We start from the raw sequence: 105662 nt of genomic DNA, 5'->3' as shown, positions 1-105662 counted from the left end.
TGAGATACTTTCGGTATAGTATCTTCTCTATTCAAAACTTTCAGGAATCTAAGATGGAAATTCTTATAATCGGTACAGGATATGTCGGTCTCGTCACTGGAACTTGCATGGCGGAGATGGGGCATCACGTCATCTGCCTAGATATCAATGAAGAAAAAGTAGCCCAGCTCAATCAGGGCATTATCCCCATCTACGAACCGGGCTTGCATGAGCTGCTCATGAGAAATGTCGCAAGCGGACGCCTTAAATTCACAAGCAGCTACCCCCAGTCCCTGACAGATTCCAAAGTGTGTTTTCTTTGCGTCGACACGCCCGTTGCCGCCGATGGGTCGGCAAACCTGCACCAGATCCGAAGCGCCTCGGCCGCTATCGGCGCTCATATGAGTGGAGACTTGCTGATCGTCGTCAAATCGACCGTGCCGCCCGGGACGGCTTCAGTTGTTCAAAAGACTGTCCAGGAAGCACTGGATGAAAGAGGCGTCCTCTACGGGTTTGATGTAGTTTCCAACCCGGAGTTTCTCAAGGAGGGCAACGCCGTCAATGACTGCTTAAAACCCGATCGTGTCGTCATCGGCACAAACAGGGCGGAATCATCCGAGATCATGAAGGAAATATACGCTCCTTTCATGCTCAATCACGAGCGTCTGATGATCATGGATGTCGCGTCGGCCGAGATCACAAAATACGCCTCCAACATTATGCTCGCTGCCCGAATATCGCTAATGAACGAACTGGCCGGAATCTGTGAAAAGGTCGGAGCCAACATCGATAAAGTGCGACTGGGCGTGGGTTCAGACTCCAGGATAGGGTATCAGTTCCTTTATGCCGGGGCCGGATATGGCGGCTCCTGCCTGCCAAAAGATGTCAAAGCGATGATCTCGTTCGCAAACGGCCTCGGGTATAACGCCGAAATGCTGCAGAGCATCAACCGTGTCAATGAAAGGCAAAAGCATGTCATCTTTGGGAAAATGAAGGCCTACTTTGAAAAGGCAGGGGGACTTGCCGGCAAGACCTTTGCTATTCTTGGCCTGTCGTTCAAACCCGACACCGACGACTTGCGTGAAGCTTCGGCCCTCGTTTTGATTGAAGAGCTTTTAAAAGCAGGGGCCTCAGTCCGCCTCTTCGATCCTGTGGCAATGCCCGCTGCAAAAAAAGCAGTACCCCCGGGAGAGAGAGTCTTTTATGCCAAAGATGAAATCTCTGCTGCGGACGGATGCGACGCCATAGTTTTAATGACTGAGTGGAAACAGTTTAGATTCCTCGATTTCGAAAAAGTTTCCACTGTATTGAAAAAGATGGTGTTTTTTGACGGACGAAATCAGTATTCTCCTGACAAAATGCAAAAAATTGGGTTCGATTACATATCCATCGGCAAGAAAAATGCTTATGCCGATAGCCTTAAAAAGACAGAAACACAAATCCCAGTAACGCCATGATGACGGTATCTCTCTCTTTTAAAGACTTTTATGCCGCACGGAAAGATGCGGTTGATTTTAGGCTGCGTACTCTCGTGCCTGAAAATTCGCCCTATCACGCCTCTCTTTTTGAAGCGGCGCGCTACTCTCTTCTCTCTTCTGCCAAGAGATTGAGACCCCTGCTTGCGCTGGCTGTCGCCGAGACCTACGGTGTTTCACACCTCCAGGCGGTCAACGCAGCCTGCGCTCTCGAACTAATCCACACCTATTCACTCATCCACGATGACCTCCCCTGCATGGATGATGACGACTTCAGACGCGGCAGACCGACGCTCCATAAAGTCTTCGGTGAGTCCACCGCCCTTCTTGCCGGCGACTATCTGCTAACCCGGGCTTTCGAGATCATCGCCAAAGACCCTCATCTAACGTCTGATAAAAAAGTCGAACTCATCCAGATTCTTTCCGAACGCGCTGGCGGCGATGGGATGATTGGAGGTCAAGTGATGGATCTGGAAGCAGAAACGGCCCCCCCGGCACTTTCTCTTCTCGAAATCATTCACGCCAAAAAAACAGGATGCATGATTTTGGCGGCCGTTGAATTTGGTGCGTGCCTGGCTGGATCCCCTCCTGATGAGAGAACGCACCTTGAAGCCTATGCCAAAGAGGTTGGTATCGCCTTTCAGATCATTGATGACGTCCTCGATGAGACGGGTTCTTTTGAGGAGATGGGCAAAAAGCCGCATTCAGATCTCAACAACCATAAAACGACTTTTGCCACTCTTCTCGGAATCGAAGAAGCCAAAGTGAGAGGCGCACTGCATCTTGAGAGAGCCAAGGCGCATCTTGATAACCTCCCCCGCGACACGACTCTTTTAAAACAATTTGCCGATTTTGCCGTTAACCGCAGGTATTAGACATGCCAGGGATGTCGCTCTCAAATCAGAAGCAAACCGACAAAAAAACCAGCGCCCTCTTCAAGAGCGCTTCCAGTGGCGAAAAATCGGCGCCGGAGGAGATCGCGGAATCCCTCTTTCCTCATCGAGTGCGCCATATTCCCTGGAAACGTCTCTTCGACATCATTTTCAGCGCGGCAGTCCTTCTCTTGGCGTCTCCATTGATGCTGGTGATTACGATAATGATCCGGTTGACTTCTAAAGGCAGGGCCATCTACTCCCACGAGCGGATCGGAAGAGGGGGGCGTCCTTTTGCCTGCTATAAATTTAGAACTATGTATCTCGATGCAGAAGAGCGTCTAAGCGAAATACTTGAGCGCGATACCGCTCTTAAAAAAGAGTGGCTGGAGTCCAGAAAGCTGAAATGCGATCCGCGTGTCACTCCTATCGGCGCTATTTTACGCAAAACCTCGCTGGACGAGCTCCCCCAGTTTTTCAATGTTTTGATCGGAGATCTGGCTGTCGTGGGTCCGAGGCCTGTTGTCTTAGACGAGCTGAAAGAACACTTTGGGCACAAAGCCGTCAAGATATTGACGGTAAGACCCGGAATCACCGGAATTTGGCAAGTCTCCGGAAGAAGCGACACCAGCTATAAGACAAGGGTCTTGCTGGATGAGATTTATGTCGACTCATGCTCTTTTTCGCTTGATGTCTCGCTAATATTGAAGACGATTCCTAAAATGGTATCCACCAAGGGCGCATACTAAGAGACCGTCTCAAAGAGTTTTCAGAGGAGCTTAAAAGACTTTGCAACTGATCACCCCTCTTTCAAGACGCAAGCTTAAATGGCCTTTATTCATATCCCTACTGCTGACGCTTCTTGCCCCGGCAGCCCCCATTCCCCTGCCGATATTTTTTTTAAGCCCCTGCATTGTCTTGGCGCTCTACCGTTTCAAATTTGCAAAAGCCTTCATGTTCACCTTCTTCTTAGGACTGTTCCTAGATCTCTTCTCGCTTGAGACGAGGCTGGGACTTATCGGTACAGCGCTTGCCCTTTCGCTGGCTGCGGTATCACCTTTTAAAAAGGTGCTATTTGCCGACCAGTTTTACACTCTTCCTCTGATGACTTTCCTCTTCAGCTTCTTCGCCACAATGGCTACTTCCGTTTTGTTCCCGGGGGTATTGGATGCGGAGTTTGTGGGAAAAGCTCTTTTCACGGAAGGGCTGATCATGCCTTTTGCCGACGCCTGCTATGCCTTTACGGTCTTTATTCTGCCTGAGATTCTCTATGGACTCACTTACCGGTTGATCAGACGGAATGCCTAACATTCTATACCGAAAGCATCTCGAAATTTGGGATTTTGGTTTTGAGACACTTTCGGTATGGAGCTTTCTCTTTGCCAAAACCTAAATTTCAAGACGCTTAATGATCCCCTTGATAATAGGGCTCTATGTGGACAATCACATCCTGAACGGAGGGCCAATCCTTCTGGATTTCAACCCGCACTTCCTGACTGATCTTATGGGCTTCATCAACCGAAAGGGTCGGCTCAACTTCTATATCGATATCGACGTGAGCATCAGGGCCAAACTGCTGCACACGGATCTTCTCCGTCCCCAGCACCCCCTTTGCCCGCATGGCGGCCCGTCTGATCCTCTCGAAAACCTCATTTTCTGGAACTCGGTCGAGCAGCTGGTGAAGGTTTTCCCTTGCGGCCATTAGTCCAAGGAATACCATGACGGCCGCAATGAGTACCGCTCCCAGGTGATCGAGAAAAAGTGTCGCCTGTGGCAGAAGCTGCCCCGATATCAACGACAACATCGCCAGTATTGACGTGATGGCATCGACGCGGAAGTGAGCTGCTTCAGCAACGAGGGCCGAACTTGCCTCCGAGCGTGCTGTTCTCATCAGAAAACGGTAGGAGATCTCCAAAAGAATAATAGCAAACAGCGGAACCACAAAGAGGAAAGGAGGCAAGCTATGCCCTTCTTCACCGCCTCTCAGATCAATAAGGTTGCGGAATGCCATGTAAACACCGACCAAAGCCAGGAATATACCAAGCTGCATCCCCGCCAGAGGTTCATAGCGTCCATGTCCGAAAGGATGATTCTGATCCGGTGGTCTGTCGGCCAATTTTATGAAAAAGAACAAAATGAGACTCGATGAGATATCGAGTAACGTGGAGAGAGCATCCATGAACAAGGCTTCGCTGCCAAAGAGAAAAAATGCCGCCATTTCGAGAAAAACGATCACACCTCTTGCAGTAATCCCAAATAAAATGCTCCGACGCAAAGCGCAAATTCGGGATTTTCGGGCCTCATCAACAGAAGTAGGAGGTCTTTTGGCATCAGGAAATTGGGTCATTGTCACTCGTTGTCAATGGATATTTCGGATTTGAAAAACAGGATAGCTTTTCTTAAGTTTGCTTTCGAGCCTAAAATAACCACAACATCATCGGCCAAAAGAGTTTCTTCCGGTTCCGGATTAGCGATCACCTTAGGGCCTCTGGATATCATCAAAACAGTGACGCCAAGGAGTTTGTGATGAGCGAGTTCCTTAAGGGTCTTTCCGCTCACGACACTTCTCTTCCCTACCCGGACCATCTCAGTCATTTTTTCGATCAGTTCCGTGGGAATGTGTGAGAAAAGACCTGTTCTCGAATAGATCAACCGCATCAGTTCATATCCTTCGTAACGGACATTGGTCAGGCATTTTTCGATCACGCTTTCTTCGACCTGAAAATGCGAGAGCACTTTGCCAAAAATTTCCAGCGAGGCGCCAAACTCATCGGGGATCACATCGTCGGCGCCGAGCGAATAGATGCGGCTGACCTGGTGCACATAGCTGGTGCGGACGATGATATAGAGATCCTTGTTCATCTTGCGCGCCAGCCTCACTACCCGCAAAGCCGCCGTCGGGTCGTTGATTACGATTGCTATGCTCTTAGCCCGCTGAATGCCTGCGTGGGTCAGCACGGACTCCCGCGTTGCGTCCCCAAAGACAACAGGCTCTCCTCTCTCTTTTTCTTTGCGGACTATCTCAGGATCGATTTCGAGAACAACATAAGGAATCGATGCCTCCCGTGCGGCAAACGAGAGATTTTTTCCCGAAAGCCCCATGCCAACGATGATGATATGTCCGCTGATCGGCTCCTTCTCCTCTCCATCGATTTGAAGGCAGGCCCTGATCCACCCAGGCAGGGGCAGCCTCTCGATGACAGCATCCAGCCAGGACGCCAGCCAGAAAAGGAGGGGGGTAATTGCCATCGTTAATAGAGAAACTGCCAAAAAGAGCTGGTGATGGAAAGGGGTGCCGATATCGATCTCCTCCCCTTTCTTCATCATGACAAAGGCAAATTCACCAATTTGCGATAGGGCAAGGCCGGTAATCAGGGCAGTTCTGAGGGGTAATCCTATCACTAAGGCAACGCTTGTAGTCAGCGCCGTTTTCATGAACAGAACGCCTATTGTTGTGAACAAGATAAGAATCGGCTCCTCAAGAAGAAAATGAATATCGACCAGCATGCCGATCAAAACGAAATAAAGGCTGATGAAGATATCCTGAAAAGGAAGCACTCCTCCCACAGCCTCGTGACGGTATTCTGACTCCGAAATGACCATCCCCGCAAAGAAAGCACCAAGCGACAGGGACAGGCCCGCTTTCCATGAGCCATAGGTGATCGCAATGCAGATCAAAATGATACTGATTAAAAACAGCTCCCGGCTTTTGGTGCCTGCGATCGCTTGCAAAATCTTGGGGACGATCACATAGGCTGCGATTAAAACCACCGGAGCGGCAATAAGATGCAGTGAGAAGAAGTCCATGGCATGTTGCTCCTCCCTGGTGGCAAACGAGCCAAGAAGAGGAATCATCACGATCATAGGGATCACCGCTAAATCTTGGAATATAAGCATGCTCAGCATAGGCTTCGCATGAGGACTCGCCATCTCGCCTCTCTCCTCTAGAATACGAATGACAATGGCCGTGCTGCTCATGGAGAGCAAAAAACCCAGAAAGATCGCTTCCCCGAACGGTCTTTGTAAGAGAGAACCGATGACAAACCCTACCGCTACCGTCAAGATGACTTGCAATCCTCCACCGAGAATGAACAGCTTGCGAAACCGTAAAATCCTCCTGAGGGAGAATTCCGTCCCTACAGTGAACAGAAGCAGAACTACACCGATTTGAGCCAAGATCCTCGACTCATGACTGGCCTGGATAAGCCCAAGACAGTTCGGGCCGATCACCACCCCTGTGATTAAAAACCCGACAATAGCGGGAAGCTTTAAACGCATGGAGACGAGTAAGACAAGTACAGAAACAGAAAAAATGACTAAGATATTCCAGATAACAACTTCTGGATTGAGCAGTTCCATAAAAGCATAGTACCGTTTTCGTTTGGTTTCGGTATACGAAACCAAACGAAAAATTGCTATTGCCTTTATTGGATAAGGCGCAGGGGCTACTGAACAGTCAGCTCTTCGACGGCATCTAAAATTGCCCTGGCGTATCCCTGATAACCTCCCTGCACGTCCTCTTCGGTGATTTCGTAGAGAATGTCCGGGGTAACACCTAAGTTCTCGATCGGTAAAAGATCCTCTCTTTCAGCAATCGATCCCGTGTAGCGATAATTATCAATACCCAGCAAGTTAGGAAAGCTTGTTGTCAAAACAATACCCCCGGCTCCGGCAGTCTTCGTCCCCAGAATTTTGGCCCGTTTGTTGTCTTGCATAACAGCCGGGAAGAAGTCGGCGCAGGAGAAGTCCAGGCCATTGGTCAAAATCAGTATGGGCTTGGTGTATCGATAGAGGGGATGGGGCTTGACTTCATCGATTCCATACAGATGGAAGGGCTCGGTGATCGCTCTTCCCGCGCTCCATTCGCTTAGCACAAACTTGAAATAGCGTTTAAACGAGGCGGCAAGTTCTATGTCGACTTGCATTCCGTCCAACGTTTCGCCAAATAGTTCTTTGGCGTCATCGTCAGTTTGAACGTTGTCAAAAAGAGGCTCCAAAATCAGGGCCATCATGACTTCGCGCTGGGAAATGCTGATTTTGTGTTTATGCGCTTTGAGGGGTTTATCTGTCAGCATGGCCGTCAGCGACTGCAGGAAGAAAAGCATGCCTCCCGGGTTGTTGACCTGGTCGATGACAAGGGCGTCGGTTTTGAGCTGAAACCGCTCGATAACTCTGCCAAACTCCTCAGCCTCATCCGTCGATGCCACAAAGGAGGGAATCCTGATGTAGCCGATTTTTTTTCTGGAAGCGGTCTCGAAGATGTAGGCATGAAAGAAGGAGTGTCTGTCCAGCTCCCAATTCAGGGTTCCGAGCCTGGGCACAAAGCTGTATTTGCCACCAATCTCATCGAGGTCTATATCATCTGACAAACGGTGTATATCACTTAAGGCTTTGAAGGAGGGCAAAAGCATCTCTTTTCGCGCGATCTCAAGAAGCATCTGCCGTGGAGTCATCTCCCCTATACTTCTCTCTCGGGCTTGCGCAAAAGCCCTTGAGGTAATCTTTTCAGGATAGTAGCGCCATATCAGGTTGACTGTGTAGATGCTTCCGCTTTTCCTCGATCTGACCTTCAGCTCTACAGCGCCCTTCGGAACAAGATGGCCGAGAGCTCCGCTTCGCTTCGTTAAAAATGTCTCTGCAAGCGACCAATCGGTTTCGGTGTCACCTGCACCGACCTCTCGCTCTTTGATTTTCAAAACCTCATCGCGAGTCGGCTGGCCATCAAAAGTTAGCACTTCATCACCCACCTCCACCGGATCGGTCTGAGTGGGGAATTTTTCCCAATCAATGTGGCTGATGAAATAGCGTCTGCCGGCACCTTTTATTCGAAAGGGTAAGTAGGACACTTCGGTCGAGTAGAAGCTAATACCAGTGTGATAATCCCGGGTGGTGTTAAAAAAATCTTTTAAAGCGACATGAAACTCTTTCAAACTTAGATTGCGCCCGCGAATTTTAGCTTTTAGCTGCTCCACTTCTGCATCCAAATCCCAGCCTGTAAAATCTCGCTTCCACTCCGCGGGGGCATAGCCGACTTCAAATGTGTTTTTGATAATGTCGACAGTCTGCAGCATCATCGCTTCGCTCTGGGTCGTCGCCTCGCCTTGAAATCTAAGGAACGCTGAAAGCAAAGCAACACAAACAAATAAAACACATTTCATAAACAAATCGCCAATAACGTTGTCTGTTTTTAAAATTTAATAAAAATTCATTCCATCATATTGAAAATCTCATGAATTGTCAACAAGCCGCTCCCGGGCTATTCGAATAAAAATTTACTCCACTTTTTACTAGGACTCCTATGATCCTGCACACGAAATTTATTCTAGCGTGAATTTCGCTCTTCGTTCATTAAGTGGATATACACCGAAAGTGTCTCGAAATTTGGTCTTAGGAAAAGAGAGAGCTCCCCAAGATTGAGGCTTTCTCAAAGGCAAAAAGTCAAATTTTGAGGCGCTTTCGGCATAAGTTGAATTTGATTTCGGCCCGTTAATCGCCCTCATCATCGAACTGAATTTGCTTTTAAACGACCTCCTTTCGATCCAAGCCGAGCGATTATCAAGTGGCAGCACACAGAAATTATTTCAAAATTTGAGGTTTTAGGATTGAAAAACCTTCGGCATGAACAAAGCCATGGGCTTTCCTTTTGACCCCCAAACCAATCTGCTCTCAAGCTTAATTGATGATATACCGAAAACGTCTCACATTTTTTTTAAAAACGAAAGCATTCCCGGAATCGAATGGGTGCGGTGCACCCCAACTTTCTGATGAATGGTTTCCTGCGACCAATCACTCCCAAAAGCTCTTCAAAGTCCAGACCCCAAATTTAGACGCTTTCGACGAAACGAAAGCCCAGCTGCCCATATTGAAATTTTAAAACTTACCCGATCCATCTAAGGAGAGTGCTCGGCATAAAACTGTCAGAATTCGGCCATTAATGTGTTGAGGAATTCTCCTCACCAGATCTCTGCGTCAGGATTCTTGCCCAAATTTTTGATGATTCAAGAGGATACAAGGAGGTTTGTTATGTTTTGTTCAGTAAGATCGAAAATCCCCGACTACCATGAGAAATTCAGAGAGCTCTCATGCATCAATACGAGGACAACGATCGCTTCCCTGGTCGAGGGGATCGAAGAGTCCATCAAACCCGTGAGCGCTGCAAGCTACTCCATCTTCTCGATGTGGCCAGCCCAAAGCTCATCGCAGACTACTGCCCATTTGGAGATGAAGCGCGTTACCAAACATCTCAAGACAAAATTGAATAAGTGGTGCGAAGAGATCGATCGGGAACTGGAGGGAGCGCGGTACACCCCCTATCTTCTCGAGCGTCTTAAAGTTGTCTTCCAGGAAATTTTCGAAGGGGGGAAAACGGCAATTTTGGAGAGAAAAATCGAAGAGGCATCGCTCCCCTTGCAAAAGCTGGAACCTCTTCTACGCAAGCTAGACAAGCTCATCATGCGGGTTGTCTTGACTCCCCCCCTTGAAAAACTGACCCCGCCCCGCAGGTACTCCCTTTTCCGCTCGGGAGGGCTCTTACCACACATGGTTATGCCCGGACTATTTGGAGTCTACCCCTCTTCGAGACTCATCACACGCAGTTCCCTCGCTTCGACCAGCTCACCTCTCGCATCCGGCCGCCCCACCTTAAAATCATTAGGGCGCTCAAAAAGCCTACCCAACATCAGCCTCAATTCTCAAAGCAGGACGGCTAAGCTGACAAGGGAGAAAGAGATCGATAATTTACGAAAGGAGTTGGTCACGAAAGATCGTAGTTTGGCCCTCGAGTCAAAGGTCAGTAAAATATGTGTATTTACTCCCGATTTTGGGGAAAACTGGACCAATTTCCTAGTCGCGGGTTTCAAATCAATGACGGAGGAGGAAGAAGTGATCGCTGTCGCCAAAGCATTAAATGCTCTGCAGGCAATCAACATCATTAACGGCATCCTCCATGATTCCAGGGAGGAGTGGAAAATCTGTTTTTTAATCGGCGGGCTTGAGGCGCAAGTGTTTGAAGAGTGTATTCCCGCTTTTGACGATAGCCAACTGACAATCTTAGCAGATATCTTGAGCTCCGGGAGCAAAATGCAGCTTAAATGGCTCGATCAGCAGTTCTATCGCATCCGCCAATGGTACATTGACGCTTGCAACAAAACCACATCCAGAATCAACGCCATGGCCAAAAAGTTCCGTGAAGACACTGAGGGCCGTTTTTTAACCTCTTCAGACCTGCAGTACATGTCGGAATTGGAAGGGACAATTGCCCTAAAGATGCATACGATCAGCGATAAGCTTTTGAAGCTCATCAGACGCGTACCCCTCCATCCGGAAACCAAGCACGTGCTTTTTGAGGGAGTGATCAAAGACTACCGGGTTTTACTGACCCGGTTAAGAGAAACCAAAGATTATGAGGAGAGGCCTGCCGGCTGTCTCCTTCCTATTATCTTCCGCAATGTCTTTGATCGCGCAGGCATCACTGACGAAGACGAAGCTTACGATATCTTCGGCAACTGGAATTTACTGTATGGAAAAGACTATTATGAAGCAGGTATCTTTGGAAACATCAGCTTCGAGGAATTCAAGGCACTCGAGACTGTGGTGAGCAACATTTTCCCACAGATGCGCGCACACCTCTCCTCTCAGGGAATCAACAAAGTCGCAGATCTCAAAAAACTTTTGATTTTCAACAACCATCTGCTAACTTGTTATTTGAAAGATGCAAGACGAGCGGTCGCTTTGGGTGATCTTTCCCGTGAAATCATAGCAAGGAAATGAAGATGGCTATAGAGAGAGTTGACTACCAAGCTTTTGACATTAAAGCGACAGGCTATGCGGCCTACCCGGCCAAGGCGACGGAGAAGTCTCCTGCGATCATTTTAGCCCATGCATGGAGAGGTTTAGATGACTTCGTCAAAGAGAAAGCTGAAATGATCGCCTCTCATGGCTACGTCGCCTTCGCCGCCGATCTTTACGGAGGGGTCGAGGCTAAGGATGACGACGAGGCCTTCAAGCTGATGTCTCCTCTTTTTGTCAACCGCGCTCTCCTTAGGAAAAGGTTTGCCGCCGCGTTTGATCTCGTCAAGGGAATGAATCGAGTGGACTCCAATCGCGTCGGGGCGATTGGGTTCTGCTTTGGCGGAGCGGCCGTTATCGAATTAATGCGCAGCGGTCTCGATCTTAAAGGCATTGTCAGTTTCCATGGTGTCTTGGGAAATCAGATAGGGGGGCTGGTCGCTTCCGAAGAGGAAGTAAAAACCTCCAAACAGTGTCACGCCCTTATTTTACATGGAGACCAAGACCCCTTAGTCACCCAGCAAGATATCGACGGTCTAAAGCGGGAATTCACTCAATCCGCAATCGATTGGCAATTTCACATTTTTGGCAACACAGTCCATGCGTTTACAAATCCCGCTGTTGACAATTTCAAAGAGGGCCTCTGCTTTGATGCCAAAGCTAATAAACGCTCATGGAAGATGATGTTTGATTTCTTCGAGGAGATTTTAAAGTAGTTCTTAGAGCCTTTGCTAAGCTCAGCTCATGCAATTTCAGTTTACGGTAAGGCTCCATTCAATCTAAATCCAGCCGGCGCGGCACTCTCTCGGAGTGCCTTCTGCTCATAGCCTAAGCAGCATTGAACCACAGAGGGTCGCGAGTAGAGTTTGCTTCCATTAAAATCAACGATAGTATAATTCAGTTTTATATCAATTAACACCAGTAGAAATTCAAGAGATTATTTACCACCTATTTAACGATTTTGTGTACTGAAAATTACCCCTATACAACATTTCGTTTTTTTTACTGAGATTAGGTTCTTAGAGACTATCCTCAAACTCAAACCAGTATGCTTTGCTGCTGAATTGGGCTATAAGAGACCGTTATACCGAAAGTGTCTCAAAATTTGTTTTCCGCCGATTGGGGGATGATTCAGAGCAGTTTTAATTCATTTTTTTAGCTGAGGGATGCGTTATCCGATAGTGTCGCCCTTAGGAATCAAAATGAAGTCTAAATCAGCTGTAAAATTGACAGAAACCCAATCCGTTGACGGTTTCTGAGAGGATACCTCCAGCTTGGACGTGACACAATTATCACTAAACGAGAGAGCTCTTTTAGTAGCAAATTGTTCCAGGTCTTATCTACTTTAAAAACGGAACCAATAAAAAAGAATGGAGGCACAATGCAACCGTCTGCTTTTACTAAAGATGGGAAACCAATGGAAGAGTTTCCCGCGCTTTCTCAAGACACTCATGGCCAGGGTTCGATAAGGAGAAGAAGGGGCAATAACTCTTCGCTTGAGCAATCTCCTAAAAAAGAGGAAAGAAGCAAGAAAGTATCGAACGCACAAAAAGAGGTTGTTGAAAGACAGTCGGTCACCACCGATCCTCCCGAGATCAAAAGTAGAGTAAAGCAAGAGGCGCCCCAGGGGGGGATCAATATCTACATGCTTTTAAAAAACATTCTGCCCGAAACACTCAGCTGCCTTGGCAGCACCGACGAAGAATCCTCATTCAGCATGGAAGAGGGAATGCTCCGCAGAAAATTGCTCGAAGAATTGAGCAGGAGCAAAGACGTCGAGATGAAGAGCGCAGAATCCGGAAACGGCGACTCATCGGAAGAGGTGACCCGGCTGAAGAGTCTGATCGAGAGAAAAGACAGCATCAACTCACGGCTGCGCGAGAAAATCGCGAGGTTGGAAGAAGCCAGTAAAGAGGGCGGGGTCAAGGCAACGGAGCCGTCCTTAAGCGAAGCAAAAGATCTCGTTCGGGAGATCGATCTATTAACAGCGAAACTGCACCCGGAGACAACGCATCCGGAGCTTGTCACACCCCATGATGTGAGGCAAACAATACTCCAGCTTTCAAAACAAGTTGAGAGCCTGAAGCAAACGCTCGAAATAGAACCGCGCTTCTTTTGCGACTTAACATGCAGCATGCTCAAAAAGCAGCAGCACCGTGAGCTGACCGACAAGATTCGTTTCCTGCAAGAGAAGCTTGGCGTTCTTTTAAGCGACTTAACGACAGCTGTCGATTCGCAACCCAAAATAGACGGTTCGGATCTTGGAAAAGCAAAGCTCGCCAAACACTACACACCAACCTATCAAGGGCTTGAATCGATCTGCAACGAGTATTTAGCGATGAAAGATCTCTTCGATATCTATATCGCAGAGCTCCAGCGTAAAATCATCACCGATGAACAGATGGTGTTTCAAATCCCGGCAGCTCATTTGACAACGATTTCGTATGTCATGGAGGCTTTCACCGCAATCGACATGCAGAAAAAGCTGGAGAGCGCCGACGAGCGTTACTCAAAAAGATATGAAAGACTGCGCGAACTGCTTCTAAAACGCGTGAACATCGAGGAAAACCTCAATCACGTGGCGCATACGATCTACTCCAAATTGATGGGGATCGGAGCCGGAGAATTCATCAGCAAGATGGAAAGTTCCCTTGTCTTAATCAGGAATAATGTAAGCAATCCAAGAGCCATTCAAGTAAAGTCCTTGCAAGACTGGTTTTTAATCAAAACTCTGACCAAAGAGATCAAGGCAATCCAATCCTTTATCGCCATGGCAGCCGACTCAAGGAGGGTGATCCGCGAGATGGCCTCAAGCTCTGCTGCGTTGGGGGAAGAACAGGTTTTGATGCACTACAACACGTTAAAATCAGAGTATAAAGAACTCAAAAGAAGAGCTGATCAGCTTCTCGGCCTGATGCAGAACGTGCAGGCCGCCCTGAAAAAGCAGGTTGAAGAGTGGGAAACAGATCCGAGGATCACGGACTATAATCTGCAGCGGCAAGCTATTGTTAGAGGAACGACGGAGAGCGTCATCAAGGAACAGGAATACACCCCCTTCTTAGAAGCGCACCGGGAGAGAAAGCAGCTCCTCGCTCAGATCACCAGCGAGCTGAAAACTTTTAACGAGAGCTTTGTTGCCGCTCGCAAGGAAGCGAACCGTTTATATGACAGCATCCAGAGATCAGGGGTGCATATCTCCGAGACGCGTTTCAATGTCCAGGGTTATACCGACCCAGAACTTGAACTCCCCGCTGCTCAGATGCCATCAAAAGCTGAAGAAGAAAAGCAAATAGGACTTTCCTCATCGCAGATCGCTTCCTCGTCAATGTCCCACTCGACAGCCTCAGACGAGGAAAAGAAAACTCCTTCGCTCAGCCCACAAGAGGAGGGGTCGCCTTCAACTGTTGTTGAAGGGCAAAGCGCTTTGTCCGGTTCATCGGGCGGAGATGGCAAAGCTTCCAAAGAAGAAGACGATGGAAAGGGCGGCAGTCTCGAAACAACATAGTCGTTTAAGATAACTTACGACAAATTAAGAGGCGCCTTGCCGAGAGGGTGAGTGCGCCTCTTTCTTTTAAAAGATCACTAATGCCAAATTTGAGACACTTTCGGTATGGCTATACGGCTTTTGTGACTTTCTCTTTTCTGAAAAGCACTTTGGACACTTTCATTGAAAAACGGAAAAAGAAATATCCAATAAAAGCACCGATGACAGCCCAACACACTCCCTCGAAAGTGAGGGGGAGGGCAAAATGGTATTTTTTTAAGGTTGCTTTGGCGATCGCCTTATCGAAATGAATCATAAAAAGAAACGGCTTTGAAAAGAGAGTGGCGCTGTCTAAGTTATAAAGAGCACTTTCCAAACGAATCAACCGTGTCTGCATCCCATTCATCAAGACCCCCTGACGATGAAAATCAGGATCTTGGCTAGCCTGGAATTTGGCGATAAACTCGTCGAGCGTCTTCCCCGACTGCCGCGCTGTTTCTTTCATGGAGTCGATGTGGTAGCGCAGCTCATCGACATGGCCCGAAAGCCTTTGTTCGTAGCTGTTTTCATAAGCGGGAAACTGGGACAGAAGCACGGCGAACAAAAGGATTGACACCTTGCTGAGAACGGATGAAACTCTGATTGCCATACTCATCTTGCCTTATCTGAAAACCGGCATGGGCCTGTTTGTGAAGGAACGCGGTATGAAAACCTTCTCCAGAAAGCTCCGGAGAAGGTCTTTTCGCTTGTAAGCTGCTCAATGAGGCTGAGGGGAACCGTTGGCTTTGGGAGCTGCATTGGATTCCTCTTTTGGAGTATTGGCCTCAAATTCTTTGCGGCTCTTCTCCATGCATTTAGCAAAGCGCTTGGCTTTCTGATGCTGGATTTCGTCTAACATTCCCTGGATCTGTTCTTTGTCCGTGATGCCATTTTTATTCATCACTTCAGTAAAGATCTCAAGCAAGGTTTCTCGGAAGATGGTGATCGCCTGTTCACGATACTCAGGCGATTTGAGGGGGTTGGGGTTCATTTTGTCCGCTTTCCCCTCAACCCGAGGGAGGACGGTTTTATCGTTGGAAGCCAAATCTTTGACAATCGCAGACCATTTGTCTTCAGGGATTTGATTTTTTTTCAGAGTCTCTTTAACAAAAGGCTCTGGAAAATACGATAAAAGAAGCTCTTTGGAGCACTCATCGACTGTAGGGGCGGCGGCCGGATTTTTCTCTTCGGCCTGAACGGCAGCAATTGAAGCGAAGCATAAAACAGGGACTATCAGGGAGCGGATCAACATATGTACAGTTCCTCCTTTGAAGGAATATAAGTTCTATTGTGAATCACTTTTGCCACATCAATGACATTTTGAAAATGGTTTCTTTAACACACAGGTTCTAAAGGCTTGTATGATGCCAAGATCTTATCACAATCTGGTATGGTTTCTTTGAAAGAGTATCGCCATCGAATCGTTGCAAACCACCTACTGTCAGTAACAAATCTTTCGATCTTGAAAATTCTCTTTTTGTCAAAAATCCAATTGGAGGCGCTTTTGGCATATAACTCAAATTGAGATCGACACAATCGGATATTGCCCGCAAAAATCACAATTTGGTCACAAGTAGCAGCAAAAACAGTCTCTTAATTTCTCTTACGGTGCGATAGACACTTAGGATTTGCTTAGCTAAGCGGGCGGCTTCTTCACTTGGCACTCTTGCCAGATTCGCTTCTGTCGATCCTTTAAAAAACTGAAAGTGACGACCACATCATTTTCTCTATAAACATCATACTTCACAAATGCTTGCTTGATAAGCGAGAGCAATATCTGTTCCAGCAGTTTTTTTGACTGGCCCATGTTAAAAGGTTTTTCCAAGGGATCAGGCTTAAGTTCCCGCGCTCTTCTTTTTAACTCCGCATGGATAGTGCCGCTTTTTTGATCAAGATCGCTGGCGATCAATTCCCAAACCCCCTGCTGCACCCTGGCGAAAGCCAGCGCCTCGATGACGTTTTTTCTGTTGAAGAATTCACGCTCGAGTTGCAGAAAGCAGGGCGGGGTATCCTCAATGGCGAAACTCAATTGAGGGACGAAAGGTAAAATGAAAAGCCCCGTCGCGATAATAAACCTTAGCATATCTTGTGCTCCTACCGTGCTGTCCGCTCTTCATAGTTCATCCCCAAAAGCGTCTCCAAAAAGCCAATCCTGAGATACTTTCGATATAAGCTTTTCCGCTTATTTCCGCAAATCGGGAAAGGGATCGGCCGCATATAGACGAATTGAAAAGACAATTCATACGATTTCGGCCTTAGACCGTCTTTTATAACGAAAGTGTCTCAAAATGTGGTTTTTGGCAAAGAGAAATCTCTTCTTCGATCCGGAGAAAGTCTTAAGGGAATAATGAGTTCGTTTTGCTTTAATCTTGCCCGGCAGTAAAATGAGCGTGATTTTCGACTGAAGGAGACCCCTGAATGACCAGCTACAGCGCTATGCACAATAAAATCCTTGACGGTCAGAGAGTGGCCGACGCTGTTTTATCCTCTATCAAAAAAGAGATCGAGAGCCTGAGGCAGAGAAAACCCTGCCTTGCGGTAGTCTTAGTCGGTGATGATCCGGCTTCGGCAATCTACGTCAAAAGAAAAACCAAGGCGTGCCTGGAGACAGGTTTCGAATCGATCCAAAAGATTTTTCCGGCAACCGTCAGCGAAGAGGAACTGACCGAATACCTGCTTAGTTTGAATGCAAGCAGCAATGTCGACGGTATTTTAGTTCAACTTCCCTTGCCCGCGCATCTGAACCAAAGAAAAATCACCTCCCTCATCTCTCCGGACAAAGATGTTGACGGCTTCCATCCGGTAAATTTGGGAAAGCTGGTCACTGAGGACTCAAGCGGTTACGTCCCCTGCACTCCCCTCGGTGTAAAAGAGCTTCTGGAAGCCTCTTCTGTCGATCTTGCCGGCAAGCATGCCGTCATCGTCGGTAGGTCGACGATTGTAGGTAAGCCGCTCTCACTCCTGCTGCTGCAAAAGCAAAAAGGGATGAATGCCACTGTCACCTGCGTTCACAGCTACACGCATGACCTTCCTCTGATTGTAAAGCAGGCAGACCTCGTTGTCGCAGCCATCGGCAGAGCGGAATTTATCCGAGGCGAGTGGATCAAAGAGGGTGCGGTCGTCATTGATGTCGGAATCAACCGTGTCGAAGACGCGTCTGCCAAGAAGGGGTATAGGATTGTCGGAGACGTCGAATTTGAAGGAGCTCTCCAAAGAGCCTCACTCATCACAAAAGTTCCAGGAGGGGTCGGTCCGATGACGATCGCCATGCTATTGAAAAACACTTACAAAAGTTATAAATCTAAAGGGATCCATGTATAAATCGCGCCTCGCGGCTCTCCTTTTGATTGGAACAACCCTATTTTTCTTCAGGTTCTTTCTTGATCGCGCACCTCAGGAGATCTCTCTATTCCACGGAGTGGAAATGACAATCCCCTACACGATCAAGATCGGGCATCCGCTTAGTGAGAGCGATAAAAGGGAGGTGGAGGGGGTTATCTTCTCCACTTTCCGCGAGATTGACAACATCCACAATAAATGGAACCCCGCCTCCGAGCTTTCGGGACTAAACCGCCACTCCCCGGGCGTGCCAGTGGAAGTTTCCGGTGAGCTGGCCTACCTCCTTAAAAAAACCGAAGCGGTATGGCTTGCCACCGAAGGTAAATTCGACCCCACCATCGAGCCTCTGCACCGCTTGTGGAAAATTAACCTGGAGAAGGGGAACAAACCTCCACAAAGCGAAATTGAACGGGTTAGACAAAGCGTTGGCTGGACTCATGTGACGATCAATGGCAATTTCGTTTTAAAGGAAAAAGAAGGAATTGAAATCGATCTGGGAGGCATTGCTAAAGGCCACCTCGTCGACCGTATGACCGACAACTTGAACGGACTGGGGTTCAAAAACATCTTTGTCGAATGGGGAGGCGAAATCAAGGCGACGGGTGTGCATCCTGAAGGACGCCCCTGGAGAGTTTTTGTCAGCCGCTTGCAGGATCCGAATCCAGACAAAGCCCTTAGCTTTATCGAAATTTCCGATGAGGCTCTGGCAACGTCCGGCGACTACCTGCAGCAGTGGCTGTACCGTGGAGAATCGGGAGAGGAAGAGACTCTCTGCCACATCATCGACCCTACTGCCGCAAAACCCTTATCCGTGACCCCGCAATCGATTTGCAGCTGTACTGTAAAGATGAAAAGCTGCGCTATGGCCGATGCCGTCGCGACAGCTATCATGCTGGCCAAGAATAAAGAAGAAGCCAAACAACTGACAAGCCGAGTGGCGAGTATTTTGGGAGAAGGAACGTTTTGGATTTACTCAAGGGAAGATATTGAACAAGGCGTGGTATCACGGTCCGATTAACCCATTCAGCTCGATCAGATCCTCTACTCTCTTCCAATCAGGCAGCGCCTCATTCCAAACGTAGGACTTTCCATGAAGAGTCCCCGTACCAGCTCTCCGCTGCAACTCGCGGAAAGAAAGGGGGCCTTGCGGTTTGTGCTCTTCATCGAGCATGTACCACTCCCCTGCCGTGAGGCCGTTAACTTCCGGCTCTTCCTCAGGCTGGACGGGTGCGACGTTCGCCTTTCTATCCGTGACACTCTCGCTTGTCCTGCCGGTAAAAAGTAACCACAGAAGTGCAAAAACGCCGAAGAGAATCCCCAGAAAAAACCACTTCGCCGGATCTTTTCCTCTTTTTTTGGCCATGATGGATGCGCATGTTCCAAAAAACGCGTAAGCGATCAAAGAGAAAAAAAGCATGGAAAACCTACAATATGAATATATCCTCTCATTTTATTGCTCTTCCCCGTAATTTTCTATCACTATTTCCTACGAGACACTCTTCTATCGCAAATCAGTACGCTTTATTCGTGAATTTGATTATAAGATCGTTAAAAATTTACAGATAATCCTTTAACGAATATTTTTCTCGAAACTCAAGAGACTGTTAAACGAATCCATTACCAGGCTCTCATGGAGAGCCTATTAAAGGCTGTCCACTCCTCGGTTTCTTATATTTGACGAATTTAAGAGGGATAGCTTAAGATTCACACCAAGAGACTGCCTACCGATGCGGATCCCTTTGATTTTGGGCTCTTTTGCCCCTCGGGACAGATAGAAACCGAATTGGCAGACTTCTCTTTAGATGCGTTAATATAGAACGGAGCTCAGTGCTTCACCAGAAGGGACCTATGGCTGATAAAAAATCGGAAGCAAAAGTTAAAGGGTTAGACTCGCGCGAGCTCAAGTTCCCCGAAACCCTCTACATACGCGATATTGAAGACCGCGTTTTTCAAGGCATTGTCTTGGAGTGCATACGCAGCATTGAAGGAGTTGCTCCGGTCGAGGGTAGCTTCATTGCCTCTATCTTCACACCATCGACCCAAGAGAGCATCAAGGGTATTACTATTGAACAAGATCTGAAGCAGCAATCCGTTGGCATCAGGGTTGAAGTCAATATATGCTATGGCGCAAGCATCCCTGAAAAGGCCGAGGAGTTGCAGACAAAGATTGCTGAAGAGGTCACCCGCCTGACCGGACTCCACGTCTCTTCCGTACACGTTGTTTTCAAACATGTCGTCTCACTCGAGGAGTCGAACATACTTTCAAACCAAACCCTTTCGGTTGAAGGCAAGACTCTGCGCGAAGGCGCTGCCGAAGACGAATATTCCGAAGAGTTTTAGATGCAAACGATTTTTTCGTCCATTCTCACATTTATCAACGGCCTTTTCTTCCTTCTGTGCGGATTGATCACCCTCATCACAGCATGGTCGCCAAGGGTTCGCGATTCTCTCTTTGAATTTGCCGCCAAGTACGATTTACTCCTCTCCATATTCGGCTTGCTGCTTATTCTGATCGGCGCGTTGATACTCGCCTATTCGCTTCTCTTTGCAAAAAGACGCTACTACTACATCCGCAGCGGCCCCCAGGAAATTCTCGTCAGCGAAGATATCGCCCGGGAATATGTGACAAAATACTTCCACAAACTATTCGGGGTGGAAGATCTCCCGTGCGATCTGAAGATCAGCAGAAACAAGATACACATCACAGCCAATCTTCCCTACATTCCAGAAGATGAACAGTATGAGCTCACGCAAAAGATCGACGCTGAACTCCGCGACCTGCTCTCCTATAAACTGGGTTATAAAACACAGTACTTCCTCTCCATCAGCTTCGAGGGAGTGCCTAAAAGGCAGACGGCACAAGATACAAAAGCTTCCTCATAACCGAAGGCGTGAATCGATAACGCCTCTGGCCAGCACGCTTTGAATAATTGGGTAAGGGAGACCTTTGAGAAAGCCTCGCTATTAAGACACTTTCGATATAAGGCCAAGAATTTGAGGTGCAGTCAGCGAAAACTCGTTGAACTTTAGCGACCGCCTCCTAACTAATAACTATTTAGGCTTGCTTGCCCTATGTCCCTCGACTCCCATTTCAAAATTACTGAAAGAGGATCAACCCTCGGCACAGAGCTTATTTCGGGAATCACCACCTTTGCCACACTGGCCTACATCCTCCTCATCAACCCGCAAATATTGGCCAAAACGGGCATGGATTTTGGAGCTGTCATGACAGCGACCTGCCTGACGGCGGCTTTGGCCACTATCATGATGGGGCTCTATTCCGACTTCCCCTTTGCGCTGGCGCCCGGAATGGGTCTCAACGCTTTCTTCACTTACAGCCTGGTTCTGAAGGAGGGGTATACCTGGCAGGAGGCACTCGCCATCTGCTTTCTTTCCGGCACCTTTCTGCTCATCCTAAATGTTTTTGGGATCAGGGAAGCTATTATGGAAGCGATACCCAAAGAGCTCAGGATCGGCACCGTCGCCGGAATCGGGCTGTTTATCATGTATATAGGGCTAAAAGACATTCAATTGATTATCCCCCACCCGGAAACGTATACAAGCTCCGGCAACTTAAGCGAACCCTCTATCTGGCTAGCTCTTGGAGGAGTGGCAGTCATAGCAGCTCTTCTCAATTTAAGAGTGAAAGGTGCGATTCTCATCGGAATCCTGCTCACCTTCCTGGCCGGGCTCATGAGCGGCAAAGCTGAATTTAAGGGATTAGTCAGTCTACCGCCTTCTATTGAAAGCACTTTTTTCGCTCTGGACTTCGGTATTTTAACGGAAGAAAAAGCGCTTTATGCGGCTTTTTCACTGACGCTGATCAACATTTTTGATGCCAGCGGAACGTTTCTCGGACTTCTAAGGCAAGGAGGGTATCTCAAAGAGTCCTCCCTTCCCAAAGAGGTGAGGAATGCTCTCTATTGCGATGGCGCCGGAACGGTTCTCGGCAGCTTCCTTGGAACGTCGCCTATCACCACCTACTTAGAATCTCTTGCCGGAATTGCCCAAGGGGGGCGTACCGGACTTGTATCGCTAACGGTTGCCTTTCTGTTTCTAGTCTCGCTTTTCTTCCTGCCGCTAGCCTCTTCTATCCCCTCTTTTGCCACGGCTCCTGCTCTTATCATCATCGGGTGCATGATGATGCATGACTACAAAGAGATCCCCGCAGACGATCCCTCGCTTGCAGTTCCTGCCGCACTCACTGCCATTTGCATACCTTTGACCTACAGCATCGGCACCGGCATAGGGCTCGGCTTCATCCTTTACACCGCGATCAAACTCATACTCGGAAAGTGGAGAGACCTCTCCTTTGTGAGCATTGCCATTGCACTGGCTTTTCTCTTTAAATTCTTCTTTCTCTCCTTTTGAGAGCACTATTTTTCCCGGTAGATCACAGCTTTCGCAGGATCGACTGTCACAAAGGTTTCGTCTTTCAGTTGATTCATATGATCCAAAGCACCCGTCACACACGTTTTTTTGGCCATGGAGCAATACTCCAGCCAGCGCGTCTCGGATTCATCGTCATCCGAAAGGTTTTGCAAAATCACGGCCGTAGCCTCCAGGGCGTAGGGCTTAAACGCCTCTTCCCATCTGGGCACGATGATCACACGTCCTTTACAGGAGTAGGGAGTTACCCCCTCTATGGACATCAACCTCTTAATCCTGCCGAAAGCTTTCTCTCCAAAACCCTTGACTCCCCTGACTAAGATATCGCCAATATTCTGCACAACGATTGCGTTGGTCGTCCCCGACACTCCAAAAGGTGCTCCGGCAGTGACGACAACCAGGTCACCAAAACTGACAAGTCCCATCTCCAAGGCGGTACTTGAAAGTTTCTCATAAGCGGTTGAGAAGTTGTCGCAAGGAGAGCTCAGCAACGGAATAACACCCCAAAGAACTGCCATCTGATGATAGCACCGCTCGCTGGAGGTCATCGCAATGATGGGAATTTTGGGCTTCAGTCTTGATAGCAGCCTGGCTGTGATACCCGAGCTTGTGAACGCAAAAATCGCTTTGGCATTCAAACTGTAGGCGGTTTTAATCGTGGCGCTTGTCACGGCGGAAGCGATGTCATTCTGTGTCTTGGACGCGTGCTGGGCAAAGAAATTGTCATAATCAAAATCCGCCTCCGTCTCAAGAGCTATGCTCTCCATGACGCTGACGCACTCTATGGGATAATCCCCCATTGCAGTCTCACCGGATAACATGACGGCGCTTGTTGCATCGTAGATAGCGTTTGCCACATCGGAAGCCTCGGCCCGTGTCGGACGCGGGTTTTTGATCATCGACTCGAGCATTTGCGTTGCTGTAATACCTGGCTTCCCGGCAATAGTGCACTTCCTGAGCATCATTTTTTGCAGCTTCGGCACCTGAGTCATCGGAACCTCAACTCCGAGATCGCCTCGGGCAACCATCAGTCCGTCTGCTGCCTGCAAGATGGTGTCCAAATTGGTGATGCCTTCATGATTTTCAATTTTCGCGATCAGCTGCACGTGGGATTTATTCATCTGGGAAAGCAGCGTCCTGATCGCCAGTATATCTTCAGCGCTTCTAGTGAAAGAGACCGCGATCAGATCGATATCGTTTTCACAGCCAAATTTCAAATCCGCGACATCCCGCTCGCTGAGTATGGGAAGCTCCAGGCTGGTTAGTGGAATATTGACACTTTTTACGTTCCTGATGATCCCTCCGTTGATAATCTCGACGACAATCTCATCGCCGCTGTTCTCAATCACCTTGGAGGCGATATAACCGTTGTCAAAAAGGATTTTCATTCCCTCTTTGATGTGACTGAATACGACATCGGGCCTAACCGTAACCCTTTCCGAATTACCGAGGATCTCCTGTTTTTGCAAAATCCAGCGCTGTCCGGCGACAAGCTTAGCTTCCCCCCCCTCCAGCTTTCCGATGCGCACTTCAGGTCCTTTGGTATCCAGCATAATGGCCAGGGGCTTTTGTAAATCGCTACGCACCTGCTTGATCAAGTTGATGCGCTTTAAGTGCTCTTCATGGGTGCCATGGCTGAAATTCAAGCGAGCCACGTCCATGCCGGTGATAACCAGCTCTTTTATCATATCATAGGTTTCAACACTCGGTCCGATGGTGCATATGATTTTCGTCCTGCCTCTCTTGAGTCCTTCCATAATCCTTTCCCAAAAACACGGTTTAGTATCATTGCGCCTGTCTGCTGCCGCACCTTAGCCAAAAACGTCTGATAATTAGGTTTTGGCAAAGAAAAAGCTAGCCTAATTGAATGATCGAGGGTCGCCTCATCACAGAAATATGAAGCGCTGATCATCTTTTAAGCTCTGCGGCTCAAGCGAGGCCACAACCCCAATTTTTCAGATCATTTCACTACACTTTCACTTTGGCACATGTCCAATAAGACAGCATTAAAAAAAAGCTTCCCCCATATCCGGTTATTTGAGAATAATCCGGATTTTATAGAATTGAAATGAGGAGGGCGCAAGTGGGGCCACTGAAACTAACGCACATCAATCGTGGACTTAAGACGTTTTCATCCCTATCCTTCCTCACCTTTTTCCTTGCCTCTCAAGCACTTCATAGCGAAATCCAAACAATCAGAGTAGACTGGACACCGGGATTTTGTCTCGCACCGTGCGAAGAGACGTTGAGGCAAAAGCTGGCCGCTTCTCCCAATGTTGCTAAATCGGATGTACCGCCCGGGGCCTCCCAAGCCACCATCCGATGGAAACCCGATAAAAAATTCTCCTACCAGACCTTAAACTTTCTGATTAAGGGAGCCGGTGTTAAAATCAATCAGGTTTTCATCACTGCCCAAGGGAAGATCAGGCACGACAGCAACGACGTCTACTTAGTCTCCCAGGGAGACAACACACGTTTTACCCTACTTAGCCCGATCTACGTCTCCATGAACCCAACCCAAGGCCAGGTAGGCCATAATCTGGACTCATACAAGCTATCGGCAAGCGTGCGCGAAGAGCTCATCAATAACCAAAAAGAAGATAAAATTGTCACCGTCAAAGGCGTTCTCTTTGATCCTTGGAGATATGGGGAACTTTATCTCATTATGGATTCCCATTCAGCCTCTGCCCCTGTGAAAAAAAATGAAAGAAGAACAGCGGGTCAACGTTGAATCTTTTTTAAATCACCCTGAGACAGAAGTCTTTATCTACTTTTCTGTTCACACTCTCCTATCATCCTTCGCAACCGACACCTGACCCTTTACCGAAAGTCCCTCTAAGTCAAAATCTCAACGTTTGAAACACCTTCGGTATCTCCACTGAAAAAAAAAATCGTAAACGCCCCCTAAAACCTTACGGCGATGGAAAAGATCTTAAATAAAACACTAATTCAAAATTTAAATTGACACCCCAAAAAAACTATTGTATTTGAAGCTATGAGGGCCTTTTCTACTTTCTTCCTTAGGTTGAGCCTTAGTCTATCGGAGAGCTTGCAGTCTAAGTGAAGAGAGGGACTTTATACCGGAAGTGTCTCAAAATTTTGTTTTTAGTTTTGAGAAATCTCCCGCGGTTGAGCTGTTTCACGGATCTGATATCCCCCATCAGATCGGCTGCATCCACTCAATCGTGGGAGATTTCTCTTTGCGAAAACCCGATTTTGCGTTCATTTCGGCATGAAAACAGGGCTAAAGTGGAAGGAGTTACAATTCATGTCATCCGATTTTATTGAAAAATCCCTTGCAGAACCTCCGAATCCGGAGACTGGCGCACTCGTCGTTCACGAGGGTCTGATAAATCTAACAGCGGGCCGCGTCTCTCAAATCGGAGGATCACTCCGCTATGGAATGGCTTCTAAGGTCGATGACACTACACGCACCAGCTTTAGACACTCTCTACCGGAGCCTCTTCCCGAACTAGTCATGAAATACAGGGCTAAAACCCAGCTGCATACACTGGAAGAAGATATCGGGGAATCTATCCTTCATGTACGCGAAACGCTAAAAGAGCAGGAAATCGCAAGATCTTCCTACGAAGCCAAAGAGAGCGAGCGCCACGTTCTGCCAAAAGCTCTGGAGGGTCTTTCAGTCCCAGACAAGCGTCACCGCCGCATCAGGTCGCAACCTAATCAACTCAAATCATTAGTTCCTGTAGACCGCTCGTCAAAAGCCACCAAAACGGTAGACCTTATATTTCAAACCACCCAGGAGATAAAAAAAACTCAAAATCAAATCCTTGGTCTTTTTGAAAAAGAGCCTCTGCTCAACCATCGAAAACCCATTCATAAAGTGAAAAAACTCTTCGATCTGATTAACCAGGAAGAAGACAATCAACTATATCTCTTAGGGTTGGTGATTCTTCTCACCTCCAGACAGCCCGAGGAGATGCTCTCCATCTTGTCTTCAGATGACTTGAAAGCTGCCATTCGCCGTATAGAAACCTCCACCTTCAAATTTTTTGGCGATATCAGACAGTCGCTCAAGGCTCAGGAAGACGATCATCAACTGACGGGTTTGCAAGATGGAAAAATAGCCTATTTTAACAAGCTTGCCTATCAGATCGCGAAAATCCTACTCACCTCCTCAGGAGAGATCAATACTCAAATCATCGACTCTGTAATCTCCTTTTTCACTGCCGGACCCGAGCACGCCCTAAACCATGAAGCTTCGCTGATTAACGGACTTTTAATGATCAAGAGAAGCGAGTTGTTGAGGAAAAAGATTGAAGCGATGGCGGAGAGAAAACCCACTCCCCTGACCCCCCTTGAAATCATCCGGATACAATGTGGCTTAGCTCCGCATGTACAGCCCTCGGCCCAAGATGCCAAAATCACTCTCTTGACTGCGCTCTTATCCCATCCCCGTCAGGGTCAACAGGGCTCTTGCTTTGCAAGCTACCTTTCCATCGCTCTTCTTTCATCCCATAAAATAAAAACCACCGATGATCTGCTCTACATTCTGGAATTAGGGAAGCTCACTCGAAAGACAAAAAGAGTCAAAAAGGACTTTCCATTCATGCTGCGTATCGGAGATGGTGTTCTACACAAGCCCTTTAACATCAATCAAAAGACCTGGATTGTCGAGAGTGGCAAAGCAAAGTTGCCTGTCGAAAAAACTCCAGGACTGATCGCTGCAGCCCGTTGTCTTGGTCTAAAACACACCAAGCGCGCGATCAGAGAAGCGGCTCTTTCTTTGATTTCCCATGAGAATGAAACAACACAAATTACCTGCATGCAGATACTGAAGTATTTGGCGGACAAAGCCAGTAGTTTGGTTTCAGTCGAAGAACGCAACCCTCTGCATATGCTGTTAAAAGCGTGCTACTGCTTTGATGCCGAAGTGAACAATCCTCTGATACGTGCTTTCGAAAGTTGCCTTGCCGATATGGCAGAGGCGAGCAATGAAGGGATGATCAAGCAGCCTGTGATGTTTTCCATACTCGACCCCCTGGAATCTTTCCTTAACGGCCAAGAAGGAATCTTGGAGCCAGAAAAAAATGCGCTTGTAGCCGAAGTGCAAAGACAACTTATGGACAGGATCCACCTGAGTTATGATCTAGATATCCGACGGGACTCGTCACCCGATCACAACAGCCTCTGCATCGGTGGATTTGCCCTACATGACACCCAAAGAGCAAACGCCTCAGACGACTGGAATCTGATCGACACCCCGCAAAAGTTTAAACATTTCGCCGAATCGGTGCTTCTATCCGCTCAAGAAATAGTCGAGAAAGGTAAAATGACCCGAGTTTTGGCCGAAGCGGCCCAATACCTGAAAAGCGATGATTTCTTAAAAGACGCTCTGGTTTCATTTTATCCGGAGTATGAGCACAAGCCCACCCTCCTTGCCAACTGGGATTCCCTTCCCTATACCCCCTGGCGCATACTCTCGGGCAATATAGCTCCTAATGTGCGTGATGTGTATATGGGGTCGGAAGCGCAAGATGACTCGTTCCACCAATTCAAGGTTAGCGATCCGCTATCGCTCATGGTGCTGCTGATGGACCTTGCCAAAAGCATCCCTGTTTATAGTCATCTTGGATATCTCGACAGAAAAGAGAGAAAACTGCCTGTATTCACCGATTCCCATGCCTTTAACCTCTCTTTCTCCCATCCTGCTTTCAGAGACATTGTCGTGAGGAATGCCTTACCCATCAAGTGGATCAAAGATCACTACCTTAAGCTTGCCAAAGCGCTTAATGAAGAAAGACTTTTACCTAATGAAAAAGAGGAGATGATTTCCAGGCTCATCCCCCGCATGAAGGAGGCGGGTCTTAACGACTCGTGGATTCGGACGCTGGAGGCCGAACCGGTGGCCAATCTTCGCCTTGTCCGGGAAATTTGTCTAAGCGCCGAGCTGTCAGATACTTCACAGATGGGCATCAAATCGCGCGAGCGCCTGATCGATCAGTTCATCTGGAATGCAATGCCCATTCGCTTCAAGACTCTCTTTGAAAAAGAAGCCGTCCCGTTCGCAGATACCAATTGGAATTTAGGTTGCCATGACATCCTTCTTTGCTTTGCTCCTCAGCCGGGAACCGATAAAATCGCCATCTTTGAAATGAAAGATACCGGCGAAATCATCCGCTATATCCGTCCCGGCGTTCTCCTCAACGAAAACCTCAGTATTCCCAAAAATCCGGACGCGATGCTACCTGCAATCGATCCAATTCCCCTATAAGGCGAAAGCTATCCTCCCAATTTTGAGATGCTTTCGGTATAAGATCGGGATTCACCGAAGGCTTTGTCAAAGCAAAAAAACAAATTTCGCGAAACTTCGGTATAATCCATTTGAAAAAAATAATTAATTCATGTACGAGCGTTATAGAGTTAATGATTTTTTAAATTGGCTTGTTTTTCCAAAAAAACTGTTTTTTATTAGAGCGCGTCATCAATTAATGAATTGCTAAGAGTCCATCCCGAAACAAATCATCCGATTTCAGTTTTAGGCGGTCTCTTGGATTTACTTTTGAGGACAAGCTCCGATACATATAGCGAAAAGGAGTTCAAAACAAACAATGACCACTATTTTGACTTTGAGCGTTAGAGAAACATATTTTGCTGCATCACAGGATTTATACTCTGTCACCCGAAACATGATGAATGATCGCGCGCTATCAAAACACAGAAAGACCACCATTACCCTGTCAGATAGCAGCCTAAGACTTGACCTAAAAATATCTCCCCTCAGGGAGACATCTGAGATCTCAATTCAAGGACGAACTTTTACCGACCTCGGCCACTTGATTAGAGAGCTCCCTGGCATTTTAGAGCACCCAACCCTCCTTGCAAAATTGATCCACTATGTTGAAATTGGGCTGGAATACAATTACATAGAAGACGCTGAAAGCATCAAGGGCGTGATGCAGGAAGAGGCGCATTGTCCTCCGGAAAAGGGAAGAGGATATTGCATCGAACAGCCCTGCTTGAGCCAAATTCAAAAGCCATTTTTCTCAGAGAATTCTCTCGTATTTTTCGTCACAAGGCAAGGAGCGCCCTACAGAGTCCGCTGTACTTTCCCTACTGACGACGCTCTTCCTGAAATCGATCTGGAAAAAATCTAGCGCGCCGAAAATGTGCCAAAATTTAATTTTGGCAAAGAGAACTCTTTCGGTATAAGCAGACAACCTATTCAGGTGTAACGCAAAAGACGCAGCGTTTAGGATCCGACTGATAGGCGCGCTGCTTTTTTCGTAGAATTCCGGTTACGCCCTTTTCCTCAACAAGAGTCCATGCCGGGTCATCAAAGCCAGCATCGGGTTTCGTTTCGGCGGCAAATTTCAACTCCCCTTGTGTAGGCAGTCTCATTCCCCTCCATTCGGCATACGCTTCCGCTTCAAGATAAGACAGCCCACGAACCGGCAAATCACCCTCTCCCTCTCTGTAAGTACCTCTCCACCAATATAAAGGAGATGGTTTCTTCGTTGCATTCAGAAACTCCTGATACTCGGCATTCGTCACGGGGTGCGCGGTGATCGCGAAGCCGCTTTTGGGATTCCCCTTCTTCATTTTCTGATTAGTTTTAGTCTGATCCACTGCGATATGCAGCAGGGTGTTTTGCTCTAAAGAGGCTGAAACTGCAGTTTCTTCATTAGCTCTGTTTGCCGTTTTATGAGAGCGTTCCCATTCCATGATTCTAAGCTTAAGTTCAAGCTTCTTTAGAAAATCAGGCTCAGGGTCTTCCTCTTGCTGTTGTGCTGACGGCGCAGAAGGAGCCTTGGATTTATAATCCAATTCGTTGAAAGCGACAAATTCGTCGTCAGCGATATCAAGACCGGAAAGATGGGCAATCATCTCTTCGTCCTTTCGTAAATCCAGTTTCACCGAAGAGGCTAAAGAGTCATCTTCATCCTCGGGAATCTCATTTACATCAAACGCCTCTGGTTCGACTTCAACTTTAGGGATGTCGCGGAAGACCAGCTCCTCTGTAATCTCCCTAATAAATTTCGCGGTCAAATAGCTGGGCTTTTGCAAGGTGTTGTATGAGATTTCCTTCTTTCCCGATTCAGCTTCTATAGCTGCCATGAACTCTTCTTGCCTAACCGCGCTTTGGAAGGCATTCGCTAAATATTTTTCCTCCGCAGCTGTCAGCTCTTCGATTTCCGTCTCCCTATCAAAAACGATCAGGGGGAAATCAGAACGGATGGAATCAAAAGCTTTTCCCAGGAGAGTCTCTTCCTCAGGTGAGAGTTCTTCCATCGCCGCCTCTTTTTCAAAAGCCAATAAAGGAAAGTCCTCTGGCATGGATTGAAATGCTTTTGCAAGAAGAGCTTCCTCATGAGAGGAGAGCTCTTCGAGCCCCTCTTCGGCATCAAAAGCAGCTAGTTCCACATCAAATAAAAATGAACGAAAAGCCTTCGCCAAGATCACTTCCTCTTCGTGGGAGAGCTCTTCAAAATCGGCTTCTTTATCAAAATAAGCGATGCTCCCCTGATCTCTAAAGGAATGAAAAGCCTTTGCTATCACCAGATGCTCTTCCGCAGAGACCTCTTCTTCCCCCTCCTTTTCTTTGACATCAAAGGTAGCACTCCCATTATCCCCCGTCTCAGAATGATCTCTCCTTACGTCTTCAGCCCGCTTAATGTCTGGCTCTGCAAAGGCAATATGCTCAGCCGGATGAGGCCGACTCTCGCCAACGAATGTAAATTGCGCGCTAAAGTCAATTCCTTCAATGTGATAAAGAGACTCCAGTTGAGTGTTCCCGACCTTATCTGCGACTAAATCAATCGAAGCGATCACGTCGTCAATCCCCAAGATCAAGCGGTTTGAAGCAGCGTCTGTCTGCTCATCCAAACCAACGCTGGCCAAGGCGGATTCGCTCTCCCCATGCAAGGGAGAAGTTAGATAATTTGTCCCCATGCCCGCAATTGCGCTCTTTGAAGAGGGCGTGATCGCTTCATCAAAGGTGAAATAAATTCCCACACTTTCTCTGGAGGGGCTTTCAAAGCTATACCCCACGGCACAACGGCAGGGAGGAAGCCATAGGCCTTCGTCTGAACCGGCTGCCATGGCTCCGGGGTAGACTTCCGAGGAGCTCAACAGTGGTATCTGGCACAGCACCGCACTGGCTACAATAGCTGTCTTAAGCGTAAAATGCATAACCCCTCTTAAGCATGAATACTGATATCTAAAAAAATTCATCGAAATGCTTTCAAAAACTGAAACTTTTAAATTCATTTCGAGTCTTTCGAAATTGTCTCAAAATTTAGCATTGGGGCTTTAAAAAAGCCCTCCACGATTGAAAGATTACAACTCATCTCATATTTCCACTATCAGGCGACTTGTTATCTTTCAATTTTGAACAGCGTTCTCTTTGTCAAAAACCAAATTCCGAGACAATTTCGGTATAACCCGGGCTCCCTTGCCTTATTGTTAAAATTCACATATACTGGCATAGCGGCAAGATAGCTAATTGCGCCGAACTTAGCACCTGCCCCCAGGCTTAAATCGTATGATTTACCTGCGTAAGACCTTAAAGTGTGCATCAAAACATGCCGACTTCAATTGCGGGCAGCCCTCTTGTCGCATCGCATACTAAGCTTGAGCAGTCGGGCACCAAGAACATCGATTCGTCCGGCTACGACATCGGTATAACCATAGCACCAATAAATATCAAAGTGATTGATCGGGAAATCAAACTCAGCAATGTCAAGGTGCACAACCTAAAGTCTGTGAACCTGACGCTTCCTCACGGAAAACTGATTGTCTTCACAGGAGTTTCAGGATCGGGTAAATCCTCTCTTGCCTTCGACACAATCTACGCAGAAGGCCAGAGGAGGTATATCGAGTCGCTGTCCACCTTCGCAAGAAGGCAGCTTGGTGAGATGAGCAAACCCGATATCGAAGACGCAAGCGGAATTACCCCAACCATCTCGATCGAGCAAAAGACGATGGGCAAAAGCCCAAGGTCTACTGTCGGGACCATGACGGAGATCTACGACTACCTGCGCGTTCTTTATGCCAGAGTGGCCATACCCCACTGTCCTATCAGCAAAAAACCGGTACTTCCCGAGAGCAAAGAAACCATCATCCGCAAAATCCAGAATTTGCCGGAGGGCGCCAAAGTCATTCTTTTATCCCCTTTCGCGCGAGGTAAAAAGGGTGAGTTCAAAGAGGATTTTCAAGATCTTTTACGCAAGGGCTTCACCAAGGCACGGGTAGACGCTTCCTTTGTTGATATCGAAGAAGGAATCTCGCTGGACGGCAACGTGGCGCACGACATTGAGATCGTATTTGACAGGATAAAAATAACGGAAGACGCCAAGTCACGCATCGCTGAATCCACACTCAATGCCCTCGAGTTCTCCAAAGGCTCGATCATAGTCTTGCAGCAAGACGAGGGCGAAGAAAAATTTTTCTCGACAACCGCCTATTCCCCTGAGTCCGGCATCTACTACCCCTCTCTTGAACCGAATGATTTTTCCTTCAACAGCCCGACAGGGATGTGTCCAAGATGTCTTGGGATTGGAATTGTCGATGAATTTGACTTGGAAAAAATCATCAATCCCGACCTTAGCATCTCCGAGGATTGCTGCTCTGTCGCGAGTTCTTTTTCGACTGTGCGCTATGGAAACATCTACAGCAACTTGGCCAGGATCTATGACTTCAGCGTGAACACCCCCTGGAAAGAACTGAGCGAGAGCGCCAAAAAAGCCTTCCTTTACGGAACGGAGAAGAAGTGGACGCGGATGCAGTTCACGCACCCTGTTACAGGAGCCCGATGGCACGACTATGTGCAATGGCGGGGTGTGCTTCATGAGGCCCATGAACGGTTACGTGAGGCAAAAAGCGACTCTTACCAGTCCAAGATGCGGAAGTTGATCAGAAGCGGAGTATGCCCCGAATGTGAGGGGGATCGCATCAAACCTTATCCGAGAGCTGCCCTTTTCAAAGGAAAGTCGATCGGCTCGCTTGCTAAAATGACAATCGAAGAGGCGCTGAAGTTTTTTAAGGGAATTCAGCTTATAGAGGGTGAAAAGGAAATCGCCACCGAGATAGTCAAGGAGGTCATCGAAAAGTTTACCTTTTTGATGAATGTAGGCCTTGGATATTTAACGCTCGACAGAACCTCCCCCACATTATCGGGGGGCGAGTCGCAGCGGGTAAGGCTCGCTTCGCAGATCGGATCAGGGCTTATCGGCATCACCTACATCTTAGACGAACCCTCAATCGGGCTACACACGCGCGACAATCAACGCTTAATACAAACTCTTCTATCACTTAAAGAGTCGGGAAATACGGTGATTGTCGTTGAACATGACGAAGAAACGATTCAATCAGCGGACTACATCGTCGATTTCGGACCGGAACCGGGAATGAGGGGCGGTGAAATCGTATTCCAGGGCAGCTACAACGATTTTCTTGACTGTGAAAGGTCGGTGACAGCCCGATATATCACCGGAAAAGAAGAGATCCCCGTTCCTAAAAAGCGCAGGAAACACCGCAGTAAAATTGTCATCGAAGGCGCCAGGCACAACAATCTTAAAAACGTCACTGCAGAGATTCCCTTAAACGTATTCACAGCCGTTACCGGCGTGAGCGGTTCCGGTAAATCGTCACTGATACTTGACATTCTCCATCCCGCTCTATCCAACCAAATCCAGGGCACCGAACTGCCGGTAGGTGATTGCAAAAAAATTACCGGTGCAGAAACGCTTGATAAAGTCATCGCTATCGACCAATCGCCCATCGGAAGGACGCCGAGATCCAATCCTGCCACCTATATCAAAGTATTCGATGAGATAAGAGATCTCTTCGCATCCCTTCCGGAAAGCCTTGCCAAGGGGTGGAAGAAAGGGCGTTTCAGCTTCAACGTCAAAGAGGGCACCTGTCATCAGTGCCTCGGCCTCGGGATGGTCAAAGTCGATATGGATTTTCTTGAAGAGGCGTGGGTCGAGTGTCCTCTTTGCCTTGGAAAACGATTCGACAGCGAAACCCTCTCCATATTCTACAAAGGAAAAAACATTCATGATGTTTTGGAAATGGATATCGAAGAGGCAAAAAAACACTTTGAATTCCTTCCAAGGATCCATAAGAAGCTGGAAGTTTTGTGCAAAGTCGGTCTTGGCTATATAAAGCTTGGCCAGTCATCAACCACGCTCTCCGGAGGAGAGGCGCAGAGGATTAAACTTGCCAAAGAGCTTTCCAGGCCAGACACCGGCAATACCCTATATATATTCGATGAACCGACCACAGGTCTTCACTTCCACGACGTGGCGCATCTTGTTTCGATTTTAAACGAGTTGACTGATAAGGGCAACACAGTAGTCGTCATAGAGCACAACCTTGACATCATCAAATGCGCTGACTGGATCCTCGACCTCGGTCCAGAAGGGGGATCTGCCGGAGGGAAGGTCATCGGCAAAGGCACACCCGAGCAGGTATCCAAGCTAACGACACCGACAGGAGAAGCTCTCAAGGAGCTCTTTCAAAAAAAGAAGGGATCCGTCCGCAAATCTAAACCCCCTCTGAAAGCGCCGGTTGAAATCTTAGAGACGCCATCGATCCGGATCGATGGAGCGTCCCAGCACAATCTTAAGCATCTTGATGTGACACTGCCCCGCAACGCCATTACCGTTTTCACCGGCCCCTCCGGCTCAGGAAAAAGCTCGCTGGCCTTCGACACCCTTTACGCCGAAGGACAGCGGCGCTATGTCGAGTCACTCTCCCCCTATGCCAGGCAATTTGTCGAGCAGATGCCAAAACCTGCAGTCGAGAGAATCGATGGTCTTTCGCCGTCGATCGCCATCGAGCAAAGAGCCCACACCGGAAATCCCCGTAGCACGGTGGGAACCCTGACTGAGATCTATGACTACTTGAGGATTTTGTTCTCCTGCGTCGGGGTAGCGCACTGCCCGGAGACCAAGGAGCCACTAGTCGCTATCGGCAAAGAGGTGGTGGCAGATAAGATCCTTTCTTTTGATACGGGTGAAAAAGTTGTGATCATGGCGCCTCTGCCCGTTCGAAAAAAAGAGGAATTCGAAGCTACCCTCTCCCGCCTGCGGCAGCAAGGATTCGTGCGCATCCGTCTCAACCAAGAGCTCAAAGACCTAGATGAAGATGCGGAGAACATTGTTTTTGATCCGAAAAGGAAAAACGAACTGTTGCTCATTATCGACCGGATCAAAACAGGCCCCTCCCTGAAAGCCCGTATCATTGAAGCGTTGGAGAAGGCGCTGGAAATCAACGAAAAGGAAATCGTAATCCAACGAGAAGATGAGGACATCCGCTTCAACATGTCTTTCTCTTCTTTGAAAACCGGCAAGTCCTATCCCAGCATTTCTCCCAAAACATTTGCCTTCAACACGCAAGAGGGAATGTGTCCTGACTGCCTGGGAATCGGGATGCTGTATGGAGCCGATCTCACCTCAAAAGAGGAGGTGATGAACGACTCCCCATTAAGTTACTTGAGAACTCTTTGGAGCTATCTTTTCTCGAAAAAAGCGCTCGAATTTACCTCCTCTTTCATGAAAGAAGCTAAAATACGCTCATCCTCGGCCATAAAAGATCAGCCTGCCAATGCCCTGCAAACTTTTATGAACGGCACTAATGCAGACACCTACTACAAGTCGCCGCTTGGATTTGAATACCGCTTCCGAGGGATTAATGAGACTCTGGCCAAAGCGGGACGAAGCGGCAGAGCGCACCTGAAAGAAGCGTCCATGCCCCTGCTTGACGAGGTGGTCTGCTACTCATGCGCTGGATCAAGGATCAACGCCCTTGCCAGAAACGTTCTCATCGAAGGCAAATCGATCGCCGATATGACCGATATGCCGGTCGCCAAACTGCGTGAGTTCATGAAACAGTTGCCAGTCGATCCTGCCAACCTCAAATTGTTGGAGACTGTGTTGAAAAACATAGAAGGTCGGCTTAACTTTTTACAGGAAGTCGGTCTCGGCTTCCTCTCATTAAGCAGAAAAGCCCCTACGCTAAGCGGAGGAGAGAGCCAGCGCATCCGGCTTGCCAGGCAGCTTGGGAGCGGTCTCGAAAGCGTCCTCTATGTGCTGGATGAACCCACTATCGGACTTCACCCTAAGGACATTGAAAGCTTGAACCGGTCGCTCAAGAAACTGAAAGATCTTGGCAACACCCTAATCTTGGTCGAACATGACCCGGAAACAATCAGGGAAGCCGACTATATCCTGGATTTCGGTCCCGGAGCCGGTATCCACGGTGGACACATCACATCTCATGGAACGTTGGCCGATATTTTGGTAGATGACAACTCGCTGACTGGCCGCTACCTTTCGGGTAAAAATGAGATGCAGAAAGACACCCCCCCCGAAGAACGGGGATTTTTCACATTGGAAAAAGGAACCAGGCATAACCTGAAAAATCTCGCTGTCAAGTTTCCGATCGGCCAGCTCTCTTGCATCACTGGTGTTTCCGGGTCAGGCAAATCCACGCTAATGCACGATGTGATTGCCCCTCTTATGAAGGCAGGGCTTGGACATGAAAGTGCTGCCAATGATCATGGACAGCTTAAGGGCATCGCCTCCTTTGACAAAGTCATTTTGCTCGATCAGAATCCCATCGGACTGACTATCAGAGCCACAGTGGCAACCTATACCGATATCCTAACCCCGCTTCGCGATTTTTTCTCAAAACTGAAAGAGGCCCGGGCAAGAGGGCTAGCCCCCAAAAATTTCAGCTACAACCACCGGGCAGGGATGTGTTCCAACTGCTGGGGGCTTGGAGTGAAGATGGTCGAGATGCATTTCATGCCTTCTGTCAGCATGGTCTGCCCTGAGTGCGAGGGATACCGCTTAAATCCCTTAAGTTTAGAAGTCCTCTACCAGGACAAACACCTTGGCCAATACCTGAAGATGACAGTTGAAGAGTGCCGAAGCGTTTTTGAGGATCACCCCAAGATCAAAAAAATGCTTCAGGGATTGATTTCGGTAGGCCTTGGTTACCTCAAATTGGATCAGGAAATATCAACCCTTTCCGGTGGCGAGGCGCAAAGGTTAAAACTTTCAAAGGAGCTCTCAAAAAGATCCACGGGAAACACCTTATACCTGTTCGATGAACCGACAACAGGCCTGCATTTCCACGACATCGCCAAACTGATGCCCCTCCTTGCCAAACTCAGTCAAAAGGGCAATACGCTGCTCGTCATCGAGCACAATATGGACTTCCTGATGCACGCGGACTGGGTTGTTGATTTAGGCCCGGGTTGCGGTGATGAGGGCGGAAAAATTGTCTATCAGGGCAAGCTGGAAGGTCTTTTAAAAAACAAAACCTCCTATACGGGCCAATACCTGGCTAAATATCTCAAAGAAAAGAAACAAGTGGAAAAGCCCCGTAAAAAAAAACTTAGCACCTAGAGACTGTTAGCCCCTATCCCAAAACTCAAATATGCATCCTGTGCGGCTGAATGGGGCTACAAACACCGAAAGGGTCTCTGAATTTGTGCATGGACTACGCGAAAGCTCTACTTTTGATAGTTTTTTTTGGATCAGCCCCTCTTCGGGGCGAGTAGTCGCCTCTCTCCCGGAAGAAGAGCGCGCGTCGAACGAGTCCCGCTACCTACATACAATAGTAGTATTAAACACAGGGAGATATAATCCCCTTCTTTGATTACAGAAAACACAATTAACTCCTAGAAAAAGAAACTTGATTTAACAACCAATTTTTATTACAATTTGATTACCATTAAAAGATTTAAAAGAAACTCTCGATGACTCTACCTTCCATACCCTCCCTATTCGTCGGGCTCAATAACTGCCGAAGTCACGCCAGGGTTCAAATTCCGGGCCAATCCATCTCAAAAAAGCAAGTTGACGACCACTGGCTGTTTGGATCCCGCTCAATGCGCTATCTCAACCCGGATTTACCCCAGAACGAGAGTCAAAAGAAAGAGAGTTGCCGCCATACAGCATCCGTCATCAATCAGATTATGGAGAATTTTCAGCGTAACCTGGGTGCGACAAGAAACCAGAGCAATAAAACCTTCACTCCCACTAAATTATCAGAGGATAACGAGCCATCGGCGGGCGCTATCCGCAGGCTCTACAGGGAAACTATCCAGGCAGACCAGAAAGGCATCAATCGATCATTAGGAAATTTTGCCGACGATACCGAGATTGTTTTAACGAAAAATGAAAACGGAAAGGCTATTCTCTCGCCTCTGACAGAGCAGGAAGCGAGCGACCCTGATTGCACCAAAAACACCATCCTGACCTACAAAGCTCTCCTCGTCCAAAAATGGGGCAGCAAAAGAGTGGAGAGGGCTCTTCTAAGAAAAAAGATCGATCTGAGCAAAAAAATACACGACAACTCACCCTTAAAGGTGAGTGAAATGAAAGCGATTGTTTTAGGGGTTAACGACTTCTACCTGCAAGACTTAAACGATTGTCTGGCCGCTATAAAAAATGAGATTACCGGCAACGGCACCGACCCAATTCCGACTCACCCCAGAAAAAAACTAAAAATTGCACTGGGATGCAACGAAGAAGCTGATTTTTTAGAAAAACTGTCCGAACTTTTCGGTGAGCATACCGATTTAGGCTATCAGCAACTTCCCCTCGCGCTGAGATCCCTGATCAAAGATGCTGTTTTGGCCAACGGATATGAGCTTGAGCTCTCCTTCTTTGGCAACCGCTTTGAAGGCGTGATGGACGGGGGCATGAAGTCGTTTAAAGACAAATTCCGTGCTAATTTAGCATCCATTGACCAACAAAGACTGCAAATCTACCAGAACATTCTCTTCCATGAACACGTTGAGGAATCCGATAAACAAGACTATTTCGACGAACTGCTGGCAAAGGGTCTGTGTAAAAAAGAGCTGGAAATCGGGATGCTGATCCCATCCCCATGGAAAAGCGGCAACAATGCCCTTCTCCCCTCTTCGACGTCTTATTACTATGTCAAAGACCGGATTCTGACAGGGAAGGGAAAATTTATCTACCAACTTGAACCTATCGATCAGGAAAATCGGCAGCTCGAGTCCATACTTCTGTTCAGAAGCACCTCCTCAAGTCCCTCTACAACCGACTCAGCTTCCACGATATTAGTCGACCTATTTCCTTTTTCTCCTCCAGGTTACCTGTGGCGCCGCCATGGGGATAAAAAGGAGAGAAGCGCCTATTTTGCAAGCCAAAGACCCTTGAGGCTTGTAGGCCACAGCTTGGGAGGCAGCCATGCTCAACTCTCCTTGATGCATCGCATCAAAAAAAATAAGCAATGGGTTGACGATCTGCCCGATAGACAAATCAGGGTTGTCACCTTTGATTCTCCCAAGATAAAATTCTCAACCGCTCGATCCTTCAAAAAGTGGTCCAAGAGGCCGGAGTCAGCTCCCTTAAAACAAAAAATTTCAATTCAACACTGGATCAGCGAAGGTGATATCGTCCCTCTTGCCGGAGAGGCGTATCTCGGTGCCTATCTTTCCAAGGGTGCTTTGGCCAAAAACCGCACCTTCACCTTAGCTCCGGAAAAGAGCGATTCTATTTACCTGTCCAAAAACCCCCATTGCCGCCTTTTTTTCCATACCCGGAAAAATAGCGATTACACGATCAAAACTTCGGGGGAAACCACCAGGAAAAACTCGCTTCATCTGGTAGAAGTGATTCGAAGAGTTTTTGGGTTCATCATCTTCCCGATTGTCTATGTGATCACATGGGTCTGGAAAAAACTATTTGATGGAGCTGAATTGCCTTCCAGTTTCTTAAATCAAGGCCCCCTTTTCACTCTTTAGCGTTGTGCCGGATTACGCTTCGCTAAGTTCAAGACTCGTTAGTCCAATTTTTCATTCAATTTGTGGGGTCAATCCGACGGAGCTAGGCCAAACACGTTAATAAAAAATACAATTTACAACACTGACCCCTACCCCCCTTCTTTTTATTTATTTATAATTTTCATTAGCGTATATTCTTCTATTCCCCTCCGTAAAGTTGGGATAGTTTTGATACTGATCTGATTCAAAATTAGAATTCTGCTCTGCAGAATTCATAATTGTTGAATCAGGAACGCCTGTTGTTTAGAGGCTGTTAACGGATTCAGTTCCTATTGATTGTAAGGTTCTTCTGAACCAATTTTCGATTCTTTTTTGAGAGTCACTATCAGCTCTCGCCTATCACCCTTAGAGAGGGATCGAAAAGTGGTCGAAATAATCTTCCAAATCGACGAAATCTGCATCTGTTAAAAGTCTCTTATACCGAAGGCATCGCAAAATTTTGGATTTGGCCATGAGGAGCCTCGGGATTGAAAAGTACAAGTCACCTCCTATTAGAAATAGGGCGTCACTTGACAGCTTTCGATCTTGGCAAGCACACTCTCTACCCAAAACCAAATTTTGAGATCATTTCGATATATATTAATCTAAGCCACCCTGAGCCGATGGGAAGTGTTCAAACCACCCTCGGTATATGGCGGCAAGAAAAAACACTGCCTCTATGCATTCAATACGGATAGGTCCATGAACCTTACTTTTCCGCGTCTTTTTGAAAGCTTAAATTATTGCCGGGATTCCACAACGATCCTGATCGATTTAAAATCGAAAGCATACCCCATCCAAGCGCAAGATCACTGGCTCTATGGTAAAAGAAGCTTAAGATATTTCACTCCCACTGTGGAGCAAACTGCGGTAGACCATCGCAAAAACCATAAAACAATCCGAGCTTTTGTCTCCCTGATCCAAAACTTCGTAGGAGAACACAAACATTCCCCCGAGATTGTAGAGTTAATCCGATCCCTTCGGCATCTGAGAGAAGAGAACTTGCCCCTCACGGCTAAAAAGGTCCGTTCGGCCTACCGTGTCTGCGTCGCTGCGAAACTGACCGACTACAGGAAAATCGCAGCGCTGGGCAGGGACACTGACAGAATCATCTCCTCCTCGGACGATCAGGGCGGGCGCTTCAAAGTTCACAACGTCGGCCTTGAGTGGTTCAACGATGCTGTGTACGAAGAGAATAAACAGGCAACTACCGATTTGAAAGAGATACTGACCAAAGAGTGGGGCGCCAAAAGACTTAAAAGGGCGGAAGAGAGAAGAGGCATTGACCTCGATGCCCGAATACGCGATGGCACAACACTCCGCGTCTCCGATATCAATCAACTCATGCTGGGGCTTGCAGATTACTACTTCGAAGACTTAAGCAAGTGCTGGAAAACTCTGCAGACCATACGGGAGGATGCGAGCAAGGTCGCCGAACTTCCGGGAAGGACGCTGAGAAGACTGTGCAAAGAGTGGGCAATCGACCCTTCAAACACCCATGAGATTTCTGAGCAGGCCAAAGCGCGGCTACAGGCGGTTTCATTTAACAAAATCGACAAAGAAACCTTTGCGCTTCTGCAGAGGGTTGTGCTTTTGGATGCCGAGGAGTTGGAGCTTGCCATGCACGGCAGGTGGCTTGAGGGGGTGGTCGACGGTTTGCAAACGCACATGAGCGCCTACTTCATTCGCAACATCGACCTCGAAGATCAGGAACGTCTTCAAATGTACCACACCATCCTGACCGCCCATGAGAGGATGGATGAAGAGCAGTTTGAACCCTTTTTCGATGAAATCTTGACAAAAGGGCTAGTCAAAAAAGACATTCAGGAAGGAATGCTAATCCCCGCTCCCTGGAAAGACCCCATTGAAGACAAGAGCTCGCACCGCTTCTACGCTATTTTGAAGAAAATGCGGACCGGGATGGCAAAACTCGGTTATTTTCTCACTGGCGCAGGACCAGTCAGGCAGAAAGATATTTTAATGTATCGAAGCACAGCCTCGGCGCCCTCGTCAATTGATTCGCTGACAACACTCATCACGGATCTGTTCCCTTTTGATCCTCCCGCCTATTTTTGGCGCTACGCAGGAGACGAAGCCGAGAAGCGCATTTTAAACCACTCCCGAACAAAACCCTTACGCATCATTGGCCACAGCTTGGGAGGAAGCCATGCGCAGTTGCTTTTGCTCAATCAGATAGCAAAAAAAGAGCTGGGATTCGAGCATAATCTTCCGGTCAAGAACTACGAAATCGTCACATTCGACTCCCCCAAAATCAAGCTTCAGTGCGTGGAGGTTTTCGCGGAGTGGCTTCAATCAGAATCGGCGTCGAATCTGCTGCGCCGGATCTCGATTACACACTACACGTCCAAACACGATCCGGTGCCTTTTGCCGGAGAGGCGCTTCTTGGCGCACAAGCGGATGAAACGAAGTTAAAAGAACTGAAGGTTGTCAAATTAACCCCTAAGGTAACCGACCACCCGATGCTGAGCTACCATCCGCACGGCAGGCATTTTTTCAGAACCCGCCTAAACTCTGATTTCGTGGAAGAAGCAGTCGACATCGATACAACAACTTGTAGAAAATGGCACATCATCGAGGTTGTCCGACGCATCGTCGGCTTCATCCTCTTCCCTATTCTGTGGCTCTACAATGAAATTAAAAATCTGATCTTTGGCATCGGCCACCACCTTGACGCGGAAATCTCGAAAGTGTGGGAAAAATTCTATCCTCAGGAAGCTCTACCGGGGACAACTGTATAGCAACGCTTTACCGTTCATTCTATGACGAAAGCGACCACACATGCCTACGACCCACGAAAAGAGCGCACGTCTTTAATATATATTTCAAATTACAAACAAGCTGATCAACATTAAAGAAATAACGCCCCATTTCCTCTTCATCTTTTAAACAAAAAGTGTTTTCACAAATTTCCATTCGCCAACTCTCGATAAATATGCTAACATCCGGATTTTAAAACGGTCATGACTTAAGGAGGCAGAGATGGCAAAACCTCTCATCTCGAAAAGGAAAGCGGACGCCCTGGCAAACGGAGTGTTTTTTATTGGTTTGGGTATCTTGCTCTACACAAACATGTGGTGGCCCTGGATACTGATAGCCGTCTGGGTGTTTCTATCGCTGCGTCAGTTCCTCACCGGCAGGCATTGGGATTTCATCCTCTCCACAGTTCTGCTGATCGGCCTGTTTTTAATCAGTTACTTCCACATCGACTGGTCCCTTTTAGCGCCTATTCTCTTTGTCGTTGGTGGGCTCTATATCATGTTCAAGGAGTTTTTCTACGCTGATGACGGAAGCGATGACGAGAAGGTGAAGGAGGGAAAAAGTGACAGCGACGACGCGTGAGGCTGCTAAAACTTTAATCCATGTCGGATTTCGACGCGGATCCCATGCCGAAGAAATTCTGCTACTGCTTAGACAACTCTCCCCAGCAGAATTCCGTTGGTTTGAAGATCGGTCCGGAGTTGAGACAGCAACTGACGTCTCTGCCAAGACAAAAGAAGAGGCGATTGAAAACGCTCGCAAGGTCTTTAAGCTAGCCTCTTTCAGGACCCTGAAATGCGGGTTTCGTTACACCCTTCCCGAAAGAGACGAGCACGGAATGAACGCTCTCTTTTTTCAGATGAAAGCATCTCTCCTAAGTCCTAATGGCATCTATTTCGATGAAGAAATGGGCCACAACTGTTTTGTGCAGAATATGTCGCTCGAAGCGAAAAAGCTGCTCACTCAATTAAATAAAGAAAACCGCCTCTAAATACACTGTCCAAAATACAGTGATCAATATCTTGGTTCCTAACCGATGACATCATCTGCACAAGACGCACAGCAACACGCACCAAGGCTAGAGCACCACCTTGACAGCCAGGCTCCCCCGAAGGAATCTGACATCCTCTTCCGAATCGGTCATTATCAGGTCCTGAGCACTATTGGGAAAGGGGGAATGGGGGTTGTATATCTAGCCTACGATCCAAGCTGCGGAAGACGTATTGCGATCAAAAAAATCCGAAAGGACCTGCAGGATATCAAGCAAATCCATGCCAGGTTTTTGAAAGAAGCAACGATTGCCTCGCAACTGACCCACCCGTCTATTATCCCGATCTATTCGATCTACTCTGATGGGAAAGACATCTACTACACGATGCCCTACATCCAGGGAGAGACGTTAAAGGAAATCCTGAAAAAGGCGCGCCTGAAAAAAAACGTCAGCCACAAAAACCGGGAGGGCTCCGTCTCTTCAATACCTTCCCTGATTCGCGTTCTGATCAGCATAGCGCAAGCGATCGCGTACGCTCACTCTCATCAGGTTCTGCACAGAGATATAAAGCCAGAAAACATCATTATCGGACATTTTGGCGAAGTCATGATTCTGGATTGGGGACTCGCCACCATTATTGGGAAAGCGACTGAAGACCTGACGGAGAAAACCGTGGCCGACAGGGCTCCAGGAATCACCAAAGCAGGTAAAGTTGCAGGAACAATAAACTACATGGCTCCGGAAAGGGCCATAGGAAAGCACTCCTCTCAGGAAACGGACATCTACTCTCTGGGAGTCATCCTCTATCAGATGCTGACCTTGAAGCTGCCCTTCAGACGCACCTCTCTTAAGGAATACAAAGAGAAGATGCAATATGAGATCATCATCGATCCCCAAGAGGCCGCACCTTATAGGGATATCCCGCGCCTACTTTCCCGGATAGCACTTAAATGCCTCGAGAAGAACCCAAGAAAACGCTATCAGAAAGTCGACGAGCTGATCCATGACCTGGAAAACTACATAGAGGGTAGAGCGGAGTGGACCCTCAGCGCATCGCTAAATACCAAGAACAGGGATGACTGGGAGTTTCAAGAGAATGTCTTTCTTGCCGAACATGTCGCCGTCACAACAGCAGCGGAAGTATCTGATTGGATGAATCTGATGATTTCCAAAACCTCCTTTGCCGGCAACGTGCGCGTTGAAGCTGAGGTGCGACTTGGATCATCAAGCCACGGAATCGGATTCTTGCTTTCTGTGCCGGAGCCCTCTGAGCGCCGCCACTTGAACGATGGCTTCTGCCTATGGCTGGGATCTGTTCTCAACAGGTCGACAAAGCTTTTGCGTTCCACGGTTGAAGTCATCCATGCGACAGACATCATCCTCAAGCGTCACCTCTGGTACAAGCTGAGGATCGACAAAATCGATCATAACATCCATTTCTACTTAAACGACAAGCTCCTTTTAAGCTATATCGGTCATATTCCGCTCGTGGGTACGCATATCGGAATCGTCTCAAGAGATGCCGAATACGACATTAAAAACCTCTTCGTTTATACTTCTGGCCAAAACGTCATGGTTACATGCCTTGCCGTCCCCGATGCGTTTTTAGCCCACAAACAATACCAAAGTGCTCTCGCTGAGTATCGCCGCATCGGTTACTCCTTTCCGGGAAGACAAGAGGGAAGGGAGGCCATGTTCCGCGCTGGAATCACCCTGCTTGAGGAAGCTAAAAGCACCGTGCCGGAGATGCGGGAGATAACATTTGACTTAAGCCTTCGTGAATTCGAGAAACTGCACGACACTCCTGGAGCACCCCTGGAGTACCTTGGAAAAGCTTTAGTATATCAAACCCTTGACGACAACGATGAAGAGATCAAATGCTTTGAACTCGCCTTTAGAAGGTATTCCGGCCACCCTCTGCTTCCTGTCTTAAATGAGCAGCTGATCTACCGTATGCACGAAGCTTCCCGCTACCAGAGGAAAGCCACATACGAATTCATCTTACTGACCTTGAGATTCGTTCCCAATATCCTGAAGAACAACAATGCCCTCAAGCTTTTCCACAGCCTTGAAAAACATTGGGAGCCCCTCCAATACACTCTCCCGCTCCCCAAAAAAATCGATACGGCCGTCTGGACGCTCAACTTCTCCTCGCTGATCGCTTTTTGGCTTGGCAAAGATCATATCCTCGAAGAAATAGCTAAAGAAGCCGGAGCTAAACAACCGGCTTCCCCGCCGCAGCTCTTGTTCAACACCTGCATATTGATGCTGTGCAACGGTAACTACACGTCCTTAAAATCCCTGCTGGAATCGTATCCTGCTTCACATGACAGGGATCTCTGTCTTAAGGCGGCAACCCTGATGGAGAAGGGTGCATTCTCTCAGGTAATGAAATTGATCGACCTAAAAAGTGCCAGAAGATTGACGCGCTCTTTGAGAATCGGACTGATAGCGCTCGACAAATTGCTTCTTATGGAAGAGAACGACCTTGTCATCGAAGAGTGCGATGCCATTCTGCGCGAGTGTCGATGGCAAGATGCCATCTTGCTTGATGAAAGAAAGATCTGGGCCCTTTTACAGAAAAAAAGCTACCGCGAAGCGGGGGAAGTCTTCAAAAAATACCCCCTGGATTACCTGGGAAAAGAGGAGTGTCCCCTCTTTAGCTTGTATGGCTGCTGGCTTAGCGCTGTGGAAGAAGAGGAAATAGCTTATATCCATTTTTCAGGGACATTGGAACACCCCTTCCCCAAATCATGGACACTTCTCGGGCATTACTTGGGAGAGAGAAAAACGGATCAGGATATTTGGCTATCACGCGCCTTCTCGTATGAGAAAAAACAGCTGTATCGCCAACTTGCCCTCTACTATCGTTGCACCGATGATACGATCCGGGAACAAAAGTACCTCTCTCTCTACAGGCAAGCGGAGGGGTAGGGGTGGCATCACCTGTACCGCAAGCTAAGATTTCAACGCCAAGAGTCCCCTGCGTCGTAACTGATCCAATCTCTTGCGCCTGGCTAAATGGGGATCGGGTAGATAGCCTATTTGATCCATAAGACACCGTATCTCTCGTGCCATAAAGTCGAAACGAGCGCCGTCCATTACCGAAATGAAGCCATGCTTCAAATGGTTCATGAGCCCGAGCATTCCCTTCTCCTTCAGCTTAAGTAAAAGAGCGGGCAAGTAGACGATACCGGACTCCCAGAATTCATGCTGGGTCAAGGACTTGGCGACACGTTTACCCTTTTCGAAGATCCAGGTTGTTCGTGAAGCGCCCATCGGCAAGTGAAAAAATGTCATGACGGCAGTTTGCCAGGTCACCGGAAGAAGCTTGATCATACTGAAAATATGGGCCACAAAACTGGTGGGTTCAGTATCTAGGAGGTGGATTTTAAACATTTCAGGGACCTGATCATGCCCCATAACTTGAGTCAAAAGATCGTGCACCCATTTGGCGCAGTTATCCGACTCAATTTGATACACAAAGTTCAACTCCATGCCTTTAACCATGTCTTTCCTGATCAGATCCATCATGCGCTCCGCCTGCGCTTCGTTCATGACAAAGGGTTGGTAGGCTCTCGCACGGTGCAGATAGAAAATATTTTCGTCCGGAAAGGAAATAGTAGCATGCAGGTTGTGGCAGAACATGGACATGGCCTCTAAGAAAGAGGAGGGAAACACGGTCGCGAATTTTCCGAAATCCACAATGTTGTAATTTCCGTCGCCCATTGGAATCGCCAGTTCAAGGAATGCGTGAGTATTTTCGTAATCCAAAGTCTTCGTAAGCGATGTCGCAGTCGCTGCCGCACACCACTGACCGTCTTTTAGCTCGACCTCATACCGCTCTTCGGCCTCCCTCCTGGAAATGATTTCAAAAGTAGGAAGCAGCAGCCACCACTTGGGATGGGAAATGTTAATCAAATCATAATCTTGTCTCAGAGGATTCCAGCGTCCCCATTTGTGGACGTTCCAGTTAGTGACACCTTCCGCCAGATACTCCAGGTCGCCGACACGCACATTCTTGTTACGAAAAATCTCAAAAGCTTCCCCTACTGTAAGAGTGAAGTTCGAAGCGAGCTCTACGCGCGTGTCGTCTTCAAGGACATTGACGGCCTTTCCATCGAAGGGCATGGTAACGATTTTTTGAAGCAGGCCATCGGGACGGCGTTTAAATTCGATTTTCAACTTACTTCCCAAGCGTCCTATGCGGCTTGCGAGATTGCAGTCAATCAGCCTTTGGGCCAGCTTAGGAAACTCTATGTAGACGGCAGGATCGACTTTGTCCCGTATGGAAAAACGAGCCCACTCGTTAAAAAGCTCCTCCTCCTCAAGCATTAAGTCTACATACAAGGGGTAGCAGCTTGTTGTCTGGATGGCCATCAAATCGCTTGGGTCTAAATTCTGGCTCTCGATGGACTTCTCAAGCTTTTTCCACTCCGACACCCTTACCCGGAGCCTGTTGCAAAGCTTCAAGGAGACCAAAGAGTTACGTCTTTTTAATCGGTAAGTCAAGCCGATCGCCGCTCGTTTAAGACTCACAAAACTTCTCTTCATGTCCTCATCCGAAGGATCGTTTTCCTGGACCCAAGTTTTCACTTGGGCCAAAAGGTCATGAAAGCTCTCCGTCACGGAAGCGCTTGATGTTTCGGCAAATAGAAGAGGCTCCTTCTCCGAGAGCGCAAGTTCTCTCTCGAGAGATACGATAGTGGATCGAATTTGTTTTTTTGAGGGGAGAAAGAGGGTCGAGTAGCCCGCAACGAGACGCTTAAAAAAAACGTTCTCTTTCCACGGGGGAAAGTTTTTCCACACTTTTCCCCACGCCTCTGTCACGTTATCCAGCAAAGCATTGAATCTCATAGCATGCCCCCTGTGATCCCCTCTTAGCTTTATTATACAGTAAAATTAAAATTTACACCCGTAAAACAAGCGCATTTTCTCGGGCGAAAACGGCAATATTTTCCCCTCTACAAGTACTCCTGGATAGAAGCACAATTAATGCCAAAATGTAAGACATTGTAAAACTGTGATTTAAGAGTCAATTTCAGTCATCTCTCCCCATTCGATTATCGATAATTTGGGAGCTGTTAAAATTTGCGGAATGAAGGTATAGTGTGTACCGAAAGTATCTTGAAATTTGGGATTACAGCTTTGAGCTTACTCCGGGATTGAAAGGTCGCCAGTCACCTCATGCTTCTAATATTAGGTGACTTGCAATCTTTCAATCGTGGGAGGCTTTCTCTTTGCTAAAAAATACATTTCGAGACACCTTCGGTGTAAAATCGCAAACGTCATTTCCGCTTATTTAACACAATTACAGCTCCAGAGGACTACATGACTGCAGATCAAGGGCTTAACGAAAACGAAATCCCTAAAGCCTACTCAGCCAAAGATGTAGAGCAAAAATGGCTTGAATTTTGGCATGACAACAATCTTTTCAGGGCGTCGGCCGACTCCGCCAAGCCTGCTTATACCGTCAGCATCCCCCCGCCCAACGTGACAGGTTCCCTCCATATGGGACACGCGCTTGGTGTCACGCTGCAAGACACGCTAGTGCGCTGGAAAAGGATGCTTGGGTATGAAGCGCTTTACGTCCCGGGCACAGACCATGCCGGCATAGCCACTCAGACGGCCATCGAACGACATCTGATCAAAACGCAGGGTAAAACGCGCAAAGAGTTTTCACGCGAGGATTTTTTAAAATATGTGTTTAGCTGGAAAGACGAGTATGAAGCGAGGATTCTAAACCAGCTGAAAAAAGTGGGCGCGTCTCTGGATTTTTCACGTTTGCGCTTTACCATGGACGAAGGCTGCTCGAAAGCTGTCCGCACAATTTTCAAAAAAATGTATGACGATGGACTGATCTACCGCGGCGACTACCTGGTCAACTGGGATCCGGTGACGCAGACAGCCATTGCCGATGATGAAGTCGAGTATGAAGACCGCTCTTCTTTCCTCTGGCATTTCAAATACCCCATGGAAGACGGAAGTGGATTTGTTGAAATCGCGACAACCAGGCCTGAAACGATGCTCGGTGACGTCGCAATCGCCGTCAGCCCCAAAGACGAGCGCTACAAGGCAATGGTGGGTAAAAGGGCACTCCTTCCATTCTTAAACCGCCCGCTGCCGATTGTCAACGACAGGCGCATCGACCCCGAATTCGGAACGGGGATGGTCAAGATCACGCCGGCACACGATCCAAACGACTACCAGATCGGCCTGGATCTTAATCTACCGATGATCAACATCATGACACCTGATGGGCGCATCAATGAAAATGGCGGCTCGTTTCAGGGAATGACGATGGCCGAAGCCAGGGCAGCGATTATCCGGGAGATGAAAGCGCTCGGACTTCTGATCAAAGAAGAGCCTCATAACCATCGCGTGGGGGTTTCCTATCGCTCCAAAGCCGTCATCGAACCTTATCTTTCCAAGCAGTGGTTCGTCCGCATGAGCGGCTTCAAAGACGAGCTCAGGGCAGCTGTTGAGACCAAGGAGGTCAGACTAATCCCCGATAATTGGGCTAACACCTACTTCCACTGGATTGATAACTTAAGAGACTGGTGCATCAGCAGGCAGCTATGGTGGGGCCATCGCATCCCGGTGTGGTATCACAAAAACGACCCTGACAAGGTCATATGCCATGATGGCGAGGGCGTTCCTGAAGAAGTCATGAAGGCTCCCGACGAGTGGATCCAGGAAGAAGATGTGCTAGACACCTGGTTCTCCTCCGGTCTTTGGCCCTTTTCCATCCTGGGCTGGCCTGAAAAAACTCAGGATCTAAAAAAATTCTATCCCAATTCGGTGCTCCTCACAGGTCACGACATCCTCTTTTTCTGGGTTGCGCGTATGATTCTCATGGGCAAGTACGCAATGGATAAATTTCCCTTCCCGGAGGTTGTCCTGCATGGCCTGATCTATGGAAAATCCTATTGGAGAAACAATCCTGAAGGTGGAATCACCTACTGTAACGACCTCGAGCGCGTCGACTTTGACATGGGCAAACCCCTACCTAAAGAGGTGCAGAGCAAATGGGAGAAGATGTCCAAGACCAAAGGAAATGTGATCGATCCTCTCGAGATCATCGAACTCTATGGCACAGACGCGATGCGTATGGCTTTAGCATCCAGCGCCACACAGTCGCGAGAGATCGACTTGGATCGCAGGCGCTTTGAGGAGTTCAAAAATTTTGCCAATAAAGTGTGGAATGGCGCGCGGTTTGTTTTCATGAATCTTGGAGGGGAGAACCCTCTTACGAAGGAGGAGTTCCAAAAGGGGCTTGACGAGTCGCTCCTTTCTCTGGAAGATCGTTGGATACTATCCACGCTAAGCCGCACTGTCGCCGAGGTCAACAACAAGCTTGAGAACTACCTCTTCGACCAAGCGGCCCTGCAAGCTTATGACTTCTTCTGGCAAGAATTCTGCTCCTATTTCGTAGAGATCGCCAAACCCTTCCTCTTCGGTAAGCAAGGAACGCAGCAGCAGAGAAAGAACAAGCAAAAACTGCTCGCTATCGTCCTTTGCCAGTCGATCAGGCTTCTGCATCCGATGGCCCCTTTCATCACGGAAGAGCTTTTCCAGCTGCTGAAAGGCAAGATCGGCGGCGGCGACGTGACTGAAGGGATCGATCCCTACACCAAAGACGCCCTGCAAGCTCTTCAGGCAAAGGCTGCAGCCGTCGCTCCATACCCGAGCGTTTTGAGGAAAGAGGATCAAAGTAAAGAGATCGATCTTGCCTTCGACTTGGTCGGCAAAGTTGTTTACTCCATCAGGAACTTACGCGGTGAAATGCAGGTTCCGCCGGGCGAAGAGACCGAAGTCCATATCATCGGACACCCCTCAGACAGTGCGATGGAATCGATTCAACAAAACGACACCATCATCAAAGCGTTAGTCAAGGTCAAGAGCGTTAATTTCCACACTGAGGAGCCCAAACTCAACTTCTCCTCTCATCAGACAGTGGAAGGGTTGAAGATCATGATACCGCTTCCCCAGACCCTGATCAAACAGGAGAAGGCACGCCTAGCCAAAGAGGAAAACAGGCTGCAGTATCAACTTGATAAGTTAAGCAAGCAGCTCTCCAGCGAAGAGTTTGTCGCTAAAGCTCCTCAAGAGCTCGTCGCAAAACAGCGGGGAGATATGGAAAAGGCTGATAGGGATCTGGCTGAAGTGCGCCGGAAGATTGTGGAAATAGACAACTGCCTCGCTTAAGATACGAGGTCAAATAAACCCGGCCGGAGGTTTCCGGCCGGGCACGTTGAATTAGGAATTTTCCGTGATCGTGCGTTCGATCCATCTTTTTTGCTCGGATGTCGCATAAGGCGAGAATGCGACAATTTTCCCCCTCTCATCGAAGAAGCATACCCCTTTTTTCAGCAGCATGAAGCTTTTCACATCGATTGTTTCGATCGCCGTTTTTTCAAAGGAAGTGATCGCTGTAGCAAAAAGCGTTCTGCGAGTCAATTCAGGCATTTTCTCGAGCGGAGCTTTGAAAGCATCGGAAGGGATGTTGTAAAACTTGTAGCTTCCCAAAAATCCGTTATGACGAAGCATCTCTCCCTCAAACCCCGAACCGCCTTCTGAGGCCGGAAGAGCCCCCTCTTCCAGGTCGACGGCAACTTTTCCCATATCAAAATAGCTGGCCATCTTCTCAAAATAGTAACGATCAAGCGTTCTCAGTAGTTGCTGGCTATCTTCTTTCGTGATGCTCATCTCTTTCAAGATGGCCAGCGCTTTCTGGTTGACCCGATCCGCTTTCAAATTATTCTTGAAGAAGGTGTTAATACTACGCTCCTTCAACTTTTCTAAGCTGCCGATCTGATAGGGCGCTCCAGCGAACGGAGGCATGATACCGCCATCTTCTTTCTTAAGTTTTGTCAAGACATTCAGCATCTTCACAAACACCTGATACCGATAGAACCACGAGAAAGAACCGATGTAGCCTTTGGATATGGCTCCCTTCGATTTAAAGATAGCATTTCCATCCCCATTCTTGCGGTGGAATGGCTTCATCCGCTTACCCTGTAATCCTCTTGTCGCCGCGTCAATCCAGATACCTCCGTGATCACGATAGGCAAATCCGCGGGGGGTCAAGTCTGGATTCAGCACCATGCAAAGGTTCTGTGAGTGGGGCTCGAGTGTCATTCCTTCTTGGAAAGTAACGGCTTCAATGGCGTCGATATACCCTTTGATTAAAAACTTCTCCACGAAATCAGCCGATGAGGTGGCTTTTCCAGCGTTGATGGTCGCCTCCATCACCTGGTAGATCAGAGGAAGTTGCGAGTACTCGTTACGGTCTTGCGCCATTTGCGTGACGAGGGCATTTTCCGGTTTAAGTTTCTCCGCGGACATCAATGCAGCCATGCTGACGATGCGGCATTTACCCTCCAGCAACTCTTTAGGAAACTCCCGGATAATCACCCCGGAGGCTTTGACTGCCTGAGAATCTGTTCCCTTCGGTGGGTAGCACTCAAGTCCTGTCAGAGCCATGCCGAGTGACTCCGGGAATATTACAAGCTCGCTAGCTTCGCTAGCCCAGCGCAGTGAACCATCAAATTTTCTCTTCTCCATGCCATCGAATGCCATCTGGCTCTGGACACTACGCTCCACTTCACTGATGGAAAGCCATCTGTCCGACCCCAGGACTTCTCCCCCGACACCCACTTTAACGATGAAAGGTATGCTGTCTTTAGCAGGGAGCAACTCACCATTTTTACCCACCTCTACCCTGCGGATTGCGAGGGAGCGGTAAGAGGATGTTGGTGTGGCGACGTACTCGGAATCCTCTGCTGACACATACCGAATACCCTCTTCTTGGTGCAGCGACCTGAAATGGTCGTACGCTTCAGGATGGACAAAAAAACGATACCCTTCATCGGCATTAACTTCCTTACACGCATCGCCGCTTAGACAAGGCGCCTGGATAAGGCTCATTTTCTCCTTCGGGATGATAAAGTAGCCCATCTTCATCTGAAACCCGCCATGCTCTGATCCGTTGACGACCGACTCCGGATTAAATACTGGGTTCATATCAGTTGAAAACTTTGCCGTGTGCCACGTAAGACCTTCACCTTCGGCATCGAGGCCTTTCACATGCAACAGGTGTTCTGTGTGAAGATGCTCTGCTACCTGGGGATAGTCACTGAGCCACGTAGGATTAAAGGGACTGATTCTAACGTCGCCGTAATCATTATCACGTTTAGCGACAACCTCTTCGGTGCGGGCAATCCGCGAAGAGGTGCTTGCAACGTCTGATAATGCATGAGCGCTAACGAGGGTTATTTTTGGACTGTCTTTGGATTCCAGCCACGTCAGACTCCTGGGAGAGATTTGAGGAGAGTTTTCCAAGGCAGAGTAGTAATTTGTTCCATGGGATTCAAAAATTTCGATCGATTCGCTGCTCTCGTCATCGCTATCTAGCAAGCGAACATCTCTGCCGTTCCAGTCAGAATCACAGCATTTAAAACACGCGGGCATGCAGGACTGGAGAGCTGTAAAAAATGCCGTAAAACAACCAGGAGTATTATTCATATTACCTACCATAAAAAAAATAAATTACGATTATAGTACACCTGGGATGTTAAGTGCGTATTAAGATACAATAAAAACTATCTTTACTTATTAAGACAAAGAAGATATTCTAATTAGTTATAGTAAAATACGGTTGACACCGCAATTTTCCACGAAAAGAAGAGGATCTTAAACTCATGAATGTTCAGGGTAGCCCAGCTTCGGACGCAAGTAGCGTACCTTTAAGTTTCATTAAAGAGGAGGCGAAAACCAGGTCTCCCGCCGAACTTCCCATCCTCTTCATCCACGGCGCCGAGAGCTCCAAAGAGACTTGGACGGGCCCCATCAATGCACTCAAAGATCGCCACACCATCTATGCCATCGATCTCAGGGGGCACGGAGAGACGCCAATTGGCGACGCGAAGGAGTTCTCTCTTCAAAATTTAGTCAACGATGTACGTAACTTTGTCCATCAAGAACACTTAAATCGATTTATTTTAGTTGCCCATTCCATGGGTACAAGGATAGCGACCGCCTTCGCGGCGGACTACCCCGAATTTGTCGCCGGCTATGTGATCGAAGACATGGAAATGCTGCCCCGGGAGAAGGAAATTGTATCGGAAGAGGAACTGCACGCCCTCTCGATTTTTAAACAGCGTCACCCCACCATAAAGTCCGCAGCCGAAGAGCTCGAAAGGTATGGCTACAGCAGAGCTAAAATCGATTCGTGGATAAGGCAAAATCGCATTGTCGAGACACCCCATGGCGTGCACATCGGCATCAATCCTTGGGTTACGCTGCTCGCCAAGAACAACATTTCAGCCTCCATTGAACCTATGGAGAAGATGAAAAAACTGGCGGAATCTAAAATTCCTGTACTTCTGATGAAAGCTGAAGCAGACTCTTCAGTGTCGCCAGAAGGCCTCCAGCGGATGAAAAACGCCTACCCGGAAATGGAGGTCTGCATCATCCCGAATGCGACACACAGCATCCATAAAGCAGACCTTGACGCTTTCCTCTACCAGCTCCATGGTTTCATCGACACGCTGGAGAGAAGTCAATAAACTCCGCGTCCCCACTTACGCCAGCCGAAGGCCTGCCCCGGAAAAATCATGGGAGATCTTGGCTTTTACATGTCGCTAGCGTGAATCGTAGAGAGTGTCCACAACCAAATCCTATGATTTGAGTTTGTGGGCAGCCTCAAAACAAACGACAACAAATTCCTTAAAGAAAATCAAATTCTTGGCGCCGGGATCTTGTATCTTTAATCGAAAAATGTTCATAATGGAGATGGAGGTTCGCCATGAAAGCCAGTCCCCCTTGTGTAGAAATCAAAAGCCAAAAAGCAAAGGGCGTTCGCTTTCCCAAAACCGAAGAGAGTCAATTCTACGATGAATTGAAAAAGCGCGTCGACAGCCACTTTAAGCGTTTTGGCATATCCCCTAAAGGAGATATGCTATTGTCTCTCAAGATTTTAGCGATCACCTTGGTCTATGCTGTCTCCTACGGTTTGATCTTGAGCGACAGCTTTGGCCTATGGGGTTTGATCACTCTGTTCAGCATTCTCGGAATCACCAAAGGTCTGATAGGATTCAATGTCGTGCACGACGCTTTGCACGGCGCTCTCACCAAGAATCAGAAAATCAACCGTTTACTGGGCTATTGGTTCGATTTAAACGGCACAAGTTCACTTGTGTGGAAAGTCGCTCACAACACCGTCCACCACACCTATACCAATATCCCCGGCTATGACGATGACATCGACAAGGCGATCTGGCTCAGGCTATCGCCCAAAGATAAGATCTATTGGTTTCACAAGTACCAGTGCTATTATGCGCCTTTCCTCTATGCCCTAATTAGCCTTAACTGGGTGTTTTACTCCGATTTTGCCTGGTTTTACCGCGAATGGAAGCAGAATAAGGTTTCCACAAGCGATCTGAGCATCTTTCTCGCTCTCAAATTTACTAACATTTTTCTCTTCCTGGCACTCCCCCTGATGCTGCTGTCAAACCCTTGGTGGCAGATCGTACTGGCATTCACCAGTATGCATGTCGCCGGCGGCCTGCTGATCGCCGTCGTGTTCCAGCTCGCACACATTGTGCGGGGTGTTCATTATCTTGAGCCTACAGAGGGTGGGCAGATGAAGTTCGACTGGGTTATGCACGAGATGATGACAACCTCCAACTTCGGTGTTAACAACCGGCTCCTTACCGCCCTTGTGGGAGGGTTGAACTACCAAATCGAGCATCACCTCTTTCCCCATATCAGCCACATTCATTATCCTGATATCTCGAAAATTCTCAAGGATCTGTGCCGGGAACGCTCGGTTACCTATAACGAGCACGCCTCCTTTGCAGAAGCCCTGAAGTCACACTTCAATGCCCTCAAAATCTTGGGAAGCACGAAAGACTGCTTTAAGCTATAGCCCTTAGGCATGCCTAAAATGACGGCGATCTATACCGCCCCTTAAAATTGGGGGTTTCCCAGCACATTTTCCGGATGATCTGATCTATTCATCGACGACAAGCCCCGACGCCTTATTTCACAAAGGCTTCTTGGAGTCGCTCAGGAAAACCGGATCGCGTTCGATGGAAAGCCCTAAAGCTTCCTTCGCGTCGGCCATGATAAAAAAAGTACCTGCAATGAGCAGTGGGATTTGATCGTTTGTAGAGGCCGATGCGGCCAGGTTAACGGCGCTCTTGACCGAATCACACTGAACAATCCGGTTTTTATCCATACCCAGAAAAAGGAGTATGTCTTCCAGATATTCCGTTGCTGTCCCCTCTCTGGATCCCGTTGCGCGCACAAGATAGATCTCTTCCACATGGGCGACAGTAGCCGAGAGGCAAGCGTGATGATCTTTATCCTTGCCCATGCCGAGCACAAGACGCCACTTCTTTTTGCCAAACAGACTATTTAAACTGTTGAAGAGGGAGGCAAAGCCGCCAGGGTTATGGGCGACATCGAGCACAACCGGAGTGCTCAGGCCGGGCAGGGAAACGCTCTCTAGGCGGCAGGAAGGACGTTTCGCAAGACCGGCGGCGACAGCACTCTCAGATAGATGCAGGAGAGTCAAAGCCTCCAGCGCCACACGCCTGTTTTCTTCATCATAGGAGCTAAACTTGCCCTGCACTCTGATACAAAGAGCATTTCTCTCTCGGGCGACATCTTCCACGAGGCCCGGTACAGTCGGGCCTAAGACCACAGGAACCCTTTCCTTGATGATGCCCGCTTTTTCTAGGGAAATCTCTTCAAGCGTTCCCCCCAGCCACTCGGTGTGATCCAAACTGACGGAGGTTATAATGGACAATGCCGGCACGATCACGTTGGTCGCGTCAAGGCGGCCGCCGATTCCTGTCTCGATGACGGCCCATTCAACTCCCTTTTCCTTGAAGTACAGGAAAGCCATCAGCGTGGTGAGTTCAAAAAAAGTACACTGGGGACCGGCCTTCATTGCCTTAGGCAAAAGCCTGGTAACCTCCTCTTCGGTAATTTTCACTCCCTGGCAGAGAACTCGTTCTCTGAAAGTGCCGATGTGGGGGGATGTGTAGAGCCCGACAAGCGAGCCGTCGTGGGAGAGCGCTTCAGCGATTTTAAGCGACACCGAACCTTTACCATTGGTCCCTGCGACATGGATGGCGCGAAAGGCCTTTTCCGGATTACCAAGAGCTTTGAGGGCTGCCTGCATTCTGCTCAGTCCTAAAACCATGGCCTTTTTAACGTTCACCGAAAAGAGCTGTTCGATCAGCTCAGCGTATCTTATTGTGTGCATAACGTTCGGCAATTCTCTTGAATGACTCTTCCGGCGTATAGGAGGCCCCCAGTGCTATCTGAGGCTTTACCTCTCCATGGAAATCGGATCCACCGGTGATGATCCATCGTTTGTTTCGGGCGATATCCAGCCACTTCTGGCAATGACCAAGGGGAAAATTGGCGTAATAGGCTTCTATGCCTTCAAAATCCATCAAGAGGATATCCCGGAGGACACGGCTCTCTTTGACAAGATGAGGATGGGCTATCACGGGAATGGCGTTGGCTCTTTTAATTATCGACACGGTTTCCTCTGTGCCGATGGCGTGCGACTTAACAAAACACCTCTTGCCGTCGCCGATATACTTTTCAAAAGCTTCCTTCGGTTCCTTGATGACTCCAAGACCCAGCATAGCCATTGCCAGGTGCGGCCTTCCGGGCATTTTGGCGTGCTCCAATATCTTCTCAATGCCAACATCGATCCCCTCTTTTAAAAGAAGATGTGCCATCTGCCGAATCCGCTCTTCGCGTCTTATCTTATGCGTTCTGGAGAGCTCAAGAATGCCCTCATCTGACGGCGAAAATCCATACGCCAGCACATGAACGCTTACACCCAGATGATTGGTGGTGAACTCAGCTCCTGTTATCAATTCGATCTTGGACTCATGCAGGGAAGAGTCGATGCTGTGATAGGCTTCAATCGAGTCATGGTCTGTGATCGACAACCCCTTGAGTCCTTTAGATATTGCCAATTCAATCAACTGTTCCGGAGATAAAGTGCCGTCAGAACATGTGCTGTGGCAATGCAGATCCGCTCGAAAATCACTCTCAGGCATCTTCCTCCCCGGAAGAGATGAAACACACTTCGACTTCAAGATCGATGCTCTCTTTCTCCTTCACTGTTTTTTTAATCAACTCGATCAGGGATCGGATGTCATCTGCTTTAGCATCGCTCTTGTTGATCAAGAAATTGGCGTGAAGATGGGACACTTCAGCTCCCCCGACCCGCGCTCCCTTAAGCCCGCACTTCTCGATCAGCGCGCCGGCAAAGTTACCCTCCGGATTTCTGAAGGCACAGCCGCACGACTTCTCGCCATAAGGCTGCGTCTTAGTACGGTGCTGCACGATAGCGATCTGCTTGGATCTCGCTTCCAAATTGGGTGTGAGGCTGAAGGTTGCCGAAAGGATGACCCCTTTCATCTTCTGGAACATGGATTTTCTGTAGGAAAAACTCAACTCATCGCGCCGATAGCGCCTTACATTTCCATCGGGATCCATGTAATCGACCGACTCGAGGGTATCTTTGGTCTCTTTTCCCGATGCACCGGCATTCATATAGACGGCTCCGCCGACAGTAGCCGGAATCCCTGACGCAAACTCAAGTCCGGCATAGTGCAGCCTGGCTGTCTTTACTCCGAGCAACGAGAAACTGGTTCCTCCCCCCACATGGAATACTCCTTCGCCCAAATCATGGAAAAAATCGATTTTGTTCAAGATCACAAGACCTTTGTATCCCTTATCATGAAAGAGGCAGTTCGACCCTTTTCCGATCACTAGAAAGGGCACATTGTGCGCTTTGGCAAAAGCTAAAGCCTCCCGCATCTCCTCTTCGGACTCAGCCTTGGTAAAAAACTTGGCAGGGCCTCCAAGACCCATGGTCGAATAGGCACTCAGCGATACATTTTCCTCGATCTTGATCATCGGTCATCCATTGGTGTTTTCCGGCTCGGGCAACTGGTCGATTGCCTCTTTCACAGCTTCTTGGTCGACAGCTTCGCCCTGCATCCCCTTCATCAAAGCATCTAAGATAGCATTGATGAATTTGGAAGCTTCTTTAGTGGCAAATTTATTGGAGAGCCTGATTGCCTCGGCGATTGAAACTAAAGGAGGAATTTCGGGATGATGCCTAAGCTCATACACACCGAGCCTTAAGATATTTCTCTCAGCTCTTTGAATTCTCTCCAGACTATAGGATTTGGCGACGGCTCCAATCAGTCCATCCAACTCTTCTCTGGCATCAAAGACCGCTTTGGCGGAAAGGTATGCCTCTTTAGCATACTTTTTGGTGATCTTAAGCTCCCCCATCATCAGCTGCACGATCTCATCCTCTGCTGCATGTCCCATATCCAGGCAAAACAGGATCTGAAATACCGCTTCCCGCATTTTGTTTTGTGGTAATGCCACTGAACCCTCTCCTCTTTTCGTTGTACCTAAAGTGTCTCAGTAGTGGGATACTCTAGGTTTAAAATCGTCTGATTTCAGCTTGTAGACTGTCTCTATACCGAAATTCTCTCAAAAATTGGTTTTTGGCAAAGAGAAAGCTCTTAAATCAAACAAATACAAGTCATTTACCATTAAAACATAAGCAAAGTGCACTCTTTTGATTCTGTGCGATTTCCTAGCGAGCCTGTCTTAAAACTCACATGCCAAATTTTGAAATACTTTCGGCATAGCACGCCCAGTCTTCAAATGCTGATTTCGCCCCGAAAGTGTACCATTCTCGGGAATAGGATTCCATAGCAGATCTTTTCAGCGCTGCACATCAAATTAACTTTTAAATATTTATACATCGATTCATTTTCAATGCCATCCCTTCTTTCCATCATTGATGATTAAAGTTATAATTTTGCTTTACGGAGGTGAACATTATGCTATTTGACCTGGAGATGATGAAGGCGTTCTATAAAGCGCTCCCCACCAAGATAAAGCAAGTTAGGGAGGTTGCAAAGCGACCGCTGACTCTTACGGAGAAGATTCTTTACACCCATTTTTCCCACCCGCTGAAAGAGACTGGAAGCAGGGGCAAAAACTACGTCGATTTAAAACCTGACCGGGTGGCTATGCAAGACGCGACGGCGCAGATGGCCATATTGCAGTTCATGAGTTCTGGTATCAATCATGTACAGGCGCCGACGACAGTGCATTGCGATCACCTCATCCAGGCAGAACTGGGTGCCAAACAAGACCTCTCAAGAGCACAGGTGGAGAGCAAGGAAGTTTTCGATTTCCTGCAAAGTGCCTCCTCCAAGTATGGAATCGGCTTTTGGCGTCCCGGAGCCGGCATCATCCACCAGGTTGTTTTGGAAAACTACGCGTTCCCCGGAGGGTTGATGATCGGTACGGACTCACACACCCCAAATGCCGGGGGGTTAGGAATGCTTGCAATCGGAGTCGGCGGTGCCGATGCCGTTGATGTTATGGCGGGACTTCCGTGGGAACTCAAACTGCCGCGCATTATTGGAGTTCACCTGAAAGGAAAACTCTCCGGCTGGGCTTCGGCCAAGGACGTCATATTGAAGCTTGCCGGCATTTTGACCGTCAAAGGCGGAACTGGTTCGATCATTGAATATTTCGGACCCGGTGCCGACTCTATTTCCTGCACCGGCAAAGGAACTATTTGCAACATGGGTGCTGAAATTGGCGCGACAACTTCAGTCTTCCCATGGGATGACAAGATGCTGAGCTACCTGGAGGCAACAGGAAGAAGCGAAGTCGCCAAGATGGCCATGGAGGTTTCAGAGCATTTAAGGCAGGACGACGAAGTGCTGAAAAAGCCCGATTCCTACTACGACCAAATCATAGAAATCGACCTGTCGAAGCTTGAGCCCTACATCAACGGCCCGTACACTCCCGACAAGGCGTGGCCTCTCTCCGAGCTTGCTAAAGCCGTCAAAGAAAACGGATACCCTGAAAAAATTTCCGTCGCTCTGATCGGCTCTTGCACAAACTCAAGTTACGAAGATATCGAAAGGGCCTGTAGTATAGCCCTGCAAGCCAAAGAGCGAGGAGTCAAAGCGGAATCGCCACTGACAATTACACCGGGATCGGAGCAGATCAGGGCAACCATCGAAAGGGATGGCCAGCTAAAAGCTTTGGAAGATATCGGAGGAATGGTCCTTGCCAACGCTTGCGGCCCCTGCATCGGCCAATGGAAACGGCATGATGTCGCCTTCGGAGAGAAAAACTCCATCCTAACTTCCTATAACCGTAACTTTTCCGGAAGAAACGATTCCAACCCCGGTACACACTCGTTTGTTGCCAGCCCCGAAATCGTGATCGCACTCAGCCTCGCCGGAAAGCTCACATTCAACCCCATGACAGACAGCCTGACCAACGCCCAAGGGGAGTCTTTCAAGCTAGAGCCCCCACACGGCAAAGAGCTGCCGGACAAGGGATTTGACTTAGGAGACAGCGGTTATGTGGAACCGGCGAAGGACGGAACATCTGTCTTGGTCTCCATCAGCCCGGAGAGCAAAAGGCTTCAGGCCATCTCCCCCTTCTCTCCTTGGAGCGGCAAAGACTTAAAAGGTCTGAGAGTGCTCGTCAAGGCAGAGGGTAAATGCACAACGGACCATATCTCACCGGCGGGAAAATGGCTTCAGTTCCGGGGACATTTAGACAACATCTCCGATAACATGTTCATCGGCGCCAAAAACCGCTTCCGTGATGAAGTGGGAAAGGGTCTGAACCTTGTCAGCGGAGTGGTAGAGCCCTATTCAAAAATTGCCCGAGACTACAAAAAGGAAGGCATAGGCTGGGTAGCCATCGGCGATGAAAACTACGGCGAAGGATCGTCACGGGAGCACGCCGCCATGGAGCCGAGACATCTCGGCGGCCTCTCAGTGATCGCCAAGAGTTTTGCGAGGATCCACGAATCAAATCTAAAGAAGCAGGGGCTGCTTGCCCTAACATTTGCCGATCCTGCCGATTACGATAAAATCTTGGAAGACGACACCCTCGAGATCACCGGCCTTGAGAGCTTTCAACCCGGAAAGCCACTGACTTTGGTGATCCACCATAAGAGCGGAAAGGAAGAGTCAGTCCAACTGAATCACACCTATAACGAAGCGCAGATCAACTGGTTTAAAGCAGGATCAGCGCTCAATTTGATGCAAAAAGAGTCAAAGAAGAGATAAGGTTCCGAGCAAAAGGGCCGATGTGAACTCATCATTGAATTCACTTCGGCCCGAGCGAACCGAACGGCTATCAAAGAGGCCACTCCCAGTTGGAGAATTCGGGCTTATCGATCCCATGCTCGTGGGCGTAAGAGAGACAATCAATTTGCTGATTGCGGAATTTTTCCTTAGCGTGAGCGCCGGCCACCTGCAGCATCGGCACTTTGTCAATCACATCCATTGCAAGGCTGAAACGATCTATTTGGTTGTTGATCGCAAGCTCAAGCGGCGTGTTGATATTACCCTTTTCCTTATACCCGCGCACATGCATGTTATCATGGTTTGTTCGACGGTAAGACAGGCGGTGGATCAACCAAGGGTATCCGTGGAAATTGATGATGCAGGGCTTGTTTTTAGTAAACAGGCTATCAAAATCGTGATCGGAAAGTCCATGGGGATGCTCCGACGCAGGCTGCATCTTAAAGAGATCGACCACATTGATGAAACGGATCTTCAGATGAGGAAACTCAGCTCTCAGCATGGCCGTTGCTGCCAACGCTTCCATAGTCGGGATGTCTCCGATGCCCACCATCACCACATCCGGTTCTTCGCCTTGGTCGTTGCTGGCAAAGTCCCAGATACCCGCACCCTTGGTGCAGTGCTTAATCGCGAAATCCATATCCATATATTGGTGGTGCAACTGCTTGTCTACCACGATCACATTGACGTAGTTTTCACTCTTGAGGCAGTGGTTGGCCACCGATAAAAGCGAGTTGACGTCGGGTGGCAGGTAGATGCGGGTCACTGAGGCGCTCTTGTTGACAACCACATCGAGAAATCCCGGATCCTGGTGGGTAAAGCCGTTATGATCTTGCCTCCACACCGTCGATGTCACCAAAATATTCAGGGAGGCGATCTTTTGACGCCACCCCAAATGGTTTGCGATATCTAACCATTTGGCATGTTGGTTGAACATCGAGTCCACGACATGGATGAACGCCTCATAGGAGGACAAAAAACCGTGACGCCCCGAGAGCAAATACCCCTCGAGCATTCCCTCCATCGTATGCTCGCTCAGCATCTCGATCACTCGGCCATCTTTGGAGAGCTCTCCCCCATCTTGATCTTCCGGCAAATACTCCTCGATCCAGAATTTCTTACTGACGTCATAGATAGCGTCTAACTTGTTGGAGGTGTTCTCATCAGGACCAAACACGCGGAAACTTGTCATATTCAGCTTCATGATGTCACGCAAAAACACCCCTAGCGGGCGGGTGTTCTCGACCAGGGACTTGCCGGGAGACTCTACGGGAACGGCGTATTTCTTAAAATCGGGCATCTTCAAATCACGCTTGAGCAGGCCGCCATTGGCATGGGGGTTGGCTCCCATACGACGCTCTCCGCGCGGAGAAAGGGGCTTAAGGGCGGGAGAAAATCTCCCCTCATCATCGAAAAGCTCTTCAGGCTTATAGCTCTTCAGCCACTCTTCAAGAAGAGCAAGATGCCTGGAGTTTTTCTTCACTCCCGAAAGCGGCACTTGATGCGAACGCCAGAAACCTTCGACTCTATGCCCATCGATCTCCTGAGGGCAGGTCCAACCTTTGGGCGTTCTAAGGATTATTGCGGGCCAGCGCGGCCGCTCCACCTGTCCGGACTCGCGGGCTGCCTTTTGGCAGTTGCGGATATCTTGATAGGCTTTGTCCATCGTCGCCGCCATCGCCTGGTGCATGGATTCAGGATCTGAGCCTTCGACGAAATAGGGTGTCCAGCCGTACCCTGTGATCAGCGCTTCCAGCTCTTCTTTAGGAATTCGGGAGAGGATTGTCGGGTTGTTGATCTTATAGCCGTTGAGGTGAAGTATCGGCAAAACAGCTCCATCGCGGGCTGGGTTTAAGAACTTATTGATGTGCCAGGAGGTGGCGAGCGGACCGGTTTCTGCCTCGCCATCACCCACCACGGCAGCGACGATTAGATCCTTGTTGTCGAAGGCCGCGCCGGCAGCATGAGAGAGGACATATCCGAGCTCTCCCCCTTCGTGAATTGAACCCGGGGCTTCCGGTGTGCAATGGCTGCCGACCCCACCCGGAAAAGAGAACATCCTAAAGAGGGTCTTCATCCCCTCTTCGTCTTGTGTAACATCGTGGTAGATTTCCGTGTAGGCCCCTTCAAGATACACCGGCGCTAAAACACCGGGAGCTCCGTGACCGGGACCGGCCATGAATATCATGTCCGCATCATGTTTGTTGATGATGCGGTTGCAGTGGGTGTAAATGAACGAGAGCCCGGGGCTCGATCCCCAGTGTCCGAGAAGCCTGTTCTTGATATGCTCCGGTTTTAGGGGCATCTTAAGCAGCGGGTTGTCTTGCAGGTAGATCATTCCCAGCGCCAGATAGTTGCATGCCCTCCAGTAGGCATGGATTTTTTTTGCCTCGTCCGCGCTGAGTGGTGCACCCCCGACTGTTGAGCGGGCTTTACCATACGCGGGACTCTTAGTGATTACTACCGGAGAAACTGCCTGCATAACCATAACTAACCTCTTTTGTTCGCTTCTACGTACAATTATTCTGTTCGCTAAGCAATCTCATAGCAGGTCAGGATTTAAAAAAATACTTTACTTACGCACGAAGTAGTCATCGTTCGTGGCCAAGTAGCCTGGAAGTGGAGGGGGGTTAGGTCAGCTGCCGTTGTTTTAGCCTTGCCGTATTGAATTTGATCCGGTGGCCGATGTAGCTACTAGTGAGTGGGATTTCGATTCCCTCTTTTTCGATAGCGCGGTGATATAGGTAGATTCTGCGGAGTCTGTCCTCTTGATCGAATAAAAGGACATATTCTACCCATCCGTCGCGGAAGTAGTAGGAAATGATTGTTTTTTCCCCGAAGGACTCGACTGAGGTGGCGTGACGGAAGACGGATTCGGCAATTTCCCGCGGCATATAGCGGGATAGACATGTGGTATAACATTGGGATTTACACAAAACCCCTATCAGATCCTCCACAGACAAAAAATTGGAGACCTTCAATCCAAAACATCCAGCTATTTCCTCGGGCAGTGCGACCGGGTGCCAAATTCTAGCAACTAAAGTTGCAAGGCGCGTCCACAATGAATCCATGCTTCTCTCTTTGTATCAAGCTCTCAATGCAGTCTTATGTCAAAAACAGGCGCCCCGCTTTTTTTGCGAATGCGCTGGAATTTTTAGCTTTGCCGAAACGGTCCTGAAATTGGCGGTTCTGCCCTGTTGAAGGCAAACTTCCCCTTTTGAGACCTTGTCGGCATAGGCCTATTTCATACTGGCCGCTAGCCTAATCGGAAAGCTCTTTCAGCCTTGCCGGGTTAGGATCGGTTCGAGGGTCTTGCCTACCACAATAATAAGCCCAGCCTTTTACTTCAACTTGTCGATGCGCTCGCGCTCTTCTCATTCGGCAGGGATGTGAATATGCCGAAGGCGGCTCAACATGTGACATGTTGAGCCGCCTTCGGCACACCCGGCAAATCTTTGTTATATAAACAATCAATTACACCATTATAGCATAAAATTTATTTTTCAACCTAATTTATTAAAAAAAACACTCTAAAAAAAGAAACAACCAAACTGAAGTCAAATAGTTTATTTCACATCAAAAGAGCAGATCGATCCGCGTCCCGTACCCACATGTTCAATTTGGACTGTCTCCATGCACAGGGTTGAGAATATGGGCTTTACCCGCCCTTTTCGCTTGCCATCCCCTTGATGACTTTGGTAGATTCAACCCCTTGTATAAACCGAAAGTGTCGCAAAACGAGTTTTCGGCATTAAGAACTCCCTGGAAGAGAGAGAAGAAAATTTCCTCATGTTTCTAATATTAGGTAATTTATACTATACCTTCCGCGGAGAGCTTTCTCTTTGCCAAAAACCACAATTTGAGACACTTTAGGCATAGATTAAGACAATAAAAAGTCAAAAGCTGAGAGAATATGCTGGCAGTATTTCTGGACATCGAAACCACCGGTCTTGACCCGGCGCGTCATAAAGCCATCGATATTGCGATGCAAGCGGTCGACCTCTCCACTCTACAAAGAAAAGGGCACTACCGGTCGGTGATCAAGCACCCGCAGGAGGTGTGGGAGTTAAGGGATCCATCAAGCACGTTAATTAACGGATTTACCTACACGGATCTGCTAACCGGTAAAGCATCTCCTCACGTAAAAGAGGAAATCATCACCTTCTTCGAAGACCATGAGATTGTGCGCGGGCACGCGATCTTCATTTGCCAAAACCCGGCTTTCGATAGATCTTTCTTTTCGCAGATTGTCGACATACCGACGCAAGAGAGCCTCCAATGGCCCTACCATTGGCTGGATCTGGCATCGATGTATTTTGCGCTCCAGGTACAAGAAAGTATCGAACAGGGGAAATCATTTCCCGAAAACATCACTCTTTCTAAAAATAAAATCGCCGAAAGATTCAACTTACCTCCTGAAGGACAGCCGCATAAGGCTTTGGGAGGCGTCAACCACCTGATCGAATGCTATCAGGCCCTCTTCGGCATCCGCTTCAGCTAATTCAGAGCTACACCGAAAGTATCTAGAAATTTGACAGTGCAGCTCTCATGAAGCCTCGGAATTGAAGGGCCTGTCGACTCGTTCACAAAATGAGAGCCCCCCCATTTTTTATCGATTTACCATGTCAAAAAAGCCTGACAGCTCTTCTTAGTGAATCTTTTCAGAACCAGTTCTGAGGGCCTTGAAAGAGAGCAGTGTCGCTAAAAGCGCCGCTATCTGAATTCTTTTCATCGGAAACATCCCCATTGTTGGCGGCAACCTGATCCAAGGGCGAGTTGAATCAAAGAGCGGCTAAATGCCTAAATTGCCTTCTGAACGATAATCAGGCTGGGTGCTTTTCGTCTGTTCAGCAGCCGGAAGTGAGAGACGCTGACATGATCGGGCGGCCACTTTTGAAAGAGCTGCGAGAGAGCCTGCTCTTCCCGCAACCCTTCTTCGTGCCCCGGATAACAGGTGATCGAAAGCACTCCTCCCTTATCCAGCATTCGCATCCCCATATCAATGCTCTTCAAAGTCGAGTCGACCTCGGTTGTGATCGTCTTATCTCCACCCGGTAAATACCCCAGGTTATAGACGATCAGTTTCACCGGATCTTTAACATGGCACTCCATGTTATCGTGACTTTCAAGGTGTAGATGGACGCGCCCCTCGTGAGATGGAAGCGTGGATTCCAGAAGAAGTTTGGTCTTTTCGACTGCTTTCTCTTGAATGTCAAAGCTGTGGAGCGTCCCTTGCGAAAACCCTAGCAGGAGTTTAGCCAAAAACAGAGTATCGTGGCCATTGCCCATCGTGGCATCGATTAAAGTATCTCCTTCTTTAATCAAGGGCTTCCAAAGGGAGTGCGCCAGATCGCAGGCAGTATTGAACAGAGGGAATGCGGAGTACATAAAGGGCACCTTATAGGTTAATCAACAGAGACTTATCAATCACTAAAACGCCATGCAGTATAGAATTGACGGCTGCAAAAATCAACATATGCTATGTATAAGTTGTGTCAACTTAAAACCCTGGAGCACACCATGCAACTCCAAGCCGATAGGCCTCTTTCCGATCTGGACAGAGGTATTGTTGCCTTGCATTCTGTCGCAGCATCCACTTTAGTGAATGATACTGAAGTTCAAACAGACAAACTTGTCAAAGATCTGATTTCGGACAATGAGCGCAGAAAGGCGCGGTTGGAAGCGGTAAAAAGAAGCGAGAACCACTACGCTCTTTTCCGTAATATTTCTCTCGTGACAACGGTAGGCTTAGCCATTATCGGCTTAATTTCGGATGGACTTGTGGATGCCTTCAATGGGGACTCTGATCAAAACCGCAAAGTGCGGCAAGGAATTCTCTTTGGTTTCGGAGGCTTCATACTGATTGCCACCATCGTCACTATCGTTGCCCAGGTGTGCCTTGAAAGGCGCGTAGAAAAAAAGAAAAGACTGACAGAGCTTACGGACAATGATAAAGGCGCCTTAAAAAAATTGCGCCGCACCCTGGAGAATATCGGTCAGTTACAGCGCCTGAAAGAGCAGGATATGGACATCAGCCTAGTCAGCGAGCGATGCTTTCACAACCTCAAAGACCTTCCCGACTCCGTGCAGGGAAAAGATTTGCCAAACCGCGACTGCTTTATCTCGGCTGTGATTCAGATATTGCCGCCAACTCACCCTGTCAAGCAAGTCGCTATCCGCATCTACCTCGAAGAAAATGAAGAAGATGAACGTCCAAAGGCGAAAAGCCTGGGGAAAAAAGATCATCACTTTAAAGATAAAGGCCACCGCGCGAGCCCCAGCATAGAGGGACTTGAACGAATGGCTGTCGACATGCGTTACATTAACCCTTGGGAGAAATTACGCGAGATGACTGGAATGCACATAGGACGTCTCGTCATCGCTTCACCCGATGAAGGGGGGACGATCGAGCTCAGAAATCCCCAGTACGTGCCGATCCCACGTTATACAACAAACGATTTGCATGAGATCGTTTAAAAAATTAATCACCGTATATTAGCCTGATGCTCATTCTTTCCGAGGAGAATATGGGCGAAAAACAGTATTCTGGTGAGTTAAAAGACAAAGAATGGGTTCTCAGTGAGCCCATTATCGAAAAATGAACATCTCCATGTGGTAGAAAATCGAAGGATAGAAAGAGAGTTATGATGAATACCCTCGTCTACTGAACCCCTTCTAGCTGTAGCTGGAGAATGCTTCCGTATGGGCTTTCCTCTATGACAGGCCGTGTATGCACTCCTCGTTCGCCAGAAAGAGCAAAAATGTTCGAGCTAGTGCTTGGAGTTGCCCCTATAAAACCGGACCACTAACTTGCAAGTTTTCGTTCCTTTAAAAACTCTCGTGGTGAGCGCATATTCAGCGCCTTAGGAGTTGCTTTCTCATTGTAATCATGGATCCAGCCTGGGAGCTGATCCATTACTGCCTTGGCATCCCGTAGATTGCCAACGCCAATCCCTCTTAAAAGTCATAAAGAAAGCTTCTGCTATTCCACTCCTTTCAATGCTCCACCTTCCATCCACTTAACCCGCTGAAACAGCTGAATGGGAGTATATTATATTTCCTACCGACATGGGAAACAGAGTTACCGGATTGCTAGGTTTCCCCGATGATTTGACGCTTCTCCTCGAGAATCCATCGCCTTCTTCATTCTAGCGAGGTCATAAGTTTAAATTCAGCCACTTACTCCTATGCCTTACGAGCAAGTTAAGTGGTCTGGTCTATATGGAGAGCACTCCATAACTCACCAAGACACTGTTTTTCTATCCGTATTTTCGTCAGAAACGAACGAGCATCAAGCTAATAGAGAATCAGTTAAATTTTCAAACGTTCTCTAAGAGCTGTGAAAACATGCAGGTTTCAATCTCTACTGTCTTCATATCAGAACTACACCACTTGGCCGTGTAGTTATCTAATCAAACAAAATCTTAAGTAACAGAGAAAACAACAACACACTGTAATTCCAACAATCTTTCGTAACTTTTTTATTTATAAATTAAAAAAAGTGTTATAATAAAAACAAACTTGTTTTTTTATTTTTTAATGAAAACAGGAGTTTTAATATGGTTCAACGAAAGATTGGTGTAAATCACGCTTTGTTTACACCTCAAACCATGGGACCGATACAGGACAAAGAAAGCCAACACAAAAAGACACATAGTAGCCACCCCTCCAACAAGCGGTGCATAGATATCGCGGCTAAGACATTAAAAAATCCCGATTCAAAAATATCAGGCGAAGATTTAACCATGATAAAAGCCCAAAAGCGCGAGCTGAAGGATACAATAAAACTACTTCAAAATAGAGAAAACAGAGCTGTAAAGAAAATCTTAAGATTAGAGAAAGACATTTTTCGAATTGGAGACAAGACTCCCTCTAAACTAGAAGTTGCTCAATCTGAATATCAAGCTTTAGCCACGGCATATGAAAATATTATAGACTCCAATCCTTCGGCAAAACAGGCCAAGCAAATTCAAAAATTATTGAAAGAAGCAAATTTAGAGCTCTCAAAAGCGGGCAATGAATGGGAAAATGTGGACTGCGAGTTTAAAAACAAATTCGAAGAACAAGCCGCCTTGCTGAAGCCTTTTGGTAGTATCACTGCGTTATTGGGGCCAAAATCAGATGAAAACTTAGCGCAGAGAGAAGTGTTCCTTGAGAGATTAGTCAATGGTTCCGAACAGATTCGCTGTAGCGAGGCGTTAAAGAAAAAAACAATAAGTTGGTTGCACGGAACTCGGTCGCCGGCGCTAGCTGTCATGATGGCAACCGATAAAACCATGCATCCTACAGGCGAGCTATTAAAAAATAATATCTATCCTTTGTCGGGGGAATTAAGGATGGGAATTTCAGCAACGGGGGTAAATCAGGATAGGATTTCGGGGACTTCAATTTCACGTCTCGGTGTAAAAACCACAATCAGCTACGCCTCAGATTTCGTGGCGACTGCAACTGACGAATGGAAAGGAGTATCCCCAGCTCAAATAAATAAATTTATTGGATATACTGAATCCACATTAAAATATGACCCAAAGTTTGAAGGTGACGCTGCAGAAGGTAATAAATTCGACTGGCTCCGGGTGGGGTTGTATATAGAAAGGTTGAAAGTTATCGATCCAGATTATTCAGAAAATATCAGCGCAATTAAAGAGCATCTCGACGCATTGATTGATGAAAAAGAAGGTGTACCTGGCCAGGAAATAGTGTTGCAATTTCTTAAAGATGTGCGTGACATATGCGACACTCCTCCTTTCATCAACCCCACCGAAAGTATTCGAGAAAGCGTTACAGATTCCTTTCCTATTGTATTAGCAGCATCCAATGTAACTGGAACCTTGGTTGATAAAAATTTGGATGAATATGCAGTAAAAGGCTCTATTAACCTCAAAAAAATTACGGTAGCTTTTACTGAGAGTGAAAATGTTGATCGACTTAAAGAAATGGTCAAAGAAGCCGGTTTAAATATCGAAGTGATGGACTTTAACGCGTTAAAAGCAATTGCACTCCACGCTCCCGAAACGGGTGAAGGCTAGGTAGTGTAACGTTTCGGCTATAATCCAACTTTGCAAAGGCTTTCGCAGGGGCGAGAAAGAACAATTTTTTAGGTGAATTGCCGAAAGTGTCTTCACTTGGAGATGCTTTCGGGCTGAAAAATCATTTGTGCATCAGACAGAGGTGTTTAACGAGACCTATCGCTAGTATGGGAGCCGTATCTGTCCTCAAGATGTTCTCAGCCAGCTTAACGCCTATGGCCCTTCTCGACTTCAAAAACTCTTCTTCGGCAGGACTGAGACCACTCTCAGGACCAATTACGAAGGCGATTGCTCCCACGGGTCTGATGCGGTTCCACTCCTCTACAAATAGAGGAGCCGCCGGGTTTACGTCCCCGAAAAAGAGGGTGGTGTCGTCATGACTCACACTCTGTTCCAGATTGTCAAAAGTTGCAATTTCAGGAAGGTATAGGCGTCCGCACTGCTTGGTTGCGGCGATAGCTATCTTGTCTACTCTTTGAAGGGATGACTCCGACAGTCCCTTTCGTTCGGAACGATCGCCCATGAAAAGGTGGATGGCCGTAACGCCGAGCTCCGTCGCTTTTTCGATGATTGTGTCAAGTCGGTTCATCCGGGGAACACCCTGGATGAGAATGATTTTCCCGTCTTCCTTGTCTTGAAAAAGGCTAGACTTCACCTCGATGGAGGCGTGCGCTTTTTTAATCTCGGCAACGACTCCTTCAGCTAAAAAGCCCCTGCCATTGATGAGTTCAACGACCTCTCCCGGTTTTGTACGGGTAGAGTCTCTTAAATGATAAAACTCATCTCCCTCGATGATAACCTGGGCATCCTTTTGCAGATCCCTATCGACATAAAAGCGGTTCACAGGCATAGCGTAAGCACTACTTCACTTGAATTTTATTGGTTTCGATCATCGCGTCAAGACTGAGTTTTTCCCTCGGAGTAACCCAGAGAGAGACTCTCTCGAGATAGGTTCTGAATCGTTGGCGCAACATCTCTTCCCGTTTTTTGGAGTAGCCTTGCGCTTCGCCGAATCCAAACATCGACTCGTTGGTGATCATGTAGGCAACATAGGTGTCTTCTAGATCGCTGATGTTGACGACATCGATAGACCAGTCGAGAACGGAATTTTCAACTTTGGGCTGAGCGATAATGACAATCTCCAGGTTTCCTCGGATCACATCCAAGAAGTGTCGTGATATATTGCGCATGAATAAGGGAAAATTCAAAATGAATAGCCCCTTTTCCATCTCCACTTTCCCTCCTTTTACAAGAGGAAACTTCTCGGGATTGACGGAGTTGACAAATTCCAGAGGATAAAAAACCCGGATCGAGATGTTTCTGTCGATGGGCAAAAACTCTTTTTTCAAAAACTCGATCCTTAAGTGGTCTGCGTCCGGATCATTAAAGTCTTCAAGAGCGTTATTGCGGAAATTGACCTGCACTTTCTTCCACTCTGCCGGAATCTGAAAAAAGATCTCATCTCTTCCAGTCGACTTTTGCGCAGCGTAAAGCTGATCCAGCATCTCCTTCTGGATTTTCCCAAGGTCGAAGGTAACCTTCATCCCTTTGTTTTTCAGCCTTTGGATCTCTTCGGCGGGCCCCGATATACTCTGATTGAGCGTCTGAGGCCAAACACCCAAAAATTCATACCCTTCCGGAGCCTCTCCTGTCGGTTCGACGAATGTAACCGGTACCTGCATGGTGACTACAGGTGTCTGCTTGATGACAAATTCATTGTGGCTCACATTGGTAATGTGGCTGGGCAGGTCGATCGTCGATATGAGAGAGCGCAGGTTCTTCTTGCTGATCTTGACAATCCAATCATCGTGATCGATCATCGAAGCGTCGATGACCACTTCCAGATCGCCTGGCTCCAGATTCTGGATGATGTCTTTAGACCCCGACAGAACCAACGTCATCCGCTTTTTCAAAGTGCCGTTAGGCAAAAGACCAATGATCGTCTTGTCGGAGGGTGGATTGACGATGCGTATCGGAATGTTGGGTATTGTTTTCGTCTCAGTGATCGAGTGGTTGACAAAGAGCCAGATGATCAAAGCTGTCATCAGGGAGACCAGCTTTCTTTGCCAGTTACCGAGTAAAAGCCAAGTCATGATTTCCTCCAGTTCTTAAGCCAGCCAATGGCATCGATACCGGAATCCATAGATTGGGTGGGAGGCGTAAATATACTGCGGATAATCCCTTTGAAGCGGTCGGGTTTCACTCCCCTCGTCATGATGCCATCCCGTGCGATTGATACTTTTCCCGACTCCTCTGAAACCACAATAATCAGCGCGTCCGTCAATTGGCTGATGCCAAGTCCCGCCCGGTGCCTTGTTCCCATCGATTTGGAAAGCTGGGAGCTGTCATCGGCAAGAGGGAGGATAGTTGCCGCTGACAAAATTTCTGTTCCCCGAATGATCACGGCTCCATCGTGTAAGGGTGTGCTTGGGATGAATACGGACTCGAGCAGCTCAGGCGAAAATTTTGCGTTCAAAAGAACCGCTTTGTTAGCATACTCATCCAAAGTATCCTGATTTTCCAAAACCACAAGCGCCCCATAGCGTTTCTCAGAAAGTCGGTAAACAACGTGGGACAACCCTTCCAGGAATTTGTCAAACTCGGATACTTCCTGATATTTTTTCCCTTTGACGCTGAGCTTAGAAAGAGCAAGCCTTAGTTCCGGCTGAAAAAGAATCAGAAGAGCGATAACGGCAACATTGACGAAGTAGAGCATGAGTTTTTGGATGACCGGCAGGTGCAGCCAGTTGGAAAAAGCGAACAGCGCCAAGAAGGCTAGCAAGCCAAAGACAAGATCCATCGCTCTGGTATTCCAGAAAAACGACAGAAAATAGTAAATCATCACCGCTATGATGGATATTTCTATCGTTGGAATAATGAGATGGAATATTTCTAGCATGTATCTTTATCAGCTCTCTATTGTGCGGTAAGAGAATGTCCGCACGTTGCTTTTTTATACCTAAAGCGACTCAAAATTCCAAATTTTGAGTCAATTTGGATATAAGAGACTGTCCACAAGCTCAAATCGCATGATTTGAGCTTGTGGACAATCTCTAAACGCCAGCAGGATGCCCCTAAACCTCCACCCGGGCTTGACGACCACTATGCTGCATTGAAACCCAGGCCTTAAGTGCCTTTCAGCCATGGATAAAGAGAGCAACGACCATAATTTGGCAGAACTGCGGTTTTGTCACCCTTTTTTACGTGGTAAATATTGTGGGATTTTCAAATTATGAGCAACGCTTTTCAACGGAACGAAAATTACTTTGAAACCTTCACTTTGTAGAGGGCTCTGCAAGCTGGACGTAAGGCTTGGTATTGGGAAATCGTAACGATCATAGTATCAGTCTCATTACCAAATCGCCAATCCTTAAGAAACTTCGCAAGAGATTCACTGAAGAGATCTTAGAGACTGTTCACAAAACCCGAGCCTAAGCACGAGTCCAATGAGGATCACTCTTAATTTCCAATCATTTATTTACACATAAAACCGTCTTTATTTTAGTCTGATTGAGCTGGCCTTGAAAATTTGACTATCCCCTCTTAGAAAACAAGAACGGGAGTATTTCAGGGAGCAACTCTACCGTAAACGTCTCAAAATCGAAGATTCTGAGACATTTTCGGAATACATAAATGCTTGTTGTAAACCCACGATCAGGGGTTTTTCCATGGATGTCGAAATCTTAGCGAGACTGCAGTTTGCCGTCACCATCATGTTTCACTACATTTACCCGCCTCTCAGCATTGGACTGGGTATATTTTTGGTCATCGCCGAAGGGCTTTACCTCAAAACGGGAAGTGAAGACTATCACGCCATCGCCAAATTCTGGACCAAGGTATTCGCTCTCACCTTCGCTATCGGAGTGGCCACGGGAATCGTGATGGAGTTTGAGTTTGGCACTAACTGGGCGACGTATTCACGCTACGTCGGAGACATCTTTGGGTCAGCTCTCGCTGCCGAAGGGGTTTTCGCCTTCTTTTTGGAGTCTGGTTTCTTGGCCCTGCTTCTCTTTGGCTGGGATCGGATAGGAAAAAAGCTTCATTTTTTCTCGACATGCATGGTGTGCCTGGGCGCTCACTTCAGCGCGATTTGGATCGTTGTCGCCAACTCCTGGATGCAAACACCGCGCGGTTATCACATTGTCGGCGAAGGAATGGGTGCAAGGGCAGAAATCACCTCCTTCTGGGAAATGGTCTTCAACCCCTCCTCTGTCGTCCGCCTCTCTCATGTCGTCATCGGCTGCTGGCTGGCTGCCGCCTTTTTGGTGATCAGCATTTCAGCCTACTACCTGCTCAAGAAAAAACACACCCAGTTTGCAAAAAAATCAATCACCATCGCCATCATCATCTCTTTCGTTGCCTCCTTCCTGCAGCTTGTCACAGGACATGAGAGCGGAGAAGTGATCGCGAAGCATCAGCCATCCAAACTCGCCGCTTTTGAAGCGCTTTTCGAGACAAAAAAAGGCGCGCCTCTTGTTCTGTTTGGGCTGCCCGATGTAAAGGAAGAGAAAATTCACTATGAAATATCCATCCCGAACATGCTAAGCGTACTCGTCCACAGTGACCCTGATGCGGAGGTCAAAGGACTGGATCAGTTTCCCAAAAAGGACTGGCCGAATGTCAAGGCTGTCTTCCCGATCTACAGAATAATGCTTCTGATGTGGGTATTCATGGTGGTGGTCTCTTGCTGGGCCTTTTACCTTCTTAGAAAAGACAAACTGGAGGAAAGTCCTTTTGCGCTACGCATCATGGTCCTTTCCGTACTCTTCCCCCAGATCGCGAACCAGGCAGGCTGGGTTGCCGCCGAGATGGGAAGGTATCCTTGGATAGTACAGGATCTTCTTCGCATCTCAGATGCCCTTTCCAAGACTGTTACCGCCGAGATGATCCTGGGATCTTTGATCATGTTCAGCCTGATCTATACCATCCTCTTTATCCTCTTTATTTATCTCTTGCACGACAAAATCAAGGCAGGGCCTGCAGACAAAGATGAGAGCACGCCCTACCATCACCTGAAAGACTATGTAAAGGAGGTTGGCGGTGGAAATCATCAATAGCATCATGAGCAATTTGGAATTCACCTGGTTTTCCGCTTTTGTCATCCTGCTTGCCGGTTACGCAATTTTGGACGGTTTCGATCTGGGTGTGGGTATGCTGCACCTTTACGCAGGCAACGACTCGGAGAGGCGCCTGCTGTTAAACTCCATCGGACCGGTTTGGGACGGCAACGAGGTATGGCTTGTCACTGCAGGAGGAGCGCTCTTTGCCGGCTTCCCTGATGTGTATGCCACTTTCTGTACAGCCTTCTACATCCCAATCATGCTCCTGCTTTCCGGATTGATTTTCCGAGCCGTTGCGATAGAATTCAGGAGCAAGCAGCCGATGCGCTGGTGGCGCACGATGTGGGATGTGCTCTTTTCTGGAGCGAGCTTTATCATCGCGATAGGTCTCGGAATTGTCATGGGCAACTTGGTCACCGGCATTCCCCTGGACAAGGAAGGAGAATATATGGGTACTCTGGCAGATCTTCTCCGCCCCTACACATTTTTGACAGGCTTTCTCACAGCCAGCCTTTTCTTGATGCACGGAACAATCTTTGCCCTCATGAAGACAGAAGGGGCATTCCATGACAAAATCAGAAAAGCGGTCAACCCCACCATCATCCTCTTCATCATGCTCTATGCGATCACAACGGTCACAACGCTGATTTACTTCCCCTACATGGGAGAGACGATCAGAGACCGACCCGTGTTTTTCGGTGTCGCGCTTGTGAACATGTTTGCTATCGCCAATATCCCGCGAGAGATCAGCAAGGGAAGGGACGGCAGAGCGTTTCTGTCCTCATCCGTTAACATCGTCTGCCTGCTGGCCCTCTACGGAATCGGCAGCTACCCTGACGTGCTCATGGCATCCAACGACCCCCTGAATTTAAGCTTGACGATCTACAATTCAGCCTCCTCGCAAAAGACCCTGGAGATCTTGCATATCATCGCCTTGATCGGAGTCCCTCTGGTCATTTCCTATACGGTGGCGATCTATTGGATCTTCAGAGGTAAAGTCAAACTCGATTCCATGAGTTACTAACTCCTTTCACTTGCAGCGTTTCATGCCGCTTGTATCTAAAGACTGTTCTCTCATGGACAGTCTTTAGATAAAACTTGAGCGGTAGCCGCTTGCGACTCACTCCTTGACTTTCCTGCCAGCCAGATCCTTTTCGCTCGATTTTGAATTCCCCTTCTTTCTCCCTACCCGCGGTAAAACTTCCGACAAAACCAATTCAATGTAATACGACTCAAACTCTTCTATCCCCTCTTGTCGCAGACCCCCCAAAAAAACTAATTCAATATAATAATCGTTTATTAATATATTAAAATATTTTATACTATCTACCGGAGTTTTTAATAAGGATGTTATAGATGATAAATAACAACTCAATAAACCTGACTAGCAGAACAGATACCCTGCTCCAAAAATATATCGAGTCGCCGTCAGTCAGAAAGTTCAATGAGAGTGAAGACCAACGCCGGTTACTAGCCGCGATAGCCCTCGAGCTACTTGACCAAAACACCGCTAACGATGACATTTCAAAGACAAGCCTAGATACAGCCACTGTCCGTCAGTTCGCGCTATCGAACGAAAGTCTTGCGTACCTCCAGCTCAACTGCAACGCCATCTTCCACGTGAATACAAAGAGCGCCTCGCAGCTGGCCACGCTCTGGAAAAGTAACTCTGACGACAACAAATTTCACGAAAACATGGCGCTTCTTCGCACCATGATCAACGCTAGCGAGCACATCGATAATTACACCCTCCTTACCATATTCCACGACATTGGCTTGACTCCCAAAAGTGCGCTTTGGAATTACAACGATGAACCTACCGAGCTTTGCTTGCTCTTGTGCCAGGAACGCAGCACTTCCCTGGATGCCTTTTACAAACAAACTCCTCCCGGCTTAATCGTAGAGATGCCTCCCCAGCTCCTTCCTGCCAAGACAGTGGCAAAAGTGGCCGAAGTTGTGGCTAAGCCGCCCTACGGCTACGGCCATGACACCTGTATCGCCAAGCTGCATATCGGCGCCAAACTTGAGAACCCCTCCTACCCCCTGCTGTCGGTAGACGCCCAGGCTCTCAGGAAATCTCTCAGCGATGGCAGTGAAATCCTTCACCTTATTGCCCAGCACAAATACAAGAAGTTTTCAGAGCTTGAAGGATACAGTGCTACAGAAAAGCTGCTGCTGCTCTATCTCGCAAAATATGAACTGATGAGCCAAGTGCTGGAGCAACAGGTGTGGCAAGATGACGACAATGAGGGATACGTAACAAATCTTTCTGTGAGGACTTACATCGAAACTACCCGCACCAACTTAGAGGCCCTTCTTGAGGATCTGCTGATGAGTGAGACTGTCGACTTGCAGAAATTGAATTTGCTTCTGCATGCGCTAGTCTATTTTTCAGAAGACGGCGCCTGCGGCTCCCCGTTTGAATTCTTGGAGATGCTGAACAGTATTGCAGGTGGAACTAAAGCTAAGTGCATCCCTTTATTCCACCAAACCGCTGAACGACACGGGTTGTTAGTGAGCTATCACATGTACTCCTACGAGGCTAAAGTATCGGCTGAAGAGTCGAAGATGTTCGTGCCAATACTAAGTAGAACAGGCCTCTTTGGAGCCAATACTTTCCTCTCACTCTTTTTCAATGACCTGATTCCCTATAGCTGTTCAATAAGGCAATTTACAGGCCACGAACTTTCCGTACACGACAATCAAATACAGGGACATTTAGATGTTCTAGAGCATGATATCGAACATTCGAGACGGACGATCCCGATTACCCGCAACAAGCCATGGCACGACTACCTCAAGTACTGCTATAGCCAAATTCTTGAGAACCCGCAATTGGCCGGCCAGGAGAACCTCTTGTTCTACCTCTTTTTTGAGACTGCCCGCACCAACTTAGACGCCCTTCTTGAAGATCTGTTGAAGAGTGAGACTGTCGACTTACAGAAATTGAATTTACTTCTGCACGCGTTAGTCTTTTTTTCAGAAGACGCCGCCAGCAACCCCCCAAAAGACTTATGGCAGATGCTGCGCACTATTACAGAAAAAACAACAGCTGAGTGCATCCCCTTATTCCACCAAACCGCAGAACGACATGGGTTTTTAGTGAGCTCCATTATGTTCTACGGACAGGCTAAAGTGACGCCAGAAGAATCGAAGATGTTCGTGCCAATCCTGAGTAGAACAGGTCTCTTTGGAGCCAACACTTTCCTCTCGCTCTTTTTCAATGACCTGATTCCCTATAGCTGTTCAATAAGGCAATTTACAGGCCACAAAATTTCCGTACACGACAAGCAAAGAAAGGGACATTTAGATGTTCTAGAGCATGATATCGAACATTCGAGACGGACGATCCCGATTACCCGCAACAAGCCATGGCACGACTACCTCAAGTACTGCTATAGCCAAATTCTTGAGAACCCGCAATTGACCGGGCAAGAGAACCTCTTGTACTACCTCTTTTTAATCACCCATGAGCTCGGTATGATGCCGGATCGGGCGGCGAAGTTTCATGAAATCATCGATGCGCGTATTGATAGTAAAAATCGAATACAGTGCTACAGAAAAGCTGCTGCTGCTCTACCTCGCAAAATATGAACTGATGAACAGAGTACTAGGGCAAGATTGGTGGGAAGATAACAACAAGAAAACATATGGAACAACTCTTTATTCAGAGAGTGAGGTCGAGACTGCCCGCACCAACTTAGACGCCCTTCTGGAGGATCTGCTGAAGAGAGGGACTGTCGACTTGCTGAAATTGAATTTGCTTCTGCACGCACTAGTCTACTTTTCAGAAGACAGCGCCTGCAAAGCCCCAAGTGACTTATTGATGATGCTGCGCATTATTAAAAACGGAACTACAGCTGAGTCCATCTCCTCATTCCACCAAACCGCGGAACGCCGAGGTTTTTTAGTGAGCTCCCTTATGTCCTCCGGGCATGCTAAAGTGACGGTTGAAGAATCGAAGATGTTCGTGCCAATCCTGAGTAGAACAGGTCTCTTTGGAGCCAACACTTTCCTCTCGCTCTTTTTCAATGACCTGATTCCCTATAGCTGTTCAATAAGGCAATTTACAGGCCACGAACTTTCCGTACACGACAATAAAAGAAAGGGACATTTAGATGTTCTAGAGCATGATATCGAACATTCGAGACGGACGATCCCGATTACCCGCAACAAGCCATGGCACGACTACCTCAAGTACTGCTATAGCCAAATTCTTGAGAACCCGCAATTGACCGGGCAAGAGAACCTCTTGTACTACCTCTTTTTAATCACCCATGAGCTCGGCATAATGCCGGATCAGGCAGCGAAGTTTCACGAGATCATCGATGCACGCATTGATCGCAATAGCCGAGTCGAGTGGGACGATTCGTTTGTTGAGATGCTAAAGCAAGTGGCCAATCCGGGCATACCCTTTGAGGCAGATAACGAGCGCGATTGGGTAGTCAAATGCCTCGACGACTTGCATAGCTCGTTTGACAAGCACTTCCACATCAGTCAAATCAACGAATCCACCGACATCAACACTCTCGTAGCAGAGTTGAAAGAATCGTACAATCTTGCACCGCAACACACCGCTCCCTAGAGAAAACCACTAAAGGCAAGCAGCTTCGCTGCTTGCCTTGAAGCACTCAGAGACTGTCCACAAACTCTAATCGTGTCGCCTCGTTTTAATTTGAGGCATATTACCTAGGCCGACTCTTCAATTGCCTCTTGCCTTAGCAATTTGGTGAACGCTCGCTTTTCCTCAATCACGATTTTTGAAAGCGCCATAATGCCGATGAGGTTAGGGATCGCCATCATGCCATTGAAGATGTCCGATACCTTCCAGACAATCTCCAGCTCTAAGACGGCCCCTGGGATGACGATCAGGGTAAAGAGTATGCGGTAATAGGGAACCAATTTTTCACCAAAAAGATACTCGCAGCACTTCTCTCCGTAGTAGGCATAGCCGACAAGCGTGGTGAAAGCAAACAGGATCAGCCCTGTTGTAACGATGTATCCGCCCCAGGGAATTACCGATTTAAACGCCGCCATCGTCATGGCTGCGCCGGTAAGCAACTTCCCGTCGGTGCCTGTCTTCCCGAGGATATCGGTAACCCCCAGCACCAGACCGGTCAGGGTGCACATGACGATCGTCGCTAAAAAGCAACCCGTCATCGACACCAGCGCCTGTCTCCCTGGCACATCCGTCTGCGCGGCTGCCGCTGCGATCGAGGCAGTGCCAAGCCCGGCTTCGGAAGTCATCAGACCGCGGCTGACGCCCATCTGAATTGCCATCACAATAGTCGATCCGAGAAAGCCACCCACGGCCGCCTGTCCTGTGAACGCGCTTTCAAAGATAGTCAGAAATACCCCTGGAATTTTTGTGAAATTGAGTAACAGGATCAATCCGGCGCCGCTGATGTAGATAAGAACCATCATGGGGACAAGGAAGGAGGCGACCTTGCCGATGCTGCGGATTCCTCCCAGGATTGTCATCCCCGTCAAAACGGCGATGACAACACCGGAAATCAAAGGATCGATGGAAAATGTCTCTTTTAGAACATCGGCTACAGAGTTTGCCTGCAGCATGTTGCCGCCGCCGAACGCCGCAATCGCACCGCAAAAAGCAAAGGCGGTCGAAAGCCAGCGCCATCCCAGTCCATACTGGATAAAGTACATAGGGCCTCCGCACATCTCCCCTTTGGTATCGGTGGTGCGGTATTTGACTGCGAGAATCGACTCGGCAAAGCGAGTGGCCATTCCGATGATAGCGGTGACCCACATCCAGAAGAGCGCTCCCATCCCCCCAGCTACGATAGCCGTGGAAATGCCTGCTATGTTGCCGATGCCGATCGTGGCGGCAAGAGCCGTCATCAGGGACTCAAAATGGGAAATATCGCCCTTCTCGCCTTTGTGTTGCTGCTTGGTAAAAACCAATTTGAGGGCGTACGCTAGATAGCGGAACTGAATACCTCTTAAAACAACGGTCAGATAAAGACCGACGCCCATAATCAGGATGAGCAGCGGCGCTCCCCACAGCAGAGTATAGAATTTATCCAGACAAAGAAGCGTTGTGTTGTACAGATCGGCAAGCATCTTAATTTAACTCCTTAACGATGGGTTTCACGTTCTGATTCTTTTTTGATGATCTGTAGAAACCCATCTGTCTCCTTGGAAACTACAGAAGAGAGTAAGACAACAGCTATCAGGTTAGGGATTACCATCAGCCCGTTGGCCACATCGGCAATCGCCCAAACGGTTTCCATTTTCAAAACCGATCCCGGAATTACAGCCAGCGTGAAGAGGATGCGGAAGGGAATCACCGCCTTCTCGCCAAAAAGATACTCAAAGCATTTCTCTCCATAGTAGGCCCAGGCAATAACGGTGGAGAAAGCAAAGAGGAAAAGTCCAATCGCCACGATATAGTCTCCCCACACGATTTTAGTGGAGAAAGCCGTCAAGGCAAGGGCAGCGCCGTTCAGCATTTTACCGTTTCCGTCCTGCATGCCAAGAACGCCTGAAATCGCAATGACGAGGCCGGTGATAGTGCACACAATCAGCGTGGATACGGAAGCGCCTGTCATCGTGATCATCGCCTGGCGGCCCGGATGATCCGTTTGCGCTGCCGCGGCGGCGATCGATGAGATGCCAAGCCCCGCCTCATTGGAAAAAATACTTCTCGAAACCCCCATCTGGATCGCCATCATCGCCGAAGCGCCGGCAAAACCGCCAAAGGCGGCCTGTCCTTCAAAGGCCGAGACGAATATTTGCCAAAATATGGAAGGAATCAGTTGGATATGCATCAGAATAACGACCAATCCGCCGACAAAATAGAAAAGAGCCATCAAGGGAACTAAAAAAGCCGAAACATGGCCGATGCTCTTGACGCCGCCTAAGATAACCATTCCCGTCAAGCAAGCAACCAATATACCTACAACCCAAGGATCGATTTTGAATATAATATTGACGGACTCCACAATGGAGTTCACCTGGACTAAGTTACCTGTCCCCAGGGCTGCGACCACGCCTAGCGCTGCGAAAACAAAAGCCATCCATTTCCAACCAAGGCCCCGTTCAATATACTCCATCGGCCCGCCGATCATTTCGCCGCGGTTGTCTACCTTTCGAAATTTGACGGCCAATAAGGACTCGGCGTATTTAGTGGCCATGCAAATGATCGCTGTCACCCACATCCAAAATAGCGAGCCCAAGCCGCCGATCGCAACAGCCGTCGCGACACCAACGATAGAGCCTGTGCCGATAGCTCCGGCAAGTGAGGTCATCAAAGCCTCAAACTGCGATATATCCCCTTCCGCCTTTCCTTTGGGACGGGAGATCAACTCTTTGATGCCAAAAAAGAAATACCTGAACTGCAAACCTTTAAGAACAAATGTCAGATAAAAACCCACCCCAAACAGTAAAATCAGGAGAGGAGGTCCCCATAGCCAGTCTTTAAAAGCGTTCAGCATCGCTTCGAATTGATCCATATCTTGTCTCGTGTAAAAAACCATTAAAACAAAAGTATTTTAAACCTCCCCGGCTAAAAATGCAAAAAAAACTCAGGACGCAAAGTTGCCCCGGAAAGATCTAAAGGAAAAATTTTACTTGTCTCCGGATTGTTAAAGGTGTTATCCCACTAGTACAGCGACAGACCGAAAGTGCCTCAAAATTTGGGCTTGGCAAAGAGAGAGCTCAGCACGATTGAAAGATCGCAAGTCACCGTATATTAGAATCATCTGGCAACTTAAAATCTTTCAATCCTGAGAATTTCGCACAGCATCTGTGACAATTTTTTGAGACACATCCGGCATATATACCGCGGTGAACTTAAGAGACTACTGACGGATTCGCATCCGTTTAACAGTCTCTAAAATTTGCCGGTAAACCAGAGTTAATAAGGGGTGAGTGATGGAAGATGAAGAAATTAAGCTAAAGCCGCATCCCCCACACCCTCTGTTCACCGATCTTCTCAACGCCGGAGCGATCGATTTCTTAAGCGCCCTCCATCGCGAATTCGAGGATAAGAGAGAGGCGCTGCTTGCCAGGCGCATCGTCCGGCAATATGAAATTGACCAAGGCGGCCGGTTCGACTTTCCCCCCGAGCCAGCCTCCATCCGCAACGATCCTTCCTGGAGCGTTGCCCCCTGCCCTGCCGACCTGAACAAACGCTGGGTAGAGATCACCGGGCCAACCGACGCCAAGATGCTCATCAACGCTTTAAATTCCAAAGCCGACATCTACATGGCGGACTTCGAAGATTCGAACAGCCCGACTTTCGGCAACATCATGAGCGGCCACTTCAATCTTAAAAAAGCGATCCGACGAGCGCTTGAGCATAAGACTCCCAAAAAAACCTACCGTTTAAACGCCACGACAGCGACTCTCTTCGTAAGACCCCGGGGCTGGCATCTTCCGGAGACCCACTTTTTCGTCGATGACGCTCCGGTATCGGCTTCGCTGTTCGACTTTGGGGTCTACTTGTACCACAACGCCCATGAACTCATTAAAAAGGGATCGGCCCCCTATTTCTACCTCCCGAAAATGGAGAGCCACTTGGAAGCCAGGCTCTGGCAAGAGGTGTTTACTTTCGCTGAAGAGAAGCTCTCTCTTCCCAAGGGGACAATCCGCTGCACCGTCTTGATCGAAACGATTGGCGCCGCCTTCGAGATGGAGGAGATCCTCTTCGAACTCAAAGAGAGCATCACCGGGCTTAACGCGGGACGCTGGGATTACATCTTCTCGATCATAAAAAAAGAACAAGCAAACGCTGAACTGGTTTTTCCCGATCGGGGATCGATCACCATGCGTGTTCCCTTCATGAAAGCGTACGCCGACCTCTTGGTGCACACATGCCACAAACGCGGGGCGCATGCGATGGGTGGGATGAGCGCTTTCGTTCCAAAGCGCGGAGATGAAGAGGTCAACCGGATAGCCTTTGCAAAAGTCAGAGAGGACAAAGAACTCGAGGTTTCCCAAGGGTTTGACGGAACGTGGGTTGCCCATCCCGATCTCGTACCGCTCGCGACGGAAGTGTTTGAAACCAAGTTAGGCCGAGACAACCAAAAGGATATGCTGCGAAACGATGCTCTCGGCGATACAGCAAAATTGACCCAATTTACAGTTCCAGGCGGCAAAGTGACCCTGGCGGGGGTCAGACAAAACGCACGCATCAGCCTCATCTACCTTGCAGCCTGGCTCTCAGGCCAAGGAGCTCTTGCCATCGATAACCTGATGGAGGATCTGGCGACTTGTGAAATTTCAAGGGCACAGCTTTGGCAGTGGATCCACCGCAAAGCTGAGCTGGAAGAGGGTGGGGTTGTCTCGCTGGATCTGGTAAAACAGACGATTGAGGAAGCTGAACGCGAGCTACTTGCCAACCCCGACGAGCCCTATCCTCACAGAAAAAAGCTCTCAAAGGCAAAGCAGCGGTTGATTGAATGCGTCTCGTCTGAACAGTTTATCGAATTTTTATCATCACATTGTTTAAAAGATATCTTTTAGGTGGACCATGAATGAAAAAGCGCGGCAATTAAAGAAAAATTGGGATGAAAATCCGCGATGGCGCGGAGTGGTCAGGACCTATTCCGCCGAAGAGGTTGTCAAACTGCAAGGCACCATCCAGCTCGACCACACACTCGCCCGGATAGGGGCTGCAAAGCTATGGGATTACCTGTCTAAAGAACCCTTTATCCGCGCCCTCGGAGCAGAAACCGGCTGCCAGGCAGTTCAGCAGGTGCAAGCAGGGCTGAAAGCTATCTACGTCTCGGGCTGGCAGGTGGCAGCGGATATGAATGACTCTCTCGAGACCTATCCCGACCTCTCCCTTTACCCGGTGACGAGCGTACCACACCTCATCCGCCGGATCAATAAAGCCCTGATGCGCCAAGACCAGATCGACTGCATGCAGGGACAGAGCGCGATCGACTGGTTCGCTCCGATCGTAGCCGATGCCGAGGCAGGCTTTGGGGGGCCTTTAAATACATTCGAGCTGATCAAGGCGATGATTGAGGAAGGGGTTTCCGCCGTTCATCTCGAAGATCAGCTCTCGTCGTTAAAAAAATGCGGACATATGGGAGGCAAAGTACTTGAGCCAGCTTCCATATTCATCCACAAGCTAATAGCAGCTCGTTTTGCTGCTGACATCCTGGATGTTCCCACGTTGATCATCGCCAGAACAGATGCCGAAGGCGCCAAGCTCATTCGCTCCGACAGCGACCCTGTGGACAAAGGGTACATCACCGGCAACCGATCGCCGGAAGGCTACTTTGAAATAAGGGGAGGCATCCCGTTCGCCATTGAGCGGGCCAAGGCATTTGCGCCTTATGCCGACTTAATCTGGTGCGAAACACAAACCCCGAGCCTTGAAGAAGCGCGTGCTTTTGCCGAGGGAGTGCATCAGGCTTTCCCCGGAAAATGGCTGGCCTACAACTGCTCCCCCTCCTTCAACTGGAAAAAGCACATGGATGAGAACAAGATGCGTTCTTTCCAGGAAGAGCTTGGCAAAATGGGATATAAATTCCAGTTCATCACTCTGGCCGGATTCCACACCCTTAACGCCAGCATGTTCGACTTAGCCTCTCAGTATGCATCAGAAGGAATGTCTGCCTATGGAAGGTTCCAGGAGTCGGAATTTCAACTGGAGCGAGAGCGCGGTTTCAAAGCGATCAAGCACCAGCAGTTTGTCGGGGCCTCCTACTTCGATGAGATCATGACAGTTCTCTCGGAAGGTCAAATCAGCACCAAATCGATGGAGGGGTCCACCGAATCGGCGCAATTTACCTCTTGAACTTACTGGCGGCTCGCCGCACACCCAGTTTTACGACCTTGTGGTGTGTGGCTATCAGAGGAAAATTCAAAAGCCGGGCACGCATGCTTAAGTTTTAGGACGTGCTCTTTGAGTAGCCGCTCTCTTCCAGGATGAGCGCCATCTCCGGCGTCCCCGAATCTATTAGCGGAGCCTTTAAAAGAGTCACCTTTCCCATACTGCGCAAGCCCGATCCCATCCCTGGAGTGAATTCTGTCCAAAAGCTCTTTTTTCCAGGTCCAAGTTCGAGTGCTTCTTGCAGCACAACGTTGAATGACTGGACAAACTGCAGCAATGTGCGGTAAGCATCCAGTGCAAACAAGCTTAAATACTGCTCAAGGGTAGCTCCCCCCTCTTTTCCCTTAGCGCACTTCTCGCACTCTTTTTGAATCTTGCGGATGTTATAGTATAGCGATGAGGCAAGCAGCTTGCACTCCTCCTGGGAAAGCAAGTCCCTTCCTGCTTCAGAAATGGCGGTACGCATCTTACTTAATTCGACAATAATCTCCCGCACCCCTCGGATGATGCTCAGTGCCTTTTGCGGGTCAGCCTCTTTCCGCTCCCTTTTCAACCAAGCTGTCAGATGCCTTTCCAGCGAAAAATGGGTCTCTGGATTCACAGAGGTAAATTTAAGAGCTGCCTCAAGAAAGCTTCCCTTCTGAGGAATGGACTGCGTAACAGGCAGCGGTATGAAATTTTTCTCGTGCAGCAACGGATAGATTCGCTGATAGATATCGATAGGAAAGGAGGGCCACAAGCCCCCTCCCTGCTGCACCCCTCCCAGATTCACCACAGCTGCAGAGGCCTGCCCTTTGAGCGCCAACGACTCCTGCAAAAGAAGAGGATGGGGCCTTAGATGGTCTAAGAAAGGACTGCCTTCGCGCGTGCTGATCACCAGTCGGGTTCTCGAAGAAATCGAGAGGGCAATATCTTTGAAGTTGAGAGCTTCCCTTCGCTTCACTTCCGGATCCTCTCCAGGAAAGATGAAAAGGAGGTCTATCCTCTTCGGGAGAATCTCTTCCAGCAAAGCGATCTCTTGAATGACAATTTCTTTGAAGAGATGTTCATCGTCTTGGTTTAATCCCATTTCATCGTAGAGGAGGGAAAGGCTCTCATAGACAAAGAGGGAGGGGCTTTCAGCCTTTTCAAAAAGGGTTGAAATCTCGCTGCTAAGAAAATCTCTGAACTTGGAGTCGAAGGGAGAAAGGGCAAAAGACCCAATCATCTGATCGACGTGAAACGTCGGCTTGATTCCAACTTTCAGCCCTCTTTGCCCGAGATTATGAAGCTCTTCTGTTATCGTAGCAAAGGGCTGTGGCGCCCCTTCATGACGCACAATTGCTCCAAAGATGAGTGTGTCAAATCCAAGGTCAAGGACCCTTCGAACAGCCTCATCCCGCGCTTCTTTGTCACAGATCCAGTCAGGCAACCCGATCGAAGTCGCCCGCGAAAGCGCAAAGTTTTTCTTCCCATCCACCCAAAGCGGGGCAAAACGGCCGGCTGTCACTTGTCCAATATTGCTCATATCCATCAAAAACTTATTTGCTCCCCCGAAAAACTCTAGCAAATCGCGTCTTTCAAGCAAAGCTTAAGAGACTGCCCTCACTCTCTTAAGCTCTGATTAGTAAAAAACAGAAACAACCATCCGATATTTAATAAAAGCTTAACACAAAGTTTATCGCGCAAACAAAATAACAACCTACAATTAAACAAAATATTATTTTTAATATAGGTTGTTATGAATTCATACAATATCCCGGTTAATTCATCCTTCATTCCCTTCGACGGCATCCATCATTACCAGGAATTAATTATTAAACACTTAGACCAAGAAGACAAGACAAAAGCTGTTTGCCATGAGCTGGTGCAATTCCTGCAAAACCATGCAGCATCTTACAATCAAACTTCTCTAGCCAACTGCCAAAAGCGTCTTCAAAAGATCCTCTCCACCGACGGGCTCAAAGAGAAAAAAATTGCCAACCTCTTCGGAGAGCTACAATCGCTGGCAAGTGCCGCTCCCGTTGCATACCAATCTCAGCGAAATCCCATTCAGCCCTCAAGGCATGAAGCACTGTCCTTGTTAAGCCAGCAAATGTCCACTATCGCCACGATCCGCAAAAACTTAAAAGATTTGAAAAGAAGCACCCAAGAAATTGTAGTCCAAGGTTTACTCACAACACAAAGCGCCAAAGCATATGGCCAGTACTTCGAGAAGCGCTTTAACGCCATCTTGCAAAACATCCTGTTTCATGCGGTCAAAAAAATGGAGCAAAGGGGTATCAAAGGGCCGGATATGACCCAGTGGACGGCTTTAGTTTTAGGGTCCCTTGCCCGAGGAGAGGGACATCCCTACTCCGACATCGACATGGTGATTTTAATCGACCCCTCGTTAGAGGGAGATAATGAGGCAAGAAAGTACTTTGAAAACCTGATGCAAGAGGTTTCAGACCTTGTTCATCAAGTGGGAGAGGAAGCCGAGGGGTTTAAACTCTGCGGCGGGAACTTGACGCCTCCCTATATGGCCTATCCTTTCCGCTTCGCCGACAAGAAGAACTCACCGGACGCAATCGAGGGTGGAATGGGCTCGTTCATAGCGACGCCGCATCGTCTTGCCATCTTATGCTACCAATCCGCGACATCGTATGTCCCGATGAAGCGAACACCCAGCATGCAACTTCTGCCCATCACGGGAAACGAAAACTTAATCGCCCCTTCGCTACTCGACGCGAAACCGATCATCGGTAACGAAACCCTTTTCACCCAATTCTACGAGCTAAGAAAAATGGTCGGCTCGCTAAAGGCATCTTCTCTTTTCGACGCCTCACGCTACTCAGACACTCCCTGGAAAGAAGACAACACCGCACAAGACCTTTTTTATAAATCCATTTTAGCCATGTCCGTCCACGGCAGAGGGGCTCATGATTTCGAAAAAGAGAAAGTCAATATCAAAAAGGATTTCATGCGTCCCATCCAGATGGGTATCTCAGTCCTCGCGGCGAAATTCGATCTGCAAGAAAAAGGAACAGCCGATAGAATTGATGCTCTTGCAAGTAGAGGATTCTTTAAAAAGAGAGAAGCCGGATTGCTGAAAGAAACCTACCTCACTCTCTACAAAATGAGGATTGAGGAGTCTGCCCTCTTCAGTGGTGAGAACGACGACGTAGCTCTATCGGAAAAGGCTATTTTGGAAGCCGCCGAAGAGCAGCACCAGAAGCTCAGCGAGTTTTGTAAACTGCGTGATAGCGAATCGGCTCTTCTCGCCTCGAAAAAAGAGGGTCGAGAAAGCGTGGCGGATTTGATTCGGAACAGGCTACTCCAAGATGCCTACCTAGAAGAGATCAATCATTTGTCAAAATTTACGGCATTGAACAGAGTGATAAGGCCCGAGACATTCGATACCCACAAGGCTGTTTGCACTCGTACAATCGATTCGATGAGAAAATATCACGAATGTCTCTGACAAACACCGATAGAATGTTATCTATTCAACATCAGCGACTTAATTTAGCGCTCCCCAACGAGAGGGGCGCTTTTTTTTTGCAGGTTTTGCTAGAGAAGCGGTCGATTCTTTCCGAAGAAAAGTAAAATTGCTATGATCCGTTTTTCATGACCAGAAACAAAGTAAGATGACCATGGATAGACTGCAAGCCCCTATCGACGTGAAAAACTCCCTCTGCCTTGAACAAGAAGAGGCTGCTTTCATCGGCAAATCCAGGGAAACTATCCGTTCCATACTGGATGGTGAAGACACGCGGAAAATCTGCATTGTCGGCCCTTGTTCGATCCACGACCTTTCCGCGGCCATCGAATATGCCGAAAAGTTAAAAAAACTACAGGCGGAAGTTGAGGAGACATTCCTCTTAGTCATGCGCTGCTACATCGAAAAGCCGCGGACGCAGCTTGGCTGGAAGGGTCTTTTGTACGATCCGATGCTCGATGGCACTGGAAACATGAAAGAAGGAATCAGGCTTGCCAGAAGCTTGCTGATCCATCTGGCGAAGATGCGCGTGCCGGCCGCGACAGAGATCATCGATCCGTTTCTCGTCGGTTATTTTGACGACCTCATATCCTGGGGCTGCATCGGGGCGAGAACATCCGAGTCGCAAACGCACAGGCTGATGGCGTCAGGGTTGTCGATGCCAGTCGCGTTCAAAAACACCACGGACGGCAACGTTAAAGTTGCCATCAACGGCATTATTGCGGCCTCACAATCGAATGCGTTTATCGCGCTGGATGAAAATGGCTCCGCAGCGATGAGAAAGACCCGGGGAAACCCGCACTGTCACCTAGTTCTCAGAGGGTCGCATCACCACACGAACTATGATCATATCGCCATAGCGCAAGCCAACAAAGATCTGAAAGATTCTCTTCAAAAAGAGAGGGTGATCATCGACTGCTCTCACGGGAATTGCCGCTTCAGTCCAGATGGCCAGATTTCCCCGTTCAAATCGGTGGTTGCGCAAATGGCCGAAGGCAATGAAACAATCAAAGGAATCGTTTTGGAGAGCCATCTTTTCGGCGGTCGCCAGGAGCTTTCATCCGATCCAAGGGAACTGAGGTATGGGGTTTCCATTACTGACCACTGCCTCGACTTTGAAACAACCGAACAGCTCATACTCTGGGCGCAAGAGGCGATTAATTCAAAAATCCCTGAAAGCTCTCTTTATCCTCTACCACAGTCCTCATCCCCTTGTGCAATGCATGAAACGCTACCTTCTTAAAATTTGCTGCGGCCTCTTCGTCTTAGGGATTTTTAGCGGCTGCCAAAAGCGCCCTCTCTCTGTCGAGGTTCGGTACATCAGCGAAGAAAACCTCGCAAGCTACTATGTTGAGAGTCCTGATCCTCGCCTATCCTATCCTCGTGTCGGACAGGAATTAAAAATCCGTTGGAACATTCCGGATGAATATTACACTAAGGGCATGGTTTTATCGATCTTACTGAATATGCGTAACTACTCCGAAAGGCACTACTGCTTTGAGCTGAAGTGTCAGTCTGGTTCGAAGACTTTAGCTATCGCCAACGATGACTTCTTTGCCACGGGAGGAATACTCTCCTTTAAGGCGGAAGTGCTGAAATATGGGGTTCCGCTTTACAAAACAACTCACCAGCTGCATGTCGAGCTTATCCGTTTTGAAGACTGGCAATACAGTCCCGAGGAAGAAGGCGATTCTTCAGAAGAACCGCCTCTACTTGAAGAATTACATGATGAGCAAGGCAAATACAAAGGCGAAGAGGGCGAATGACTCGATAATCCCGACCGCCGCAAAGCATTTCCCGAAGATCGCCGGTTGCTTGGCAGACGCCTGAATACCTGTCGCACACACTTTACCCTGATAAATAGCCGATGCCATGATGGCAAGGCCTGATGAGAAGCCGATGCCGATGCCGGAAAGGGGCGAAAGTGTTCCCGCCTGAATGGCACGGCTCATGAGCAGCATCAAGATAAATCCGTAGATTATCTGCGATGACGGAGCTGCGGCCATCCCGATAAATTTACCATGTCCTTCTTCGACACGACTCATTACCGCGTGTGACGCCATTCCGGCGATACCGCAGCCAATGGAACTTCCAATCGCCGAAAGCCCGAGAGCGAGCGCCGGTCCAACCATATCCAAGTTCATGAAATTTCTCCTGTTGTTTATTCTATATCAATCTTTTTTAATGGGTCAAACATCCTGCCTCCGCCTTGAAAGCTGTAGTGGTACCACTCGAGGAAATTAAGACGCAAACCGTGAATGACTCCCCCCATAATCGCCAGAGCGATATTGATGCTGTGTCCAACAATTAGGATCAAAACTCCGCCGGCAAAGAATACGCCTTCAGCAAACCCATTCACCGTTGCGCTAACAATTCCTCCAGCCAAGCCGAGAGCATAAAGACGAAGATAAGAGAGGATGTCGGCAAAGATCTGGATCACTGTCATCACCTCTAAAATCCCCAAGATCTTACTCGACCAAATCGCCACTGCCACTGCCATGAAAGTGCCGATGCCCATCAGTGCAAGCCCGTTACTCTCAAGAGATTCATGACTCAAATCGAAAAGATAGTGGGCCATCACGTTCTCGTGGAGATATTCCGGTATGTAAAGCACACCTCCTATCAAGAAGATGATCCACCCCAAAGCGGTATAATTCCTGTCGAGATAGCGAAAAAGCGACAAGATGATGTGGACAACGCCCACCATCAAGGCAATCTCCACCATCAACCCTTGGGAGGTTTTGTCGAGCATCACATATTCTTTGGCTTCTGCAGGCCCGGTCGTCCCTTTACTGATGATCTCTTTCGGATCGGTTAAAGAGGCTGTTTCAGGAAACTCCTTGATCCAGGCGTCATAAGAGGCGTCTTTGACACGGTAACTGTAGGCAATCTTTTGCTCGGCAAGATATGTCGTCAGGGAAAACTTACGCAAGGGGCTGTCGGGCGGAAAACTTAAGCCAAAGACAGAGGTGGTGAGGAGGCCCCAGGCAACACAGCACGAAAAGAGAATGACGCTTAAGTTCAAAACCCTTCTGCCTGTTCCCTTAGCTGTGGGAAATTTAAAGAACTTGAGCCAAAGACAGACACAAAGGAGGATAAATCCATAGCCCGCATCGCCGATGATCATGGAAAAAAACAGGGCGAACGCAAAAAACACCCACAGCGATGGATCCCTGTCGGTAAATGACGGGGTGTCATAAATGTGAACCAAATCCTCCCCTATCCTGGCTATGCCCTTGTTCTCCAGATAAGTAGGTATTGTATCGGTTTCTTCTATAGCCACCTCTTCAAAGTGGACATTCATCTCCTCGACAAGGCGCTTTAACTCTTCGGTTTTGTTGGCCGGCACGAAGGCCGTAGTGAAAAAGAGCTGTCCTTCGATCGCTTTCTCTGTCGACTCTTTGGCATTTTGCAGGTGGTAACCATTCAGATGCTCAATGAAGGCGTGGTGTAGGTAGGTGTTGTACTTGGCTAGGCTTTTAAGCTTGCTTTCCAGCTCCCGAACCTCAACCTCTGCCTGGTGGCGCCTCCTCGAAAGCTCTCCAACGGTCTTTTCGATCTTCATCTCAACCATACCTTCAATGGGCTGGTACTTTTCTGCTATAGAAACAAAGTAATCCATCCCGTGGTCGGTAGCGACAAAGAGAACATGATCAGGAAGAGTCTCATCGTGGTGCCTTCCCTTTTTGGCGCAAAGGAAACTGATCGTCCGCTGGCCCCTCGCTTTGATATACTCAAGATCTTGAAGTGAAAACTCCCCGAAAATTTCAATCCTGGCAATCTCCAGCTTCAGAATACGATCCTCTTCAAGCAACTTTTCAATCCGCTCTTTTAGCCCGATGATCTCTTCCGCTTTTAAAAACGCCTCATCAAGGCGGTCGGTTTCAAGCTGCTCGACAACGGGTAACCCCCGTAAAATTTTGATTGCATGCAGGATTTTTTGAAGCCCATCCGGAAGCTCGCGGCCCTTGGCTCCTTCTTGGATAAAATGAATAATACCGAGCTCTTGCGCCTTTGTGAAAAAGGGAGCTTTCGACTCTTCGGTGCCGACAAACAGATATTTTTTGACATCAATACGCATTAAAGCTCAAGCTCCTTTGGCTGCCTTTTCCAGTGCCATCTGTTTCTTTCTCGCTTCGATCTTTGCTTTCGCAACCTTGGCTCTGCCAACCGCGGCAAGGTCTTGATCTCCCAAAAACACCTTGATCTTCTTAATATTGGCCACAGTTCCCGGAATCAGGATCTTCTCAAAGAGGTTGACGCGGATGGACACTTCTCTCAATTCTTTCTCTAGCGCTGCTTTCTTCTCTTCAGCAACAATCAACGCAGCTTTAAGCGAAGCGGCTTTCTGCAATTTGATGATGGCGCCGTCAACCCACGCCGGGGCTTCAAACAAGCTGTAGCTAAAGGGGTGGAAGGTAACACCATCCAAGTAGGGAACTTCCACTCCCGCAATATTTTCGTACCGCTTTTTCACTTCACTAATCGCAGCAGCTTCCCTTAAGTCGATCGCTTCCACATCAGTCAAAAGCTTGCTGAAAGTGTAAACTTCTGCCACCGCGCTCTTCTCTCTCTCCCATAAGGCAGCGATCTCCGCGCGGGCAGTATTGACCTCTTCCTGCAGCATCATTTTCTTCAGTTGCAAAACAGGAAGATATTTTTTGAGCTGCTCAAGCTTTTTCTGCTGCTGCCTCAATTCGTTTTTTGTCAGTTTTATCTCTGCCATGCAAGAAGACTCCTCAAAGACTTACGCTTTATTAGCGGCAACTTGAGGCCAGTAGCGGGCGACAAGTTTCTCTTTGAGACCAAGCTCTTTTGGCTCAAAACACTCAGCGAGCATCATCCAGCCCATATCCAAGGCCTCTTCGAGAGCATGGTTGACTTCCAGATTCATCATCCGCTCTTCAAAGAGCTTACCGAAAAAGAGCAACTTCTCGTCCCACTTCGACAGACGGAATCCCATCCCCTGTCGCTCCCTTGCCCTTTTAGAGTCTGAGTAGAGGCGGATCATCGTATTGGCAAGGTCACCGTGATCTTCGCGGGTGACCTTTCCGATGACGTTCTGTTTAAGTCTTGAAAGCGAACCGAAAGGATCGATGCGTCCGCCGTGAAGATAGAACTGTCCTTCAGTGATATATCCAGTGTTATCCGGTACGGGATGGGTCACATCATCGCCGGGCATTGTCGTAACGGCAATGACGGTAATGGAGCCGCTCCCCTCGATCATGACAGCCTTTTCGTAACGGGAAGCAAGATCGGAATAGAGTGAACCTGGATATCCCCGGTTGGAAGGCACCTGATCCATCGTGATAGCAATCTCTTTGTTGGCATCGGCGAAAGAAGTCATGTCTGTCAGCAATACCAGCACGTCCTTATCTTCGATGGCAAACTTCTCCGCGCAGGCAAGAGCCATGTCCGGCACCAGCATGCATTCAACGGCAGGATCTGTCGCACGGTGGATGAACATCACTGTTTTGTTGATGGTACCGGCCTGCTCGGCATTGTCGATGAAGGCCTGGTATTCAGCAAACGTAAGGCCCATGCCGGCGATGATCACGACATCGGCATCGGTCTGGTTGGCGATCCTCATCAGGAGCTCGTTATAAGGCTCGCCGGGAATGGAGAATATGGGGATTTTCTGCGACTTGACGAGGCAGTTGAACATATCGATCATCGGGATGTTGGTTCGCACCATCTCCCGCGGAATAATCCTTTTGGTCGGGTTGAAGGAGGGCTGACCGATGTCGACTCCGATTCCGACAACCTGGGGACCCGAATCGATGGGCTCCCCGGCACCGTTAAGACGCCTTCCTAAGAGAGACTCACCGTAAGTTGCCTGCATCTGTCTGGAGAGAAACGTCACTTTATCTCCCGTTGAAATTCCACGAGTGTTTTTAAACACCTGCAGAGTCACATCGTCTCCCTCTATCATCAGGACTGAAGCAAAAGTGCTGGAGCCGTCGGCTAAGTCTACCCGGGCAAGCTCGCCGAGGCTGACGCCTTGCGCTTTAACGCGGATTAAATTGCCCCGCATATCCTGGATTCTTTCATATACTGTTTTCATGGATGGTCTCTCTTTTCTTCTGTTCCCCAAATTGCTTAACTGGCCGATCCTGCTGCGATCTTCTCTTTGACCTTTTCCAGATCCCTGAAGTACTCTTTTGATTCGAACTCCAGGTAGTTTAAGTTTTTAATCAATGTCTGCAGCTGCAGAAAATACTCTCTTGCTTCATCGTGCGTTTTGAAGGTGAAAGCGGCATCAAAGATTGCCTTCATGATCTCCAGAAGCGGCACCTGCCTCTTTAGGGGCGTGTAGGCATCGATTTTATCGAAGGCGTTTTGCTGCAGGTAGACAAAATCATAGAGCTCGGCTTTAAGAAAAACGACAAGGTCGCTGATGGCCGTTCCTTCCTCGCCGACTACCGCCATCCTTTTGCCAATTTCGGAACCTTGCTTTAAGAACTGGTTGGCTCTTCTGACAGTCCTACCCCACTCATCCATCAACCCTTTAAGTTCCTTGCCGACCTCTTCAACATAAGACGACCACGAGATCAGCGGGTCTATCGCGGGATAGCGCCTTGAATCGGAACGCTCCCGGGAAAGCCCGAGGAAGGCACCGACGACAGACAACGTCGCTTGCGTGACCGGCTCTTCAAAGTTTCCTCCTGCCGGAGAGACGGCGCCGCCAATAGTGACCGACCCTGTCTTTCCGCTTCGAAGAGCTACAACGCCGGATCTTTCGTAAAATTCAGCGATCCTTGACGAGAGGTAGGCGGGGAACGCCTCTTCGCCGGGAATCTCTTCCAAACGGCCGGACATCTCTCTTAATGCCTGTGCCCACCTGGATGTAGAGTCGGCCAAGAGAAGCACATCAAGCCCCATCTGTCTGTAGTATTCGGCTATAGTAACACCCTGGTAGATGGAAGATTCCCTGGCGGCAACAGGCATCGAAGAGGTGTTGCAGATGATGACTGTTCGCTTCATGAGGGTTTCCCCGGTGTGCGGATCTTCCAGATGAGGAAACTCTTTAAGGATCTCGACGACCTCTCCGGCCCGCTCGCCGCAAGCGCAGACCACTACGATGTCGACGGAAGAGTACTTCGATAAGTGGTGCTGAAGGACTGTTTTGCCGGCGCCGAAAGGACCCGGAGTACAGAATGTTCCTCCCTTCATTACAGGAAACTGCGTGTCAATGATGCGGCAGCCCGTAACCATCATTTTCGACGGCTTTTGCTTCTCTCCCATCTGGAGCGGGTTTTTAATCGGCCACCTCTGCACCATGGTCACTTCGATCTCTTTGCCGGTTTTATCTTCAAGCTTGGCAACGGGTGTGTCGATGGTGTAGGAACCGGGAGTTGCCACCCACTTCACTTTATATTCCCCCCAAAGGGAAAAGGGCACCATGATTTGGTGATGGAATCGCTCTTCTAAAACTGTGCCGAGCGAATCACCGCGCCTCACTTCCTGTCCGACCTTAGCCTTCGGCTCAAAATCCCATTTGCGCTTTCTGTCCAGAGGCGGCAGGTAGATGCCGCGGGGAAGAAAGAATCCCGCCTCTTCAGCCACTTTTTCAAGGGGGTTTTGCAGGCCGTCAAAAATGGAAGTAAGAAGTCCCGGTCCAAGTTCCGCTTCCAGCAAATTTTCCGAGAAATACACCGGCGTATTGAACCTGACGCCTTTGGTGTCTTCAAACACTTGTATCTTGGCTTGGCTGCCGACGATCTCGATGACTTCCGCCTTTAGGTTGACGCCATCCACTTCCACCATGGCAACTTCACCTTGGCGAATATTTCCGGTGAACTCCACCTGCAGCAAGTTTCCAAAGGCCCTGACTACACGTCCGGTTGCTGGTTTAGCTTTTGCTTCTTTAAGATCTATCTCAGTCGTTTGTGTCATGTTGCTTCCTTCAGGATGTTGTCGACTATTTCTTTTCCTTTCTGTTCATCAAGCTCGAGCCACTTTTCGGCGAGGACGAGCCTGGCAGTATAGCCGAGAATTTTGTCGATCGAAAAGGGATCGACTCCTTCCATTTGCGCAATTTTTTCAAATTTCCACTCGGCAACGGCCTGCTGCAGCTTGAGCGGCTCCTCAGCATTTTCCTCGTATAGAGACTTCAAATCCTGATACTCGTCGGGAGGATCAAAGCTAACAGCATCTTTCTGCGCCAGGATGCTAGCTACCAGATCGTCATCGGGATCTTCGTACTGGAGTTCTTTAGTCACATCGCGCGAAAATTTTTTGGCTCGCAGGGCCAGCATGACAAGCCTTGAGTCTCTCTCCATGCGCATCAGCTCTTTGATAAAACCGGAAGAGCCTTCCATCTCTCGATTGAAGTATAGACTTAAAAGGGCCGTAAAATCTTGCAGTCGTTCCTCTTTTGACTGATGCCTCTCGAGATAATCTTGAAAATATTCCGGCAAGCCGCTTTTTGTGACAAGCGCCTCTTCCAGATCGTTCTCATCGAAATTTCCCCTCTCGGAAAAGGGTGTACCCTTTGCCAGCGCTTTGAGATGATAAATATCAAAAAGGCGCCTGATCACCTCCACCTTTTTCAGATCCGAGGCTTGCAAATTGATCGAGAGAATCTGCATCAGATCTTTGAAGGTAAGTTCGGGAGGCATTCCAATCTGCAAGTCAGGCAGCAGGGATCCTACATAGTAGTACTCTCGAATCATCGTGCTTTACCCTGAAACAGCAGATCCCTAAAATCTTTACGCACAAAGGAGGAGATAAGTTCCTTCAGCGCCGAATCACTGATGTCGATCATCATATTTTTCTGCCCCATTTTGATCTTGGCTCCACCGGCAAAGCCGCCAATGGTCAACTCATGCCCTTTCACTTTCTTGAGCACTTCCTCTCCTAAAAGAGCCGCCACTTGCTTGGGTGGAACAGCTTTAGGAATAACAGCCTCTAAATTAGCTCCCAGACCCTCTTTCTCGATGGCATGAACCACGGCCTTAATGAGGTTGGCAATAATTTCCGGCTTTGCCATCTGCTCGTGGATTGCCTGCTCGATTTCGGGATTAAACAGCTCTGTCTCAATCTGCTGACGCAGGGTTTCCATCGTTTGCTTGGCTGCTTGGCCAAGCGATGCCTGGAAAACGTTTTTCTCGCGTGCTATCTCCTCTTTGGCCTTTTTGATCATCAACGCCGCTTCCTCTTCAGCCTCGCCGATCACTTTCTTTGCCCTCTCTTTGGCCTCCTCCACAAGGCGCTCCGCTTCTCTGTGCGCTGGCTCAAGCGTCTCTTTGCGCAGGACATCACAAATTTTCTGTATCTTATCTTGACCCTTTTCCATCTGCTTCATCGTACATCCTCACAATAGTGAACCTTCGGCATTCTAAAGATTTACTATCTGTAATCCGAAGATAAGCTTCAACAAAAAATCCCCAAAACCATCTTAACACTATCTTAAAAACAAAACTCTTAACATGAATTAAAAATATCTTTTGGTATAATAATAAATGAAGGGTTTTTAAAAGGAGTTAACAAAATGAGCTTCTCTGTTGATCGCTCTGCCATGACGCCCGCCTTTCAAACCGCGTCAGAGATGCAGCAAGGAATTGCTAAAGATGGCGGTAAAAGCTTCTCCCAGGACTTTGCGGTAGGAGACAAAAAGTTCACTGTCACCTTGAATTACCCCAAGGGTAGAGAGGTCTCGCCTGAGACAGCTCAAAAAGACATGGAAGGCAAGGTTGGGAAAATGCTCACTCTGGCGACAGAGCTCGGCCTTGGTGACAACGGCCTTGAAAAAATCAAGATGAACGACAACCAAGTGATCGGTAAATGGCGCGGTGAGGACGGCAAATCTGTCAAACACAACGTTATCGATAAGCTGAAGCAGGAAAGAGCCGAGGCTGCAGGCAATCCAGAGAAACTCATGCAAATCGACAAAAAGCTGGCGAACTTGGGAAAAGTCTCGAATGTCTTTTCGTCCATTCTTCCCCTTTCAGTCGGGAGCAAGACGAGCACAGGTGTTGTCAGCGAGCTGACAGCGACGACGCCGCACGAGAGTGTCAACCAGGGCGGAGATGCCAAAGCTGTTAAGGCATTCGAGAAAGAATTCTACACAGCCTACAACTCAGCTCTCACCCATGCCACGGAACTTGAAGGAGAAGATAAAGCGAAACTCTCGCTGCTTCTCACAAAATACACAGTCGCTTCAGAAAAGTTGGACAAGCTAGTCGCCGACGGTAACGCCTCGCCCGAAGAAATTAAAGCTCTCCGTGAAGAGATCGGAAAATACTCACTGGAGTTGAAGAAAGGATTCGACTCTTCCCAGGAGAAGATCTTTGCCAATTTGGAACAGAACCTGACGGCGATGACCCATGTCTACAACACCGTCGTGGATGAAAGAAAAGCCCTGGAAGCTGGCAACCGACCGGAAGATAAACCTCGAATCAAACAACTTAAAGCGCTCGAAGAGAAAATGGAGGCCAAGATCAGGGAGGGCAACGCCGTCATCGGCCATACTGCCCTGTCGACGAACGGCTTCACCGCCACCAAATCCCACGTGATCGCCTTTGGAGCCGTGCTGGAAAAGAAGATGGAGCTCCTGGAACGCAAATCTGAGCTTGAAGCGTCTGGAAAAACGGGCCGGCAGCTTAAAAAAATCAATAAAGAGCTCGCAAAAGCCCCATCAAGCGAGACGCTTAGCAAATCGGCCGCAGAGATTCAGACAAAACTTACGAAATCAGCCATCCACATCGTCAGCCAGCAAGAAGCCAAAGCTCTGAACCGTGCCCATGGCGAACTTGCCTGGGGAGCCTCCCACGTGAATATGGCGCTCACAACCCCTGCCAACTGGACAGAGGTGAAGACAGCTCTCGTCAAATTCTCAAGAAGCGGCAGAGCACACACAGCCGTGTCCGTCCTGAAACCGCTGAACATCTCCGACAAAGGCGGAGTGCCCGCCGGACTTCGGTCCCATGACAAGTTTGATCAAAGAACAGCCAACCTGATCATGACAACAACCTATGTCCTCGGCAGCGAGGGACAAAAATCGGGAGAGAATGTCTCGTTCCGGGGCGGTCAATTTCCAACACCGGAATCTGCCAAAGAAGCCATCGAAGCCATTATCAGACATCTTCCGCCGGGCCAAAGCCTTGAATTTCTGCACATCAACGCCTTATTAACTCCAACAGCCATGACGGCTATTAAGAAAGACAAGCTTTTGCTTTCCGCTCACAAGAAGAGCGTGATGGAAGCGCTGGATATGCTAGTCCAGGAAGCGCGAGGCCCAAACAAGGCTAAATTCGCCAGCCTTAAAGAAAACATAGGCCTCAGCAACCATGGTGTTAACGAGGGAGCTGTGGGTGAATTGAAATTCTTAGGGATGCGGATCCAGCTTGGTTGGCACACCTCTATGGCGGACTACACCAACGATGCCAGCCAGAAATTGAACAAAGCTGTCTTTGGAAAGCTTGAATCAATGAGGGAAAAAGCCGGTGGCGATGATCTCGCAGCGATTACGGGCGATCTCGACCGCTTGGGCGCCATGCTGCATGTAGGCCAGGAAATGGAAGCAGTCTTTGCCAATAACGACTACTCAGACGCCCGCGTAGGAGACAACCAGTTTAAACTTCCATCACTCTGGAAAGTCATGGACTCCCTTGTCGGTGTGCCTTGCTACACCGATTGCATGAGCGGCAAAGATAGAACCGGCAAGGTGGAAAGCAACGCCCATGAATATTTAGATGAGATCACCATGAACATCGCCGACCACAAGCTAGAGCTTGGAAAAGAGTTTCAAGGCCTCAAAGGGGGGCTTGATGGTGAGAAGCTGGAGGCCTGGACCGGCCAGGAAAAGGTGCTGACTGCCGCCTGCTTTAAGAAAGAAGAGCTCGGAAAATTTCATAGAACTCTTCAAGAAAAGGGAGTTGAGGCATTCAAGAAAGAGCTGACAGATGCAGTGCAGGAGAAAATTTCCGATGTGAGAAAAGGCCTTGGCATGGAAGTAGACTCCAAGGGCTTCATGGAAGAGAAGAAAAACATTCCCAGAAGTGTCTTCAAAGCGGGCGTCGATGGAATCCCGACCAATGAGCCTAAAATGAAAAAATTCGGCGATCTTAAGACCAAATTCCCGGATGTTGCTGTCAGCAGCATGTATGGGAGAGAGCCGATTGATTTCACGAAACTATCTCCAAAGGAGATGGCAAAAATGGAAGGAAAACTCAGCGACAGACAAAGAGAGGCGGTAAACAGAAGGCTCAGCCAGCTTTCGGGTTCTATGCAAGTCACTCAAATCAACACCGGGAAACCGGGCTTTAAGCTGGATGTGGGTGAGCCTCTGGCAAAATTCTCTTCTGGATTCGACCGCGAATTCGTACTCTACAAACTCCTGACCGCAAATGCCTTCAGCCCCAATTTCTTCTCCGACCTCGACAAGTGGACGGGCCTTCATGAGCTCGACTCCGACTCGAGAGGGAAGTATCAAGAAGAGTTCCACTCGATCGCCCACAACCAGTCGTTGTCGATGGAGAAAAAAATCGAAGGGTGGACAAAAGTTCTTAGAGAAATTGAGGAAGACAAAATGCAAACGATGGTTCCCAAAGCTAAAGTCAAAGCTTAGACAGTAAAAAAAATCGTTATAGATCTCTGGCCTTAAGACGGTTAAACAGCATTTGACCGCTGAGGCCCCTTTTTACTCCTTTCAATATATCCAATTCATTCAAAAGCACCTCTTTGATTCATTCTCATGGAATAACAATCCCCTCTTTCAAAAAAACCGAAGGTTTGTTAAGCCTTTCTGTGTTCATTTGTTCTCAACACCTATGAAAGGAATTCATATGAATCTCAAAACACTAACACAAGCACCGGCTCTTCTTTGTACTATCTGCTTTATCTCCGGCCCCTTAGCTCATGCATCGGCCGACACGCCGGCTCCGGGAGCTGCAAAGGAGTCAGATTCGGCAAAAGAGAAGGGGTTTTTGACTTTCTCTCCTCCCCAGGGATGGCGGATGGCCGATCAGAAAGATTTACCCAAATCCGTAAAGCTGATGGTTGTAGGACAAGGCAGTTTCGCATTCCCTCCCTCGATCAACTTAGGAACCGAAAAATTTCAGGGTACGCTCAGAGAATACCTTGGGATGATCAAAGAGATCAACAATGCTCAAGGGGCAGAGTGGAAAGATCTCGGGACAATCAAGACAATGGCCGGGAACGCCAGCCTCTCGCAAGTTGATTCAAAAACGGAGTGGGGCGATGTACGCATGATGCATGCCGTCATGGTGAGAGATGGAAACGCCTACATCCTGACATGCGCAGCTCTTAAAGAAGAGTTTTCCAAGTTCTACAAAGACTTCTTCAGCTCGATGCGCTCCTTAAATTTCACGAATGACCCCATCCGCTCGCTGACCGGAAAAGAGCAGAGAGAGGAAATGATTTCCCTTCGAGAGGACCTTCAGAAGAGCTTCAAGCAGCTAGCAGATCAAAACCAAATCGACCTGCGAAAAAAAGAAAAGGCCCTAGAACTATTTGAAAGCCCCGAATTCCAACAATCCGTATGGACACCCTTCAAGGAGAAACTTAAAAAGGACTTTGCCGAATATGGCAGTGAATGGCAGAATGAGCTCCTCCTCTATGTGAGGGAAGATCTAATCCAAAAAAAATAAGCGCATCCAGTTCAATTGCAATAACTTTAGAACAACCCAAAAAAATTGGATAATCTCAACAAAAAAAAATTGCATGAAATAAATCACTATGTGATAAGTGACTTTCAAAAGCTAAATTGACCTGAGTCAGAATTTTAAAGGAGAATAAGAATGAAAATGTTCAAGCGAATGATAGCTTCGACAGCGCTGGCAGCGATGCTCTTCTCATCAGCCCCTGTCAAAGCTGATTGCTATGACTACACCGGAGGATGCGGCTACGAAGAGTGCAGAAGAGCTTCCTGCCTGGCCCCATGCATCGCACTTGGCACAATCGCCCTTGTCGCCATTGTAGCTATCGCAGTGCAGAAATCCCACCACGGACATGGCCACAGCCATTAATCTCAGTGAAAACATTCGAATGTTTTATGAAAAGGGCAGTTTATGCCCTTTTCTTTTTTCTGCTGATATTCTCCGGTTGCTGCACTAAAAATGTGGCATGGCAATTCGATTCTTTTTGTGAAAGAACCTGCAACGGCTTCAAAAAAATCAGATATGTCGATGCCAACATCTGCAAGAATCTCGAAGTTGATTTCATTCTTAGCTCAGAAGGGCTGCGAATG

General features: G+C 48.2%; 72 protein-coding genes (1 of these 72 only partly in view). 41 read left to right on the top strand and 31 right to left on the bottom strand.

Annotation, left to right across the window (positions count from 1 at the left end; genetic code table 11):
- Positions 1-53: 53 nt before the first annotated feature.
- The 4 genes from ELAC_RS03730 to ELAC_RS03715 are packed head-to-tail and all read left to right on the top strand — an operon-like array spanning position 54 to position 3634.
- Positions 54-1436 carry a UDP-glucose dehydrogenase family protein gene (locus ELAC_RS03730; protein ID WP_098037938.1) on the top strand — a complete coding sequence of 461 codons (1383 nt, stop codon included), beginning with the start codon at positions 54-56 and terminating at the stop codon, positions 1434-1436.
- Positions 1433-2329 carry a polyprenyl synthetase family protein gene (locus ELAC_RS03725; RefSeq protein ID WP_098037937.1) on the top strand — a complete coding sequence of 299 codons (897 nt, stop codon included), beginning with the start codon at positions 1433-1435 and terminating at the stop codon, positions 2327-2329. The genes ELAC_RS03730 and ELAC_RS03725 overlap by 4 nt, the downstream gene beginning before the upstream one ends.
- 2 nt (positions 2330-2331) lie before the next feature.
- Complete coding sequence (locus tag ELAC_RS03720; RefSeq protein WP_239414351.1) at positions 2332-3075, top strand: sugar transferase; 744 nt, start codon at positions 2332-2334, stop codon at positions 3073-3075.
- 40 nt (positions 3076-3115) lie between these two features.
- A complete protein-coding gene (locus tag ELAC_RS03715; RefSeq protein ID WP_098037936.1) occupies positions 3116-3634 on the top strand; it encodes a hypothetical protein in 519 nt (172 codons plus the stop codon).
- A gap of 97 nt (positions 3635-3731) precedes the next feature.
- Here the strand turns inward: ELAC_RS03715 and ELAC_RS03710 are convergent, their stop codons facing one another.
- The 3 genes from ELAC_RS03710 to ELAC_RS03700 all read right to left on the bottom strand — a co-directional run bounded on the left by ELAC_RS03710 (position 3732) and on the right by ELAC_RS03700 (position 8484).
- Positions 3732-4673: a cation diffusion facilitator family transporter gene (locus tag ELAC_RS03710; RefSeq protein ID WP_098037935.1), complete on the bottom strand. Its 942-nt coding sequence runs from the start codon at positions 4671-4673 to the stop codon at positions 3732-3734.
- Positions 4674-4675: 2 nt separating this feature from the next.
- A complete protein-coding gene (locus ELAC_RS03705; protein ID WP_098037934.1) occupies positions 4676-6685 on the bottom strand; it encodes a monovalent cation:proton antiporter family protein in 2010 nt (669 codons plus the stop codon).
- An 86-nt stretch (positions 6686-6771) separates the two neighbouring features.
- A complete protein-coding gene (locus ELAC_RS03700; RefSeq protein ID WP_098037933.1) occupies positions 6772-8484 on the bottom strand; it encodes a protease-like activity factor CPAF in 1713 nt (570 codons plus the stop codon).
- 865 nt (positions 8485-9349) lie between these two features.
- Here ELAC_RS03700 and ELAC_RS03690 point away from each other — a divergent pair.
- From ELAC_RS03690 to ELAC_RS03680, 3 genes are all read left to right on the top strand, one after another.
- Positions 9350-11095 carry a hypothetical protein gene (locus tag ELAC_RS03690; protein WP_098037931.1) on the top strand — a complete coding sequence of 582 codons (1746 nt, stop codon included), beginning with the start codon at positions 9350-9352 and terminating at the stop codon, positions 11093-11095.
- Positions 11096-11097: 2 nt separating this feature from the next.
- Positions 11098-11829 carry a dienelactone hydrolase family protein gene (locus ELAC_RS03685; protein WP_158227799.1) on the top strand — a complete coding sequence of 244 codons (732 nt, stop codon included), beginning with the start codon at positions 11098-11100 and terminating at the stop codon, positions 11827-11829.
- A 665-nt stretch (positions 11830-12494) separates the two neighbouring features.
- Entirely contained in the window at positions 12495-14618 is a 2124-nt protein-coding gene (locus ELAC_RS03680) for a hypothetical protein (protein WP_143406429.1), read from the top strand.
- A 109-nt stretch (positions 14619-14727) separates the two neighbouring features.
- Here ELAC_RS03680 and ELAC_RS03675 read toward each other — a convergent pair whose 3' ends face one another.
- From ELAC_RS03675 to ELAC_RS03665, 3 genes are all read right to left on the bottom strand, one after another.
- Positions 14728-15246: a DUF2937 family protein gene (locus tag ELAC_RS03675; protein ID WP_158227798.1), complete on the bottom strand. Its 519-nt coding sequence runs from the start codon at positions 15244-15246 to the stop codon at positions 14728-14730.
- 108 nt (positions 15247-15354) lie between these two features.
- Positions 15355-15888: a hypothetical protein gene (locus ELAC_RS03670; protein WP_098037927.1), complete on the bottom strand. Its 534-nt coding sequence runs from the start codon at positions 15886-15888 to the stop codon at positions 15355-15357.
- A 384-nt stretch (positions 15889-16272) separates the two neighbouring features.
- Positions 16273-16719, bottom strand: a complete 447-nt coding sequence (locus ELAC_RS03665) for a hypothetical protein (RefSeq protein WP_098037926.1) — start codon at positions 16717-16719, stop codon at positions 16273-16275.
- 335 nt (positions 16720-17054) lie between these two features.
- On the opposite strand from ELAC_RS03665, the gene folD reads away from it, so the two are divergent.
- Complete coding sequence (gene folD, locus ELAC_RS03660) at positions 17055-17957, top strand: bifunctional methylenetetrahydrofolate dehydrogenase/methenyltetrahydrofolate cyclohydrolase FolD (RefSeq protein ID WP_239414347.1); 903 nt, start codon at positions 17055-17057, stop codon at positions 17955-17957.
- Complete coding sequence (locus tag ELAC_RS03655) at positions 17950-18993, top strand: FAD:protein FMN transferase (RefSeq protein ID WP_098037925.1); 1044 nt, start codon at positions 17950-17952, stop codon at positions 18991-18993. The genes folD and ELAC_RS03655 overlap by 8 nt, the downstream gene beginning before the upstream one ends.
- On the opposite strand, the gene ELAC_RS03650 is transcribed toward ELAC_RS03655, so the two are convergent.
- A complete protein-coding gene (locus ELAC_RS03650) occupies positions 18979-19392 on the bottom strand; it encodes a DUF4339 domain-containing protein (protein WP_098037924.1) in 414 nt (137 codons plus the stop codon). The genes ELAC_RS03655 and ELAC_RS03650 overlap by 15 nt on opposite strands.
- Before the next feature lie 431 nt (positions 19393-19823).
- Between ELAC_RS03650 and ELAC_RS03645 the strand changes: the two genes are divergently transcribed.
- The 3 genes from ELAC_RS03645 to ELAC_RS03635 all read left to right on the top strand — a co-directional run bounded on the left by ELAC_RS03645 (position 19824) and on the right by ELAC_RS03635 (position 22346).
- On the top strand, positions 19824-20315 hold the full coding sequence (locus ELAC_RS03645) for an Asp23/Gls24 family envelope stress response protein (protein ID WP_098037923.1): 492 nt from the start codon (positions 19824-19826) through the stop codon (positions 20313-20315).
- Positions 20316-20858: a hypothetical protein gene (locus ELAC_RS03640; RefSeq protein ID WP_098037922.1), complete on the top strand. Its 543-nt coding sequence runs from the start codon at positions 20316-20318 to the stop codon at positions 20856-20858. It abuts the gene before it with no gap.
- 189 nt (positions 20859-21047) lie between these two features.
- Positions 21048-22346 (top strand): NCS2 family permease, encoded by a 1299-nt coding sequence (locus tag ELAC_RS03635; protein WP_098037921.1) that lies wholly within the window; start codon positions 21048-21050, stop codon positions 22344-22346.
- A 5-nt stretch (positions 22347-22351) separates the two neighbouring features.
- Here the strand turns inward: ELAC_RS03635 and pyk are convergent, their stop codons facing one another.
- Entirely contained in the window at positions 22352-24121 is a 1770-nt protein-coding gene (gene pyk, locus ELAC_RS03630) for a pyruvate kinase (RefSeq protein WP_098037920.1), read from the bottom strand.
- A 326-nt stretch (positions 24122-24447) separates the two neighbouring features.
- Here pyk and ELAC_RS03625 point away from each other — a divergent pair, with 326 nt between their 5' ends.
- The 3 genes from ELAC_RS03625 (at position 24448) to ELAC_RS03615 (ending at position 29482) form a co-directional block, all read left to right on the top strand.
- On the top strand, positions 24448-25095 hold the full coding sequence (locus tag ELAC_RS03625) for a hypothetical protein (RefSeq protein ID WP_098037919.1): 648 nt from the start codon (positions 24448-24450) through the stop codon (positions 25093-25095).
- 537 nt (positions 25096-25632) lie between these two features.
- On the top strand, positions 25633-28599 hold the full coding sequence (locus tag ELAC_RS03620; protein WP_098037918.1) for a hypothetical protein: 2967 nt from the start codon (positions 25633-25635) through the stop codon (positions 28597-28599).
- Between the two features lie 337 nt (positions 28600-28936).
- On the top strand, positions 28937-29482 hold the full coding sequence (locus tag ELAC_RS03615) for a hypothetical protein (RefSeq protein WP_098037917.1): 546 nt from the start codon (positions 28937-28939) through the stop codon (positions 29480-29482).
- A 64-nt stretch (positions 29483-29546) separates the two neighbouring features.
- Here ELAC_RS03615 and ELAC_RS03610 read toward each other — a convergent pair whose 3' ends face one another.
- Positions 29547-31517 (bottom strand): SUMF1/EgtB/PvdO family nonheme iron enzyme, encoded by a 1971-nt coding sequence (locus ELAC_RS03610; protein WP_158227797.1) that lies wholly within the window; start codon positions 31515-31517, stop codon positions 29547-29549.
- Positions 31518-31909: 392 nt separating this feature from the next.
- Between ELAC_RS03610 and uvrA the strand changes: the two genes are divergently transcribed.
- The 6 genes from uvrA to pknD all read left to right on the top strand — a co-directional run bounded on the left by uvrA (position 31910) and on the right by pknD (position 46838).
- The gene (gene uvrA, locus ELAC_RS03605; RefSeq protein WP_098037915.1) at positions 31910-37744 is read left to right on the top strand and encodes an excinuclease ABC subunit UvrA; all 5835 of its coding nucleotides are present in this window, start codon (positions 31910-31912) and stop codon (positions 37742-37744) included.
- Positions 37745-38097: 353 nt separating this feature from the next.
- On the top strand, positions 38098-40116 hold the full coding sequence (locus tag ELAC_RS03600; protein WP_098037914.1) for a lipase family protein: 2019 nt from the start codon (positions 38098-38100) through the stop codon (positions 40114-40116).
- 720 nt (positions 40117-40836) lie between these two features.
- Positions 40837-42894, top strand: coding sequence for a lipase family protein (locus ELAC_RS03595; RefSeq protein WP_098037913.1), 2058 nt, complete (start codon positions 40837-40839; stop codon positions 42892-42894).
- A 241-nt stretch (positions 42895-43135) separates the two neighbouring features.
- Entirely contained in the window at positions 43136-43495 is a 360-nt protein-coding gene (locus ELAC_RS03590) for a CHASE2 domain-containing protein (protein ID WP_098037912.1), read from the top strand.
- Positions 43476-43904, top strand: a complete 429-nt coding sequence (locus ELAC_RS03585; protein WP_098037911.1) for a hypothetical protein — start codon at positions 43476-43478, stop codon at positions 43902-43904. The genes ELAC_RS03590 and ELAC_RS03585 overlap by 20 nt, the downstream gene beginning before the upstream one ends.
- Positions 43905-43949: 45 nt before the next feature.
- Entirely contained in the window at positions 43950-46838 is a 2889-nt protein-coding gene (pknD, locus tag ELAC_RS03580; protein ID WP_098037910.1) for a serine/threonine-protein kinase PknD, read from the top strand.
- A 24-nt stretch (positions 46839-46862) separates the two neighbouring features.
- Here pknD and ELAC_RS03575 read toward each other — a convergent pair whose 3' ends face one another.
- Positions 46863-48761, bottom strand: a complete 1899-nt coding sequence (locus tag ELAC_RS03575; RefSeq protein WP_098037909.1) for a hypothetical protein — start codon at positions 48759-48761, stop codon at positions 46863-46865.
- 474 nt (positions 48762-49235) lie between these two features.
- On the opposite strand from ELAC_RS03575, the gene ELAC_RS03570 reads away from it, so the two are divergent.
- Positions 49236-52112, top strand: coding sequence for a valine--tRNA ligase (locus ELAC_RS03570; RefSeq protein ID WP_098037908.1), 2877 nt, complete (start codon positions 49236-49238; stop codon positions 52110-52112).
- 51 nt (positions 52113-52163) lie between these two features.
- Here the strand turns inward: ELAC_RS03570 and ELAC_RS03565 are convergent, their stop codons facing one another.
- Positions 52164-54431, bottom strand: coding sequence for an IucA/IucC family siderophore biosynthesis protein (locus tag ELAC_RS03565; RefSeq protein ID WP_143406428.1), 2268 nt, complete (start codon positions 54429-54431; stop codon positions 52164-52166).
- 176 nt (positions 54432-54607) lie between these two features.
- On the opposite strand from ELAC_RS03565, the gene ELAC_RS03560 reads away from it, so the two are divergent.
- Positions 54608-55474 (top strand): alpha/beta fold hydrolase, encoded by an 867-nt coding sequence (locus ELAC_RS03560; protein ID WP_098037906.1) that lies wholly within the window; start codon positions 54608-54610, stop codon positions 55472-55474.
- A 239-nt stretch (positions 55475-55713) separates the two neighbouring features.
- Positions 55714-56835, top strand: coding sequence for a fatty acid desaturase family protein (locus ELAC_RS03555; protein ID WP_098037905.1), 1122 nt, complete (start codon positions 55714-55716; stop codon positions 56833-56835).
- A 117-nt stretch (positions 56836-56952) separates the two neighbouring features.
- Here the strand turns inward: ELAC_RS03555 and ELAC_RS03550 are convergent, their stop codons facing one another.
- The 4 genes from ELAC_RS03550 to nusB are packed head-to-tail and all read right to left on the bottom strand — an operon-like array spanning position 56953 to position 60344.
- A complete protein-coding gene (locus tag ELAC_RS03550) occupies positions 56953-58182 on the bottom strand; it encodes a bifunctional folylpolyglutamate synthase/dihydrofolate synthase (protein WP_098037904.1) in 1230 nt (409 codons plus the stop codon).
- Positions 58160-58996 carry a PHP domain-containing protein gene (locus tag ELAC_RS03545; RefSeq protein WP_098038188.1) on the bottom strand — a complete coding sequence of 279 codons (837 nt, stop codon included), beginning with the start codon at positions 58994-58996 and terminating at the stop codon, positions 58160-58162. Before ELAC_RS03545 ends, ELAC_RS03550 begins: the two co-directional genes overlap by 23 nt.
- On the bottom strand, positions 58989-59861 hold the full coding sequence (gene murB, locus ELAC_RS03540) for a UDP-N-acetylmuramate dehydrogenase (protein ID WP_098037903.1): 873 nt from the start codon (positions 59859-59861) through the stop codon (positions 58989-58991). Before murB ends, ELAC_RS03545 begins: the two co-directional genes overlap by 8 nt.
- A gap of 3 nt (positions 59862-59864) precedes the next feature.
- On the bottom strand, positions 59865-60344 hold the full coding sequence (gene nusB / locus ELAC_RS03535) for a transcription antitermination factor NusB (RefSeq protein ID WP_239414344.1): 480 nt from the start codon (positions 60342-60344) through the stop codon (positions 59865-59867).
- Positions 60345-60808: 464 nt separating this feature from the next.
- Here nusB and ELAC_RS03530 point away from each other — a divergent pair, with 464 nt between their 5' ends.
- A complete protein-coding gene (locus ELAC_RS03530; protein WP_098037901.1) occupies positions 60809-63076 on the top strand; it encodes an aconitate hydratase in 2268 nt (755 codons plus the stop codon).
- 70 nt (positions 63077-63146) lie between these two features.
- Here ELAC_RS03530 and ELAC_RS03525 read toward each other — a convergent pair whose 3' ends face one another.
- Both ELAC_RS03525 and ELAC_RS03520 read right to left on the bottom strand, forming a co-directional pair.
- Entirely contained in the window at positions 63147-65582 is a 2436-nt protein-coding gene (locus ELAC_RS03525) for a phosphoketolase family protein (RefSeq protein ID WP_098037900.1), read from the bottom strand.
- Between the two features lie 142 nt (positions 65583-65724).
- Complete coding sequence (locus tag ELAC_RS03520) at positions 65725-66165, bottom strand: hypothetical protein (RefSeq protein WP_098037899.1); 441 nt, start codon at positions 66163-66165, stop codon at positions 65725-65727.
- A gap of 842 nt (positions 66166-67007) precedes the next feature.
- Between ELAC_RS03520 and ELAC_RS03515 the strand changes: the two genes are divergently transcribed.
- Entirely contained in the window at positions 67008-67595 is a 588-nt protein-coding gene (locus tag ELAC_RS03515; RefSeq protein WP_098037898.1) for a 3'-5' exonuclease, read from the top strand.
- A gap of 299 nt (positions 67596-67894) precedes the next feature.
- Here the strand turns inward: ELAC_RS03515 and mnmM are convergent, their stop codons facing one another.
- Positions 67895-68482 carry a tRNA 5-(aminomethyl)-2-thiouridylate-methyltransferase MnmM gene (gene mnmM, locus ELAC_RS03510; RefSeq protein WP_098037897.1) on the bottom strand — a complete coding sequence of 196 codons (588 nt, stop codon included), beginning with the start codon at positions 68480-68482 and terminating at the stop codon, positions 67895-67897.
- 132 nt (positions 68483-68614) lie between these two features.
- On the opposite strand from mnmM, the gene ELAC_RS03505 reads away from it, so the two are divergent.
- Together ELAC_RS03505 and ELAC_RS03500 are read left to right on the top strand one after the other, a co-directional pair.
- A complete protein-coding gene (locus ELAC_RS03505; RefSeq protein ID WP_098037896.1) occupies positions 68615-69571 on the top strand; it encodes a hypothetical protein in 957 nt (318 codons plus the stop codon).
- 1082 nt (positions 69572-70653) lie between these two features.
- Positions 70654-72123, top strand: a complete 1470-nt coding sequence (locus ELAC_RS03500; RefSeq protein WP_098037895.1) for a hypothetical protein — start codon at positions 70654-70656, stop codon at positions 72121-72123.
- 121 nt (positions 72124-72244) lie between these two features.
- On the opposite strand, the gene ELAC_RS03495 is transcribed toward ELAC_RS03500, so the two are convergent.
- Genes ELAC_RS03495 through cdaA form a run of 3 tightly spaced genes read right to left on the bottom strand, consistent with a single transcriptional unit; the run spans position 72245 to position 75022 of the window.
- Complete coding sequence (locus ELAC_RS03495; RefSeq protein ID WP_098037894.1) at positions 72245-72973, bottom strand: RsmE family RNA methyltransferase; 729 nt, start codon at positions 72971-72973, stop codon at positions 72245-72247.
- Positions 72974-72983: 10 nt separating this feature from the next.
- Positions 72984-74216: a CdaR family protein gene (locus ELAC_RS03490; protein ID WP_098037893.1), complete on the bottom strand. Its 1233-nt coding sequence runs from the start codon at positions 74214-74216 to the stop codon at positions 72984-72986.
- The gene (gene cdaA, locus ELAC_RS03485) at positions 74213-75022 is read right to left on the bottom strand and encodes a diadenylate cyclase CdaA (protein ID WP_098037892.1); all 810 of its coding nucleotides are present in this window, start codon (positions 75020-75022) and stop codon (positions 74213-74215) included. Before cdaA ends, ELAC_RS03490 begins: the two co-directional genes overlap by 4 nt.
- 769 nt (positions 75023-75791) lie before the next feature.
- Between cdaA and ELAC_RS03480 the strand changes: the two genes are divergently transcribed.
- From ELAC_RS03480 to ELAC_RS03465, 4 genes are all read left to right on the top strand, one after another.
- Positions 75792-77180, top strand: coding sequence for a cytochrome ubiquinol oxidase subunit I (locus ELAC_RS03480; RefSeq protein WP_098037891.1), 1389 nt, complete (start codon positions 75792-75794; stop codon positions 77178-77180).
- Positions 77164-78207 carry a cytochrome d ubiquinol oxidase subunit II gene (cydB, locus tag ELAC_RS03475; protein WP_239414342.1) on the top strand — a complete coding sequence of 348 codons (1044 nt, stop codon included), beginning with the start codon at positions 77164-77166 and terminating at the stop codon, positions 78205-78207. The genes ELAC_RS03480 and cydB overlap by 17 nt, the downstream gene beginning before the upstream one ends.
- A 332-nt stretch (positions 78208-78539) precedes the next feature.
- Positions 78540-80777 (top strand): hypothetical protein, encoded by a 2238-nt coding sequence (locus ELAC_RS03470; protein WP_098037890.1) that lies wholly within the window; start codon positions 78540-78542, stop codon positions 80775-80777.
- The gene (locus ELAC_RS03465) at positions 80692-81768 is read left to right on the top strand and encodes a hypothetical protein (protein WP_143406427.1); all 1077 of its coding nucleotides are present in this window, start codon (positions 80692-80694) and stop codon (positions 81766-81768) included. Before ELAC_RS03470 ends, ELAC_RS03465 begins: the two co-directional genes overlap by 86 nt.
- A 104-nt stretch (positions 81769-81872) precedes the next feature.
- Here ELAC_RS03465 and ELAC_RS03460 read toward each other — a convergent pair whose 3' ends face one another.
- The gene (locus tag ELAC_RS03460) at positions 81873-83264 is read right to left on the bottom strand and encodes an alanine/glycine:cation symporter family protein (protein ID WP_098037888.1); all 1392 of its coding nucleotides are present in this window, start codon (positions 83262-83264) and stop codon (positions 81873-81875) included.
- A 14-nt stretch (positions 83265-83278) separates the two neighbouring features.
- Positions 83279-84655, bottom strand: a complete 1377-nt coding sequence (locus ELAC_RS03455; protein ID WP_098038186.1) for an alanine/glycine:cation symporter family protein — start codon at positions 84653-84655, stop codon at positions 83279-83281.
- Positions 84656-85076: 421 nt separating this feature from the next.
- Here ELAC_RS03455 and aceB point away from each other — a divergent pair, with 421 nt between their 5' ends.
- Positions 85077-86669, top strand: coding sequence for a malate synthase A (gene aceB, locus ELAC_RS03450; protein ID WP_098037887.1), 1593 nt, complete (start codon positions 85077-85079; stop codon positions 86667-86669).
- Between the two features lie 7 nt (positions 86670-86676).
- Complete coding sequence (gene aceA, locus ELAC_RS03445) at positions 86677-87954, top strand: isocitrate lyase (protein ID WP_098037886.1); 1278 nt, start codon at positions 86677-86679, stop codon at positions 87952-87954.
- Between the two features lie 94 nt (positions 87955-88048).
- Here the strand turns inward: aceA and ELAC_RS03440 are convergent, their stop codons facing one another.
- On the bottom strand, positions 88049-89503 hold the full coding sequence (locus ELAC_RS03440) for a hypothetical protein (protein ID WP_204250529.1): 1455 nt from the start codon (positions 89501-89503) through the stop codon (positions 88049-88051).
- Positions 89504-89710: 207 nt separating this feature from the next.
- Here ELAC_RS03440 and ELAC_RS03435 point away from each other — a divergent pair, with 207 nt between their 5' ends.
- From ELAC_RS03435 to ELAC_RS03425, 3 genes are all read left to right on the top strand, one after another.
- Complete coding sequence (locus ELAC_RS03435) at positions 89711-91432, top strand: putative nucleotidyltransferase substrate binding domain-containing protein (protein ID WP_098037884.1); 1722 nt, start codon at positions 89711-89713, stop codon at positions 91430-91432.
- Between the two features lie 172 nt (positions 91433-91604).
- Complete coding sequence (locus ELAC_RS03430; RefSeq protein ID WP_158227796.1) at positions 91605-92693, top strand: 3-deoxy-7-phosphoheptulonate synthase; 1089 nt, start codon at positions 91605-91607, stop codon at positions 92691-92693.
- The gene (locus ELAC_RS03425) at positions 92674-93216 is read left to right on the top strand and encodes a hypothetical protein (protein WP_098037882.1); all 543 of its coding nucleotides are present in this window, start codon (positions 92674-92676) and stop codon (positions 93214-93216) included. The genes ELAC_RS03430 and ELAC_RS03425 overlap by 20 nt, the downstream gene beginning before the upstream one ends.
- Here the strand turns inward: ELAC_RS03425 and ELAC_RS03420 are convergent.
- Genes ELAC_RS03420 through ELAC_RS03390 form a run of 7 tightly spaced genes read right to left on the bottom strand, consistent with a single transcriptional unit; the run spans position 93172 to position 100757 of the window.
- Positions 93172-93594: an ATP synthase subunit C gene (locus ELAC_RS03420; protein WP_098037881.1), complete on the bottom strand. Its 423-nt coding sequence runs from the start codon at positions 93592-93594 to the stop codon at positions 93172-93174. The genes ELAC_RS03425 and ELAC_RS03420 overlap by 45 nt on opposite strands.
- Before the next feature lie 17 nt (positions 93595-93611).
- On the bottom strand, positions 93612-95531 hold the full coding sequence (locus ELAC_RS03415) for a V-type ATPase 116kDa subunit family protein (protein ID WP_098037880.1): 1920 nt from the start codon (positions 95529-95531) through the stop codon (positions 93612-93614).
- 6 nt (positions 95532-95537) lie between these two features.
- Positions 95538-96176, bottom strand: a complete 639-nt coding sequence (locus ELAC_RS03410; RefSeq protein WP_098037879.1) for a V-type ATP synthase subunit D — start codon at positions 96174-96176, stop codon at positions 95538-95540.
- A 21-nt stretch (positions 96177-96197) separates the two neighbouring features.
- Positions 96198-97514, bottom strand: coding sequence for a V-type ATP synthase subunit B (locus ELAC_RS03405; RefSeq protein WP_098037878.1), 1317 nt, complete (start codon positions 97512-97514; stop codon positions 96198-96200).
- Positions 97515-97549: 35 nt separating this feature from the next.
- A complete protein-coding gene (locus ELAC_RS03400; protein WP_098037877.1) occupies positions 97550-99346 on the bottom strand; it encodes a V-type ATP synthase subunit A in 1797 nt (598 codons plus the stop codon).
- Positions 99343-100125: a DUF2764 family protein gene (locus ELAC_RS03395; protein ID WP_098037876.1), complete on the bottom strand. Its 783-nt coding sequence runs from the start codon at positions 100123-100125 to the stop codon at positions 99343-99345. The genes ELAC_RS03400 and ELAC_RS03395 overlap by 4 nt, the downstream gene beginning before the upstream one ends.
- A complete protein-coding gene (locus ELAC_RS03390; RefSeq protein ID WP_098037875.1) occupies positions 100122-100757 on the bottom strand; it encodes a V-type ATP synthase subunit E in 636 nt (211 codons plus the stop codon). Before ELAC_RS03390 ends, ELAC_RS03395 begins: the two co-directional genes overlap by 4 nt.
- 186 nt (positions 100758-100943) lie before the next feature.
- Here ELAC_RS03390 and ELAC_RS03385 point away from each other — a divergent pair, with 186 nt between their 5' ends.
- From ELAC_RS03385 to ELAC_RS03370, 4 genes are all read left to right on the top strand, one after another.
- A complete protein-coding gene (locus tag ELAC_RS03385; RefSeq protein WP_098037874.1) occupies positions 100944-104021 on the top strand; it encodes a hypothetical protein in 3078 nt (1025 codons plus the stop codon).
- 217 nt (positions 104022-104238) lie between these two features.
- Positions 104239-105063, top strand: coding sequence for a hypothetical protein (locus ELAC_RS03380; protein WP_098037873.1), 825 nt, complete (start codon positions 104239-104241; stop codon positions 105061-105063).
- Positions 105064-105213: 150 nt separating this feature from the next.
- Entirely contained in the window at positions 105214-105441 is a 228-nt protein-coding gene (locus ELAC_RS03375; protein ID WP_098037872.1) for a hypothetical protein, read from the top strand.
- A gap of 26 nt (positions 105442-105467) precedes the next feature.
- A protein-coding gene (locus tag ELAC_RS03370; protein ID WP_098037871.1) for a hypothetical protein crosses the window boundary here: on the top strand, positions 105468-105662 show its beginning. Its footprint extends 318 nt past the window's final position; the window shows 195 of its 513 coding nt (coding positions 1-195); the start codon lies at positions 105468-105470; the stop codon falls past the right edge of the window.

Source organism: Estrella lausannensis (assembly GCF_900000175.1).
GTDB lineage: Bacteria > Chlamydiota > Chlamydiia > Chlamydiales > Criblamydiaceae > Estrella > Estrella lausannensis.
Note: the sequence above shows the minus strand (reverse complement) of the source record. Positions and strands in the feature narration are given on the sequence as shown.

Excerpts from the sequence above, each read along its gene's own strand:
- ELAC_RS03730 (WP_098037938.1), top strand. The coding sequence starts at position 54 with ATGGAAATTCTTATAATCGGTACAGGATATGTCGGTCTCGTCACTGGA.
- ELAC_RS03725 (WP_098037937.1), top strand. The coding sequence starts at position 1,433 with ATGATGACGGTATCTCTCTCTTTTAAAGACTTTTATGCCGCACGGAAA.
- ELAC_RS03720 (WP_239414351.1), top strand. The coding sequence starts at position 2,332 with ATGCCAGGGATGTCGCTCTCAAATCAGAAGCAAACCGACAAAAAAACC.
- ELAC_RS03710 (WP_098037935.1), bottom strand. The coding sequence starts at position 4,673 with ATGACCCAATTTCCTGATGCCAAAAGACCTCCTACTTCTGTTGATGAG.
- ELAC_RS03705 (WP_098037934.1), bottom strand. The coding sequence starts at position 6,685 with ATGGAACTGCTCAATCCAGAAGTTGTTATCTGGAATATCTTAGTCATT.
- ELAC_RS03700 (WP_098037933.1), bottom strand. The coding sequence starts at position 8,484 with ATGAAATGTGTTTTATTTGTTTGTGTTGCTTTGCTTTCAGCGTTCCTT.
- ELAC_RS03690 (WP_098037931.1), top strand. The coding sequence starts at position 9,350 with ATGTTTTGTTCAGTAAGATCGAAAATCCCCGACTACCATGAGAAATTC.
- ELAC_RS03685 (WP_158227799.1), top strand. The coding sequence starts at position 11,098 with ATGGCTATAGAGAGAGTTGACTACCAAGCTTTTGACATTAAAGCGACA.
- ELAC_RS03680 (WP_143406429.1), top strand. The coding sequence starts at position 12,495 with ATGCAACCGTCTGCTTTTACTAAAGATGGGAAACCAATGGAAGAGTTT.
- ELAC_RS03675 (WP_158227798.1), bottom strand. The coding sequence starts at position 15,246 with ATGGCAATCAGAGTTTCATCCGTTCTCAGCAAGGTGTCAATCCTTTTG.
- ELAC_RS03670 (WP_098037927.1), bottom strand. The coding sequence starts at position 15,888 with ATGTTGATCCGCTCCCTGATAGTCCCTGTTTTATGCTTCGCTTCAATT.
- ELAC_RS03665 (WP_098037926.1), bottom strand. The coding sequence starts at position 16,719 with ATGCTAAGGTTTATTATCGCGACGGGGCTTTTCATTTTACCTTTCGTC.
- folD (WP_239414347.1), top strand. The coding sequence starts at position 17,055 with ATGACCAGCTACAGCGCTATGCACAATAAAATCCTTGACGGTCAGAGA.
- ELAC_RS03655 (WP_098037925.1), top strand. The coding sequence starts at position 17,950 with ATGTATAAATCGCGCCTCGCGGCTCTCCTTTTGATTGGAACAACCCTA.
- ELAC_RS03650 (WP_098037924.1), bottom strand. The coding sequence starts at position 19,392 with ATGCTTTTTTTCTCTTTGATCGCTTACGCGTTTTTTGGAACATGCGCA.
- ELAC_RS03645 (WP_098037923.1), top strand. The coding sequence starts at position 19,824 with ATGGCTGATAAAAAATCGGAAGCAAAAGTTAAAGGGTTAGACTCGCGC.
- ELAC_RS03640 (WP_098037922.1), top strand. The coding sequence starts at position 20,316 with ATGCAAACGATTTTTTCGTCCATTCTCACATTTATCAACGGCCTTTTC.
- ELAC_RS03635 (WP_098037921.1), top strand. The coding sequence starts at position 21,048 with ATGTCCCTCGACTCCCATTTCAAAATTACTGAAAGAGGATCAACCCTC.
- pyk (WP_098037920.1), bottom strand. The coding sequence starts at position 24,121 with ATGGAAGGACTCAAGAGAGGCAGGACGAAAATCATATGCACCATCGGA.
- ELAC_RS03620 (WP_098037918.1), top strand. The coding sequence starts at position 25,633 with ATGTCATCCGATTTTATTGAAAAATCCCTTGCAGAACCTCCGAATCCG.
- ELAC_RS03615 (WP_098037917.1), top strand. The coding sequence starts at position 28,937 with ATGACCACTATTTTGACTTTGAGCGTTAGAGAAACATATTTTGCTGCA.
- ELAC_RS03610 (WP_158227797.1), bottom strand. The coding sequence starts at position 31,517 with ATGCATTTTACGCTTAAGACAGCTATTGTAGCCAGTGCGGTGCTGTGC.
- uvrA (WP_098037915.1), top strand. The coding sequence starts at position 31,910 with ATGCCGACTTCAATTGCGGGCAGCCCTCTTGTCGCATCGCATACTAAG.
- ELAC_RS03600 (WP_098037914.1), top strand. The coding sequence starts at position 38,098 with ATGACTCTACCTTCCATACCCTCCCTATTCGTCGGGCTCAATAACTGC.
- ELAC_RS03595 (WP_098037913.1), top strand. The coding sequence starts at position 40,837 with ATGAACCTTACTTTTCCGCGTCTTTTTGAAAGCTTAAATTATTGCCGG.
- ELAC_RS03590 (WP_098037912.1), top strand. The coding sequence starts at position 43,136 with ATGGCAAAACCTCTCATCTCGAAAAGGAAAGCGGACGCCCTGGCAAAC.
- pknD (WP_098037910.1), top strand. The coding sequence starts at position 43,950 with ATGACATCATCTGCACAAGACGCACAGCAACACGCACCAAGGCTAGAG.
- ELAC_RS03575 (WP_098037909.1), bottom strand. The coding sequence starts at position 48,761 with ATGAGATTCAATGCTTTGCTGGATAACGTGACAGAGGCGTGGGGAAAA.
- ELAC_RS03570 (WP_098037908.1), top strand. The coding sequence starts at position 49,236 with ATGACTGCAGATCAAGGGCTTAACGAAAACGAAATCCCTAAAGCCTAC.
- ELAC_RS03565 (WP_143406428.1), bottom strand. The coding sequence starts at position 54,431 with ATGAATAATACTCCTGGTTGTTTTACGGCATTTTTTACAGCTCTCCAG.
- ELAC_RS03560 (WP_098037906.1), top strand. The coding sequence starts at position 54,608 with ATGAATGTTCAGGGTAGCCCAGCTTCGGACGCAAGTAGCGTACCTTTA.
- ELAC_RS03555 (WP_098037905.1), top strand. The coding sequence starts at position 55,714 with ATGAAAGCCAGTCCCCCTTGTGTAGAAATCAAAAGCCAAAAAGCAAAG.
- ELAC_RS03550 (WP_098037904.1), bottom strand. The coding sequence starts at position 58,182 with ATGCACACAATAAGATACGCTGAGCTGATCGAACAGCTCTTTTCGGTG.
- ELAC_RS03545 (WP_098038188.1), bottom strand. The coding sequence starts at position 58,996 with ATGCCTGAGAGTGATTTTCGAGCGGATCTGCATTGCCACAGCACATGT.
- murB (WP_098037903.1), bottom strand. The coding sequence starts at position 59,861 with ATGATCAAGATCGAGGAAAATGTATCGCTGAGTGCCTATTCGACCATG.
- ELAC_RS03530 (WP_098037901.1), top strand. The coding sequence starts at position 60,809 with ATGCTATTTGACCTGGAGATGATGAAGGCGTTCTATAAAGCGCTCCCC.
- ELAC_RS03525 (WP_098037900.1), bottom strand. The coding sequence starts at position 65,582 with ATGGTTATGCAGGCAGTTTCTCCGGTAGTAATCACTAAGAGTCCCGCG.
- ELAC_RS03520 (WP_098037899.1), bottom strand. The coding sequence starts at position 66,165 with ATGGATTCATTGTGGACGCGCCTTGCAACTTTAGTTGCTAGAATTTGG.
- ELAC_RS03515 (WP_098037898.1), top strand. The coding sequence starts at position 67,008 with ATGCTGGCAGTATTTCTGGACATCGAAACCACCGGTCTTGACCCGGCG.
- mnmM (WP_098037897.1), bottom strand. The coding sequence starts at position 68,482 with ATGTACTCCGCATTCCCTCTGTTCAATACTGCCTGCGATCTGGCGCAC.
- ELAC_RS03505 (WP_098037896.1), top strand. The coding sequence starts at position 68,615 with ATGCAACTCCAAGCCGATAGGCCTCTTTCCGATCTGGACAGAGGTATT.
- ELAC_RS03500 (WP_098037895.1), top strand. The coding sequence starts at position 70,654 with ATGGTTCAACGAAAGATTGGTGTAAATCACGCTTTGTTTACACCTCAA.
- ELAC_RS03495 (WP_098037894.1), bottom strand. The coding sequence starts at position 72,973 with ATGCCTGTGAACCGCTTTTATGTCGATAGGGATCTGCAAAAGGATGCC.
- ELAC_RS03490 (WP_098037893.1), bottom strand. The coding sequence starts at position 74,216 with ATGACTTGGCTTTTACTCGGTAACTGGCAAAGAAAGCTGGTCTCCCTG.
- cdaA (WP_098037892.1), bottom strand. The coding sequence starts at position 75,022 with ATGCTAGAAATATTCCATCTCATTATTCCAACGATAGAAATATCCATC.
- ELAC_RS03480 (WP_098037891.1), top strand. The coding sequence starts at position 75,792 with ATGGATGTCGAAATCTTAGCGAGACTGCAGTTTGCCGTCACCATCATG.
- ELAC_RS03470 (WP_098037890.1), top strand. The coding sequence starts at position 78,540 with ATGATAAATAACAACTCAATAAACCTGACTAGCAGAACAGATACCCTG.
- ELAC_RS03465 (WP_143406427.1), top strand. The coding sequence starts at position 80,692 with ATGAAATCATCGATGCGCGTATTGATAGTAAAAATCGAATACAGTGCT.
- ELAC_RS03460 (WP_098037888.1), bottom strand. The coding sequence starts at position 83,264 with ATGCTTGCCGATCTGTACAACACAACGCTTCTTTGTCTGGATAAATTC.
- ELAC_RS03455 (WP_098038186.1), bottom strand. The coding sequence starts at position 84,655 with ATGGATCAATTCGAAGCGATGCTGAACGCTTTTAAAGACTGGCTATGG.
- aceB (WP_098037887.1), top strand. The coding sequence starts at position 85,077 with ATGGAAGATGAAGAAATTAAGCTAAAGCCGCATCCCCCACACCCTCTG.
- aceA (WP_098037886.1), top strand. The coding sequence starts at position 86,677 with ATGAATGAAAAAGCGCGGCAATTAAAGAAAAATTGGGATGAAAATCCG.
- ELAC_RS03440 (WP_204250529.1), bottom strand. The coding sequence starts at position 89,503 with ATGGATATGAGCAATATTGGACAAGTGACAGCCGGCCGTTTTGCCCCG.
- ELAC_RS03435 (WP_098037884.1), top strand. The coding sequence starts at position 89,711 with ATGAATTCATACAATATCCCGGTTAATTCATCCTTCATTCCCTTCGAC.
- ELAC_RS03430 (WP_158227796.1), top strand. The coding sequence starts at position 91,605 with ATGGATAGACTGCAAGCCCCTATCGACGTGAAAAACTCCCTCTGCCTT.
- ELAC_RS03425 (WP_098037882.1), top strand. The coding sequence starts at position 92,674 with ATGAAACGCTACCTTCTTAAAATTTGCTGCGGCCTCTTCGTCTTAGGG.
- ELAC_RS03420 (WP_098037881.1), bottom strand. The coding sequence starts at position 93,594 with ATGAACTTGGATATGGTTGGACCGGCGCTCGCTCTCGGGCTTTCGGCG.
- ELAC_RS03415 (WP_098037880.1), bottom strand. The coding sequence starts at position 95,531 with ATGCGTATTGATGTCAAAAAATATCTGTTTGTCGGCACCGAAGAGTCG.
- ELAC_RS03410 (WP_098037879.1), bottom strand. The coding sequence starts at position 96,176 with ATGGCAGAGATAAAACTGACAAAAAACGAATTGAGGCAGCAGCAGAAA.
- ELAC_RS03405 (WP_098037878.1), bottom strand. The coding sequence starts at position 97,514 with ATGAAAACAGTATATGAAAGAATCCAGGATATGCGGGGCAATTTAATC.
- ELAC_RS03400 (WP_098037877.1), bottom strand. The coding sequence starts at position 99,346 with ATGACACAAACGACTGAGATAGATCTTAAAGAAGCAAAAGCTAAACCA.
- ELAC_RS03395 (WP_098037876.1), bottom strand. The coding sequence starts at position 100,125 with ATGATTCGAGAGTACTACTATGTAGGATCCCTGCTGCCTGACTTGCAG.
- ELAC_RS03390 (WP_098037875.1), bottom strand. The coding sequence starts at position 100,757 with ATGAAGCAGATGGAAAAGGGTCAAGATAAGATACAGAAAATTTGTGAT.
- ELAC_RS03385 (WP_098037874.1), top strand. The coding sequence starts at position 100,944 with ATGAGCTTCTCTGTTGATCGCTCTGCCATGACGCCCGCCTTTCAAACC.
- ELAC_RS03380 (WP_098037873.1), top strand. The coding sequence starts at position 104,239 with ATGAATCTCAAAACACTAACACAAGCACCGGCTCTTCTTTGTACTATC.
- ELAC_RS03375 (WP_098037872.1), top strand. The coding sequence starts at position 105,214 with ATGAAAATGTTCAAGCGAATGATAGCTTCGACAGCGCTGGCAGCGATG.